This is a genomic window from Glutamicibacter sp. AOP5-A2-18 (genome assembly GCF_052446055.1).
Lineage (GTDB): Bacteria > Actinomycetota > Actinomycetes > Actinomycetales > Micrococcaceae > Glutamicibacter.
On sequence record NZ_JBQSVW010000001.1, the window covers coordinates 2,806,270 to 2,921,612 of the forward strand.

The following is a 115,343-nucleotide window of genomic DNA, read 5'->3' on the forward strand; positions in this document are numbered from 1 at the left end:
CCGGCAAGATCTACAACCCGGCCACCGGTGAAGTGGCCCGCACCGTGCAGCTGGCCTCCAAGGCCACCACCGAGCTGGCCATCTCTGCCGCCGCCGACGCGTTTCCCAAGTGGCGCGATACTTCGCTGGCACGGCGCACCGCCATCATGTTCAACTTCCGCCAGTTGCTGACCGAGCGCAAGGGCGAGCTGGCCGCGATCATCACCGCCGAGCACGGCAAGGTGCTGGACGACGCCCTCGGTGAAGTGGCCCGCGGCCTGGAAGTGGTGGAGCTGTGCTGCAACGCGCCGTATCTGCTGAAGGGTGAATACTCGCAAAACGCTTCCACCGGGGTGGACGTGCACTCGCTGCGCCAGCCGGTCGGCGTGGCAGCGATCATCTCGCCGTTTAACTTCCCGGCCATGGTGCCGCTGTGGTTTTTCCCGGTCGCGATCGCCGCCGGCAATACGGTGGTGCTTAAACCATCGGAGAAGGATCCCTCGGCGGCCATCTGGCTCGCCCAACTTTTTGCCGAGGCCGGCGGCCCGGAAGGCGTGTTCAACGTGGTGCATGGAGATAAGGAATCGGTGGATACTCTCTTGACCGACCCACGGGTGAGCTCGGTGTCCTTTGTGGGTTCCACCCCGATCGCCCAATACGTGTACGCCACCGGCACCGCGCATAACAAGCGTGTCCAGGCCTTTGGCGGGGCGAAAAACCACATGCTGGTCTTGCCCGATGCCGACCTGGATCTGGCCGCCGATATGGCGGTGAATGCCGGATTTGGCGCCGCCGGAGAGCGCTGCATGGCGATCTCCGTGGTGGTGGCCATCGATTCGATCGCCGATGAGCTGGTGGCCAAGATCGCCGAGCGCGCCAAGACGCTGCGCGTGGGTGATGGAACCCGCGGCTGCGATATGGGCCCGCTGATCACCGGTGAGCACAAGGCCAAGGTGGCCGGCTACATCGATGCCGGAATCGAGGCGGGAGCGGACCTGGTGGTTGATGGTCGCACCGGCACCGTGGATGCCGAGGGTGAAGGCTTCTTCCTGCACCCGACGCTGTTCGATAAGGTCGGCACCAACATGTCCATCTACACGGACGAGATCTTCGGCCCGGTGCTTTCGGTGGTGCGCGTCCAGTCCTTCAACGAGGGCATCGAACTGATCAACGCCTCGCCATACGGCAATGGCACCGCGATTTTCACCAATGACGGCGGGGCGGCCCGCCGCTTTGAAGACGAGATCCAGGTGGGCATGGTGGGGGTCAACGTACCGATCCCCGTGCCGGTGGGCTACCACTCCTTCGGCGGCTGGAAGGCCTCACTCTTTGGGGATCAGCATGCCTACGGCCCCGAAGGTTTTAAATTCTTTACCCGCAATAAGGTGGTTACCAAACGTTGGCTAGATCCTAGCCACGGTGGCATCAACCTCGGCTTCCCGCAGAACGACTAGGAGCATCATGAGCGAGCAAGTAGCAGCCAACGCAGAAATCAGCGACGCGCAGATCGCAGCCGGGCAGCGTGCCTATGAACTGGATCGTGAGCATGTCTTCCACTCCTGGCAGGCGCAGGGACCATTTACCCCGATGACCATCCTAAAAACCGAGGCGTCCTATGTCTGGGATGGGGACGGCACCAAGCTGATCGACCTGTCCAGTCAGCTGGTGAATACCAATATCGGCCATCAGCATCCCAAGGTCATCGCTGCCATCCAAGAGCAGGCGGCAAAGATCGCGACGATCGCGCCCCAGCATGTCAACGTTGCACGCTCCGAGGCGGCCAGGCTGGTCGCCAAGCACACCCCAGGGGAACTGAACAAGATCTTCTTCACCAATGGCGGGGCCGACGCGGTAGAGCATGCGGTGCGTATGGCGCGGGTGCATACCGGCAGGCAGAAGGTACTTTCGGCCTATCGTTCCTATCATGGTGGCACGCAGCTGGCGGTGAATCTGACCGGAGATCCTCGGCGCTTCGCCTCGGATCAGGGCAGTGACGGGGTGGTGCACTTTTTCCCGGCCTACCCTTACCGTTCCTACTTCAACTCCACCACCTTAGAAGAGGAAACGCAGCGTGCGCTCAAGCACTTGGAGGACACCATCCTGCTGGAGGGCCCGGGCACCATTGCGGCGATCATTCTTGAATCCATTCCGGGAACCGCGGGTATTTACCTGCCACCTCCCGGTTACCTGCAAGGGGTTCGTGAACTGACTAAGAAGCACGGCATCGTCTACATCGCAGATGAGGTGATGGCAGGCTTTGGTCGCAGCGGAAAGTGGTTCGCCGTGGATCATTTTGATGTGGTGCCGGATCTGCTCACCTTCGCCAAGGGAGTGAACTCTGGCTACGTTCCGCTCGGTGGAGTGGCGATCAGCCCTGAGATCTTTGAGACATTCCGCGAGCGCCCGTACCCGGGCGGGCTAACCTATTCGGGCCATCCCCTGGCCTGCGCCGCAGCGGTCGCGACCATCACTGCGATGGAAGATGAGCGCATGGTTGAAAATGCGCAGCGCTTGGGAGAGGAAATCATCGGGCCACGCCTGGCACAGTTCGCCAAAGATCACCCGTCGGTTGGTGAAGTGCGTGGCACCGGAGTGTTCTGGGCGATCGAACTGGTAAAGAATCGGGAGACTCGTGAACCGCTGGCCGCCTATGGTGGCAGTAGCCCCGAGATGAACCAGGTGATAACGGCAGCGAAGAACGCCGGTTTACTACCGTTTGCTAACTTCAACCGGTTGCATGTGGTGCCGGCGATGAACATCGAAGATGAGGTGCTGATTGTTGCGTTGGATCGTCTGGAGCAAGCACTGATCGTCGCTGATAGTTTTGTCGAATAACCTCGTGCGCTTTTGGGAGGACAATGAGGAATCCACAACTCGGGAAAGGTGATCTGATCTAGTGACGTGGAACTACTACAGGGCTAGGGTAAATACATGGGAGAGTTCCTCAAGGTAGATTTTGCCACGCCAATGCTGTTTCTAGTTGTCGCGGTGATCTTGTTCGTAATTTGTATACCTGTGCTGATCCATGGGCTGGTGCGCCGAAAGAAGTTCGCTACGCTTCGCGACGGTGAACAGACCTATGCACGCCGCGCGTCGATCCGTACTGAATTACTGACCTCAGCCTTGGCCGCTTTGTTAGTGGTGGTTTGCCTCGGTGCTGGATTCAGCGGATACGCTCGCGCCCTGGATCATCTGCAGGCCAACATTGAGCAAGAGTTCTCCCCCACCAAATTAGAGATCCACCATTGGACCGGATCTTCGGCGGTAGCCACCCTCACTCTGCCGGACGGGACTACTTTTGACCCTGCGACGATCGCCGTGGAAGATGACTATCGTCCGGTAATAAATGAAGCACCGCGTAATGATCGGCTGGCAGCGAACCCAGAGCCAACGAGCTAACCCAGATATGAAATACTGATCAACAGAGCATTTAGTGTCAGTAATCTGTGGAAGGAAGACAACAATGATGGGAAATGGTGCGCCAACAGGCGATCCGTTCCAGCCACATTTGGAATGGGGTCTGAAGGCCTCGTTCGTCGGTTATATTTCTTCCTTGGCTGATGGACGCATTGAAGCTAGCAATGGTGTGTGGCAGGCCGGCAATTCATTGGTCTTCCCTGCTTCGCTTTCAGAAGAAGCTCCCGATAATGAGGGGTGGTTTAACGGCCAAGTTTCGTTCTCCGGCCACGGCGGAATGATGAAGCTAGATCTGATTGAGCCTCGCGTGGAAAACCAAGACGACGCAATCAAGCTGACCATCGATACAGCAACTGAGCGTGTGGCTATTGCTGAATTGACTGAGACTTCGGTTTCCCGTGCATTCGGTTTGGTCAAGACTCGCTTCTCTGCAGTTCTTACTGAAGACGGTTCAAAACTCTTCAACGGCCAATACCCAGCTGGCCAAGCGCTTGAAGACCTTGAGGTTGTACTGCGCGGCTAGCTTGGCGCCCTGACTGTTCGTCAACGCGTATATAGCAAGGCAAGAAGAAGTGCCAGCACTGAATTTTCAGTGCTGGCACTTCTTCTTTATGAGACAGTCAGATTGATGCTTACAGGCGAGAGAACTCTGAAGCTCGCGCTACCTGATCATCGGTCAGCGAGTGGCCGGTGTACTTTTCGAACTGTGCTGCGGCCTGGAGTGCAATGACCTCTGCACCAGTAATTACCGGCTTGCCAGCCTTTTGGGCGGCAAGGATCAGTGGTGTCTGGCTCGGGAATGCGACAACATCAAATACGGCTTCGGCAACGTTGATGTGCTCATCGGTGAAGGACTGGGTATCGGCCTGTGCGCCGTCCATGCCCAACGGGGTGACGTTGACGAGAATCTGATGTCCTGGGGCAGGGTCTGCCGCAACGAACTTGTAGCCATACTTCTCAGCCAATTCAGCGCCGGCTTTTTCATTGCGTGCCAGCACGGTGACATCTTCAAAGCCTGCATCGCTGAACGCCGCAACGACGGCCTTAGCCATTCCACCGGAACCGCGGACCAATACGCTGTGGATCTTGTCCAGCTCGTGGCGTGCGATCAACGTTGCGATCGCTTCAAAGTCAGTGTTGGAAGCAACCAAGTGACCATTGGTATTCACGATTGTATTGACCGAATCGATCGCTGCGGCAGACGGTTCAATTTCGTCGACAAGTTTCATCACGTCCTCTTTGAAAGGCATGGAAACGGAGCAGCCACGGATACCCAACGCACGGACACCAGCAATCGCGCCAGCAAGATCATCGGTGGAGAAGGCTTTGTAGATGAAGTTCAGTTCAAGTTCTTCATACAGGTAGTTGTGGAACCGGGTTCCAAGGTTGGATGGTCGACCCGAAAGCGAGATGCATAGGGACATGTCTTTGTTCAAAATTGGCACGAGTAAATCTCCAAAGCTTGTTCGTGGTTCACCACCAAATATACGTGTCTGAGAGCTGATTACCGGCCAAATACTAGCCGGGCCGAAGCAGAGTGAGGGACTTTTTCCCTGCGTCATCTCATTAGCTAAGCTCTGGTTGTATGAGCAAGGATCTTGAATCGGGACCGTTTTTTCACGGCACCAAAGCAGAGTTGATACCAGGTGATTTGCTGTCTGCGGGATACCCGTCGAATTACCGGCCAGAAGTCATCATGAACCACGTCTACTTCACCGCGCTGTCTGACGGTGCGGGGCTAGCGGCCGAAATCGCGTCCATAGATGGCGCCCCTCATGTTTACGAGGTTGAACCGACAGGCGAATTTGAGGATGACCCCAATGTCACCGACAAGAAATTCCCGGGTAATCCGACTCGTTCCTACCGCAGTACTCACCCGCTAAAAGTGATCCGCGAAGTGCATGACTTCACCCGACTCTCCCCCGCGGAACTTCAAGCCTGGCGCGAAAGAATCGCTGCAATAGCGCAAAGCCCCAAGGGCGAAATCATCAACTAATTACGATTCGCATTGGACTTCAAGCGCGGGCTCGTCCGCCCGTTCTATCCGCACATTGTCATATTCAGTGGCAAGCTGCATCGCTTGGTCCATGACTATTGACAAGGGTTTGTCCGCAGGATTAGATGAGTAATGAATCACATTCAATTTTGCGGACTTCTTTTCCGAGAAGAGGGATAAGCCTTGATCGCCGACTGGCTCTCAACTGGCATCCTGTCTGCCCAACAAACCGCAAAACCTCAAGGCCCTATGGTCGTTCCGCTGACTTACTAGCTCCCAAAAATGAAGCTACTAATCAAGGAATGAACTAATGCGCACACAGAACCCCATTACCTTTGATCGCCACGAAGAAGCCGCTTCTGCAGAGCACATCGCCGCTTCCCTGACCTCAGCCAAACACACCAGTTACTGGCTAGATAATGCCCGACGTCCTGAACCAACACCGGCACTGCACGGATTCATCACCACTGACCTCTTAATTGTCGGAGGCGGATATACCGGTTTGTGGACTGCGTTGCAGGCCAAAGAGCAAGACCCAAACCGTCATGTTGTTCTTATCGAGGGCCAACGCATTGGTTGGGCGGCTTCTGGTCGCAACGGCGGGTTCTGTGAGGCTTCGTTAGTTCACGGCGAAGCAAATGGGGAGAATCATCTGCCCAAAGAAAATGCCTTGCTCAGTGAACTCGGCGCCCAGAACCTCGATGATTTTGAGGCCACTGTTCAGCGTTACGCCATGGACGTTGATTTTGTTCGGCAGGGCTCCCTGAGCGTAGCCACCGAGGCTCATCAGATTGCTTGGGCTGCGGAGGAAGCTGAAGCACCTGGTGTGGATTATCTTGACAAACACCAGGTCAAGAACGTTATCAACTCACCAGATTTCTTGGCGGGGGCGTTAGACCATCAGTCCACCGCTCTGGTGCATCCGGCCAAATTGGCATGGGAGCTTGCCCGAGTATGCCGCGAGCTGGGCGTTGAATTCTACGAAAATACGCAGGCAACTGAACTGGTAGAAATGAACGAGCAGATCAAGGTGCTAACCACCGACGGGCAAATCTTGGCAGACCGTGTAGCACTGGCTACGAATGTTTTCCCTTCATTGATCAAGCGCCACAGAGCCCGAATCGTCCCTGTCTACGACTACGCGCTGATGACTGAACCACTCACCGATGCGCAGCGAGAAGCCATCGGTTGGGAACAGATGGTCGGTTTGGCCGACATGAACAACCGCTTCCACTATTCACGGCCAACCATCGACGCCGACGGGAATTTCCGTATCCTCTACGGCGGCTACGACGCCGTGTATCACTTTGGAGGAAAGGTTCGTTCAAGCTATGACAGCAACCCGGAGACCTTCGAAAAACTAGCTGCTCACTTCTTTGGCAGTTTCCCTGCGTTGAACGGGCTGAAGTTCTCGCATGCTTGGGGCGGCGCCATCGACACCTGCTCACGTTTCTTCTCGTTCTTTGATCTCACACACGGAGGCAAAGTAGCCTACTGCGCCGGCTTCACCGGGCTAGGAGTCGGAGCCACCCGTTTCGGAGCGAAGGTCATGCTGGACTTACTATCCGGAGAAAAGACTGAGCTCACCGAGCTGGAGTTAGTGCGCACCAAACCCATCCCGTTCCCACCGGAACCGGCGGCATGGCTGGGCGTGAAACTCATGACCGACTACCTAATCAAAGCGGATCGCAATCAGGGCCAACGCTCTGCATTCTTGCGCCTCATGGACAAGATTGGCATGGGATTCGATTCCTAACGACGGAATTTTTCCGTCACTGGACCACCGCACTTTTCATTGATCTCAGTACCCTCCGCAGGAGAATCATCATGGATTACTACACCCCATCATTAGGACATCAGTTCATCAACGGCAAGCAGGTGCGTGGCCTAGGACCGGTTTTGCCACGGGTCTCACCTGCCACCGGAGATAAGTTGCTTGACGTTGATACGGCGACTGTTGCTCAGGTTGACCAAGCTGTTCAGGCCGCAGCTGTTGCTTTTAAGTCGTGGTCTGTTCTGACGCCGGGTCAACGCTCGGACCACCTTTTGGCTTTTGCTCGAGAACTTCAATCGCGTGCGCACGAGCTGGCTGAAGTAGAAACAGCTCAGACTGGCAAGAGCATTCGAATGTCTACCGAGTTTGATGTTGCCGGATCCATCGACAACGTGAACTTCTTCGCCGGTGCGGCGAGGAATCTTCAAGGTTTAGCAGCCGGGGATTATGCAGGAAACACCACGTCAATGATCCGACGAGAGGCCATTGGCGTCATCGGATCCATCAGCCCCTGGAACTATCCGTTACAGATGGCTGCATGGAAGATACTTCCGGCCACCGCCGCGGGTAATACCATCGTGCTCAAGCCCAGTGAGCTCACACCTGGCACGTCGATGCTTTTCGCCAAAGCAGCAACTGATGCAGGTCTGCCCGATGGCGTGATCAACGTGGTGGTTGGTGATGGTCCAAGCGTCGGTTCTACGCTGGTCCGACATCCCCTAGTGAAGATGACTTCCTTCACCGGCTCCACCGCGGTGGGTCTAAAAATCATGTCCATGGCTGCTGAACGCGCAAATCGCGTGCACCTTGAGCTTGGTGGCAAGGCACCCTTTGTTGTGTTTGATGACGCAGACATTGAAGCCGCAGCTCACGGAGCGGTAGCTGGCTCCACGATCAATTCTGGTCAGGACTGCACAGCAGCCACACGTGCTTACGTGCATTCTTCAGTGTTTGAAAAGTTCACCGCCCGGGTAGCCCAACTCATGGATGCCATGGTCGTTGGTGATCCCACGGACATAGACACTGATATGGGTTCTTTGATCAGTGAAGCGCACTTGGAAAAGGTTTCGGCGATGGTTGCGCGGGCCGAAAAATCCGGTGCGAAGGTTCTGGCCGGTGGATGTCGTGAGGAACGTCCAGGTTTCTATTACCGTCCAACACTGATAGTTGGGGCGACTCAGGATTCGGAAATAGTCCAGCAAGAGGTCTTCGGCCCGGTGCTCGTTGCCTTGCCATTCGAGTCTGATGAAGAAGCAATTGAGTTGGCCAATGACACCCCATATGGATTGGCGGCCAGCGCCTGGACCAAAAATGTAGACCGCGCAATGCGGGCCAGCGCCCAGATCCAGGCTGGATGCGTCTGGATCAACGAACACATCCTGATCGTTTCGGATATGCCCCACGGTGGTTACAAAGCCTCAGGGATGGGCAAAGATATGAGTCAGTATTCCTTTGACGAATACACAAACGTCAAACACGTCATGCTCTCACATGATCCTGCGGCGCATCGCGCATGGCAGGATACCGTTTTTAAGCAGCGCTAGCCGGAGACTAAAGGCTAGAAAACAGCTGGTTCAGCTTCTGAGTTGCCATTCCAGGTTCGGTGGTAGCGAAGAAGTACTGGGCCAGCTGTTTTTGCTGTCCGGCCACGCCCGTTGCAGCCAATCGCGCCACTCGGTCAGCCAAACCATTGGCGTTGCCTAGTCGTTGCTCTAGTGGCAGACCGTCACCAAGTTTGCTTGGACGGTCGGAGGCCAGCAGCAACGGGATGTTCAGTGCCACCGCGTCGTAGGCCATGGCTGACGTGTCGCAGATGGCTACGTCGGCCCACACCAGAGACTGCGAGGCATCACTGACTGGATCCACGGTTGAGCTGAAATTGGCTTTGAGCGCGGTGACTGCCTTTTTAGCCTCGGCCGACTTATCGCCGGTTTTTGGGTGCGGACGGAAGCGCACTTCAAAGCGATCGTCCGTAACCAGCTGAGCGAGAATTCGTTCACCGAGTTTTGTCAAAGAGGAATAGGCCATCGCTTCCGAATCGCCCTCCCACGTAGGCGCATAGAGCACCCGGATCTTCTCCGAAGGCCCTTCCTGCTCCAAGGCATCAAGCTGAGGTCGGCCAATCTGAATCAGATGGGAAGAGTCAAAACGTGCGATGTTCTCGGTAATGCGCTCGACTGCGGCGGGACCGGCGACACAGGCGAAGTCATAGGCTTTGAGCTGGTTGGAGACCATCGAAGCCTTCTCACTCTCACCATGGTTCAGGTGGATATGTGCCGGGCCGTTAAAACGCAGCATAGTAAAGTTGCGCTGCGCGTTGTTCACGTAGCTGATCGACTTGGTTCCCCAGCCACGAAGCTTTGATTCGATCTGTTCCATTGACCGGGTGAAGAACAACGGCACGGTGGTTTCGCTCAGTGCGCGTTTGGCGCTCAGAGAGTCCATGAGCACCAAACCGACGCTCAACCCATCTTCAACCAAACGCTCAAAGGTCCCCAACCAGGCACCTAGTTGGTAGAACTGGCCCGGTCCCTCAGCGAAGAAGAGGACGTGATCGGCTTGTTGTATTTCCCGATTTCCTTGGGCTATTTCAGCGCGTAAAGATCGCTCTGCGAGCAGAGACTTTGCTTTACCTGCCGCTTGAGAAATTTGAGAAGAAATCAATGCCATATATGTAGTCTACGTATGACCTAGCCGTTGACCGCGGAAGACAAGTTCGAAATGTTGGAATTCATCCACTCAAGATAACTGGAATCATTCTGGATGGTCTCCGCGAAGTCGACGACAGGAACCTTACCGCTTTCAGCGTCCTTCTTGAGCACCTTGGTTTCGTTGCCTTCAGTTTGGACGTTGTAGGCCAAGGCATCAACCTGAGCACCGTCCAGCTGGTCCTGCGCTTTCTTCAAGGTCATCGGCGCGATGCCCTCACCTTCTTCAATGGCTTCACTCAAACCATCGGGCGTGGCGTTGACCATTCCGGCATCTTCCAAAAGATGGAAGGGAACCGGTTCAGTCATAATGAACGTCTTGCCGGTCAGCTTCGCGTCGCCGAGCTGGGTCTGAAGCTTTTTGATTCCTTCTTTAAAGGTCTGCGCATTTTTCGTGTACTCCTGCGCGTTAGCTTCATCAGCTTCACCGAAATCATCGGCCAGCTCGTCAGCTAGTGCGCTCATCGAGTCCAGGTCGTACCAGATGTGCTCGTTGTATGCGGCATGCTCATGGGATTCTTCACCCTCATGCTCCGCATGCTCTTCTTCGCTTTCGCCTTCATGCTCTTTGGCAATAGGTGAGCTGTCCACGGCGTGAATCAGCTGAACTCCGCCAGCTTGTTCGCTCGGTAGGGACTGAACCAACGAATCCATAAACTGGTCATACCCGCCGCCATTGGCTACAACAATCGAAGCTTCAGACACGGTGAGCTTGTCACGGGTGGTGGGCTCGTAAGAGTGAGGATCCTGCGCGCCGGAGGTAATAAGTTCGCTGACTTTGACCTTGTCGCCACCAATAGCGCGAGCGATCTGCCCGTACACATTGGTCGTTGCCACGACGTTCAGTGAAGAGGTATCAGCATTCGATGCTTCACTGCTGGTATTGCTACATCCAGTCAGGATCAGTCCTGCGACTGGCAATGCGGCAGCGGCTGCAAGCAAAGAGCGATACTTCGTCATTCAAGATCTCCATCTAAACAAGGTTGCTATTGAGAACAATTCTACATTACTTTTGAGAACCGTTCGCACCTAGGCGTCGGTTTGAGTAGCAAATAGTGCTCTCTTGCCGTGCGCTCCGCCGGTGCCAGTAGCTTTTACCACCATCACCGCGACGGCAGTAGTCACTGGAATTGCCAGTACTAATCCAATAGAACCAATAAGGATGCGAATTACTTCCTCAGCCATCTCCCCCGAGGTCAGTGTCACACCAAAACCTTGGTTGCTCAGGGCTGCAATGGCCAGAATCGGCAGTGCGGCGCCTGCGTAGGCGAAAGCAATGGTGTAAACGGTCGAGGCAATATGGTCTCGACCAATACGCATTCCACGGAAGAATAATTCTTTGGCACTCGCCCTAGGAGAGGTTTCGGCCAGTTCCCATACGGTAGCGGACTGCGTAATAGTGACATCGTTGAGCACGCCCATGCCGCCAACCAAAACACCACAGATCAATAGACCCGGCAACGAGATCTGCGGAGCCACGGTAGATAGCGTGATTGCCGATTCACCGTTGGCCCCCGTCAGGGCTGCCGCGTCGGTCAGCCATAACACCATGCCGGCCGTAACGCCGAGGCCGAAGAGAGTTCCCAATAGGGCCGTTGAGGTTTTGGCATTCAGTCCGTGAGCAAAATAGAGCGCGACAAACATGATGGCCGTGGCACCGGTCAAACCAACTAATACCGGATTTCCGCCTTCAATAAGCGCCGGAACCATAAAGAAGATCATGAAGGCAATGCCACCGATCAGACCGATAACCGCTCTGGCTCCGCGCCATCCAGCGACCAGCACGACAACCACTCCATAGGCAATCGCCAAGAGAGCCATCGGCAAGGTGCGAACGAAATCGACAAAGACGTACGGGCTTCCGCTGGTCGTATCAACCTTGGACAGGTCAAGATAGCGCAGGTTATCCCCCGGACGCGCATCCCGGGATTGCAACATCTCGGCCGGGATCTCCAGCTGAATTTCGGCGCCACCAGAATCTGGCATGACGTAGGTGACGTTGCAATCGAGAACCTTGCCACCGACGTCTTCCAAGCCTTTGGAAGAGGGACATTGCTCTGTTCCACTACGCATTACGGTACCGGTGGCCATCGTGGCGCCACCTGCGGTATCCATGTTGCCGTCCAGTGCAAACTTGTCGTAATTTCCTTGTGGCCACAGAATGATGACCATCACCAGGGCGAGCGCACCTATGGGCGCGAGTAGTGCCCACAAGATAATCGAGGCACGACGTCGTCGCTTGGGATCTTGCAATATCGGTTCGTCATGATGGTGGCCCACGCGGCGTTACTCCAACTCAGTTAATGCGAATCGTTCGCTACAAGTGTATGGGTATTAACCCGAACACCTAAGGATGACAAATAAATCCTCCGCAAGGTTCATGCCGTCAACGCAGATCAGGGAGAGAATTGATCTATGAGTTCGCCCTTGCCGCAGCCCGCCGCTATGCCTATGACTAGTGGGGAGCAAAGTTATCCGTTCCACCGTTTGATGCGCCGTAGCCACAACTACCGCTGGTGGAGGCCTATAGCCTTTGCGGGAACGGGTACTGGATTCTATGTAGCCCTACTCATCATGGTGATGTTGGTGGTATTTGTTGCCATGCTGGTCAACCCCGCAACATGGGCCACAGATGCTGGCGCCGGCACTAGCGACGAAACGTTATTCGCTGATGCGCAGCTCGATATGACGTCACCGTTAGATTTTTCTATGACGATGGTTTCATTGATCGTCATGATTCCGGCCGTGTATTTGGCCTATCTCTTGCTTGGTTCTAAACCTGTCGGTCAACTGTTTTCCGTAGCTGGAAAAATGCGCTGGCGCTGGTTCGGTCTGGCACTGGGCACGAGCGCCATCTTGTTCGCCGTTTATTTCGCCTTGAGCTTTGGCTTTTCTGGCCTAAGCACCGAGGACTCCGGACAACTAGCCCCGTATGACGTGCCGGCCGATCCGCTCTTCTTTGCCATCTTGGTCCTTCTACTTACTCCGCTTCAATGTGCTGCCGAGGAACTGGTATTCCGTGGAGCGCTGATGCAGGTTGTGGGCAGTTGGCTCAAACATCCGCTGTTTGCGATTCTTTTGCCTGTACCGCTGTTTACCTTCGGGCACCTTTACGATGTCTACGGATTATTGGACGTTGCCGCTTTTGCTGTGGCAGCTGGTTATCTCACCTGGCGAACCGGTGGGCTGGAAGCGGCGATGGCTATGCACATCATCAACAACACGTTCTTGTTCATGCTTGGTGCGCTGGGCCAAATTGATCTGAATGAGGAGTCCTCGGATGGAACATCACTAATCATCTCGGTGCTCTTCATGGCCGTGCTCACCGCGGTACTAACCAAGCTGGCCGACAAGAAAGACATTCAACGCACTGCTGGAGCACTTCCACCTCCACCCCAACTTCCGGTACTTCAGCCATGGTCAGCTCCACAGCAAATGCCGTACCCTAACCAGGCCTACTGGGCTCCGCCGGTTGACCCTTGGCAACATAACGCTCAGCAGAACCATCCGCAGGGCAACTATCCACCGCCACCACCGCCTATGCTCCACGATCCAAATCAGCTGGGCCCTGGTTCTCAGCCTCCTAGCGGCTCACCTCAGGTTGGCCCAACACCGGGCGAACCGACGCACAACGATCCGCAGCAACACGACCAGGACTAATTAACTGTCGGTGTAGGTAACGATTCGGTGGGCTAGAAAGTCTCGAACACTAAAATTGGGTTCTTGCCACGAAGATCATCTTCGTAGCAAGAACCCAATTGTTGTTTTGGTGACTGTTTAGGATTTTGCCCAACGCAGCAGGGCGGCGATTCCGGCACCATCAGGGATTAGCGAATCAGGAACGTAACGGATTGTCGCATCCGTTAGTGCCGTGGCACGCAACAGCACTTCCGGTGCAGGCCATTCACCAGCAACCAACTCGGCGTGGTCATCGCCTTCCTGGTGAGCAATCCACGGTTCAGCACTTAGTGCCCGTAGGGTGTGCTCGTCCTGATACTGTCCGACCAGCACGGTATCTGCCTGAGCCGATTGCAGAGCCGTGACAACCTCATCAAGTCCAACTGCTAACAAGGCTCGTCCATTGCCGGACTGCGCGGAGACCTTGGCCTCCAGATCCGCAAGATCCTTGGACTTCACGTCATCAATCAGTTTGGAGATCTGGGCATCTACTTGTTTGGAGTCGGCGCCACCGGTTCGGGTATGCGAATCAATGACTTCAACATAGTCACGTAGGGCAACCGGTAGCTGAGCGATAACCGCTTCGCGCGCCTTGATGTCACCAGAAACCACGATCAATCGCACGTAGTTCTCGGCAAACATGTTTCTGATCAGCTCAGCGACTTCGTCAGCATTGCGGCGAACCATTTCGTCGGCTGCGGACTGCGCCTTGGGTTGGTCATATTCGCCGGGCACTTTTCGGGCGTGATGGATTTCTTCAGGCAGTCCGACGATACCTTGGCTAGCAATGCGCTCCGGAGAGGCAGTGTTATACAGATGAACCTCGCCGCCATCTTTTCCGACCTCAGCGACGAGGTAAGAGAAAGACCCCCCGCGGGCACGAGCGATGGCTGTGAAATTCGGGAACGGTCCTACGTCAACTGAAGGAGAGGAGACCTTGAGACCCGGAATGATTTCGTTAAGAACTACTTCGCCATCATGAACTGCGACGAACCGTGCAACTGGTGCACGTAGCCCACTTGCTGGTTCCAATACGCCAATGAGCGCTTGTACATCTTGAGGCTGAGCCTGCTGGGACTTAAGCAGTTTTGCGACCTCGTCTGGAAGTCGATCAGCGGCTTCCTGTGCTCCAGTTGTCCCCAACGAAGCATCAACGAGAGCTGTGCTCCAAGAACCATTCCTTCGATAGAGCGAAGCGTCGATTCCATTAGAATCCGCGCGTAGTGCCATGCTGACTCCCTTCCGCACGCGACTCCTGGCCGCGTTGCGACTAGATCCGTGGGACTAACCTAACATCACTATTCAACGGCTGGAAGAGGTAACCAGAAACTAACTGAGGATTCGGAAGAATTCAGCATGGCAACGCCTTTTACCAGCGGCCGCGCCAGTACTGAGGTGGGTGAGATTTCTGCGCACCTAGCTGCTGAGCGGCATGGTTTGGCCACTGCGGATTGCCTAAGGCGGCTCGGGCGATGCTAACCCCGTCAGCCTGACCGGTCACCACAATATGTTCTGCTTGAGTCGGATCAGTGATGACACCAACGGCCGTCACAAACGCGTCCTCTGGCAATGCTTGTTTCACCGCTTGAGCCAGCGGCACCTGGTATCCGGGACCCGTAGGACCGGCGAAAGCACCGATACCTGCGCTGGACAGATCGAAGGCCCGCACGCCAAGGTCATACATTTGCTTGGCAAGCTTCACGGTATCGGCGATGCGCCAACCCTCTTCAACCCAGTCTTCACCCGAGAAGCGAATGCCTAGGGCCTTATCCGCTGGCCATACGGCGGTGATGGCTTCAACAACTTCTCGTAGGTAACGGGTACGGTTTTCGTAACTTCCGCCGTACTCATCGGTACGCTCATTGGATAGTGGCGAGAGGAACTGGTGGATCAGGTAACCGTGGGCCGCGTGAATCTGAATCAGGTCGAATCCGGCCTCGTCAGCACGTTGTGCTGCGTCTGCCCAATCTTGGACTGAGGCTGCGATTTGTTCGGTGCTCATGGCGGTTGCCGGCTTCAGCCCAAATACGTCCGAGGATGAGGAACTGAAAGTTTCCCAGCCACCGTCTTCGTCACTGATGCTGCCGAGCTTTCCGGCATCTTCCAGTTCCTTCAACCATCCGTAGGTCGAAGCTTTGGCACCGGCGTGTGCCAGCTGAACACCTACGGCTGCGCCATGGGAACGAACATATTGTGTAATGGGCTTCCAGGCTTCAATCTGCTCCTCATTCCACAGGCCGGCGTCGCGATCAGAGATGCGCCCTTCGGCTGCCACTGCGGTGGCTTCGGTGACCACCAGCGAGAAACCGCCGTGTGCCATCGAACCAAGATGGGCTAGTTGCCACGTGGTTGGAACACCGTCACGCTTGTCGATTGCATACTGACACATGGGCGGCAGAACAACACGGTTGCGTAGCTGCAGACCGTTTCCACTCTTGGTTGGGATGGTCACTGGTGAGAATAGTTTGCTTTGAGGCATACATAGTGTGACGATGCAGGCGCACGTATTATTCCCGCGCGTGCAATTAGTTTTCAGAAAAGCACTTACAGATGTTCGAAGTGGAAGAAGGTTGCCGAGTACCTAGCGGTCGGAAAATCGTCAATTAACCGTCAAAACTTCCGCAGCTCGATTCGATGATCCGACCGAGGGAAACTATACGATTAGTCAACCAGTCACCACCCCCGAATACCGTAATTTTCACCGTAATTCCGCGACTTTGCACAAGAACACGCAGACTCAGTTGTTGTTGAGATTCAGTAGATTAGTCACTTATACGCGTCGAATAAGTGAGACATCGAAATCTCTAGCAATCATCCAGCGCGTGGTGGTCGAACCGAGGCTCCAAGTTCTTTGGAAATCGCCCACGCGGCATCATGAAGGTCTCTAACATTTTTTTCGTCGACTGGCCATTGACTGTCAGGAATGACCAGAGAAAGCGCCGCGGTAATAACAGAGCCCTCACCAAATACAGGCACAGCGACGGAGGACTCCCCGATTACGGCTTCCTCATTCTCAAGGGCCACCGCGTTGGTTCGTACCTGTTCAAGCTCGGTGTTCAGAACACCCGGTTCCGTGATGGTGTAACCGGTAAGTTCCCCCAAAGTGCGGCTCAATACTTCGAGTTTCATCTCTGGGATGTATGCGAGCAGGACCTTGCCTAGAGCGGAGGCATGTGCCGGTAAATTGAGCCCGGTTTCAGGCATCTGCTCGGTGTCATCTGGGCGTCTTTCGTGATGAATAATTAGCACTTCGCCAAGCAGGTTGACGCCTAGTCGTGTGGAAAAACCTGTGGTCCGCGACAGTTCATGCATCCAACGCATGGCACGCGAACGGACATCGAGCGTATCAAGATAGACGCTGGAAAGCTTGAGCAGGGCAGGACCGAGAACATAGCGATTTCCGGTTACTTCTTGCGCTACCAGTCCGTGTGCCTGAAGCGACTTAACTATCCCGTGAACCGTCGAGGGTGGAAGCTCTAGCGCAGATGCCAATTCCGAGATACCCAGACGTCTTGCGCCCTGGAGCAGGCCGAGTATTTTTGCGGCACGGTCAATTGACTGAATCACAGCCCACACTCCCATCATCCGTTGACTTCGTTGTTCAACATGTCCATTAGACCCCTTGACAACGAAGGAACCTAAACGGCATTATTTGATATTACCGAATCGAATTCGACATTGTCGAATTATATTTTTTCGTCGTTGATATTCGTAGTTCAAGGGAGAACCGAAAGCATGGGTGAAAACCATTTGCGGCAACAGCTTGCGACCAAAGTAGTCGGGACCGCTCTCCGCATTCTGGTTGATGCACCCAAGCTCCTTACTCTTGTCATCTCCCCCATGCCACATGGATTTGTCAGCTCTAACAACCAACCCACCGCAGTCGCTGATGCCAACCGCATTCACCGAACACATCCCTTGACGACTCAGGCTGTGGAAGCATGAACAAACTCCTAAACTCCGCCACAACGCTGGTTACCGATTCGCTTCGCGGAATCGACGCAGCTTATCCGCAGGTGAAAGTAGATGCAGAAAATCGCATCGTCTTCAGCCTTGCAAAACGGCAAGGACGGGTCGGTGTCATCTCCGGCGGCGGTTCCGGCCATGAACCTATGCACGGCGGATTTGTTGGTCCAGGAATGTTGGACGCCGCTTGCATCGGCGAAGTCTTCACTTCACCAACCCCTGATCAGATTCTGAGCGCAGCCCTGAAAATCAACACGGGCGCTGGCGTACTGTTCGTGGTCAAGAACTACACAGGGGACGTGCTCAGCTTTGAAATGGCTGCTGAACTGGCCAAGAGTCAAGGCATCCAGACCGCAACCGTAGTCGTTGGCGATGAAGCCACATCTCAAGCTGCGAGCACTGGCCCGGGCCGACGAGGCATGGGGAGCACCTTGATCGTCGACAAGATCGCTGGAGCCGCCGCGGCTCGCGGTCTGTCTTTGGAAGAAATTCGAATCATTGCCCAAGATGTTGCAGATTCTGGCCGGTCGATGGGCGTAGGCCTTTCCAGCTGCAGTCTCCCGGCACTTGGTCGCCCCACCTTCGAGCTACCGGACGGACAAATGGAACTCGGCGTTGGTATTCACGGTGAGCCTGGACGCCACAGAGTTCCGCTACAGTCAGCAATCGAACTCTCCGAAACGATAGTCCGCTCAATTACCGCAGACGCTGCCTTTGAAGGTCAGCACGTGATTGCAATGCTCAGTGGCCTCGGCGGAACACCACTAATGGAACTGTATTCAATGTTTGCCGAGCTTCACGATCGCCTCACAGAGCGCAATATTTACGTCGCACGCTCACTAGTCGGGAACTACATGACAAGTCTGGACATGGCGGGGTGCTCGCTCACCGTGGTCCCGGTGACTGCAGAACTCCTCGAGTTCTGGGATGCACCCGTGAACACACCTGCACTGCGTTGGAAGGATTAGCATGTCCAAGTCTCTGACAATAGAAGCAATCGAACTGTGGATGCACCACTTCGCCACTGAGATCATCGGCCAAGAAGTCTGGTTGACCGAACTAGATTCGGCCATCGGGGACGCTGACCACGGGATCAATATGGTTCGTGGTGCTCACTCAATCACGTCATTGCTCGGGGAAGGTTCAACTGGCAGCATCCGCGAATTGTTCAAAGCCGTGGGCATGGCCCTAATCTCTCGTGTCGGTGGGGCCAGTGGCTCGTTGTATGGATCGTTGTTCCTAGAAATGAGCACAAACAGTCCGCAAGGAACACAGATTCAGGCCACAGAGTTTCAGGCCGCGTTGCGCGCTGGAGTAAACGCCGTGGTCGCTCGCGGACATGCACAGATCGGTGACAAGACCATGATTGACGTACTTGAACCCGCGTCGGTAGCGCTCACTGAATCTATAACCAACGGCGTGGAACTTCACGAAGCGATCGCAGCAGCAACCACCGCAGCAAGCGCTGGAACCCAGAGCACCAAACCACTTGTTGCCCGAAAGGGTCGAGCCTCGTATTTAGGCGAACGCAGCGCAGGACATATCGACCCCGGAGCTGCGTCATCGGGCATCCTGATTCACTCCCTACACACCAGCATTAGCGCAGGGTCAGTCCGATGATAGGCATCGTGCTCGTGTCCCATAGTTTTGCACTCGCGCAATCAACCATGGAGCTGGCTTTGGAGATGGTCCATGGCCAACCACCACCGATCCGGATTGCCGCAGGAGCTGCCGGAGGATTTGGTACCGATGCCGTGGCCATCGCTAGAGCAATTGATGAATTGGACGAAACCACGGGAGTCATAGTCATCACCGATCTCGGCTCGGCACAACTGAGTTCGGCTCTGGCCTTGGATCTACGAACTACCAGCCACCCCGTGCTCATTAGCGTCGGCCCCTTTCTCGAAGGAACCATGGCCGCAGTAATCGGCGCCGGATCCGGAAGACCCCTAGCCGCAGTGGCCCAGGAAGCGAACAACGCGCTGGAGGCCAAATCGACCTTCGGTGCCGGCGGAGCAACCGATGCTGTAAGCACAACGATTCACTGGCCCACCGATCTGGTCAGCAGTCAAGAGGTACTCGTCAATCCACTGGGAATCCATGCCCGCACTGCTTCTGCGTTGGTGCAGTTAGTGGCCGAATATAACTGCGACATCCGACTGACCAACCTAACGTCGCGACGAGGACCTGCCGATGCGAGCAGCCTGGTTGAGTTGCTTTCTCTCGGGGCGCAGTTGAACAATCAAATCCTCATCGAAGCTCACGGCGCCGATGCTACTCAAGCAGTGCAGGCCCTTCAAGACCTTATCCGGCAAGGTTTTAGCCAGCTATCCCCCAATCCCATCCGACCGTAATTCCCGTTTCAACAACCAATAGAAATCGGAGCAGTCCAATGCCCAATGCAGTGCGTCGACACATCATCAATAACCCACAACATGTCATCGATGAAGCCTTGGAAGGGTTCGCTTTGACCAACCCATATCTGGTGAACTTTGATCCAGAAAACAACCTGATTTTGCGAAAGAATCCTGCGCAAGGAAAAGTCGGGCTGGTCTCCGGAGGCGGCTCAGGCCACGAACCATTGCATGCCGGCTTTGTTGGCAGCGGAATGCTTGACGTTGCGGTTTGCGGCGCAGTTTTTGCTAGTCCCACCGCAGCGCAAGTGTTGGCCGGGACCGTCGGCGCTGACACCGGGGCAGGTGTGGTGCAGATCGTGAAGAACTACACCGGCGATGTCTTGAACTTTAGTATCGCGGGCGAATTGGCTGACGATGAGAACATTGCCGTCGAACAGATCATTGTTGACGATGATCTTGCCTCGCAAAAGAGTGACGGAGGACCGGGCCGTCGTGGGACGGCCGCGGTGCTGACCGTAGAGAAAATCTGTGGGGCGCTGGCCGAGCGTGGGGCTGACCGCGAAACCATCGCTACGATCGGGCGCGATGTTGTCTCTCGCTCACGCAGCTTGGCGATCGCCCTAGATGCTGGAGCACACCCGGGCGAGTCCACGGCGGCCTTTGAACTTGAGCCAAATGAGGTCGAATTCGGTGTGGGCATCCATGGAGAGCGCGGCACCGCCCGCATCGCATATGCCAGCGCTGACGAATTGGTAGAACAGCTCGTCACACCGCTAGTTGAAAGTTTAGAAATCCAGCGTGGTCAGTCGGTAATCGCCATCGTGAACGGACTGGGTGGCGCATATCCGTTGGAGCTATCCATTGCTGCCCGTCGGGTGCATGGTCTGTTGAATGCCCGCGGCATTGGCGTCGCGCGTTCCCTGGCCGGTAGCTATGTGACATCACTGAACATGCATGGACTGTCGGTGACACTGACCGTTGCAGATGACGAATTGGTCAGCCTCTGGGATGCCCCAGTACGCACCACGGCCCTTACTTGGTAATCACCACCACTCTCAAAGGAGACAACATGACAACGCAACTCGACGGACCATTAGCGCTTGCTTGGTTCTCTTCCTTCGCAGAACGTTTCAACTCAACTCAGGCAAGTCTTACCGAGCTGGATCGGCTCGCCGGAGATGGCGACTTTGGTACCAATATTGCCTCGGCCCTAGGCAGGGCCCGCGAAGCACTCCCCGCAGAATCCGAGGCTACCTTCGCTTCCGTATTCCAAGCTACGAGCCGAGGTTTCATGGCGACCGGTGGCACGAGCGGACCGTTATTTGGCATGTGGTTCCGCAGTATCGCCAAGGGCGCCACCGATGAGGTTGCTTCGCTTGCTGATGTTGCATCAGGCGTCTCTGCTGGGTTGGCTACCATCCAGAAATTGGGTGGCGCCAAGGTGGGAGACAATACGATGGTTGATGCTTTGGAGCCTGCAGCCCTTGCACTGAGTGCTGCTTCGGAGCAAGGAAACACATTAGCTGAAGGGCTATTATCTGCGGCTCAGGCTGCTCGTAAGGGAGCCAAATCCACCGAGGAACTGATCGCTGCCCGCGGTCGAGCTAGCTATGTGGGTGAGCTGGCCCGAGGCGTACTCGATCCAGGTGCGGTCACTGTTGCCCTATTTTTCGAGGCAGGTGCCAATGCAGTGGGCGAACCACAAGAGTGGACGCCGTTGATCAACATCAGCTCCTAGAAGCGACAGACCACAGAGAAACGCAGCGGGCCATCGGAAACTTCCGATGGCCCGCTGCGTGTTTTAGCGAATTAGCACTCAACCACGTTGACGGCCAAGCCGCCCATGGCCGTCTCCTTGTACTTATCACTCATGTCTTTACCCGTTTCACGCATCGTGATGATCACTTCATCAAGGGTGACGTGGTGTTCACCGTCGCCCATCAGCGCCATCTTCGCTGCGTTTACAGCTTTGGACGCGGCAATCGCGTTTCGCTCAATACAAGGGATCTGCACCAAACCACCAATTGGGTCACACGTCAGTCCGAGGTTATGCTCCATCGCAATTTCAGCAGCGTTTTCCACCTGCTTTGGAGTACCACCCAAAATTTCAGCTAGGCCAGCTGCCGCCATCGACGACGCCGAACCAACTTCACCCTGACACCCAACCTCTGCACCAGAGATCGAAGCCTGTTCCTTATAAAGCACGCCAACTGCACCGGCAGTCAGCAAGAAGTTTACAACTGCATCGTTCTTCTCTTCGTCGTTCCAGTATTTAGCGCCCGGAGCGTAGTGCGTAGCGTAGAAGAGTACCGCTGGGATGATGCCGGCAGCACCATTGGTCGGCGCCGTAACTACGCGACCGCCGGAAGCATTTTCCTCATTAACCGCCAAGGCCACAAGGTTGATCCATTCCTGCCAATACACAGGATCACGGTCTTTGTCTTCCTTACGCAAACGCTCATGCCATTCTGGTGCACGACGACGAACCTTGAGCCCACCGGGCAGCACGCCGGTACGCTCCAAGGCAGAGTCTTTACACTCTTCCATCACTGCGTAAATGTGGATCAGGCCCGAACGAATTTCTTCCCGGCTGCGGTAGGTCAGCTCATTGGCCATCATGATTTCGGCAATGGACTTGCCGGTGTCTTTCACATGTTCCAACAACTGTGCCGCAGTGGTGAACGGATAAGGCTGTTTTTGCAGCTTTTCCTCAAGGTTCTTTTCGATGCGCTCTTCGGAACCTTCGCGCACGATGAAACCGCCACCAACAGAGAAGAAGGTTTCATTAACCAGTTCATTGCCTTTAGCATCGAGGGCCACAAACTTCACACCATTGGTGTGGCGAGGCAAAACGGTCAGCGGGTGCTGAACCATGTCCCCCACCGTGTACTTCAAATCTTTGCGCTGATCAAGCTGGGCAGCCAGCTGCAAGATGCCAGTGTCTTCCATCTGTGCCAGTCGCTCATCAACTTGGGCAGGAAGCACCTTTTCAGGCTCAAAACCTTCAAGTCCCAACATGATGGCGGTGAATGTTCCGTGCCCACGACCGGTAGCGGCCAGCGACCCATAGACATCAACCCGGATAGTCTCCAGGGCTGCTATCTTCTCTTCACGGATTACTTGGGCAATGAATGCGTGCGCCGCACGCATTGGCCCCACGGTGTGGCTGGAGGACGGTCCAATACCAACCGAGAAAAGATCGAATACGCTTACCGCCATGGCGGGTCACATCCTTAGAACTTGGGCATTCCGGTAGCCAACTGCCGGAAAGATGATGTGGTGTGCAAGAGGTCATCCTTGCAACGGGACATCCAAACAGTTATGGGTGGACAGATGTGGAGGAAAAACTGCGGGCCCGAAAAGCGAATGTTTCCGCCTTCCGGGCCCTCATCAATAGCTGATGATGTTACTCGGAAACCTTAGCCAGCTCCGGGTACAGCGGGTGAGCCTCGGCCAGCTTCAGAACTCGGTCCTTCAGCTCTGGCAAAACTGCAGTATTACCATCGGCACCAGCGATCAGTGTCTGCGCGATGATCTCCGCGACCTCAGCAAACGCAGCTTCCGAGAAGCCACGGGTTGCCAGTGCTGGAGTACCAATGCGCAAGCCCGAAGTGGTCATTGGCGGACGTGGGTCAAATGGAACCGCGTTGCGGTTAACCGTGATCTCCACCTGTGCCAAAAGATCTTCTGCCTGCTGTCCGTCAAGCTCCGAGTTACGAAGGTCAACGAGCACCAGATGCACATCGGTGCCACCGGTCAAAACGCTGATGCCCTTGGCAGCAACATCTTCCTGGGTCAGGCGCTCAGCAAGAATGCGTGAACCAGCCAAGGTGCGCTGCTGGCGTTCCTTGAACTCTTCGGAAGCTGCAATCTTGAAGGCTACAGCCTTACCAGCGATGACGTGCTCCAGTGGACCACCCTGCTGGCCTGGGAAGACTGCAGAGTTAATCTTCTTGGCAATATCCGCGTCGATGGACAGGATGATGCCACCACGAGGACCGGCAAGGGTCTTGTGGGTGGTGGAGGTAACCACGTGTGCGTAAGGCACAGGAGATGGGTGCAAACCAGCTGCAACCAGACCTGCAAAGTGAGCCATATCCACGAACAGGTAAGCGCCGACCTTGTCAGCGATTTCGCGGAAGCGCTTGAAGTCCAGCTGACGTGGGTAAGCGGACCAACCAGCAACGATCATCTTTGGCTGGTTCTCCACGGCAAGGCGCTCAACCTCGTCCATGTTCACCAGGTTGGTCTCTTCATTTACACCGTAAGGAACGATGTTGAATAGACGACCGGAGAAGTTGATCTTCATGCCGTGGGTTAGGTGACCACCATGTGCCAGGTTCAAACCCAGTACGGTGTCGCCTGGGCGAACCAGTGCGTGATAAACCGAAGCGTTAGCCTGAGCGCCGGAGTGTGGCTGAACGTTGGCGTATTCGGCGCCAAAAAGAGCCTTGAGGCGATCGATGGCCAGCGTCTCAATGACGTCAACCTCTTCGCAACCACCGTAGTAGCGGCGTCCTGGGTAACCTTCGGCGTACTTGTTGGTCAGCACCGAACCCTGAGCCTGCATGACAGCCTGGGCAGTGTGGTTCTCCGAGGCGATCATTTCCAGGCCACGCTGCTGGCGAGCCAGCTCGGCGTCGATGCGCTGTGCTACCTCAGGATCCAGAGTTGCTAGGGACTGGGTCAGCGATGCTGGTGCCAGGGATTCAAAAGTCTGGTTGCTCATTACTGGACATCTCCACCGTTCGCGCTTGCGTAGTCTGCTGCCGAAAGTAGCGGACCTTCTTCGGTGACCTCTACGGTGAACAGCCAGCCGGCACCGTATGGGTCTTCGTTCAGGATTGCCGGGTTGTCTACAGCCTCGTCGTTGATCGCAACTACGGTGCCGGTAACAGGCGAGAACAGGTCGGAAACCGACTTGGTGGACTCAACTTCACCACAGGTTTCACCTGCGCTGACCGAATCGCCAACCTCTGGCAGGTCTACGTAGACTACGTCGCCCAAGGCGTCAGCAGCGATCTGGGTGATGCCGACCTTGGCTGGGGACGATGCGTCGATCCACTCATGTTCTGCCGAGTAGCGTAATGACGAAAGAACTTTACTCACGGTATTTCCTCTCCCAAGGGAATAAGCGGGCGTATGGCTAGGCCCTACTGATGTTTAACGTTACTTGGCTCGCGTGTAGAACGGCAGTTCGACGACGACAAATGGCAAAGTCTTACCTCGCAGATCAACCTCTAGCTCGGTACCAACTTCACTGTATTGCGCATCCACATACCCCAGGGCTACCGGGTAGCTGAGGGTCGGAGATGGCTGTCCTGAGGTGATTTCACCAACAGTAGCGCCGTCCTTAACGATGGCGTAGCCACCGCGTCCGGCGCGCTTGCCCAGACCCTTCAGACCGACCAGCTTGCGTGCTGGAGTCTGCTCTCGCAGGGCTTCAAGAGCCTTTCGGCCCACAAAGTCTTCTTCCTTCTTAAAAGAGACTACAGGGCCAAATCCCGCATCAAATGGGGTGCGTTCTAGGCTTAGCTCGTTGCCGTACAACGGCATGCCAGCTTCCAGACGCAGCGAGTCACGTGCGGCAAGGCCACACGGAACCAACTCGTGATCCGCACCAATTGTGACAATTTTTTCCCACAGCTCAGCCGCTTGATCATTGTTGATGATCAATTCGAAGCCATCCTCGCCGGTGTATCCTGTGCGCGCAACCAGAACGTCAAGACCGCCGAGCACCAGATAAACCGCTGCGTAATATTTCAACTCTGTGACGGAGTCAACGGTGCTTTGGTCAGCTGCCAGCTTGGAGACGATGTCCTGCGCGTTCGGTCCCTGCACTGCAATCAGCGACTGACGCTCCGAAGCGTTATCGACCTGGACATCAAATTTAGCTGCACGCTCTGCAAGGGCTGCGGCTACCACCACAGCGTTGCCAGCGTTAGGAACCACAAGGAATTTTTCTTCTTCAAGGCGGTACACGATCAAGTCATCAATGATCTTGCCGTCATCATTGAGGATCAGCGAGTACTTGGCCTTGCCCACCTTCATGATGCCAAAGTTGCCTGCCAGCGCGGTGTTCAGCGCGGTGACCGCTTCCGGTCCAGCCAGGTACACCTCGCCCATATGGGACAGGTCAAAAAGCCCAGCAGTGGAACGAACAGCCTTGTGCTCGGCCAATTCTGAACCGTACTTCAGTGGCATATCCCAGCCACCGAAGTCAGTGAAGTTTGCGCCCAGCTCTTTGTGCTGCTCGTACAGGGCGGTGCACTTTAGTTCTTGGGTAGTCTCAGTCATCGCGAAATCCTCTTAGTCTTCAAAGGCTTCAGGAGCCGGGCAGGAGCAGATCAGGTTACGGTCGCCGGAGGCGCCATCAATACGGCCAACGGCCGGGAAGTACTTGTCGAACTTCAGACGCGATACCGGGAACGCAGCCTGCTCTACCGAGTACTTGCGGTCCCAGTTGCTGTTGACCACGGCGGTAACGGTGTGTGGAGCGTGGCGCAGTGGCGACTGTTCAATGGTGTAAACGCCCGAGAGCACTTCTTCCATTTCCTGACGGATGGTGATCATCGCTTCGATGAAGCGCTCAATCTCGCCCAAGTCCTCAGACTCGGTTGGTTCCACCATCAGGGTGCCTGCTACTGGGAAGGACAAGGTTGGTGCGTGGAAGCCGAAGTCGATCAGGCGCTTGGCCACATCTTCTGCGGTCACCCCAGTCTTGGCGGTCAATTCGCGCAGGTCAAGGATGCACTCGTGGGCAACCAATTCCTTGTTACCGGTAAACAGTACTGGGAAGTGCTCGTTCAGACGCTTGGCAATGTAGTTGGCGTTCAAAATTGCATGCTTGGTAGCTTCGGTCAGACCGTCGCCGCCCATCATCGCAATGTAAGCCCAAGAGATTGGCAGTACGCCGGCCGAACCGAAAGCGGTAGCAACCACTGGCACACCGTCACGTTCGGTGTAGGTGCCCGAAGCGTCGCCTGGCAGGAATGGCAAGAGGTGCTCGCCTACGCCGATTGGGCCAACGCCTGGGCCGCCACCACCGTGAGGGATGCAGAAGGTCTTGTGCAGGTTCAGGTGCGAAACGTCGCCACCGAAGGAACCTGGCTGTGCCAGACCAACCAGTGCGTTCATGTTGGCACCGTCGATGTATACCTGGCCGCCGGCGGCGTGGATCTTGTCGCACACTTCGCGTACGTCAGCGTCGTACACACCGTGAGTGGATGGGTAGGTAATCATGATCGCAGCCAACACGTCCTTGTTGGCTTCGATCTTGGCATCCAGGTCATTGGAATCGATGGTGCCATCGGCAGCAGTCTTTACAACGACAACCTTCATGCCAGCCAGTACCGCGGAAGCCGCGTTGGTGCCGTGAGCCGAGGCTGGGATCAGGCAGACATTTCGCTGACCCTCGCCGCGTGATGCGTGGTAGTCCGAGATGGCTAGCAGGCCCGCGTATTCACCCTGGGAACCAGCGTTTGGTTGGATGGAGACGCCAGCGTAACCAGTGATCGCGGTCAGTCGACCTTCAAGGTCGGTGATCAGTTCACGCCAACCTTCGGTCTGCTCTGCCGGCGCGTAAGGGTGGATGGAAGCGAACTCTGGCCAGGTGATGGATTCCATTTCGGCAGCCGAGTTCAGCTTCATGGTGCACGAGCCCAATGGGATCATGGTGCGGTCCAGTGCCAGGTCGCGGTCCGAGAGACGACGCAGGTAACGCATCATCTGGGTCTCGGAAGAGATGGTGTTGAAGATCGGGTGGGTCAGGTAGTCGCTGGTGCGAACCTGCGACTCTGGGATCTCAAAGCCTTCTGGAGCCGAAAGCTCTACGCCGAAGACCTCAAGAAGGGATTTGACGATGCTTGAGGTGGTGGCCTCATCGGTGGAGATACCAACCTGGGTGTCGTTGACCTTGCGCAGGTTGATGCCCGCGGTGATCGCCTTGGAGATGATTTCCTCGGCGTTCTTCACGTTCACCACAACGGTGTCGAAGAAGGTATCGGATGCGAGGGTGAAGCCGCCCGCTACCAGCGAGGTGGCAATCACGCGAGCGTGGTTGTTGGCGCGGGTTGCGATCTGCTTCAAACCGGCTGGGCCGTGGTACACCGCGTACATCGAGGCACAAATGGCCAACAATGCCTGAGCGGTACAGATGTTGGAGGTCGCCTTCTCGCGGCGGATGTGCTGCTCGCGGGTCTGCAGTGCCAGACGGTAGGCAGGAACGCCAGCGTCATCAACCGAGACACCAACCAGGCGACCTGGCATCGAGCGGGTCAGGCCATCGGCAACGGCCATGTAGGCCGCGTGTGGACCACCGAAGAACAGTGGAACACCAAAGCGCTGGGTGTTGCCCACAGCGATATCGGCACCCTGTTCACCCGGAGGGGTGATCATGGTCAGGGCCAGTAGGTCAGCGATGACGGTGACCATTGCGCCAGCGTCCTTGGCGGCTGCGATGATGCTTGCGTGGTCTGCGATGGAGCCGTTGTTACCTGGCTGCTGCAAGACGATGCCGGAGATGTCGCCTTCTGGCAGGCCTGCGGAGAGGTCAGCAACTTCAACTTCGAAGCCCAGTGCGTCGGCACGGCCCTGCACAACTTTGAGGGTCTGCGGGAAGATGTTGGAGTCCAGGACGGTCTTGCCCTTGGCCTTCTTCTTATTGGCACGGCGCATCATCAGCACAGCCTCTGCGGCGGCCGAAGATTCGTCCAGCAAAGAAGCGTTGGCGATTGGCAGACCGGTCAGATCCATCACCATGGTCTGGAAGTTCAGTAGGGCTTCGAGGCGGCCCTGAGAGATTTCTGGCTGGTACGGGGTGTAAGCGGTGTACCAGGCTGGGTTTTCGACAATGTTGCGTCGAATCACCGCTGGGGTGAGGGTGTCGTAGAAGCCCTGACCAATCATCTGGGTCTTCATGACGTTTTTGGAGGCTACCGCACGCAGGTGGGCCAGCGCTTCGGTTTCACTTAGTGCTGCTGGAATATCCAGTGCGGCACCTTGTCGGATATCTGCGGGAACTGCGGTATCAATCAGTGATTCAAGGCTGTCGTAGCCAAGAGTCTGAAGCATGGTGGCGACGTCAGAAAGACGCGGGCCGATGTGGCGAGTAACGAATTCACTGTTCGTAGAAGCCGAAGTCTGCGTGATGGTCATGGTGCTGGAGTCTCCACGGGATCTGTCTTGGCGCATGCCAAAGGAAGGACGCTTTGCCTCCCCATCCCTGTTGCACTACCTGAGAGTTTTACGTGTTCGGCCAACAAAGCCGAGCACTTGCACCTTCGGTGAACCGGATCTGGCCGGCTACTTTCCAGAGTTGCCTCGTGATGGCGGTACGGGGGCCTGAGAGTTTCCTGGGGAGGAATTGCTCCTACGGCGCCCGTCCATGGTGTGAACGGGACTCTCCCGCCATCCGTCTATGGCGTGTGCTGCTGATCTTAGATCTGCAACACACAACCATGTTACCTGCCTCGCGCTCTAGGACAAAGAGTCGGACTGCGTTGAACTGTCACAAAAGTTTTACTTCGTGGCCGCCGCGAGTTGAACGTACTGCGGATACCTTGCTGACAAGGAATCACCCGAGGATGTACCCGAGAGCCTGCGCCTAACCCAAGGAACCAAATGTTCGGTAGCCCAACCCAATTCTTGCTTCAGCTTTTCGCTACGAGAGGTCACCGCGTGATCCGGCAGAACCGGAGCCTGAAGTTTATCTGCCCAGTTTTCGTCGGTGACCTGGTGTCGTCCAAGAACGTCAAGAACCCTCGCGGCCATCAGTGCATGTCCCAGCTCGTTCATGTGCAGGCGATCTACAGACCAATAACGCAAGTCTGAGAATTCGCGCCAACGCCAGTAGTCCGCAATGACCGCGCCGTACTTATCGGCAATCTCGCGAATTTTCTCGTTATAGATCGCAGTACGCGGACGGGTCTTGGAGAACAAGGGAGATTCGACAGTGTCAAAACCGGTGAAGAGTACAACGGTGCTTCCGGCCTCGGTGAAGCGTCGGACCATCCCTTCATAACTACGCATCAGCGCATCAAGATCTGCTCTGGGGCGCAAGATGTCGTTTCCGCCGGCGTAGATGCTCACCAGATCTGGCTTCATGGACAGGCCTTGGTCCAGTTGCTGGTTGATGACCTGACCGATTTTCTTTCCGCGTACCGCGAGGTTGGCGTATTCCCAGTCGCCCTGCGCGCTGAGCACTTCAGCGACTCGGTCGGCCCATCCGCGCACCTGGTTAGGTCGATTCGAATCTACGTCGCCGACGCCTTCGGTGAACGAATCACCCAATGCCAAATACTTCTTCACTTCAATCTCACTTTTGTATCTGCTAAATTTTTCTGTTCACTGCCAAGGTTCAGTTTGCCAAGGTTCAGTTTGATTTAGCCTTGGCGTTCTTGGCGAGGATCAGCTGGCGCGCCAGCTGACTGAGCTTGACCCCGGTAGATGTGTCTTTGGGTCCTTCGTTGCGCGAGGGAATGAAGCCAAAGCCGAGCTGGTAGGCAGGGTCGGCAAAGGCCAAAGATGAGTTAGCTCCGTCGTGACCGTAGGCGAAGATGGAGCCGTAATTATTGCGGGCGGTAGCCTTCATGAATCCCAAGGCAAAAGCCTGCAACAAACCGTTGCTTCGATCCAGTCCGTAAACCAGTTCGGTGGAGACCTGTGACCAGGTGTCCGCGCTGAGGAATCCTTGCATCGCGCCGAGGGATGGAACGGCGCCGAAGGATGCGGCATAGATTCCGGCTAGGCCTTGAGCATTGGCGACTGCTCCCATGGACGCCGGGCCGATCTCACGTACCTGGGCTGCGTTGGCCAGTTCATGCCAGTTGTAAACCGGGCCGTCTGCCAGAGCGAATCCGGAGGCGGAGTTGACCGCTAGGCCAGCTGGCGAGAAGGGATCAAAAAATTCGCCCGGTGCTTCAACGCCGGCTAAGACATCTCGGTAACGCGATTCCAGCGAGGGGTCTTGTCCGATATAAACGTCGGCCGAAAGAGGTTTACGGATGCGCTCTTCAAAAACATCTTTAAGCTCTTTGCCGGCGACGCGGCGAACCAGTTCTTCCATCAGTACGCCCATGGTGATGGCGTGATATCCAACGATGTTCTGACCCAGCGGCCAGATGCTTGGCATGGACGCCAGAACCTTGGCATATTCAGCCGAGTTCAGTAGGACTTCACTTGGTACACCGCCGGGAACACCAAGAACGCCAGCCTGGTGACTGAGCACCTCGCCAACGGTGAGCTTATTCTTTCCACCGGCGCCAAATTCTGGCCAGTAGGTGGTCATTGGGGCAGCTGGATCAATCAGGCCATCTTGGACGAGTAAGGCGATGACCAGTGCGCCCATGCCTTTGGTACACGAGAAGACACAGGTCAGTGCATCCGCCGCTAAATGCTCACCGACGCTGTGGCTGAGCACGAGTTCACCCCGGTGATAAACAGCGAGCTGTGCCGAGTAGTTTTCTTCTTCAGCAGCTCGTGCTTCCAGAGCTTGAGCCAAAGGTGCGAAATCTTCGCTAATCACCGAGTCCATCTACGTCCTTAAAGTGCTTGTCGCTTTTCAACTAACCCTAGTCGGATCCAGCGCAATTCTCACTTGGCTCGCCAACATGCTACTAAGATCCCATGCGTATGTCAGGTCACAGCTAGAGGGGCGTAGTACCGCTTATCGTCATTTTGCAACCTTTGGACTCGTGATACTGTGAGCCAACTCAGAAGACGGTTTGCCGACTATGGGTGCAACAACTAAATTTGTCATGCTTGCCACCTACTACTGAAGGAGATGATCTCGATCGCATGACTGTGAATAGTGACACGCCAGTACCCCAGGGCCAGGATACAGAACTCAAGCGGGTGATCGGCCCCAAGCTGCTGCTATTCCTCATCATGGGCGATATCATCGGCGCAGGCATTTTTGCCATCACCGGTAAGGTTGCTGGCCAAGTGGGTGGCGCGGCCTGGTTGCCGTTCCTCGTTGCTTTTGCCATCGCAACTTTGACCGCTTTTAGCTACCTCGAACTGGTCACCAAGTACCCACACGCCGCTGGCGCGGCTCTGTACGTGCACAAAGCTTTTGGCATCCATTTTGTCACTTTCATCGTGGCTTTCACCGTGGCCTGTTCAGGCATTACTAGTGCCGCGACCTCAGCAACCTTGGTTGGTCAGAACCTTCTGATCGGTTTTGGCCAGTTCATTGATGGTGTCCCCACCACGCCACAAGCGGGCATGTGGGCTGCCATTGCCATCATCGTGATCCTTGCGCTGATCAACTTGCGAGGTGTGGGTGAGAGCGTCAGGTTCAACCTCGTCTTGACCATTATTTCGCTGGCCATCATGGCAGTGATCATCGGCATCGGCTTCTCTGTTATTGCGTCCGGTCAGGGTGATATCAGCCGTCTTGTAGTCTTCGAGACCCCGTCGGACCGCAGTCTTTTTGCCGCGCTAACCATGGGTACCGCCATCGCCTTCTTCGCCATGGTTGGTTTTGAAGACTCGGTGAACTTGGTGGAAGAAACCAAGAATCCAAACAAGGTATTCCCGAAGATCATGTTTATTGGTCTGGGTTTGTGTGCAGTGATCTACATGCTCGTGGCTGTCACCGTGATCATGGTGATCCCTACCGGCGACTTGCTGAACCCGAAGAATCCAGATGCCGGTATCTTGCTGGACGTGGTGCGCCTGGGCGCCCCGAACATTCCGGTGGACGCTATCTTCCCGTTCTTGACCGTTTTTGCCGTGGTCAACACCGCGCTGATGAACATGCTGATGGCAAGCCGATTGCTCTACGGCATGGCCCGTCAAGGCGTGCTCCCGCAGTTCTTGGGCAAGGTGCACTCCACCCGCCGCTCCCCTTGGGTAGCCATCTTGTTCAGCACCGCGCTGGCCATTGCTTTGGTGGCTTACGTCAACTTGGATAGCGAGAACGGCATTGTTGGCTCGCTGGGTGGAACCACAGCACTGCTGTTGCTCTGCGTCTTCGCCGTAGTTAATGTTTCATTGCTGGTCTTGCGCCGCGAAAAGGCACCGGAAGATGCCTTCCGTACCCCGACCGTCATCCCGATTCTCGGCGTAGCCTTCTGCCTGTTCCTCGCCGGCCCGTGGGCCCGTTCGCGCGAGGACTGGGTGCAGTACGAAATTGCCGGCCTATTGCTGGTTATTGGCGTACTGCTCTGGGCAGTGACCTGGCTGGTCAACCGCATCAATTACAAAAAGGGCATTATCGAAACCCGCCCCGGGCACTACGAATAAATAGCATCGGGTACAGCTGTGGTCCACCGAGAATTTTTCTCGGTGGACCACAGTTCTTTAAGTCTCTAATCTCGCGCTGACCGCTACGCGGACTGCTCGATGGTTTCTTGACGGAAGCGAAGCTTCCAGCCCTGTTCGCCTAGTTGCCACCAGGAGGAGACCACCAAAACTTCAGAGTCGCTTGGCTTCATTCGGTAGGCCAGCAACACCATTTCTTCACTGATCTGTCGGGTGGCCAGAACCTGCATCTGACCCGTGGTGGGCAGTGCGGATCCGGAGCTCAACAGGGTGGCAATAGTTGCTACATCCAGTAGCCCACCGTGGCGGGTCACCTCTTGGTAGCTGGGGTGCAAGAAGTCGGCGATCTCAGTAAAGCTGGTGCGGATTTGTGGGTCGAGGAATCCTTGCTCCAGCTCATAAACCGTCGCGGCAAAGTCCCCGGATGTTGACACTAGCGCAGATACCTGTGCGGGTTGTTCGGCTTCGTGAGCTGGCTCAACTGGCTCTGCCGGCGCGGAAGTATTGGAAGCACTTGCCGCCGCTGGTGCTTGCGCGTTTCCCACCGTGTAACCGGGGCCAGCGTCAGGGGAAGTTCCCTTTTGATGAGCGGTGGCCGCTGCGCGAGCGCGTTCGTCGGCAGCCTCGTTCAGGTCGTGTCCAGCGTGGCCCTTGACCCATTCAAAGGTGTACTTGCGGCCGGTAATGGCCGAATCAAGTTCTTTGAGGATGTCTTGGTTCAACACCTGCTTGCCGTCGGCTTTTTTCCAGCCGCGCTTCTTCCAGCCCGGCATCCATTTGCTGATGCAGTTGATGGCGTACTGCGAATCGCAGAGAATCTTTAGTTCTTCATCAGGCAGGTGTGCGGTGGCCCGGAAGAGTTCAAGGACTGCTTGCAGCTCCCCCATATTGTTTGTTCCGTGGTCCCAACCACCGGCCGCCCAATTATTGTCATCCACGTACCAGGCCCAACCGGCCGGCCCTGGGTTACCTAGGGCGGATCCATCTGCAGCTGCAATGATCGTCATGCTTTAATCCTGCCACGCGTGATGCCTGCCTCTGACCTACCTATCGGGCCATGTCGCTGACGGTTCGACTCAAAACTAAAACTGAAGAAAAGCTCAAGAAATGGAAAACCCCTGAGCTGGCAGGTTTTGACGATTTCAAAACGTCACCCGAACCCAGGGGTTAAGACCACTTGGCCTAAGCGTTCTACTAGCTATGCCGAGTACAACGGGTTGTGGCCGGCTTGCACGCGCTCTTCGGCTCGAACTTCACCCGGTGCGGTGCCGTTGAGGAACGGACCGTTATCGGCCAACTGATCACGACCCGAGAGTTCTAACCAGTTTTCTAGCACTGGACCCTTCGGGATGATCTGGGTTGGGTTAATGTCTTCATGCACCACGTAGTAGTGAGCCTTGATCTGTTCAAAGTCGATGGTGTCACCAAAACCAGGGGTCTGGAACAGATCACGGGCATAACCCCAAAGGTTAGGCATCTCGACCAGCTTGTTGCGGTTGGTCTTGAAATGACCGTGATACACCGGATCAAAACGCACCAAGGTAGTAAACAGACGTACGTCCGCTTCGGTGATGTAGTCCCCCATCAAGAAACGACGGGTAGCAAGTCGCTCTTCCAGGAAATCCAACGTATCAAAAAGACGATCATAAGCGTCGCTGTAGGATTTCTGATCCCCAGCAAATCCTGCGCGATATACGCCGTTGTTCACTTCGGTGAAGATCCGCTTGATCAGCGGAAGCATTTCATCTAGCTGATCTTCCGGCACCAAATTTGGTGCACCCTCGCGATGGAATTCTTTCCACTGGGTGGATAGGTCCCAGGTGATTTGTGGGTAGTCATTGGTGACAACGGCACCGGATGGGATATCCACGATGGCCGGAACGGTGATGCCACGAGGGTAGTCAGCAAAGCGCTTGAAGTAGTTTTCTTGGATTCGTTCGGTGCCTAGAACTGGATCTTTCCCGTCTGGATCTAGATCAAAAGTCCAGCTGCGGGCGTCGTGGGTTGGCCCGGGAAGCCCAACGGACAAGGCATCTTCTAGGCCAAGCAGTCGGCGAACAATGAGGGTGCGGTTGGCCCAAGGGCAAGCACGAGCTGCCACCAAGCGGTAGCGCCCTGCTTCTACTGGCCACAGCTGGGCACCTTCAGAAACACCGGCCAACGGATGACCGATCTTGCTGTCGTTATGCTCATTGCTGTAATTTTCTGGCGCAGTATCAGCGACAATCCGGTCTTGGATGTAGTTGGTATCACGGGTGAATCCTCCGCCGGTGACATAGGCACCCTTCGTTGAATATTCTTCGCTCATCGTTTCCCTCCAAAGTCCTTCATGCTCTACACATTCAGTGTGCTTCCACATCGACCCTAGAACAACGGCTGCCCGTTGAACATGATGATGTGAATCAATATTTCGGCAGGTAGCTGGCCATCAGTTAATTGACGTGTCAGCCTATGTTGCCAAAACCAACCTTACACGAGATGATTGATGCGTCAACAAAATTTTATTGGGCTAACGATACAAGGGTGAAAGAAAATCATGAAGAGCGACGAGACCCGCTGGCTCACCGATAGCGAGCAGGAACTCTGGCGCACGATACGCGAGTTCCTCTGGCAATTCCCCAGCGCAATGGACCGTCAGTTACTCCGCGATGCACAAATGCAGTCCGGGGAATATTCGGTTTTGGCGGTACTTTCAGAGACTCCGGAACCAAGTTTACGTCCCGCTGACGTTGCTCAAGGACTTCGCTGGGACCGCTCCCGACTTTCACACCTGCTTCGTCGTATGGAAGCCAAGGGCTTGATCAGCCGTTGCTCGGATGAAACCGATCGCCGCGGTCACCAAATTGCGCTCACCGAATTGGGTCAACAAACCATCCAAAGTGCAGCGCCGACCCACGTCACCTTTGTGCGCGAAACGCTCTTTGATTCCCTTGATCCTGCAGAACGCAAAGCACTGGAATCCGCGTTGCCAAAGATCCTGGACTCACTGGAAAAGCAAGGGCTCAGAGACTCCTCCTGCTAGTTCCTTTGCGCGGCTAGCTCGCTGTTTTGAACTAATCGCGCAAAGCGACCACCAAGGGCCACCAGCTCGTCGAAGGTTCCTGCCTCAGCAATCTGGCCATCTTCGAGCACCACAATTTTATCCGCACGCATCACAGTGCTTAGCCGGTGTGCAATGAGCAGAGTAGTACGCCCAACTGCAAGCTCATCCAGCGCCTGCTGCACCAACGCTTCGGTGACTGTATCCAGTGCGCTAGTTGCCTCATCCAGCACCAGAACCTTTGGCTTGCGCAGCATGGTTCGAGCGATGGCCAGACGTTGCTGTTCTCCACCGGAGAACCGATGGCCACGCTGACCTACCTCAGTATCTATGCCCTGAGGCAACCCGCGGATGAGCTCTGCAATCTGTGCAGCTTCGAGCGCCTGCCACAGTTGAGCTTCGCTTGCTTCCGGTGCAGCCCAGAGCAGGTTGGCCCTGACAGTATCGTGCAGCAAGTAGCTCTCCTGAGCCACCACAGAGACCACATTCGCGATGCCTTCTGGCGCATAGTCTTTGAGGTCAACTCCGTCGAGCAGCACCTGTCCCGAAGTTGGGTCCAGCAATCGTGGAAGCAATGAGCCTAGAGTGGACTTACCGGAACCAGTAGAGCCAACCACTGCGGTCATCGTGCCGGCTTCAAGTGTCAGATTTAGTTGATCCAAGGTCGCCCGATTAGCTTGCGGGTAGCGGAAGCTCACGTTGCGAAGCTCTACGTACCCATGAACATTTTCTGGTTCCACCGGCTTTGGATTCTTCGGCACCGGTAATTCTTGGTCAGTATCAAGGTACTCAAAAACCCTGCTGAACAAGGCCATGGCCGAAACCCACTGAACCGATAGTTGCATCAAGCCCATGACTGGACGGAAGATCCCAGCTTGTAGCCCAGTGAAGGCAACCAGGGTACCGATACTCATTCCTTCGCCTGTCACCGGCAATCCGGCAGCCAGATAGAGGGCAGCTGGAATAGCCGCAAAAATGATGCTCATGGTGGCCATGCGCCAGCGTCCGGCTAGGGCGCTTTTCATTTCAAGGTCAATGAGCTTATGGCTGGAATCCGCGAAGACCGCAGCGTCCGCACTACCAGTGCCCATGATCTTGGACAGGCGTACTCCTGAGATGCTCAGCCGCTCTTCAATCAGCGAGGTCAGGTTAGACATCTCGCGCTGTCGCTTACCGGTGACCGCGCGCCGCAACTTTGCGGTCTGTTTGGCCAGCAAAATTGCCGGAGGGAAGACAATCAAAGAAATCAGACTGAGCTTCCAAGAGATAGCAACCATGGCTACTGCTGTTGCCACCACGGTGGTCAGGTTTGAAGCGATACTGGTTGCCGAATTGGTAATGACCGACTGCATCTGCCCGACATCATTGATCAATCGAGATTGGACGTCCCCTGAACGGGAGTTGGTGAAAAATCCGAGCGACTGTTTCTGTAAGTGGGTAAAGAGACCGGTACGCAGTCGGTGCATAACGCGCTGCCCCATCAAGGTGGCGCGCCACGTTTGCAGCACTTCCAGCACCGCGGTAGCTAGCGCAATGAGCACCAGTCCCCCGGCGCCGAACATCAGAAGCCGAACATTGCTATTGGGAATGGCGTCATCAATCAGCTCGCGGACAATGAAGGGTTGAGCGAGGCCAATGATGGACGAGGCTACGATCAGTAGGACCACGACGATGACAGAGCCCAGGTGCGGTCTAAAAAGTTCGGCCACACGCTTGAGTGAGACCGGATGCTCGGCTAGCCATTGTTTATCTTGGGCCGAATTTTTCATGCGGCCACCACCGGTAGGCGCGGCCGGTATTCCGCGCGTTGCTCCTGAACTCATAGACCCTCCCTCATCACTCTTTTCACACAAAGAATAGCAGAGGTAACCTCACTATGTGGTTTCATCTTGAATTTGTTCTGAAGAACACACTATTCTTGAAAGCATGCAGAACGAAGAGTCCAAGGATGACTTGGCAGATCTCTTTCTCCGGGCCTCGCGCGTTATCCGCGGGCGCTGGCGAGAAAACCTCATCCCCTTAGGGATCACCCCACATCAATCGCGAGTGTTGAGCCTGCTCAGCCATGCCGAAAACCAGGGGATGCGCAACTCGCACTTAGCAGAGCGACTACATATCGCCGCGCGCTCCACCACCGAGGTTGTCGACCAGCTTGAAGCTAAAGAGCTGGTGATCCGCACCCCGGATCCTGCAGACCGACGTGCCACACTCATCGCACTGAGCCCCAGTGGCAAGGCTCAAATAGGTGAGCTGACTCGGCTTAGACGCGAGAGCATGGACGGGTACTTTGAAAAGCTTCCGGGCGATGATCGCAAGGAGCTCACCCGCCTGCTGGAGATCCTAGACAGAGAAAATCCTCGCCCACGGCGCTCCGATTGCAAGCCTGCGAGCAGCAACTAGTTCTCAAAACCAAAAAGCGGCGGCCCTGAAAACCATTTAATGATTTTCAGGGCCGCCGCTTTGGAATAGTCCAAGGACTAAAATTCAGTTCTAGTTTTCGGTCTTCCCACGACGCCAGTAGCCCATGAAGGCCACCTGCTTGCGATCTAGACCCGCTTCACGCACCAAGTAACGGCGCATTTCCTTCACGGTCGCTGCCTCACCGGCAACCCACGCGTAGAACGGAGCGTTGTTGGCTTGGCCGGTCTCCCAAAGAATTTCGGAATCAATGTCAATGTCTTCAGGCTCGGCGTTGGTATCAACAACACCGGCTGCCGGGATTGCCACGACCTGGCGCAAGGCCGATCGTAGTAGCTCCCCGTGCTCACTATTTCCGCGGGTAAGCCACTGTACGGACACCCCAGAACGAGTCGAAGCACCCAGAATGTCGGTGGTCTCTGGCACCTCGATCAGGGCATGTCCGGTGACATGAGAAGGTAATGACTCAAGGATCGCACAAATTGCCGGAGCGGCCGTTTCATCCCCGGCCAGCACAATGCGGCCGGCATCGCCTGGACGGAATTCGATGCCGCCGTAGCTGGAATCATTGAGGAACTTATTAGGGCCAAGGAGCAACAGTTGGGCACCCACCTGGGCGCGATCACCAAACTCGGTGGCTGGACCGCCGTGTAGCTTTCCATCCACCATGTGTCCGTGCATCACAAAATCAATATCTAGCTCTGCAGTGAGCCCAGCGTTATCTCGGTGACCGGCTTCGCGGAAGGCACGAACGGTGTAGGTGCGCATGTAGCCGCGGGTGTCCGGATCAATGGATAACCAGCGCTTGTACCAACCGACTTGATCCGCTGGACTGGTCATCGCGTTCGGGCGCATCGAGGCAATTTCGTCGGTCAGCGCGGTACCGCCAGCTGGTGGCAGCAACAACTTGATCCGCATATCCAATGGGTGACTGTTGGTCCCAAAGTAATCCAGGTCGTTGCCGCTGAAAGTCAGACGGCGGAAGGAAGGTGAGAGATCTTGACGTTTGATCAAGGTGGTCTCAAAAGCCAACGTTGGAACGTGCTCGTAGGCCGGGCGAACGCTCTGTTCAGATTCGCCGGTCGTCTCATCTTGTTCTGCTTCAGCTGGCTGCGTACCGGTAGAAGGCTCAAGTGCTTTGGGCTCACTGCGGAAAATACCCTTGGAGGCCAGCACCTGCTCGGTGCGCAATACCCGGTGACGTCCGATAGGTAGAACCAGTGGAGTGCCACCCACCGGGTCAGGGATAACTCGGCTTGGCATCCCAAAAACGTCTTTAACTGTCTTTTCGGTCACCACTTCATTCGGGTGCCCGGCAGCGTAGATCTTTCCGTGACGCAGGGACACCAGATAATCGGCGTAGCGCGCTGCCAGGTTCAAGTCGTGCAACACAATGACTACGGTGATGCCGCGACTACGATTCAACTCGCTGACCACATCAAGCACCTCAAGCTGGTGCGCCACGTCCAAGAAGGTGGTGGGCTCATCAAGTAACAACAGGTCAGTTTCCTGGGCCAGCGCCATGGCGATCCAGACACGCTGACGCTGCCCACCAGAGAGCTCGTCGACTGCACGGTCGGCAAGCTCGGTGGTGCCGGTCATTTCCATTGCGTGGTTCACTGCCGCTTCATCTTCAGCGGAGAAGCGCTTGAATAAGCCCTGGTGTGGGTAACGACCACGGCTGATCAGCTCGCGGGCGGTGATTCCATCCGGCGCGGTTGGTGACTGTGGCAGCAGACCCAAAGTCTTTGCGACTTCCTTGGCCGGCTTGGAATGAATATCCGCCCCGTCCAACAGCACCTGCCCACCGGTGGGCTTAAGCAGTCGTGATAGGGCGCGCAAGAGGGTGGACTTGCCGCAACCGTTTGCGCCGACCACGATGCTCACCTGCCCGGTGGGGATGTCCAAGGACAGTTCGTCGACAATGGTGACCTTGTCATAGGCCAAGGTCAGATCGCTAGCCTGCAAAGTGGCCATGGATTAGCCCCCGTTTCCGGTTGAGTTGGCGCGCACCAAAATCCAAATCAGGAACGGTGCGCCGAATGCGCCGGTAATTACTCCTACCGGCAGTACAAGATCTGCGAACAAATTTGCTGCAAAAAAATTGGCGATAATCACCAGGGTTGCGCCGGTCAATCCGGCAAGGGGAATGTTGATTGGCCCGCGCGAAAGGGCCGCGCTAATCGGACCGGCAAGGAACGCCACAAAGGCCAGTGGCCCGGTCACTGCAATGGGCATCGCCCCCATAGCGACGGCCACAAACACCAGCAGCGTGCGAGCCTGGCTGACATTGACGCCCAGTGCGGCTGCCGAATCCTCGCCCAGTTCCAGCATTTTGAGCTGACGCAGCACAAAGGGAAGGAAGACTCCCCCAATAATTCCTAGGCTGATCAAGAGCACCAGGGCGCTACGCCAGTTGCTCGAAGACAGTGAACCGGAGAGCCAATGCATCACGTCGCTCGCGGTATTCACCTGAGCTTGGGTCAGAAGATATTGGATCAGTGCCTGCAGCATGGATCCGATGGCTAGCCCAGCCAAAATCAATCGTGGCCCGGTGCGTTTACCCGACGCTGAAAGCCAATAAATCAGCGCGGCGACAATCAGTCCACCGGCTAAGGCGAAGACGTTCAGTTTCCAGTCGGTATAACCCAGGGTGATCATCGCGAACACCGCGGCGGCCGAGGCACCGTAGCCCACGCCGATCACATCGGGGCTGGCCAGTGGGTTGCCCAGCCAACGCTGGAAGAGTGCGCCGGAGATACCAAGACCCGCACCAGCCAAGGCGCCAACAGCTACTCGTGGCAGCCTATCGGACATGATAATAAAGCTGGTTCCGGGGACCTTTTGGCCGCTAAGCACCTGTAGAACTTCGGTGGCAGGTAGGCGGTCGCGGCCCCAAAACAGGTAAGCCACGATGGAAAGAATGATGGCGACCGACATCCAGATGGTGGTTCGAAGCACCCGGTTTTTAGTCCTTTGCGGCCGGCTCTGTTCCGCTTTGTTTTGCTTCACCGTCTCTTGCGTCATTTCGTTGGTGCTCATAGGCTCACCGACTTCATGCCGCTGCGCATCATCAGGATAAAGAGGGGTCCGCCGATCATTGCGCACATGACGCCAACTTGGATTTCACTCGGTGGCGCGATCACTCGTCCCACGGTATCAGCCACCAATAAGAGAATCGGCCCGGCCAGCAAGGACCCAGGCATTAACCACCGGTAATCCGAGCCCACCAGTAAGCGCACGGCGTGCGGGATCATCAAGCCAACAAAGGCGATGGGCCCGGCCACCGCCGTGGCGGTACCGGCCAGGATGACCACACCGATCGAGCCCAGCAGGCGTGCTCGTCCTAAGTTGAAGCCTAGCGCGGTGGCAGTGTCATCTCCCATGGAGACGGCGTTGGACACCCGCGCGGTAGACAAAACGATTAATGCTCCAACGGCCACAACCGGCGCCGCACCAAGGAACGTGTCTAGTGGAGTGCTGGACAGGGATCCGATCTGCCACATGCGGAATCGATCTAGGGTGGAATCCGAGATCATCAGAATCGCGTTGGTGACGGCCCCTACGCCCACGGCCAGGGCCGCGCCGCCTAGGGCCAGCTTGATTGGGGTGGCACCTTCACGCCCCACATTGGCCACCACGTACACCAAGGTCATCACCAGCGCCGCACCAATAAAGGCGGCAATCATGATCCCGGTCAGCGAGCTAACACCCAAAAAAGCGATGGCAACCACCACGCTCATCGCGGATCCTGCGTTCAGTCCCAGAATTCCGGTATCGGCCAACGGGTTGCGAGTTAGACCCTGCAGTCCTGCGCCGGCCATGCCCAAGGCGGCCCCGACCACGATGGCCCCGATGGTCCGTGCAAAGCGCGAAGCGACCACGCCTTGATCTCCGTTGGTGGCATCAAAATGCCACAGCGCATCACTGAGCGTGGACAGCGAAACGGCGCGTGCACCAAAGAGCAACGACGCGCAGATGGCAACTACCAACAACACTCCGAGGATGATAAATGCCCCGAGTTTGCGTGGCAGACGCGGACCGGCAGCTTCGTGCTCTGGGCGCGTCACACTTTCAGTCGAGGTCATAGGTTCCTACACTCATTGCTATGGATCATCTTTCCGCTCCCACCCTGATTGCTCCGGGTATCGCTTTGTTGCAGGCCGATAACCCTTCGGAAATGACGTTGGATGGGACTAACTCCTATTTGCTCTTCGACCCGAAAATTTCTGCGTTGAGCCCCGGTACCCCGGTGGTGTTGATTGATCCAGGACCCGAGCTTCCCGCTCATTTGGAATCGCTGGCCCAATTTGAAATTCAGTTGGTGCTGATCACGCACCGCCATGGCGACCACACCGACGGTATCAACTACCTGCATCGGCTGTGCCAGGCACCGGTTCGCGCCCAGTTGAACGAATACTGCCGGGATGCGGCAGCGTTGGAAGACCACGAAGTCATTAGCTGCGCGGGCATCAACGTTCAGGTTCATTTCACTCCGGGCCACACCTCGGACTCGGTGTGCTTTACGCTCAACGGTGTCAGCCCGCACCTGTTCACCGGCGATACCGTGTTGGGTCGCGGGACCACTATTTTGGATCATCCGGATGGAACGCTGGAAGATTACCTTGCTTCCTTGGATCGGCTGCTGCGCCTTGATGACATGCCCTTGCATCCAGCGCACGGTGAGCAACACACTGCCTCGCATCAGTTGTTGCGTGCCTACCTTGCGCATCGTGAGTCCCGATTGGATGAAGTTCGTGGGGCCCTGATTAAACTCGGCAAGGCCGGGGCGGACGTTGACCCAGCTCAATTGCTGGACGTTGTCTACCCCGACCTGGATCCGCGCCTGGTTGGCGCGGCTAGCCGATCCTTGGAAGCGCAGTTGCACTATCTAGCGTCGAATCGCTAGCAGTTACTTTGCTTTGGCTGCGTTTTCGGCAGCCTTTACGATTTTTGGAACCACGGTGTCCAAGGACCATTCCAGGGACAGCGGCGAAGCTGCCGAGATAGCTAGGGTTGCTTCATCGGTGCCTGGCAGTGCCACCGCGTCACTCTTCACCGCAGGGATCTGACCGTACAGCGGCTGCGACTTCACGATGTCTTTAGTGGTGTTACCGGCGATCGCTGAGGAGAAGACGATATCTGAATCCCACTCGTTGACTTTTTCAGGGGAAACGGTGAAGAAGAACGTATCCTTGGTGGCGTTGTTCTGCACGTAGTCAGCCTGCTTCATGCCCAATGCCGTCAAGAAGCGTGGACGGGTGTCGCCTTCGGAGTACACGTACGCGGTATCCGGGGCGGACAAGTCAGCTGCGATGAAGGTTGTATCCTTCAGGACTGGGTTGTCTTCACCGACCTTAGCCAAGTCGCCTTCAACCTTCTTGATCAAGGTTTGTGCTTGATCTTCCTTACCGAGCATCTGACCGGCGGCTTCGGTGACTTCCTGCCAGCTGGAGGTGTAGTTCGGCTTGATTGGACCAACTACCGGTGCGATCTCTTCGAGCTTTTCGTACTGTTCCTTCTTCAGTCCCGAGTAAGGAGCGAAGATGACATCTGGCTTGCTCTTGGCGATGGCGGTGTAGTCAGGGTCATCACCGGTGGTGAACTGTGCTGGAGCCTTCTCGGAACCGATGGAGGCGTCAAGCTTGGCCAGCGCCTCGTCCTTCCACTGAGTGGAATTGTTTTTGTTCTGGCCGTAAGTGTCGGCATCCATGCCTACTGGAACGGTGTCCAAAGCCAACAACGTGTCAGCGTTGACCCATGAGATGGTAGCTACGCGCTCTGGCGCCTTATCAATCTTGGTCTCACCATAAATGTTCTTGATGGTGACCGGGGTGAAATCTTCGCCAGCTTTGGCTGATGAATCAGCCGAAGAATCTGCGGAAGTGCCCGAGGAACCGCAAGCGGTCAGGCTCAGAGCGAGGATTGCGGTGGACGCGGCGAAGATTCCGGCGCGACGTGAAATTTTCATGGGTCGGTGATTCCAGACTATGCGAGGTTCTGTGAAACATTACTGCCAAGATAGGTAAGGGTTACCTATCCGAGCCGTATGCCACGATACGCGGTAATCGGATCAATACGCAACACGAAGCGTACCTAATCACCGCCCATGAAGTGATGCTAACCATTTACTGAATCAGAGAATGGACCCTGATCACTGTCTTTATCTTCCAGCCGTTAGCAACTTTTTCGGATCCGCGACCAATATTGATGCCCTAACCAAAAGCAAACCAAGTAACACGGCGACAATAACGGTAAGCACCGTCAGTGGGCTGAGGATGACTGCCATCCCAGCCAACGGCAGGACCAGAACGGTCGAAGCGATCGCAAAACCGATCGACGCAGTCAGCGCCGGGATCATCAATGAATTAGTGCGCGCCGAATTCATGGTGGAGTACGGCATCCCTAGGCGGTGTAGTCCTGAGTACAGTGGCGCCCGGTCCAAGGTACTTGCGCTCTGGCTAATAGCGGAGGACGTAGCCACGCAAATGAAGGTTATTGCCAAGGTCACCAGAACGCCGGTGAGAATATCGCCGGGTAAATAGTCATACCAGGAGTGATCTATTACATCTGTTGCTGACTGTTGCATCAGGGCTGCGCCACTGCCTCCCACCACAGCAACAAATGAGGCCATCGCGACGCCGGAAACCTGTCGCCAAGACTCGGCGGGACTTTCCAAGATCATTCGTGCGGCCAGGAGCTGTTGTGGAGTTTTAGCCGTCTTGAGCTTGCGCTTGCCCACCTTAGAAACAAGGTAGGGGCCAACTAAGTTCAGCACGAGTAGTCCGAAACCAAAGCCAGCAAGAATCACCACGATGATTACGGCAATACTTTCAGTCACTTTCCCCAAATTGAGGAAGACCAAACACAACACAATGATGCTGCCTACCGAAATCAAAGCGCGGACCCAGCTTGGCACCGGCACCGTTCTGCGAGTAGCCACAGACAAGGGCGAGATAACTAACTTGCGTAGACCCGCAGCTGCGCTGATGGCGGAGAGAAGAACGACAGCGAATACTGCTATCGCAACAATCCAAGCCGGCAGATAAATGGCCTTGCCAATGGGTGCTCCTTGGAACCGAATCAATGACGCCAACGGAGCACAAGCCAAGTACAGCACCACACCGGCGAGCGCACCGGCACATGCCGTGGCAGCCGCTTGAATCACGGTCACCGCACTAATCTGTGCTCCGGTTCCACCGAGTAACCTCAGCGAAGATAGCGCCCGGTCATTAGCTCGTGCAGATAGTCTGGCAGCGGCTGACCCAAGTACTAGAAGCGGCACCACCAGGAGCACTACCGCTATTCCCGCCAATGGAAGATATGCTCCTTGAGCTTCGGCTTCAAAGCTGGTGAAGGAATACGCTCCACCAAGTACGATCAGCAGAATCGTGCTGACCATGCCGTAAGCACTGACGGTGAGAACTTGAGGTGCTAGACGAGCCTTGGCTGGGCGCCCCAGCAGCCAGGCTAGATGCAATAGGTTCATCGGGTTTGACCCACAAAAGTGCTGCTGCCCTGGCGGCTGTCACTGATCAGGTTTCCATCGCTGAGTTTCACGACGCGGTCACAGCGTGCAGCCACCGTAGGGTCATGGGTGACCATAACCAATGACTTTCCCTGACCGACAGTGCAATCTAGCAATATGTCCAATACTTCGGCGCCGGTTGCTGAATCCAACGCACCGGTGGGCTCATCGGCAAATACAACCATGGCCCCGGTAACTTGGGCACGGGCAATCGCTACACGCTGAGCCTGTCCTCCCGAGAGCTGACCAATTCGACGTTGTTCCATTCCAGCAAGACCCAACGCAGCCAAGGCTTGGCCTGCCTGTGCCATCGCAGCCTGACGAGCAGTGCCATTGATCATCAGAGCCATTGCCACGTTTTCCTCTGCAGTGAGCTCTGGGATCAACAGCCCCGCTTGAAAGACAAAGCCAAAGGACTCACGGCGCAGTTTGGTTCGGGCTTTGTCCTTGAGTTCCTGAAGATTTACTCTGCTCTGCCCGGGAAGATCCAAGATTAGACTTCCCGAGTCCGGCAGTTCAATGCCTGCCAGCGCGTGAAGTAACGTCGATTTGCCGGATCCTGAGGGACCCATAATTGCTAATGATTCTCCGAGAGAGATTTTCAGATTCACGCCGTTAAGCGCAACGGTGGGGCCGAAACTACGGCGAAGGTCTTGGGCATTGAGTACGGGTGGATGATCTACGGAATTTTCAAGCATGACTCAATGTTTTCAATATTGGCCTACTTGCACATCGGTGCACGGACCGAAGTAGCTACGAGCGGGGTTCATCCCTCAGTAGGAGCGATTCTGAGTTGAACCAGTACTACAGGAGTTCTTGAGTAACGAATGAAATTGGAACTGTACACGCAGCCCTTTTGCGCCCCCTGCGTTCGAACCCGTCAGACGGTCGCTAGGGCCCAAGAACTACTACCTGATTTAGAAGTAGAAGAAATCAACGTAGTTGAGCAGGTTCAACGCGGCGAGGATTTAGGGGTAACCAGCACCCCAATGATTCGTCTGATGCAGGACGACACGGAAAGATTCCGCGCCAGCAATACTCCTACTTTGCCTCAGTTGCTCACTGCTATTGCACAGGCCAGCGACTAGTCTCACGTAGTTCAGTGGCCATAGATGCACGGTTCTTCTGTCTTTATGGGGAAGAATAGATCAGGTGATAACTGTGCCCGGCGTTGAACATGAATGCTTCCAACGCGTCCTCGCTGATTCATCCAATCGCATTGAATGGCTTCGAGCACGAGCGCAGGGAATCACCGCCACAGATGTTGCCAAGCTTTCTACTGAGAAGTCCATCAAGAATGCAGCCTGGGACAAGCTCTACGGCAACGGGTTTTCCGGAAACCCCTACACCGACCATGGCCGTAAGCGCGAGCCAGTCATCGCCGCGTGGGTGCAAGAAAACTTCAATATTTTCCCGTCGTCCCAGCTTTTCCACTCCCAAGCTTCTCGACTGCATCTAGCCACTCCCGACGGACTGGGTTTTGATGCTTCGGGCGCTCCGGTCTTGGCAGAAATCAAGACCACCAATAAGCCATTCAAAAAGATCCCCAAGAACTACCTGCGCCAGATTCTGTGGCAGCAGCACGTTATTGGCGCAGAACGCACGCTATTCGTTTGGGAAGAACATCAGGACTTTATTCCTTTACGCGATGTGCCCGAGTACCTCTGGGTGGAACGCGATGACGACCTGATTCAGGACCTCATCGACAAGGCCGAGTCTTTAATCTCCGCTTTGCGCGAGGCAACTGCCAGACAGCAACGCTACGACGACTATGGTCCAGCAGCTCTTCGACTCTAAAACCAACTAAAGCATTTGATCCCCAACACCAAATATGGTGTTGGGGATCAAATGCTTAATTACATACGCAAGCCGGGATCATACGGTGTTGCCGGGAACCATCCGAGGATCGGGTAGGCACTCCGGGTAGCTTTCTAGTAGCTCGCCCAAAAGCTTTTCGCGGATCATATTGCGCAGACTCCACAGGTCTCCGGCATTTCGTGAGGAGAGGTAGATGGTCACGGTCTGTAGACCATTCTGAACATCCGTCACCAGAAGCTCATTTTCTCGGCCATCCCACCGGTCCGACGCTTCAAGTAGCTCGGTGGTGCGCTCGCGCAGGTAGGCCACCGGCGCATTAAGTTTCAGTTGCAACGCGACGTTGCCAGAAATTTCAGTGCTGCGACGTGACCAGTTCTCAAACGGTGTGGTGGTGAAATACGTGGAGGGCAGAATCATTCGGCGACCGTCCAACAGTAGGACCACCACATAGGACAGGGTGATTTCTTCAACCGAGCCACGCTCCCCCTCAACCACCACGGTGTCATCCACTCGGATTGAATCGGTGAAGGCAACTTGCAGCCCGGCAAACACATTGGCCAGCGTTGATTGCACAGCCAAACCGACAACTACCGAGGCCAGACCAGCTGAGGCCAAGAGTCCTGCGCCCAGGGCCCTGACTTGCTCGATGGTCAACAGCACGGCGGCTACTGCGAGGATGCACAATACGGCGATGAGCACGCGGCGCATCAACCCCACCTGAGTTTGCACCTTGGCCAAACGACGCCCAGGACCAAACTTTGATTCGAACCGCAGCATCATGCCTGATTCGATAACGCGCACCAGCTTGATGATGAACCACGTCAGGAAGATTACCAGGATGATCAGGATGACAAACTGCCACGGGTTGTACCAAGAACGGTCCCGGTAGAAGATGGCAAAGGCCGACTTGGCGATGATTGAGGTGACCAATCCAAAGAAGGGAAGTCGGGTAGCGCGAACATCGGCTTCTTCTACACCGATGCGTTTGAGCATGCGCCGCGCAACGGTACTAAAGGCGAAGGCTAAGAGCGCGGCAACGACTGCACCGGCCAGAACGACAGCCCAGAATTGCATGGACTCAGGAAGAAAGCTTGAAACTTTTATAACTTCCTCGACCGTATCGTCTATAGGTTCAACGGGGGTAGGTGACATGTTTTAAGGATGGCACAAGGCACTAGAAAAATGCTGTGCAGAAACTTGTTGAATCCTTGTCTAGGCCGTTATTTTTCAGCGGTTTTGCTCACAGTACCCGTTGTGGATTTGGTGCTGGCGGTGCCGGATACCGCATGAGGACTAAGCATGGATCTCTTGATTACGTTTTGCTAGGCCCTGCGCGTAACACCCGATCAACCTGAGGATTAATGTGCCACCATGCTAAGTATGAGCCGAACATTTGCTTATCAGCAGGTTGATGTCTTCGCGCCCACTGCTTTTAATGGCAATGGGCTAGGAGTCGTATTCGACGCTGATCAACTCACTGATGACCAGATGCAACATTTCGCCCAGTGGCTGAACCTTGCCGAAACGGTATTTTTTGTTGAGCCCACTTCCGAAGAGGCCGACTACGCAATCCGTATTTTCACTCCGAGTACCGAGCTGCCCTTCGCCGGGCATCCCACCTTGGGTGCGGCGCATGCTTGGTTAGAGTCAGGCGGAGTCCCCGGCCCGGGCGGAAATCTCATTCAACAGTGCGAAGCAGGATTGGTTCCGGTCCGCGTAGAACGCGAAAGCACCGACAGCCATTCACGTCGCCTGGCCTTCTTAGCTCCTCCACTGACTCGTTCAGGCCCTTTGGAACCTGATGTCCTGCAATGGGCCATTAGTGGCCTGGGCATTCACGAGGACGACGTGGTTGACCACCAGTGGCTGGTCAACGGTCCACATCCTGCGGGTCTCGTTCTGCGCGATGCAGATATCGTTCTGGGGATTGAACCAGACTACGAAGCCCTGCAAGGGCTTGAAGTTGGAGTCATCGGACCTTATACGGCGTCCAGTGTTTCTCACGGCGTCTGGCAGCCACGTGGTTCAGTACTCCCCCGGGTTTCTGGAACCCGAGAAGAACTTCGCCCCCTAGATTTCTCCGACCTTGAACGTTCCGAAGAACGCTTTGGCTCGGTAGTTCTGCAACCGCCTGCCGACTTCGAGGTACGCGCCTTTATCTCGGGAGAAGCGGTGCCAGAAGATCCAGCCACCGGTTCACTGAACGCGGCCTTCGGCATTTGGCTGACTCAGTCCGGTTACGCTCCGCAGCGATACACCGTACGCCAGGGAACCCGAGTTGGTCGTGGCGCGATCTTGCATATCGAAGCCACCGAAAAAGGTGTGTGGGTCAGTGGCGATGTGGAGACTCGCATTTCAGGTGATGTGAGTTTCGACTGATTCGCCCTCATAGGCTAACTATTGATTCCTTTGTCGGCAATCAGGCACTAACCTTGACCAGTGCCTGAAACTGCGAACCCTAATACTGACTTTGATAAGAAAGCCGCGTGGCGTGCCCTCTGGGCATTAGTCATCGGCTTCTTCATGATCCTGTTGGACACCACGATTGTCTCCACAGCGATGCCTTCCATCATGACTTCTTTGGATGCTGACATATCCAGCATCTTGTGGGTCAACAGCGCCTACCTGCTCACCTTTGCAGTGCCGCTACTGGTCACTGGACGCCTTGGCGACCGCTTTGGACCACGCAATATCTACCTCATCGGTATGGTCATCTTCTCCTTGGCTTCACTGTGGTGCGGCCTGTCTGATTCGCTGGGCTCATTGGTTGCAGCCCGCGCGGTTCAGGGCTTGGGTGCAGCGATGATCTCGCCCCAGGCGATGACCATGATTACCCGTCTGTTCCCTTACCAGCACCGCGGTGCTGCCATGGGACTGTGGGGCGCCGTTGCAGGTATTGCCTCGCTGATCGGCCCTATCGCCGGCGGCCTATTAGTTGACTCCGTGGGCTGGGAATGGATCTTCTTCATCAACCTGCCTATTGCTGTAGTCAGCTTGGTCATGGTCTTCAAGTTTGTTCCGCGTTTGGCCCCGCAGGCCCACTCCTTTGACTGGCTGGGTGTTGCGCTCTCGGCAGTGGCGATGTTCTGCCTGGTCTTTGGTATTCAGGAAGGCCAGTCCTCGAACTGGGAGCCATTCATTGGCCCAATTTCCTCATGGCACCTAATCATTGCCGGCATCCTACTGATGGCCGTTTTTGTGTGGTGGCAGAACAAGACCAAATCTGAGCCACTGGTTCCGCTGCGTCTATTCAAGGTCCGCAACTTTTCGCTGGCCAACGTTGCCATCGCAGCCATGGGCGTCACTATCGCCACCATGAGCTTGCCAATGGTCTTCTTCTTGCAGAACGTTCGTGGACTGACTCCTACCGAGTCTGCGCTGATGATTTCACCTATGGCCGTGGTTGGTATTTTCATCGCCCCACGCTTGGGCAAGATGGTCAACAAGCTCAGCCCACGCAAACTCGCAGTTCCGGGCTTCATACTCTTTGGTGGCGCCACGGTGGTTTATGCGTTCATGATGCACGCCGAGATTCCGTTGTGGACGTTGCTGATTCCTTCGGCCGTTCAGGGTGTCGGCTCTGCAATGATTTGGCCGTCGCTCTCCTTGGCTGCCACCCGCGACCTCACTCCACGCGATGCTGGAGCTGGCTCCGGTATCTACAACACCACCCGTCAGATCGGTTCGGTGCTGGGTTCAGCATTGATCGCGGTGATGATGGATTCTCGTGTCCAGGCACAGATCGAAAAGGCCGGATCTAAAGATCCAGCAACGCTGATGGAAGCAACATCGGTTGGTCTGGGTCAGGCACTGTTGCTACCCGGATTTGTCGCTGTCGCCGCCGTGATCGTGGCAGCATTCCTCAGCCCTGGCAAGAAAGCCTAGCTTCAAGGCCTGCTGCCCGTAGGCACGAAAAACGCCCTTGCGATTAACGATCAATCGTCATTCGCAAGGGCGTTTCTCTGTGCTAATTAGACCTTGTCCGAAGGGCCGTCGGTGTTGTCACCCTTGAACTCATCGACCTTTTCGCCAATTTTCTCTTGAGCATCAGCAGCAAAGTCTTTGATGTTCTCGGTGGCTTCACCGGCGAACTCTTTTGCGCTCTCGACTGCTTCGCCCAGCTTCTTCTTTGCATCATCTAAGAAACCCATTGGTTCTCCTCTTAGCTTGTGTTCCAAATCTAACCACTAACAACGCCAGCCTTCAGGCTCAACTTACCGCTGGTGAACTTTGAGAGTCAGCAACGGCGCAATGCTATTTGTCTTTCTTGACCTTCTTGGCGCCCTTACGAGCAAAGATCAATGCAGCTGCGATACCTGCAAGCCAGAAGTCCTTGGCCAACGCGGTGCCGTCTGCACTTGGACGTACGCCATCAGATTCGGTCATACCTGGGGTACGTAGGTAGGAGGAGAGTAGAACTGCAGAGAATGCACCCAGTCCTAGACCCGCCAAACGTGATGGCACCAGTGGCAGCAACAGTGCGCTACCCAGTGAGATTTCCGAGATGGAAACAACCTTGCCAAAGACACTTGGTTCTAGTTCGGCTAGCTGAGGCACACCGTTGGAGGCCATCTGCTGCAGACCGGCTGCGCTAGCTTCATCAATGCGCAGCTTGTTGATGCCGCTGTTGAGAATGAATGCGCCACTGACCAATCGTAGTGCGGCGTTTGCGATCGAGATTCCCATGGGCCCTCACTTCTCTTTCCGTTGTGAACAAAAAGCGTTCCATAAAAGAACGCGTTACTGTTCAGCGTAGTCATGGCGGGTGTGGTTCACAATCATTTCGACGGCGCGCTTGTCTGTTCTCAGGATTCTGTAAACAAGTTTCGTGCTAAATTCGTAAATCATGATCGCTTCTTCCGCTGTACCTCCGGCCGCACTTGATTTGCTAATTTCACAAGGCTTTGACGCCACAAGTGTTGATGAGCTGGCAACCGCCGCAGGGATCTCACGTTCTACTTTCTTCCGCCGTTTTGGCTCCAAAGAGAACATGGTATTTGCCGACCAAGAAATGATCATCACCCACGTTCAGACAACTCTGGCTGCCTCATCCGTGGACGCAATTTCGACCCTTGTTGATGCGGCCCATGTAGTTTTTGATCAGTACACGGTTAATCCAGAAGGAGCTCAGCTGCGCCATAAGCTGCTGTCCTCTGTTTCCTCGTTGCGTGAACGAGAGCTGGTTTCTACCCATCGCTACGAACGCGCTTTTTACGACTTCCTCTCCCGACGCGGATTGACCAACACCGCCTCGGAAAAGGCTCTGTGCTTGGGCGTCAGCGCAGGGCTGGTAGCAATTCACAATGATCACCTGCGCGGCTGGATCAAGGACCCCACCAGCACCGACCGAGGCAAACTGGCACATGATGTCCGGTTGTTCCTAGGGCGCTTTGCCGACTTATTGGGTTCTGAAGGTAGCGAATCGGTCACAGCTTCGCCAGCCCCCACCGTTGTTGTATCAGTGTTGGATCCAGGCGCCGACGAGCAGTCCATCTTGCAAGCGGTCTCGGCAGCGCTCAAAGAACGAGGCTAACAAAGCCCCCGCGTTTTGAAACCTAGTTTCTTGACATGACACCGAGTTCCACTAGGCTTGAGGTGAAACCTTTTCCCTCTAGCCAATTTTGGAGCGCCTGAGATGACAGAGCAGTCAACCGGTATGGAATTTCCCACCGGAGTTGTTGAGCCTGATTACGATTTGTGGGCAGATGACGTCAACATTGACCCCACCGGAGTCTTCGCTGATGTGGATGCGGCTGACAACGCTTGGCGCGCTAAGGCACGTAAATTCATCTTGGATGAAGTCAAGGCAGACATTCATGAATACTGGGACAAGGCAGAGTACCCGCTGCACCTGATCAAGAAGCTAGGCGAACTGGATCTGCTTCGTGACGGCTTGAACTTAGACTCCCACGAAAAAATGAGTCCGCTGGCGGCCGGTTTGGTCAACATGGAAATGGCCCGCGGCGATGGGTCGGTGGCCACCATTGTTGGTGTCCAGGGTGGACTTGCGGTGCGCTCAGTGCTGTACTGCGGTAGCCCAGAACAAATTCAGAAGTATGGTTTGCCAATGCTCGCCGGCGAGCTACCCGGCGCATTTGCGCTGACCGAACCGACCCACGGTTCTGACTCGGTGTCGCTAGAAACCCGAGCAACCAAGGTTGAGGGTGGCTACCGGATCAGCGGTGAAAAGAAATGGATCGGCAACGGCTCGATTGGTGGCGTCTCCATCGTGTGGGCACGCGATGATGAAGGCAAGGTCCGCGGTTTTGTTGTCCATCAGGATGCCGAAGGCTACAGCGCAACGACCATTGCCAATAAGCTCTCCCTGCGTGCCATCTGGCAGGCACACATTCGCATGGAAAACGTCTTTGTTCCCGACGGAGATGTCCTGCCGGAAGCTACAAGCTTTAAGGACACCTCACGCGTACTGTTCGCTACTCGTCTGGGCGTTGCCTGGTCCGCGGTGGGACATGCCACTGCCTGCTATGAGTCGGCAGTGAACTACGCCAAGCAGCGCGTGCAGTTTGGCCGCCCGCTTGCCGCAAGCCAGATTGTGCAGGAGCGTTTGGCTCGCATGCAGTCCGAGCTGGCGTCCATTCAGGTGTTGGTCATGCAGGCAACTAAGCGAGAAACCACTGGCGAGCTCACCGGCCCGCAGGCCTCTTTGGCCAAGTACACCGCTACCCGTACCGCTCGTGCCATCGCTTCTAACGCTCGTGACTTGCTCGGCGGCAACGGTATTCTGACCAGCAACCGCGTAGCGCGACACTTTGCCGATATTGAAGCAATCCATACCTATGAAGGCACTGAAACCGTTCAGGCCTTGATTATGGGACGCGATATCACTGGCATTTCAGCTTTCGCCTAATGACTAAAGCACACACGTAGTCAGTACGTTGGGGACCAGTTCACATTGAACTGGTCCCCAACGTTTTGTTCATCGCTACTGACGATTTAATCTATTTTTTGTCTTGGCCGTAGCCACATGCTCCCACGGATTCTCCGGCCATGGATGCTTCGGATAACGCCCACGCATCTCGGAACGAACCTGCGCGTAAGGACCGTTAAAGAAGCTCACGAGGTCTTCCGTCACTGCCAGCGGAAAACCGCCCGGCGAGAGTAGATGGAACTGTACCGGGAGCTTGTCCCTAACTAAACGCGGGGATTTATCCAGTCCAAAGCACTCTTGCAATTTCACCGCGACCACCGCCGGGCCACTGTCCCCTACCGGTGGATAGGTAACAACAATCTTTGATCCTGATGGAACTTCTAGACGTTGCGGTACTAAGGAATCAAAGTCGTGAGCGTGCTCCCAGGGCAGTAAGTTGCGCAGTGCAGAGTACAGATCAACCTTGGCCACGTTCTTTCCGTTGGCTACCTGACGCAGAACAGGTTGCAACCAGTTCTGTGCATCATTACTTAGCGATTGATTATCCACGGCAGCAAAGGGTTCGCCGAGCAAACGGTAGGCCACAGCCATTCGCCGACGCAGAGCATCAAAGTTTTCATGTTCACCGAAGAAGGCCATCCCTTGGTCTTGAATTGCTGACTCAACAGCTTTCATACCGAGCTCTTCAGTGGCTTTGATCGGATGGGAAGCTAACTCGATGGCGCCAAAGTTTTCTATCTTTCGTGCGCTAATCTTCCCATCGATAAATTCGGCAGTTTCAACGCTCTTGTGTAGCTGCGGAAGAAGCTCCATGGCTGTCTGCAGCTCAATACCGACGGCACGTCGGATCATTGCTTTAGACCCAGCACGGGCAACCTCGACTACAGCCACGTACTCTTCATGGGCCAACGGGCTATTTCTCGGCAACGTGGCACGAGTGCCTGACGCCAATAGATATTCATCGTGGCTGACCTTACGCGCCACCCATTGTGGGTAGGCCAAAGCGCTGACACCGGCCAGCGCATCGCGCTCTGTGCCAGCCGGTTGCTGCTTAGCTAAGGAAGCGTCAGTGTGCAGTTCTAGCAGTCGTTCAAGTCGCGCGGCTTCTTGCTTCCAGGCACGGTTCCCAGGATGCGAACTGCGCCGTACTGCCGATTCCAACTCGTGTAGATCCGCGCTGGCGATTCGCTCAGAGCTCGCTAAGAGAGCCACAACTTCAGAAGCTGCTCGGGGGCCATAGATTTGTGCACCGTCGAGTAGTGCGCGAGCAGTTCGAGGGTCCGTGGGAATCTTGGCCATCTGCTCACCTTGGGCGGTGATGTACCCAGAATCATCCACGGCACCAAGGCTCTTGAGCACCTGCTCGTCACTAGCCATGGTGGATGCTGGCGGCGCTTCCCAAAGATCTAGTCCCTCACCACGTGGTGTTCCCCAGACCGCCATTGCCAGCCCCGCTGATACCAGATCACCGGTTCGAATTTCCGGGGTTGAGAATTCTGCCGCGGCGGCAAAAGACTTTAGATCTAAGGTACGCACAACACGTCCAGGGCCAAGTCGTCCAGCACGGCCAGCACGCTGCGTTGCGGCGGCACGGCTGGCCACCACGGTCACGAGCCCGGACATTCCTCTGGCGTTATCCCGGCGTGGTTCGCGGGCATAGCCCGCATCAATAACAAGGTGAACTCTAGGGACGGTCAAGGAAGATTCAGCAATAGACGTTGCGACGATAATTCGTGGTTCACTGCCCAGCTCCGGCACACTGAGTATCGAGTCCTGCTGCGCCGAAGATATTTGCGAGTGCAAGGCCAAGGCGGTGACGCCACTGGCCGAAATTTGAGCGCAGATACGTTCTACTTCGCGCACGCCGGGAAGGAAAACCAAGGTGTCAACCGGTTCATCACTGTGTGCATTTACGGCCGCGGAGTGCTGCAGGCTCACGCTGGCCACATGTCGAAGGTACTCGTCTTTGAGCCCATACTCATTGGTGCGAGCCGATGAAAAGCTATCAAAGCTTTCGGCGACCTCATACTGTGCGGTGCGCGCGCTGAGCACCGGAGCCGCAGCCTCACGGGTTAGAAACTGTGCAAGTTCTTGGGCATGCAAGGTGGCGCTCATCAGAATCAGTGAGAGGTCATCACGCAATTGACTGACTTGATTCACCATCGCCAAAAGAAGGTCGGTATCAATCGAGCGTTCATGGACTTCATCGATAATGACCGCGCTGACGCCGGCCAGATCTGGATCCGCCAGCAACCTGCGCAGCATCAAGCCGGCGGTCACAAATTCAACGCGGGTGTTGGCCGAACTTTTTCGTTCTCCACGTACGGCAAAGCCCACCCGCTCACCCAGAGCGGTTCCGTCCAACTGCGCTAAGCGTCGAGCCGCTGCACGGGCCGCCACACGGCGAGGCTGGGTGACGATTATCATTCCGTTCAGCCCTGCCTGATCTAGTGCATTGGCTACCGTTGGCGGAACGATGGTGGTTTTACCGGAGCCCGGCGGTGCTTGAATGACTAGTGGTCCAGAAGGGTTGTTTGCTAGGGCGTCAAACAGCTCATTGCGGCTCGGACCGAAGGCCAGACCCGAAGAGATCCGTTCAAGATCAAAGCCACCATCGCTCATACGCTTCGCCCAGACCAGAAGGATCGAATGGCAGAGATGATCGGGTCAATCGGGAACAAGGTTCCGCCATGGGTGCGCCCGGGCAGGGCCACCATGCGCGCATTGGGTAACGTGTGGACCATGATTTTGTTTTGGTCAAAGCGGGGTTGATCCCGAGTGCCGATCAGCAACAGCGTGGGAATCCTAATTTTGGCCAGTTCGCTCAGCTCAACATTTTGTACTGTTTCGGCTGCTTCATAATATGCAGCGAGGGCCAGCGGATCATTGGATCTAAACGCCAGCCTTGTGGCAGGATCCAGCTTGCCGTTGGTTTCTTGGCCAGTAACAAATCCTTCGATATCTCCGCGACGCAGGGTTTCAAGGTATCCGGGGAAGAAGAGTTTGCCGATCTCCCCTTCGGTAATTTCGAAAGTGCCACCAAGCATGATCAATGAAATAACTTGTTCAGGGTGGGTCATGGCCAGGTGCATTCCGGTACGCGCACCAAATGAATAGCCAACAACATGTACTCGATCAACGTTGAGATGTTGAAGTACTGCTTGGATGTCGCTGATGACCTTGTCCATCGTGTAATCAGCAACGTCATGAGACTTGGAAGATTTCCCATGTCCACGCAGGTCCATGCGGATAGTTCGATGATCTTCGCCCAGAGCTTTGGTGTACCCCAGTCCCCGCCAGATAGAGCGAGACAAAGCAGAGCCATGTAAGAAGAGAATTGGCTCTCCGCCTGCACCATCATCATCAAAGAAGATATCTGAACCGTCGACAGGATTATTGATCATTGGCATGTCTTTGATTAAATCCCTTCGAAGCGAGGATGGCGAAATCCGAGTTCCGTACAAGCTATCGACAATGCCGTGCATTAGGTGAAGACTGACAGTACGTGAACAGGCCAAGGCCACCGATCACGGCAGACCATCCAAGTAGAAAAAGGGGGAATACTATGAGCGAGAAACTAACCGACGAGCAACAGCTCGCAGCTGACGAAGAAAAGAAACGTCATGACGAGCACGATGAAGCGCTTGTCGAAGAATGGGAAGACGAATCCTTCCCGGCTTCTGACCCACCTTCAAATTACTAATCACTATGCATCTTGAGTGAGCACACACTTAGCACTCAGCTTGTTTCAAGACTCGGCTCCTAGTGTGGTGATTACCTTCTTAAGGTGCGAGTGATTTAGAAGAACCGATCCACACAGGCGTTACCTCCTTGGCCTGCTGGATCGGTTCTTCTATTTAAGCTGCGCCTACCTGGGCTCGTCTGCCCACCAGCATGCGCGTTACGCATTTAGCAGATTTACCGGCAGGTATCGTGCGACTTAGGTCGCTTGCCATATTCTGAAGTGGAAGACCCTCCGTCATCCACCCCGTCAGCATCGACGCTGGCAGAAAGGTGTCTCGTGGAATACGAGCGAATCCCGGCCGTCAACGAATTGCACCGCCCTTACACCGCTGCAGCCGACAGGTATGAGCATTTCGGTTACCGCCGTGTGGGTGAGTCAGGTTTACGCCTTCCACCATTGTCGTTAGGGCTGTGGTGGAATTTCGGTGATAACCGTCCTTTTGATTCCCAGCGCGAAATTCTCCGTCATGCCTTTGACCACGGAATCAACCACTTTGATCTAGCCAATAATTATGGGCCTCCAGCTGGCTCGGCAGAAGAGAACTTCGGGCGCATGATGCGCAAGGACTTCAAGGCCTACCGCAATGAACTGCTGATCTCATCCAAGGCTGGCTACAACATGTGGCCTGGTCCTTACGGCACTTTCGGTTCGCGTAAGTATCTGCTCGCGTCGTGCGAGGCCTCCTTGGAGAAGATGGGTTTGGACTACGTTGACATCTTCTACTCGCACCGTTTTGATCCAGACACTCCCCTAGAGGAAACCATCGGCGCTCTGGATACCTTGGTCCGCCAGGGCAAGGCCACCTATGTCGGCATTTCCTCATACTCTGCAGAACGTACCGCTGAAGCCAAGGCAATTGCCGATGACTTGGGCACGCCACTCGTCATCCACCAGCCTTCATACAACATTCTCAATCCTTGGGTTGAGCATGGCCTGCTGCAGACTTTGCAGAAGGAGAATATGGGTGCGATTGCGTTCACTCCGTTGGCACAAGGTCTGCTGACCGATAAGTATCTGTCCACCACCGATGTTGAGCGTCAAGGTGGCCGGCGTTCTTTGGAAAGCCAGCTCACCGAAGAAAACCTCACCAAGGTGCGTCGCTTGAACGAGATTGCACAGCAGCGCGAGCAGTCACTAGCACAGATGTCTCTGGCTTGGTTGTTGCGCGATGGCGCTGCAACGTCGGTGCTCATTGGCGCTTCTTCAACTAAGCAGCTCGATGAGAACTTGGGGGCTCTGAAGAATCTGGAGTTCACGCAAGCTGAACTTTCCAGCATTGCAGAGATCGCTCAGGGTGATGCGGGCATCGACTGGTGGCGCGCTTCAGCTATCAGCTAGTACCCCTCTCGCCGCTGACCAAGCGGATCAGTTTGCGGCCGTGGTCTCCCAAGTCTCTCGGGCAGACCACGGCCCTTTCTTGGTGATCAACAAGCACGTTATTTCCCACCGTTCAAATTTGCTTCTTCATAGTGGCTCAAACGCGAATCTGAGGATAAGCTCAGAGTAGACGCGGAATGAAGTGAATTACATTCATTTATCGAGTGAAGTCCGATAGCGTCAAGTTACAGGCTTACGCTGACGAATCTGCATTAACGACAGGAGCATTGATGAGCGCCCCAACTTATAAGGTTTTGAACCCTGCTACCGGCGAGGTTGTCGAAGAATTCGCTTCAGCAACCGACGAGCAAGTTGAGCAGGCACTAGCTGCCGCCCAGTCTGCCTACGAGGCATGGCAGGACGTAGACATCAACGAACGCGCAAAGATTGTTTCCAAAGTCGGAGCACTCTTCGCCGAACGTGCGGATGAACTGGGCAAGATCATGACCACGGAAATGGGTAAGCCCGTTTCTGAAGCAGTAGGCGAAGCACAGTACTGCCAGGAAATCTTTGAATACTTCGCAAGCGAGGGCCCAACTCTAGCTGCGGATCAGGAAATCAAGTCGTTCTCCGGCGGCAAGGCTGTCGTGCAGAAGCGCCCAGTTGGTCCACTGCTTGGCATCATGCCTTGGAACTTCCCGCTGTACCAGGTTGCTCGCTTCGCAGCACCTAACCTGATGCTGGGCAATACCATCATCTTGAAGCACGCTGAGTCTTGCCCACGTTCGGCCCTAGCTATTCAGGAAATCATGGATGAGGCTGGCGTCCCAACAGGCGCTTACAACAACGTCTTCGCTACCCACGACCAGATCTCCACCATCATTGCTGATACCCGTATCCAGGGTGTTTCCTTGACTGGTTCCGAACGCGCTGGCGCCATCATTGGAGAGCAGGCCGGCCGCAACCTGAAGAAGGCCGTACTGGAGTTAGGTGGCTCGGATCCGTTCGTAGTTCTCGACTCGGATAATGTTCCGGCAATCGTTGATACCGCGTGGGGATACCGCATCGATAACACCGGTCAGGCGTGTAACTCGAACAAGCGCATGATTGTCATGGAAGGCATCTATGACGAGTTCGTTTCAGAGCTGACCAAGCGTGCCGCTGGCTTGAAGCCAGGTGACCCAATGGAAGAAGCAGAAGGAACCTTCGCACCGCTTTCCTCCCGCAAGGCAGCAGAGTCCCTGCACGAGCAGGTTCAGGATGCAGTATCCAAGGGTGCAACCCTGCACGCCGGTGGCGTATTGCACGATGGACCTTCGGCTTACTACTCCCCTGCTGTACTTACCGGCATCACCAAGGACATGCGCGCCTACTACGAAGAGCTGTTCGGCCCTGTAGCAGTGGTCTACAAGGTGACCAGCGATGAAGAAGCTGCAGACTTGGCTAACGACACCATCTACGGTCTTGGCGGTTCGGTGCACTCCACCGACGTGGAGCGTGCCTCGAAGGTAGCCCAGAAGTTGCAGACCGGCATGACCAACGTCAACACTCCAAGTGCCGAGGGTGCAGAAATGCCTTTCGGTGGCGTGAAGCGTTCGGGCTTCGGCCGAGAGCTTGGACCACTGGGTATGGATGAGTTCGTGAACAAGCGACTGTTCTACATCGGCGAATAACCACACTGGTAAAGGCAGGTATCCGAGTATTGCTCAGATACCTGCCTTTACTCTTGTCGATAGCTGCAACGAGACTCTACTCGCCACGACTTGCACCAGCACTAATCCATCTCAAAGTCCTAAACTGTCACTTTTGGACGAGACCTATTCCATGATTTCGGCTGCTGGTCTTTGAATACGGCGACTCACCACCATGGCCGGCGGGTATGCACTCGAATTCCGCCCCGGAGGTACTGACTCGACCCTGACAGGCTTAGTCAGTATCAGTTCGACTACCCGGACTAATTGTACGGATTCGCATACCCCCGGAAGACTGCCTTGCGCAGTGAACTGGGTCCCGAAAGTTGGACTAGCTAAATAATAGTCCCTGCTCAGGCTACAAGGTTATGGCGCCGATTCGTGTTGTACCAATCGATGTACGCTTCAATTTCCACTTTGGGCTCTCCAAGATCCCTAAAGTGCTCTCCATGGAACATCTCCGACTTGAGACTGGTTGGGTCCCTTTGAGCGGTCCAGCATCTATGCGATAGCTCACTGATTCTCTCTAACCCATTCATCCCATAACCGGGACGGCGTCATTCCATCCAAGGAACCATGGGGGACGTTCCTGATTGTAAATGTCCTTCCATTCATCGGCCGCATACTTTGCCTCCACCACGGTATCTGTGATTTCCCCAGAGAGCTGTTCACGCCGGAACTGCGCATTAAACGACTCAATAAAACCGTTCTGCCAGGGCGAACCTGGATCGATAAACGCAGTGCGCACCCCAGCATTGTTGAACCAATCCACCAGCCCGCCGGCAGTGAATTCAGGCCCGTTATCGCACCGCACGAACGTCGGTTGGAGTCCGGTTTCGGCAATGATGCCCTCCAAAACATCCACCACGTCCGTAGCCTTGAAAGACCGGCGGTCAATGATTGAGCTGTCAGGGTCAAGGGCTTAACCACTTTTGATGATGAACCGGGCACGGGAACCACGCCGCTGCGAAGTTCGGTGTGCCAACCGCTGCTGCGAGTGCAGCCAAGCAGATCGAATGAGCTCTGAATATCGTTCAATCCCGTTAGACGTACGAATAACAATGCCAGGCGCCCAGGGCGTCTGCAAAGTCAGTGACTGGTGTCCAAACCGATCAGCGACAACACTCGGTCAGGATGATTGCGTAGCTTCCGCGTAGCCTTCGCCAAATTACTGTGCCCGAGATTCTTAAGTAACGTAATCGCGATATTCCTCAACGTTGCCATCGCGTGCGGAGCATTCCCGGTCCTGACTTGAGATTTATCCTCCCGCCAAGTCACGTCCCGCCTCCAATGCAGGCCGTTCTCAATACCCCAATGCTTTTGAACCCGTTCGCCCAACTCTCGGGGACTTGCAAGATGTGTCGGCAACGACGTCAATGCATGCACCGTCTCAAGATGCCACTTCGTTGAGTTTAACGACCGTGATTTACGGGTGATCTGCATTGCTTGGGTCGCATGCGGGAAACTAGTCCCGGTGGTCACAGTGACGCTTTTGACTGTGCGAATGGTCCGACGCCCATTCTTCGTCTGAATAGTACGATTACCTTCCGGCATAGCGTCCCATGGGAGTTGCTCAAGCTCAGCCAAAAGCTTGGCTTGGTTGCCTTTGACAGTAAAAATATAGTGCGCTTCACGCCCATGCAGATACCTAGCATGTCCCTTTTGCGTATGTAGGGCATCGGCTGTCACGACGGTACCTTTAAGGTCCGTCACGTGATCTAACAAGGTTGTGAACTGGGTAATCTCGTTGGTTTTGACTCCCACAGAAACTTGGCTGAGCACCGCGTGGGAGTCTTGGTCAATGGCTGATAACAGATGCACGCGTGGGTGGTTTCCGTTCTTCGCTCCGCGGACCTCTTTGCCATCGATAGCGATCGCTCTGATTCTTGTGTTGTGGCGTGTTCGGTGACGTAAGTTTTGGACCCAATCAGCAAGGAGCAGCTCAAAAGTTCGGGTATCCAGGAGCTGAAGTACCCTGGCGATCGTTGTAGCGTGGGGTGCTCCGATGCCGTATCTGGCCAGCTGTTGTGGGGGCTGTGTCTTGAGCCCATTCAGCGATCTCAACCAGGCTTTTCGCTCCTGCGATGACCGCGCAGATGACGATGACTAAGATATGGGCTAGCGGATGGCGGATGCCGCGTTTGGCGCGGGGATCTGGGAGTGCCGCTAAGCTGCGAAGGAATGTTTTGGGTTGAATGATGTCGGGGTGGAGTCCTTCAAATTGGTCAATGAAGGCATGCAAATGAGACGATGGCACGTAGGAACTCCTGTGCTGACATGTGGGCTTGAACATTCACATGTTTAACAGGGGTTCCTGCCTATTTAAAGCCAGATCAAATTTGTCTCAGATTTTAAGACGATTTGACCGGTTCAGGACTTTGCAGACGCCCTGGAGCAGGACTACTTTTGATGCACCGAAAACAACGCCTAACTAGTAGCTCCCGGCATGCAGCTCCATGGGCCCCAAGCCTCAAACACGGCAAGTGGATCTTGTATTCAGCTATTCTGCCGATGACTGGCCTAGTAAACGGTCCGCAATTGGCTAGCGGGAACCCACATCTCTTCGCCGTCGCGGTCGATCTGACGCCAGGCGCCCTGTCGCGCAACAATAATTACCGCGGTATCTGCCGGGAGAATGCGTACCAGCGAATGGTGGTCGCCCGGACCGCGTCGTGCGTTGAGTCGAATCGTGGTCAGCGCTCGCTGATTTGGTACGGCGATCAGACCGCCACGCGCTGGACGTGCCGGGATCTCCTGCAGGTACATACTCGGTACCCAACCGAGAAGTTTTCCTGCCTGAACCTGGGACCAGAGGCCCTGCTGGAGCATCGAACGAACCTTGTTGCCCTGATCTATGACCTTTAGTACGGGATATCCCGTGCCGCTGCCCTTGCGCAGGTTCAGTGTCGCCGTGGTTACGTGGGTCGCTTCAATCAGCGAGTAACGGGAGAGCACCGGTTCGGCGTAGTCATCCTCGTCTTCGTTCTCGGCCACAACTGGCTGATCAAAGACTGTCGGGATTGGCTCCAAATAGATATTGGGCAGCCAGCCGTAAATTCCGTTAACAAACACATGGGCCCAAGATCCTTGAACTTCAATCAAGGCGAGCTCGGTGAGCTCGGCAAGGTTGCTCTGCACAACATAGTGCCGTCCGGCACCCTTGCGCAGTTTCAGCGAGGCAGTAGTCCGATGGGTTAACGTTACTGACGACGTCAAAGCCGACTTATGCGGTAAGCCCAATGGGTTCACAACCACCTCAAATAAAAACTTAGGGAAGCAACCGAAGGTTGCTTCCCTAAGTTTATTCCATTTTCAGAAGATGCGTACTTCCTACACGATTAGTCATCGGATGGACGAGAGCCGAGCTCAGCATCCAGACGCAAAAGACCACTTCCGTCGTTGCCAATTAGCTTCACGCGATCCAGAATTTCAGAGACGGTTGCCTCTTCTTCAATCTGCTCATCGATGAACCAGTGCAGCAGTGGAAGGGAGTCAATGTCTCCCTCGGTCTGAGCCAGACGGTAAAGCTCACGAATTGCTTCGGAGACCTTCTGCTCATGAGCCAGGGATGCTGCAAAAGCATCAGCGACGCTCTTGATGTTCAGCTCTGGTGCTGGCTGCTCGCCAATCTTCGGGTGAGCCGAGCGGTCAGTCATGTGAGTGATGAACTTTTCTGCGTGTACAACTTCTTCGCCAGCCTGGGCGCGGAACCAACCAGCGATACCTGGAAGGCTCTTGACGTCCATTTCAACTGCCAGCTGACGGTAAACCGTGGCTGCGGTTAGTTCGAGAGTTACCTGAGTGCTGAAGGCTTCTGCCAGTTTTCCTGTAAGTTCCATGTCTTTAGACTAGGACGAAATTCCTGACTTGTCACTGAAGTTTGCACTCACTTAGTCCAACCCGAATTAGGGAATCATCCCACGTTGCGAGCAAGTTATCGTAGCCGATGCTAACCAAGGTTAGGTAAACCGAACAGCACCTAAACTACCGGCTAAGTCCAGCTCTGCGCAGCGCCTCTGCCATAGCAGTGTTGCCCGAAGCCGCCGGCTGTCGTTCTTGCGCACGAGTCTTTCGGTTTTGCTGTCCACCACGCTGATTTTCACCGCGCGCTGAAGGACGAGGAGCACTGGTCGTTTTGCGCTGGCGCGAAGCACCGTTGTTGTTTGGCTCTCCAGCTACCGGTAGCTCATCATCCAGACGCAGCGTGAGAGAGATGCGCTTGCGGACACTGTCGACTTCCAAAACCTTGACCTTAACGATCTGTCCAGAGCTTACTACCTCACGCGGATCAGAGATGAACTTAGAGCTCATTGCGGACACGTGAATCAAACCGTCTTGGTGGACGCCTAAATCAACAAACGCTCCGAAGGCAGCAACGTTGGAGACCGTTCCTTCAAGAATCATGCCCGGCTTAACATCTTTGAGGCTCTCAACGCCTTCCTTGAGGGAAGCGGTCACAAATTCGCCACGCGGGTCACGAGCAGGGCGACGCAATTCAGAAATAACGTCGCGGATCGTTGGCTCACCGAATTGTTCAGTGACAAAGTCCTGAACGCTAAGCTCTTCTAGTCGACGCCCTTGAGCTTCGGCCGCCTGCTGTAGTTTCTTGGCCAAGTCATATGCTTCAGGGTGGACCGACGAAGCATCTAGCTGCTCCTTGCCTCCGGTGATGCGAAGGAATCCCGCACACTGCTCAAAGGCCTTGGCACCTAGGCGAGGAACCTTGAGCAGAGCCTTGCGTGAGGCGAATGGACCATTAGCGTTTCTGTGATCAACAATGTTCCGGCTGAGCAGTGGGCCCACACCAGCCACACGAGAGAGTAATGCTGGGGATGCAGTATTAACGTCTACGCCGACCGCGTTCACACAGTCTTCAACGACGGCATCCAGGGCACGATCTAGCTTGGAAGCAGTAACGTCATGCTGGTACTGACCAACGCCGATGGACTTTGGATCGATCTTGACCAGCTCAGCCAATGGGTCCTGCAGGCGGCGAGCAATGGACACGGCTCCACGTAGGGACACATCCATATCGGGTAGTTCTTGGCTTGCCAGTTCTGAGGCGGAGTAGACCGACGCACCGGCCTCGGAGACGATCACCTTACTGATCTTCGAATCGCCCAAGGCCTTGATGACCTCAGCCGCCAAACGGTCTGTTTCGCGCCCAGCGGTTCCGTTGCCCACGGCGATGAGGCTCGTTCCATGCTTCTTGGCTAGCTGAACCAAAGTTGCTAGGGACTCGTCCCACTTCTTCACCGGAGCATGAGGATAGATCGTGGCAGTTTCAATACACTGACCGGTCAGATCCACTACCGCGACCTTCACGCCGGTACGGAGTCCAGGATCCAAGCCAAGCACTGCCTTATTTCCCGCCGGAGCAGCAAGCAAAACGTCGCGGAGATTGGAGGCGAAAATCTTCACTGATTCATCTTCTGCTGCGTCAAAGAGTCGCGAGCGAAGATCAGACTCAAAGCGGGTTAACAGGCGCGCTTTCCAGGCCACGCGGACGGTCTGGGAGATCCAGGACGCAGCTGGCGCACCGGTAGGAACATTGAGACCCAGCGACGCGGTGATCGCATTTTCGTATCCTTGGCGTGCCTGGGCTACCGCCTCTTCATCGTGTGGATCAGCTTCAGCCAGCTGCAGGTTCAAAACGCCTTCACGTTCGCCACGCAGGAGCGCCAAAACCCGGTGTGAAGGCAGCCGGTCCAGATTAGCAACGTAGTCCAGATAATCGGAGTACTTGCCCTGGCCTTCGGTGCTGGCAGTGGGTGAAACGCTGGCAGAAATCTTGCCAGTCTTCCACAAGCGTTCGCGTAGTTCACCGGCCAGTGCCACGTCTTGAGATACCCGCTCGGTGACGATGGAACGTGCACCGGAAAGCACGTCGGCTTCGGCGGCAAATCCGGCCTCGGCATTGAGATACTTTGTTGCCGCTTGCTGCGGGTCAGTTGAAGGAGTGGAAAGCAATAGGTCTGCCAGCGGCTCCAACCCTGCCTCACGAGCGATCTGAGCTTTGGTGCGGCGCTTGGATTTGAAGGGAAGGTAAATGTCTTCCAACTCAGCCTTGGTGGCCGCTGCTGCAATGGCGGCCGAAAGCTCATCGGTGAGCTTGTCTGCTTCGGCGATCGCTTCGCGCACCACAACTCGTCGGTCTTCAAGTTCGCGCAGGTACCGCAGGCGCTCTTCAAGTAAACGTAACTGGCTATCGCTGAGTGTTCCGGTGACTTCTTTTCGGTAACGAGCGATAAATGGAACGGTTGATCCCGAATCAAGTAGCTCTACCGCTGCCTTGACCTGCCACGTGGCAACCGTGGATTCAGTGGACAGTTCCTTGGCCAGCTGAGCGATGATTCGCTGTTGCACACCGTGGTCACTTACTGTGTTCTTCTGCTCGCTACTCACCGATCCATTGTGTCTTAACGGCTCTAAAGTTCAGATGATCGACTCGGTTAGCATTCAGCTGAAATTCATTATCGGTCGCTAGAATTTAGTTCCATGGGGAAAGTGAAATTTCGTAAGGTGGCATCGGTATTTGCGATAACATCAGTAGCACTGCTTAGTGCCGGATGTTCTGTAGTTGAAGACACCGCATCTCGTGCGTCAGACCAACTCACCGACGCTGCTAGCAAAGAACTCGTACGTCAGGCGTGCGCTCCGATTCAAGACGGCACCATCAATTCCAGTGAGCTTCGTGTGCTCTCCTCCATCGTGGGGTCTGTAGAGGGCGGCGGCCTTCCGGAGGATATGGTCAACGTTCTCAACGAGTTGGCTGATTCCGGGGATAAGGCCCCGGCAGCTCTCCAGGATCGGTTAAAAACCTCCTGTGACAACGCCACCGCCCAGAGCAACTAACAAATCAGTTCCCACGCCAGTGATCTAGAATTTTGTCATGGTTGAAATTCCCACCAGTGGCAAAGTACGACTCGACGCTTGGTTGTGGTCTGTTCGGGTTTACAAGACTCGCTCCGCGGCAACTACTGCCTGCCGTGCTGGGCATGTGCGTTTAAACGGAGATCCGGTTAAGGCATCACAAAATGTGGTCTCCGGAGATCGGGTTCGTGTGCGCAAAGACGGTTTTGACCGAGACCTTGAAGTCACCGGCTTGCTCTCCAAACGAGTTTCAGCTCCGGTAGCCACCAAGTGCTATATCGATCATTCTCCACCGCGTGAACGGATGGTGGTCCCGCAAGTTCCTTTGCGCGAGCGTGGTGCCGGGCGTCCCACCAAGAAGGACCGCCGCGAGATGGATCGCTTGCGTGCTTCCTGGCAGGAACCCGGCTCCGAGCAGTAGCTCTCTTATGACTCTTTAGATCTAGGACAGCTCGATGACTGGCACGTCTGTCTCAAAGTTGAAGATTTGTGAGTAGAACGCCAACGACGATTCCAAAGCCCGCACAATATTCTCCGACTTCCTGAATCCATGCTGTTCACCTTCAAAGAGAATGTAGGCGTGCTTGATACCGCGGGCAGCGAGCGCATCAGCAACAACCTGCGATTGGGCAGGTGGCACCACCTTGTCCTCGTCACCTTGCAGCAGCAGTACCGGGCAAGAAATCTTTGATACGTGATTGATCGGGGCACGCTTCTCATACAGGTCGGCGGCTTCTGGGTAAGGGCCCACCAAAGAGAACATGTACTGGGATTCAAAATCGTGAGTATGCTGCACCAGACCTACAAGGTCTGAGACACCGTACCGGCTGATCCCTGCGGTAAATACGTCAGCGAAGGTCAGTGCACAAAGAACGGTCCAACCGCCGGCGCTACCGCCTTCAATGCCGATCCGCGCCGGGTCAGCAATTGATTGTCTTACCAGTGCGTTGATCACCGCAACGGTGTCGGCAACATCAACAACTCCCCACGAGCCGCGCAATCTATTGCGGTATTCGCGACCGTAACCGGTTGAGCCACCGTAGTTCACATCAATAACACCGATGCCGCGCGAGGTGTAATAGGCCACCGCTGCACTCAGTGTTGCCGTCGCCTGACTGGTTGGTCCGCCGTGAACGAAGGTGACAAATGGTGGCAGCTCGTCCTCTACGCCGGCATAGCCTGCTTGGGTTGGGCGGTAGAGCAGCGCGTGTACCGATTGGCCTGCCAGGTTTTTGCATTCAAATTCTTCAACCTCTGGCAGCATGGCTGGGTCAGGCAAGCTCTGAATAGAACGAGTGATCTCGCGGTGTTCCAAAGTTTCGATATTGATCAAGGTGATCTGCTCACCGTGAGTCATCGATGAGGTGCCGGCCAACAACCAGTCGTCTTTGAGTGCCAAAGGACGGATCCCGGTGAAGGGAAGGGAAATGTCGTCCAGTCCCCCGGTCACCGAATGCACTCGTGCCAAGGATTTGGTTCCAGTTCCGTATGAGCAGAGCAAGCTATGTGGGTTTTCCACCAGGTACCAGCTGGTACCTACCTGCCATAGTGGTCCTGCAAATTCTGCAGGACGGTCAACTAGTCGAGTGGTGCGTGAAGACCCATCCTGATAAACGTAGGGATTCCACCAGCCGCTGGCATCAGAGATGAACGCAATGCGGTCATCATCAAGCCATTCAGGTTGCATCACTGAGACATCTTCGCCACCGGCAATGATGTTGCTATTAAGCACTCCTGCTTCAGTCATCTCGGCAAGGTGCAAGTTGGTGGAGTCCCACGGCATATTTGGGTGTTCCCAACTGATCCACGTCAGCTTCTCACCATTAGGGCTTAAGCGCGGAGCCGCTACAAAGCGGGCCGGAGCGCTCAGAATTCGTATGTTGGAAAGGTCTTGGGCAGCACTGCCGTCCAAGGGAATGGCCACGATCTGTCGTACAGGTTCTGCCCGCAGGTCTTCCATGATGGCCAAGACGCTACCTTCGGGACCACGCTTAAACTCTGCAAAACGTAGCGCCGGGTCAGCATCAACCATGCTTTCTGGGGTAAGTGGAGTCGGTTCGCCTTCGCCAATAGTTAAGGAATAAACACGCTGGTCGCTGAAGTTAGCAAAGATTATTTGTGCAGCGCCCTGTTCGATGAGCGTCCAGCTCGCTCCACCGTATTCGTGGACTCGTGAGCGAACGTTGAACGGGGCATCAACCAGCTGTTTGCCAGCTTGGCCGTTGCTGTCGTAATCGACCAGGGTGATGCGGCCACCTTCAGCGGGGCGTCCTTCTTGGACAATAATCCGCTCGCCGTAGAAGCAGGCGCCGCCCAATGGCTTGGTCCCTGCAGCAACGTCTTGTGCTGTGATTGATGAGGGCCAGGATCCGAAAGGCAAGTGCATAGGCATATTCTTGATCCTAGCGATCTTTGGGATACAGAACGACCCCTAAGAAGATTCATGTTCAAGAGCTTGGAAAACAATGAGTAAATTTGCCGTATTTCTTCGCGGAGTGAACGTTGGTGGCGTAAAGGTCCTTATGAAGGACTTGTCGCAGTTACTGCTATCCGCCGGCTTCACCGAGGTCAAGACCTTGCTGGCCAGCGGTAACGTGGTGCTTTCATCAGAAGAGTCTGACCCGCAGATCATTCAAGCTACCTGCAATGAACTTCTGGCAACGCACTACCAACGCGAGATCCCCACGTTGGTTTATACCGCCGAAGAAATCAAAGAATTATCCGGACCTTTTGGGATGCCTCTGCCTGAGCCAGTGGCAGAGCATCACTGTTATCTCACGCTGTGCCAGAGCGAAGATGATGCCCTAGCTATGGGCGAGGCCATCAAGACGTTAGATGACTCCAGAGAATTATTGACCATCGGCCGGGCCATCTGCTGGATCGCTTCTAAGGGAACCAGCACCACTGACCCAGTAGCGAAGCTAATCCAAGCCCAAGCCAAGCGAAGAATCATCACGACAAGAAACCACAACACACTGGTGAAAATCGCCAAGATTGTTGGCTAAGGCTCAGACAGGCAATAATTGGGCATTGACCACACTTCGCCGACTGCACTAAAGGCTCTGGAATGTATATTCTGATCGAACTCGTCGGCATCTTCTTCTTCGCCGTTGCAGGATCTTTAATGGCTGCCCGGCGCGGATTTGATCTCGTAGGCTCTGCCTTCCTCGGCGGAGTCTGCGGTTTGGGCGGTGGAGTGGTCAGAGATTTGATCCTTAACGAGTCCCCTGCGACCTTCCAGCATCCGATCTACTTCGTACCACCAGCCTTAGCCGCGCTGTGCGTTTATGCCTTCACACCGGCGGTAAAGAAATTGCACCGACTCATTCAGCTTTTTGACGCTGCAGGGCTGGGCCTATTCTGTGTTACCGGCACCCTCAAAGCGTTGGAACATCACTTCAATCCGGTCACTGCCGTGCTGCTAGGCATTATTACCAGTGTGGGCGGCGGATTGCTGCGTGATGTCATTTCTAATGTGACCCCGGATCTGTTCAACCCCCGCGATATTTATGCGATGGCTGCCATGGTCGGTTCAGCTCTCACAGCTGTAGCCTGGCACGCTGGATTGATGAACGCTGCGGTCGGAGCAGGTATCGCTGCGCTGGCCTTTATCATCCGTGTTGCGTCGTTGCGTTTCGGTTGGTCGGTGCCTTTGGCCGCCGGACACTGGCACCGCCCGAATCACAGCACACCAGGGTCAGACGGTCCGCAGCGTCACTACTTCTAGGTTCGCGCTGATTCTAGGTTCGCGCTGAACCCTAGTCGATGCGTTCGAGCTTGCCCATTTCTTCAGTCGTGGGCGCATCGTCTTCAATGGTCCGTGATGGGTTGATGATCACTGCACCGATGAGCATCACAATGAGGCAACCGCCGAGCATCGAGAACGCAGCACCCCAAGAGTCCGTAGCTTTCTGCACCACACCAAAGAGCATTGGAACCACTGCTGCGCCCGCATAGCCCAGCCCCTGGGCAAAGCCGGAAAGCACACCCGAACCGTAGGTGGTTCGCGAACGCAAGTTCATCATCAGCAGGGCGACAGCAAAGGTGCCCTGACCCAGCCCGGCAGCGCAGATCCACAGCACGGTGTTATGGGTTGGTGAAAGGAATATACCTAGGTGCCCAACGATCCAGCAGGCGGTGAAAATCAGTACTGCGACAATCGGGTTTTTTAGTCTTGGAACCCACAGCGGAACCAAAAGGCTCATCGGCAAGCCAAGGATGGCAAAGAGCGCCAGCATGTTGCCCGCGGTCAGTTCATCAAGTCCACGGTCTTGCAGATACGGTGGCAGCCAAGTGAAGTACACATAAGTTTGGGCTGAGTTACCTGCCAGGAAGATCGCCAGACCCCAAGCGACTTTGGACTTCCAGGGGTTGATCTTGATAACCGGATGAGGCACGCCATTGGCACCGACCAGATGCTCCGAGCGCTTGACCCCTCGATCAGCAATGAGCTGAAGGATCCAAGGGATCAATACGATGCCCGAAAGTGCCGCCCAAGCTCCGATGGAGACTTGCCAGTTGCTCACATTGGCCAGTGGGACCGAGAACTGTGGTGCCATCCAGGTACCCACGGCAATCATGGTGACGTAGCCGCTGGTGACCATCCCGATGCGTTCTGGGAAATATTTCTTAACCAGTGGCGGCAGGACTACGTTTCCCATTCCATATCCGGCCAAGGCCACGATGGATAGGGCGAGGAATGAGTAGACCTCGGGCATAAAAACTCGTGCCAGCTGTCCAAGTACGGCACAGGCGAGCGAGATGATCAAGGTCTTCTCAAGCCCAAAAGTCTTGATCAGTCGCGGAGTGAGCAGGCCGAAAACTGCAAAGACCACCGGGGCAAGCATTGCCAGCAGACCGGTGGTGAGTTCGGTAAATTCAATGTCCGTCTTGATCCTGGCTAACAGGGGCGGGACAGAAACTACCGCCGCACGAAGCGACAGGGCGAGCATAAGGATGCCTACAAGCGCCCCGATCCGTCCGCGTAAAGACGTGGAGTCGCTGTCTTTCGCCATTGAATTCTTCCTGCTTAGTGTTGGTTGAGATTCCCCAACTTTTTGATTGATGAGACTAACTCTAGTAAGCGATCGAGCTCACCAGCAAAATTACGTTGGTACCAATTGCTTGGAAGTGAAAGAGAAGCGTAGAGTCCCTCACCGGTGAGCATCACCAAATGGGCGAGATCTTTGCTGCCCACATCTTCGAGAATAGCCCCGTACCATCGCTCGTTGGTGCTTTCGATTTTGTCTGTGGCGCTCTTGACTCCAGCCTGCGCCAGCCGGTGGAGGGCCACAAGGTGGCGGTCCAGTTCCGTGTCTACTTCGGCGCTGGTGCGGATGAAGTAGGCAGCGCCGCCTTCTGCTGAGTTGCTCATAAGTTCAACGTCATGGGCAATGTGTACTTCAGCGGCTTCGATAACCGCTTCAGCTAGCGCTTCTTTCGACGCGAAGTGATAGAGCAGTCCCCCTTTGGATACGCCGGCGCGTGCTGCGGTGGCGTCCAGCGTTGCTGCGCGTTCTCCTTCTTCGCATAACAGCGATATGTAGGATTCCAGCACTTTGTTGCGAGCAGCAGGTGGGCGGGCCATGGCTCTCCGTTTCGTTGGGGCGGTGATCAATTCAACCTTATCGTCAATTGTAACTGTACCGTCTAGACGGTACAGTTACCATTTGTGGGCAAACCACACATTTCTACTAACTCCCAAAGGTGAAAGTTATGAGCTCAAACATCTCCGAACGCGCTTCTGCATTAAGCAAGCCGCGTCGTTGGGCGGCGTTGTCTGTTCTAATTTTCCCGGTACTGCTGATTTCCGTGGACAACACCGTCTTGTCCTTTGCCGTACCGGCGATGACGGAAGCTCTGTCCCCCACCGGCAATCAGCTGCTGTGGATCATTGACATCTACGCCCTAGTTTTGGCCGGGCTCCTCGTCCCCATGGGTTCACTCGGAGATCGCATCGGGCGACGCCGCCTGCTGTTGATCGGCGCCACCGGTTTTGCCATTGTTTCAGCCGTGGCAGCCTTCGCCACCGACGCCAGCCAGCTCATTGCAGCTCGTGCCCTGCTGGGCATTTTTGGCGCCATGCTGATGCCAGCCACGCTGTCGCTGATCCGCACCATCTTCCCGGACGCCACCGAACGACGTACCGCTATTGCTGTCTGGGCAGCTGCCTTCTCGGGAGGTGCGGTACTGGGACCAATCGTTGGCGGGCTACTGCTAGAACACTTCTGGTGGGGCTCGGTCTTCCTAATGGCAGTTCCAATGTTGTTGCCGCTGCTCATCGGCGGGTTGGTTTTGGTTCCCGAATCCAAGGACCCCAATCCTGGACGGGTTGATCCGCTGTCGATTGTGCTGATCATCCTCACCCTGTTGCCCTTTACCTATGCCATCAAGACTTTCGCCACCGCACCGTGGTTTGTTCTAGTAGCGAGTGTCGGGTTGGCTGTTCTCAGCGGTATCACCTTTGTGCGCCGGCAGCTGGCCAGTGAATCCCCCATGCTTGACATGCGATTGTTCAAGAATGCACCCTTCTCCGGAGCGCTCATGGTCAACCTCATCGGGGTCTTCTCGCTGGTTGGTTTTATCTACTTCGTCTCCCAGCATTTGCAGCTCATCACCGGATTCAGCCCCATCCAAGCTGGTTTATGGATGACCCCCGGACTGGTTTTGACCATGCTCTTCGGGTTGGCAGCAGTGGCCCTGTCGCGTCGTTTTGGTTCGCCAAACATTATGGCGCTGGGTTTGATCTTCTCCGCGGCGGCCTACCTGATGGTGATGCTGGCCGGAGATCACTTAACCGCACCGGTGCTGATGGTTGCCTTCGCGGTATTGGGTACTGGAATCGGCATGACCGAGACCTTGTCCAATGACATGACACTGGCGGCGGTTCCCGCTTCCAAGGCTGGTGCAGCCTCGGCCATTTCCGAGACGGCCTATGAAGTCGGTTCGGTGTTGGGCGTCGCGGTCTTGGGCTCCATCTTAAACTCGGTCTACTCCACACGGTTGCTGGTTCCAGGATCCTTAAGCCAGGAGCAGGCACAGCTGGCAGGTGAAACTCTGGGAGGTGCGCATCAGGTGGCGGCATCCTTGAACGCAAGTGATGCTCAAGCGCTGCTGGCTTCGGCGGCGCAGGCCTTCGATCACGGTGTATTACTTACTTCGACAATCGCTGCCACACTGTCTTTGGTAGCTGCAGTCCTTGTATTTCGCGTCATCAAACCGGCAATTAAGTGAACTGAACGCACCACTTGAGCAAATTTTTGATTAATTGGTTCAAAGTTATTCAATTGTTGACGGCTAGCACGTAGGCTAGGCAGTGTAGTTCCAAAGTAATTCGCGAAGTACCCGTTAGAAGTATGCGAATGTCGAACCACCTCGGTTGACGCGAGCCCCCTTCTAGACGTGCAGTGAATGACTTGGCTGCTTCGTAAGACCTGTTCTTCCACCAGGGAGTGAGGCCTTACGTAGATTACAACCAAGATCGCCAATAGAACCGGCGAGAAACGTCTGAAAGGACCAAATAGAAACATGGCAACCGGAATCGTAAAGTGGTTCAACGCTGAAAAGGGCTTCGGCTTCATCGCACCAGACAGCGGAGATCCAGATGTCTTCGCTCACTTCAGCGCCATCCAGACCCAGGGTTTCCGTACCCTGGACGAAGGCCAGAAGGTCGAGTTCGAAGTTGTTGAGGGTCCAAAGGGTCTGCAGGCTGCAGATATCCGCGCTCTCTAAAGAAGGTCTTTGGCTCTAACGCCTGACTTTTCAAAAGAAGGTCATCCGCATTGCGGGTGACCTTCTTTTTGTTATGAGCGTTGCAGATCACTGGAATACTTCGGCGCACTGACCGGTTGCACTAAATGTGAAGCTATCTATTTTGGATCTTGCCCCGGTTGCTCCCGGTCAAACTATTTCCGACTCTTTTAAGTCCTCTGTTCGCCTAGCCCAGACCGCAGAACGTCATGGTTATGAGCGTGTTTGGTACGCCGAGCACCACAACATGCCGACCATCGCCTCCAGCGCGACTTCTCTGCTGATCAGCCACGTAGCCCACCACACCGAGACCATTCGATTGGGCTCGGGCGGGGTCATGCTGCCAAACCACTCACCATTGGTGATCGCTGAGCAGTTTGGTACCTTGGCCACCATCTATGGGGACCGCATCGACCTTGGTCTAGGCCGCGCCCCGGGCACTGATATGACCACCCTTCGCGCCCTTCGTCGCGACCCATCAGCCGCCGATACTTTCCCACACGATGTGCTTGAGCTTCAGGCCTACCTCGCCGGTGAGTCACGGGTTCCTACCGTTGCCGCCACCCCAGGCGCTGGCACCAACGTGCCACTGTACATCTTGGGTTCGTCGCTGTTTGGCGCAAAGCTCGCCGCCCAGCTTGGCTTGCCATACTCCTTCGCCTCGCACTTCGCACCGGCCGCTTTGCATGAAGCCATCCGCGTGTACCGAGACGAGTTCCAGCCTTCGGCGCAGCTGTCCGAACCATACGTGATTGCTGGTGTTGGTGTACTCGCGGCAGAAACTTCCGAAAAGGCCCACGAGTTGCTCAACGTGGCCAAGCGTCACCGTGTGGCTGCATTCCTGGGTCGCAACGCCAAGAAGGAATTCACCGAAGCCGAGATCGACATGCTGATGGACACCCCACAGGCAGAGCAGATCTTGGACATGATGCGCTACACCGCAGTAGGTACCGGCGAGCAGGTTGCTGATTACCTTCAGCACTTCGCTACCGCAGCTCAGGCCGATGAACTGATCACCATTCACTACCCCACTGAAGAGCGGGAACGTTTGGAATCGGTCATGATCACCGCCAAGGCTTCCGAATTGGTCGCCGCGCAGTAATAGCAGTAATGCCTAGACACACTTCGCCCCCGAGTTCTGTTGAACTCGGGGGCGAAGTATTTACGCTTTAGTTCTGAAATCTAAGCTTTGGTGCGCTGTCCAATGATGGCCCAGAGACCAAGAACTGCAGCAAGAGCAGAGCAGCAAATCGCAAAGACCAGAATGCTAATTTCCTGGCCAAATACACCAACGGCCCATCCCAGTGCGATCACTGGAACTGCACTGCCGAGGTACGTCATCAGGTAGATGGTGGACACGGTTTGCGCGTGCTGACGGTCGCTGACCGAGTCAACTGCCTTAGCAAAAGCGGTGCGGAAGCTCATGCCTTGGCCCAGACCCACCATGCCCAGAGCCAGCAGGGCAAGGACCAATAGGTGGTGTTCGGCGGCGAAGGCCAGCAGAACGGTAGATACTGCCATGAGTCCCAAACCGACGGGAAGAAGTTTTGCCCCTCCACGCACTACTACCTGGGATAGTGCGGAGACTCCCAGAGGCAGCCCGGCAATCAGGCCAATGATCCACTTTGATTCCAGCCCAAAGACCTGAGCGAAGTAGCCCGGCGCCAAGGAGAGCACAAAGCCGAAGACGGCGAAGCTCAAGAACCCTACCAGTGCGGCCAGCCAGAACTGGGAACGTGCAGTACTTGGAATGCCCAGACGGCGAGGGGCTAGTGCCTTGCCGCGCTTGCCTCGTTCGGCCATGGCAATGGCTGGACGTGCTTGCAAGGTACCCAACGGGACCATGATCATCAGCAACAAAATGGCTTGGATCAAGAACACGGTAGTTCGCCCACCGGGAAGGTTTGCCAGCAATCCGCCCAAGACCGGTCCGAAAGCAACTCCACCCGAGGATGCCAAGAGCGTGAAGCGTGAGGCCCATTCAGGCTTGGAAGGCAAAAGCTCACGCAGAGCTGCCGCGCTGGCACCGGTAGCTAGCGCGACGCCAGTTCCTTGGAGTCCTCGCCCGAGGCAAAGCTCAACCAGATTAGAGGCCGAAGCAAAGACGAGCGTGCCAATGAGCGAGACCAGTACGGCGATGACTAGGGCAGCTCGACGTCCAATGTGATCGGACCAGTGTCCAACGGTGGATAGGAAAAGCATCAGCGAGCAGACATAGCTGGCGAACGCGATGGTAGTTCCCATCGCGCCCAAATGTAGTTCGTCCTGAAGCGCTGGGTACAACGGCGTAGCTAGGTTGGCGCCCACCAACAACAGGAAGCTCACTGCCACCGTGATGACCAGACGTGTGGTCAAGCCCGGGTTCCAGGAAAGCGTCCGGTGCTGCATGGGCTGCATGCGCAGTTCACTGATGACGGACACGTTCACTCCCGGTAGCAAAATAGATCAGGTCTTGGGATCAGGAACAGTCCTGAAAAAGTTTTAACCGGTGGGGCTACTCGCTTCCCCACCGGTGAGTTGAGCGTTCTGCTTGAGTTTGTCTACTGCAACAGATCGTTCACTCACTAATATCCACCCTTTCAAAGCAGGTCGAAAGAATTCTTGCTAGGATTTGAGCAGTTTGGTCAAAATAACGCCCCGCAACAACCCCTGGAGTGAGCATATAGTGCGCTTAGACGAAGTAGACCTCAAGGTGCTGCTGTCCTTAATCAAGGACCCGCGTATCCAAATTTCGGAACTTGCTGATGAGGTAGGCATCGCCCGCAATACCGCTCAGTCACGTTTGCGCCGATTGCAGCGTTCAGAAATTCTTCGAGATGGCGGTCGCGATATTGACCTCGGTAAGTTGGGCTACGACGTGCTGGCCTTTGTCACCTTGGAGGTGAGCCACCGTGACCTTGATACGGTCATCACCGCTCTGCGTCAGATCCCGAATGTTTTAGAAATCCATGAGACCTCCGGGCGCGGAGATGTGTGGGTTCGACTCATTGCCACCGACACTCACCAGCTGCAGTCTGCGCTGCGCCAGATCTTGCGCATCAAGGGAGTCACCCGTTCGGAAACCACGTTCGCTTTGCACACTCATCTGGCCTACCGCTCCTCCCCTTTGCTGGAACACTACACCGAACATGATCACTAATAAATGCTCTAGTTCCCACCACCTAAAAGAAATTTAAAACAAGTCTTTAGTTTCCAGATGCGTGGTCCTAGGCTGGTGCTACGAGAAGTCACGAGGAGTATCCCCGGCTTCGAAGGTGGATCCCTCGTATCACCGAAGGAGCGCGCGATGAGCAGGGAATTCGAACCAACAGAATTTGGCACGGAATACGGCAACGATATCTATGAGCCTGATGACGGACGTGACTCTCAGGCCTATGAAGGATCCAGCGACATGCCGGAGACCATGCGCAATCATGATCCGCTAGCCCAGCGTCAGTACCTCTACGACGATGATCTAGAAACCGAAGATGATCTGGACAACGAATTCTCCAACGACGGTTCCGATGATGATGAAGAAGACGAATCCTTTGAACCTGAGGATGACGACTGACACGGCGGCTAAGCAAAACTTGGGCTAAAGGCCATAGACTTTAGAAGTGATTAATCCAGTTCATCTGCGCACGCTACTCGAAGTAGTGGCGCATCGTTCCTTTGCCACGGCCGCAACCCGCCTAGGCTACACGGCCAGTGCTGTATCTCAGCAGATGACAGCGCTGGAGCGGAGCACCGGCACAACCTTGTTTGTCCGAGGCGCCCGCTCTATCACTCCTACGCCTGGGGCCATGCGCATGGTTCGCCACGCTAAGCGTGTGCTGACAGACCTTGACGCGCTCATGGCCGATGTCGCCACGATCTCCACCGAGGCCACCGACCTTGAAGAGATCAAGCTAGGCATCTTCCCTTCCTTGGCCACTTACGCGTTGCCACAAATCCTGACAGCACGTGACTGGTCCTCGCTAGGAATCAACTTGCGCTTGTGGATCGGTGAACCGCAACAGACCGTTGCCGGTCTAGGCACCGGTGGAGACCTCGACCTCGCGCTGATCTTCCAGGTGGGTCCCGGCGGACTATCGTGGCCTGCATCCCTGGAACGCACATGGCTAGGTGACGACCAATTCCGTGTGGTCATTCCCGCCTCATGGCCTATCGCCGAAGACTCTCAGCTCACCGTTGACCAGTTGGCCGAATGGCCGTGGATCTTCCACCACCCTGGAACCTCGGACGCTACCCTGATCTCCCGGCTGTTCTCTTCGTACAACATCCACCCGCAGGTGGCTGCCTACTGCGATGACTTTAATGCCTCGCTGAGCTTGGTGTCTTCAGGCCTGGGTGCCGCGTTAGTTCCTGACCTTGCCATGGCCAACGCCCCGGAAGGTATTCGTATCGTGGATGCTCCGGAGATCCGTTTGGCACGTTCCATCTTTGCGCTGAAACCAGAGAACTCTAAAAAGCCAAAGGTGGCGCTGGTCTTAGACCGACTAGCCCAGATCTTGGCCCAGTAAAACCCGCGCAGTAAGACCAAGCGCAGTAGAACCTGGCCCTGACCGTTTGGCACCGCACGTGCCTAAGAATTTATCAAGAGAGTCTTTTGATGACTAGCGCTCACAACCAAACCAACAACGGATCTACGGTTCTCTCACATGTTTATGGACCCATTGGGCACATAGAGCTCAACCGCCCCGCTAAGCTCAACGCTCTAACTCTTCAGATGCTCACTGAGCTGACGAGAGTACTGAAAGTATGGGCCGAGGATCCATCGATCCAACTGGTTCTTTTGACGGGGTGCGGCGAGCGGGGTTTCTGTGCTGGCGGGGACATTGCAGATTTCCATCAAGCGATCACTACCGGAAAACATCAGGACTTCATCAACCTGCTGTCTTTGGAGTTTGATCTCGACTATCTTATTTCCACCTATCCCAAGCCACTGATCACCTTGGCTCACGGCATCACGATGGGTGGCGGCGTGGGCTTGGCATCTCATGCGCCGATCCGGCTTGTCACGGCAAGCGCAAAATTGGGGATGCCCGAAGCCAAAATCGGCTACACCCCTGATGTGGGTGGAAGTCATTTGCTGGCCAACTCTCCAGGACACCTAGGGGAATACTTCGCCATGAGCGCTACCTCATTCGCCGGCGCGGATGCAGTCTTCATGGGGTTTGCTGACGTTGTAGTGACCGACTCCTTTGCCGAGAACATCTTGGATGAGCTTGATGAATTCCTCGGACTTTCCGCAGCAGAAATCATCTCAGCTATCGAGGTACTTCATGGGGCGCCCGAGTCTCACGGAGTTGAACAAATCCAAGGCTGGGTTGATCACGCGTTCAGCGCCGATACCCCGCAAGAAGTTATTAGTCGTTTGGAGCAGATGGTGCACCCGGCGGCGGATCAAGCCGCACAGTTGCTGAAAGCTAATTCGCCCTCCAGCATTTGTGGAGCGTTCCATTCGGTGCGAGAGGCCCGCGTTGAACAAGATCTGCGCTCCGCATTAGACCGCGAATTACGCTTGGCACGGTTCTTGATGTATCGGCCTGATCTGGCTGAAGGTATCCGTGCTCAGGTGTTAGACAAGGACCGCAACCCGCACTGGTCTCCTGCGCTGGTAGGCGAAGTTGACCAGGACGAATTACGGTCCTTGGTGCGTGATTCTCAGCTTTAGCTGTCGACTCCGGGTCGGCCTTCGGGTCGGCCTTCGGGTCGGGTGACGTCCGAATGCACCGGACGAACCTTCGCTGATTCCCTAGGTTCAATACGCGGTGCGCTCACCGCATCTTGAGGCTCTCGCACGACGCTGGCTTCAATGCCCACGCCCATTGGTTCTTCGTAATGCAATGGTGCGTGCTCGCCGAAGTGATCTGAGTCCGCTTCCTCCCAGTCTTCCTTCCAAGACCCGGGGGCTTCGTCAAGCAGTTCGCCTGGACGAAGCCAGTGGAACAGCGAAGCATAGGACCTGGTTGACTGTAGGTTGACCCGGCGACGTAGCATTCGGGTATTTAGTTGTGTCGGGCTGGTGAGCCCCATTGATGCCATGATCTGTGCAGATTCAGTAACTGTCAGGTGATGGTAGTTGTAGACGCGGTGCCCTTTATCTTCTACGTCTAAGGCTCGCATCAACCGCTTGTTCTGCGTAGCCACACCCACCGGGCAGTGATTGGTGTGGCATTGCTGAGCTTGGATACAACCGGTGGCCATCATCATTGAACGCGCGGAGAAGGTGAAATCGGCACCTTGAATCAGGCGTTTGATGATGTCAGATCCGTTGGCAATTTTGCCCGCGGCCGCCAATCGGATTTCATCACGTAGTCCCGCACCAACCAACGTATTGTGCACCAGCATCAGCCCCTCGGTGAGCGGTGCGCCAACGTGGTCTTCATACTCAAGCGGAGCTGCACCCGTGCCACCTTCAGCACCGTCCACGGTGATGAAGTCAACCAGGATGCCGGTATCTAGCATGCCCTTACACAGCGCCATGATGTCGGTACGCGAACCAACGCAGAACTTCACTCCGATTGGCTTGCCGCCGCTAAGCTCACGCAGTTTACCGACAAAATGCATTAGTTCTCGTGGAGTCGAGAACTCGGCATGGCTAGCTGGGGAAATGCAATCCACACCCATCGGAACATCACGGGCTTCCGCAATCTCTGCGGTGACCTTTGCTGCCGGAAGCACACCGCCCAATCCGGGCTTGGCACCCTGCGAGAGCTTGATGGTGATGCCCTTGACCTTCTCGTGGTTAGCCTTCTTGGCGAAGGTTTCCGGGTTGAACCGTCCCTCGGGGGTACGGCAGCCAAAGTAACCTGACCCGATCTCCCAGAACAGATCTGCCCCGTACTCCAGGTGGTACTTAGTCAGCCCGCCTTCTCCGGTTTCATGGACAAACTCCCCCATTTCAGCACCCTTGTTCATGGCTAAAACAGCATTAGCTGACAAAGCGCCGAAACTCATCGAGGAGATATTCATCAACGAAATCTCATAGGGCTGAGTACATTGGCTGGAACCAACTTTGACTCTGAACTGACTGGCGGGAGGAGCAACTGGCGCCGCCGAATGAAGCAGGTACTCGTGGCCCAATTCGTTCACATTGCGTTCAGTACCGAAGGCCTTGTGGCTGTCGGCTCCTTTGGCACGCGCATAAATCAGGGAGCGAGTATCACGGTCAAAAGGTTTGCCATCGGTATTGCGCTCGATGAAGTACTGCTGAATTTCTGGGCGGATGAATTCAAAGAGGTAACGCGCGTGCCCCACAATGGGGAAGTTGCGCAAGATCGCATGCTTTTTCTGCACAAGGTCCCGAACTCCAAGCAAGACCAGAAGCCCGGTTAGCGCCACCAAGATCCACCAGACCCATCCTCCAGAGGTACTGGCCAGGATTGCGGTGATCACAAAACCGGTCGCGAGCACACCTAAGAACAGGAGAACCACTATACGCATCATGGTGCGAGCCTAATAGTTTAGGACGTGATTGTCAGGCATCTACGCAGGGAGGATTCGATCCGCCTCACGAATGGCCATTTGTGCAAACAGCGAGTCTTTCTGCCCCAGCAACAGCCCGGCGTTTCCGCTTTCAGCCACTGCACCATTTTCCAACACCAAGATCTGCTGCGCATGGCCCACAGTTGCCAGTCGGTGGCTTATCATGATGACACTCATTGAGTGCTGACGCCGGCGTCCGATTGCCTGCAACACTAGTTCTTCACTGGCAGTGTCCAATGCACTGGTGGACTCATCAAGAATCAACACCGCAGGTTCACGGACCAGTGCCCGAGCTAATGCCAACCGTTGACGCTGTCCTCCAGAGAGTCTTGAGGACCGATCCCCTAAGCGCGTGTTGAGCCCGGATTTCTGTTGTTGTAGCCAAGTGCTCAGGCCCAACTCTTCGAGTACTTCTTCCAACTTTTCATCACTGATGCCTTCGTGACCCAAAAGCAGGTTTTCACGCAATGTTCCGCGAACCATCGCTGCCTCCTGGGAGACCAACATGATCTTTTCCCGCAGTTCGCTCAGCGCAGCTTCGGTGATGTCTACACCGCCAAAGGTGATAGACCCGGTGAAGTTCACCGCTCTAACCACAGCGGAAGCAATCGATGATTTCCCTGATCCGCTCTCGCCAACCAGAGCCACCATGCCCCCGGGATTCAGTTCGAGATTTAGCCCGCTGACCACTTGCTGGGACCCGTAGCTGATTGCCACATCGTTGATCTTTAGGGCGCCAGCTTCAGGGAGTTCTTTTGGCTTGGCCACTTCGGCCACTTCGGGCTTTTGGGTGGCTGTGGCATGCAGCCGACGAGCGCTAGCCAGCGAATCCTGGAGTCCAAGCACAAACCCATCAACGGTTCGTACCGCTTCATAGGAAGGCACAGCGGCGCAGCCCAAGATCACCAGAGCACCCAACTGATGTTGGCCGCCCAGGACAATAAACAGGGCCAGCAGACTTCCCCAGATGGTCAGCTGGGTGAGTGTCGCGCGTAGCGCTGTGATGGTACCGGTGCGTAGGCTGGCAGCCCCTGATTGGCTGGTGCTCTCACGCAGTTTTCTCAGTGTCTCGTTGCCGCCGCGGAAGCTGTGCAGGATTTCTATGCCCCACATCGCTTCATTCATCAGCTGGTTTTGCGCTCCTCTTGCAGAAGCCGTAGCTGCCGAGCTGGCCCGTAGTGTGCGCACCCCAATGAGTGGAATGATCAGGCCTATCAGCGTGTAAGCACAAAGTAGGATCAACGCGGGAAGTTCGCCGAAGTAAATCCACGTTGCCCAAGTAGCCAGTGCACTGATCACTACCGCGGCTACCGCTGGCGGTAGCGTGTGCGCGAAGAACACTTCAACCTTGTCGATGTCACTGGTGGCTCGGGCCAGTAGGCGTCCGGAATTTTTAGTGGCCGCGTTGTAGGGAGCTTGGCGTTCAAAGGCTGCGTACATCCGCCGCCGTAGACGCGCTAGCGACAGGAACGCTACGCGGTGTCCCACATATTGTTCCAGGTAGCGCAGCACGCCCTTAGCAAGGCCCAGAACCACGATGGATCCTGCCAGCAACCACCAGTTCAAAGAATTGAGCACTTCAATACTGTTCAGGCCCAGCACCTTGCTCAACCCAATGCCGGCAAGAACGTAAATGCTCAACGAAGCCAGACGCGTCAGGCACGAGAAAACACTGGCTAACGCCAACGGTGGTACCAGATCCTTAGTGGTACCGATGAGCCAGAAGACTGTGGAGACAGTGCGCTTCTTTTCTTGACTCATGCTTTCCCCTCCCCCAAGGCACGTAGACCTGAAGCCTGTAGCTGCGCGGTGCGCTGTGACAGATCGTTTAATGCGCCTTTGAGATAACCGTCTTGATTCACCAGTTGTTCGCGCGGCCCGGACTGTATAACTCGTCCTTGATCCATGACCACGACGTAGTCAAAATCGGCTAATAGTCCAAGACGATGGGTGACGGTGATGATCGTTGTTGATGAGCCAAGCTCTCTCAGGCTTTGGCGAATATCTGCTTCGCTGTGCACGTCCAAGGCACTGGTGGGTTCATCAAGTAAGAGCACTGGGCGCTGTGCTAACAGGGCACGAGCCAAGGCAAGCCGTTGCGCTTGGCCACCGGAGAGCCGGGCCCCACCTTCACCCAGTGGTTGGTCAAGTCCCAGGGGTTGATCTGCCAGCCATGAGTCCATCCGGACTTGGCTGATCACCGCCCTGAGTTGTTCATCGGTGGCGTTAGGTGCACCTAGTCGCAGGTTCGCAGCTAGGCTCACGCCGAATAGTGTGGCTTGCTGTTCAACCACCGCGGTATTCGCCTTAAGAGTGGCAGGACCCATGGCTTGGCGGCCGTCATGAATGATCCCGGCCGAGGATTGCAGCTGTCCTTGCAACACCCGAATCAGGGTGCTCTTGCCGCTTCCGGAGGGACCCACAATAGCTGTTCGGGATCCGACGGGGAATTGGAGATTAATCTTGTTCAGTGCCAGATCGGCGTTGTTGTAACTCGCGCAGAGATCTTCGATGAACAATCCGTTCTGCGACAGATTGACGGTCAGTGGGTTGGCCATCGAAGGGTGCATCGGAATGTCTTGAATTTCGGCTAGCTTTTTCTCTGCTGCCCGCCCGGTCATCCCGATGTAGAAGAAACTACCTACGTAGTTCACCGGAGCAAGCATCAAATAGCTGAGAATGATCAGTGCGAATCCCAAACCTGGACTCATGGCCCCTGAACTGGTTCGCCACCAGGCTAGAGCCGCGGAGCTTGCCAAGAGCAACACCGCAAAGCTGGAATCAATGACCAAGAGGATGAGCTGGTTGCGGGCCAAAAGTTTCATGACCTGCTGGCGCACCCGTTCGGTTGCCGACCCAATGGTTTCGCCCATCCAGCTACTGCCACCGTTGAGCTTGAGCATATTTAGTGAGCGAAGTGCATCCAAGAAGGTGGCCGACAAGATTCCTTGAGCCCTGCGGTACTCACCGGCGGATCCCCCAAAGCGCTTCTGGAATCCCAAGACGATGACCGGCACCAAGGCGGTGGGGATCAAAAGCAAAATGGCACTGAGCGGGTCAATAAACAGTGCAATGAACACAAGGATTAATACGGGAGTGGCCACCGCGGCACTGGCTGGGCCAAGGAAGCTTGAACGGAATTTCACCGAGCGTTCCACCAAATCCATGGCCGAGTGCACCAGCTCTCCCTCGCCGGCCCGTCGAACGGCCAGCGGACCGATGGACAGGTAATGCTTGAGCAGCTTGGAACGATGATAGGCGGTGAGCTGTTGGCTATCGTGCGCAATAACCACAGGGACCAAGAACGTTGATAGTGCCAGGGCAAGTAATTCACCGGCAACCCCGATGTACCAACGTGTGTCTGGGGATTCGCCTCGATAGAACAGGTCAAATCCCTGTCCCAGTAAGATCACCAATCCGGCGGTAGCTGCGGCAGCGAAGATACTCAGAGCCACGACCATTACCGTTGCTGCTGAGAGAATTCCAAAAAGCCTACGCACATCACTATCCTAGGACAGATTCAGGGACGGATTGCAGGGGCTTTGTCACACATTGCCGCTCAGAGCGCTTGTGAGAGAAACTTGGTGCATGAGCACTTCGGAGCTAAAACAGCGCCCCCATTCCGTTGCCCTGCGTTTTCTTGCCGCCCCTACTGACGTTGATGTCAACGGGATGGTTCCAGCGGGCACCGTACTTGAGTGGGTTGACAAGGCCGCTTACGCTGCCGCTGTAGGTTGGTCCACTAGCTATTGCGTCACCGCCTACGTTGGCAATATCCACTTTGCTGATCCGATTCACTCCGGTGATCTTGTAGAAGTAACAGCCTCAGTGGTCTACACCGGAACCAGCTCCATGCACATTCAGACTGAAGTTTCCTTCAGAGATCCACGCGAACTGCGCCCCGTGGCATCGAGTAACTGTCTGGTGATTTTTGTTGCTGTGGATGAATCAGGCAAACCAACCGCGGTGCCTAGTTTCAGCCCGGGCACGGTACGTGAAATAGAACTGCGCGACGACGCGCTGGCACGCATTGAGATCCGTGAACAGATCGTTGCGTCGATGAAAGATCAGCAATACACGGATGCTGGCACCGCCGAACGCGTTACCCTTCGGTTCATGGCAGCACCAACAGACGTGAACTGGGGCGGTAAAGTCCACGGTGGCATCGTGATGAAGTGGATCGATGAGGCTGCCCAGCTTTGCGCTGCCCGTTACTGCCAGCAGGATACTGTTGCTGTTTTCTCCGGTGGCGTGCGTTTTTATCAGCCACTGTTTATTGGACATTTGGTTGAGGTAGAAGCTCGCTTGGTATACACCGGCAGCAAGGGTATGCACGTCGCTGTCCATGTGCGCTCCGGTGATCCGAAATCACGCGAAATGAATCTAACCACTTACTGCCTGACAGTGATGGTCACCCGCGACGAGACGGGAACTGCCGTTCCGGTCAAGCCTTGGGTTCCGGTCAGTGAAGAGGACCGGCGCTTGTGGGAGCACGCTCGTGAGTTGGTGGCCATTCGAGCTAACGCACCTGGCGGTTACACACCAGTGCACCTGGTAGGATCGAGCGCCTCATGAACAATGTACAACCGTTGGTCAAGGTCTGCGGACTTTCCACTGCCGAAGATGTTCAGGTAGCCATAAACCACGGCGCAGATGCGATCGGTTTTGTGCTGACTTCTAGCGTTCGGGAAATTGCTCCGCAAGACGCCGCAACTCTTGTTGCACTAGTTCCGAAAGACATTGCCACCGTTGCGGTCTTCCGTTCAGAAGATATCCCTACCGTGGTTCAAAGGGCGAGACAAGCACAGGTGGGCTGGGTTCAGCTTCATGGCCAGCGCACCAAAGAGGACGTGACTCAGGTCCAGGCTGCTGGGTTTAAGGTCATCCGCGCCGTACGTCGTGATGCCACTGCGGAAGAATTCACTGATTGGGGCGAAGAGCTTTTGCTCATCGATGCCTCCGTGCCAGGCAGCGGTGAAAGTTGGGATTACGCTGCCGTGCGTGAATTGGCTGCTGGACGCAAATGGTTAGTAGCCGGCGGGCTGTGCCCTGCCAATGTTGCCCCGGCGTTGAGAATCTCCGGGGCCACCGGAGCAGATGTTTCTTCTGGTGTTGAATCATCACGCGGCGTCAAAGACCCGTTGCTGATTGCTCAGTTCCTTGACGCCGCGAAAGCTGAATAGTTTCTAGCCCACCCAGTTATGTGGTGCCGGTTTGCGCGAGCCGGGCAGTGCTCCTTGTTCGCGCCACTGGTGCAACCATTCTGGAACTACACGGTCTTCAGGAACATCCAAGCCTACGGCGGCGAGGATTTGCTCGTTGGATACTGCACCCTTGCTTGAGGTCATGCGGGTGGCAATGTAACCGCGGGCGTAGATTTCTCCGTCAACCACAATGCGCTGTTCGAAGTAGATGCACTTGTCATCTAGCCCCAGCAGTTTGGTCTCCTGCGAGAATTTGGTTCCCAGACGCACAGACTTACGGAAGGTAATGGTTTCGGTCTGAACCACTGGCGTCCATTTGTTCTTGCGCATGATGTCCCAGACCCCGGAGCGGAACATCAGATCAAAACGACCCAAATCAAAGATCGAGAAGTACATTCCGTTATTGATATGCCCAGCAAAGTCGATGTCGGTCAGTGTGGCTCGCATTTGCACGGAGCTGGTATCAAACATGGTGAGCTTGCTGGACTTTTTGCTGTTAACAAAGAGCATAAGAATTCTGAAGATCATGTGCATACCATCACATTACCGCTCAGTAACTTTTCTGCCTAGTCCGCTGTTCTCTGAAATTTCCCTTGGGTGCGCTGCACGCCCAGCCGCCAGCCATGACGCAGAACAGCGCTTGCACAGCGAGCATTATTAGACTTGACCAAGTGAGCGAAGAAAAACCACTGATTCAACTGCCAGCCCGACTTATTGGAGTCTGGCTCGCCTTGATTGTCGGCATTGCCGGATCCACCTTATTGGCCACAGCGCACTATGTCACTGGCGGAAGCTTGCTGATCATTGTGGCTCTTTGGGTCATCCGTGTTCTGGCCATATCTAGCTTCTGGCTACTGCCTGGTCGCAAGGACACCAAGATCTTCGCCATGGCACTGGTTCTGCTCTCACAGATCTTGGATATCTTGCTGAAGTTACCCGTCTTGGACACTGTCGAATACGGTGACTGGTTCCTGGTTTCCGCGCTTGATCTCACCGGCCAGTTCAGTGGCTACTTCACCGTGTGGGGCTTACTGCTACCAGTGCTCGCCCTGGCCGGTTGGTTTACTTTGCGCTCACGCCAGCTTGCTGGATGGATCATCGGTCTTCTCTCGGCCGTTGGCCTGGGATTCCTCGCGCAGGCAACGGTGACCTCGGATCACGGATCCCTTACTACCTTTGTCTTGGTGAGCATGGCCCGCTATGTAGTACCAGCGGTGCTTGCTGCGTTGGCCGATTTCTACATGGCCAAGTACAAGCCCTTCAAGAAATAACGTCCACATAAGACTACGGACGGCATCTGCCTTGGGCAGGTGCCGTCCGTAGTTCTTGTTATGAGCGCTTAGACCAAACCGTCACTGAGGTGGTTTGGCGTACCAAAACGGTGGGCGGTAATAGATACTGCCTGCTCGTGCAGGAATGGCAGTAGCTCTACTCGTCCGGCACCGGTCACTGGCGAAGCGTAGATGGCGACATCTGGCTTGCCGTCGGTTGCCTCGGCAACCGCCTTGATCGATCCACCAATCAAACGGATCCGAGCTGCCGAATCCGGACCGGTCTTCGCCGCAAGCTTGGCAGCCCGAGCAGCAAACTGGTCGCTGGTTTCACGCACCACGGTCACCGAGTGTTCAGCCAGCAAGCCACGAACCTGCGTTGAAAGCTGCGCATCCACCGAGAGGTATACGCGGGAGCCTGCGGTGACGCCGGCAGCAACAACGCGCAAAGCCTCAGCCAAACCATGGCCACTGGTTTCTTGCTCAAAGCGCACGGTGACATCCACCGAGCAGTAGCGGAAAACGTTGCGCTCAGCCTGCAGACCGGAACGGTCCTTGGCCTTGTTGAACTCAGCGTTCCACCAGTACTTGTCACTGCCCAAAGCAGCGGTCAGCCACTGCAGCTGTGACTCATCCAGCTCGGCCGCTGCGAGTAGTCGCTCATCAAAGCGAGACAAAGCAGCGGTGTCCTTCACCGGAGCATCCTTGAAGCTACCCATACCGATCAGGTAATTAGGGCCGCCGGCCTTGGTGCCTGCACCAATAGCGGACTTCTTCCAACCACCAAATGGCTGACGCTGAACGATAGCACCGGTGATGCCACGGTTGACATAGATATTGCCTGCTTGGATGTTATCCATCCAGTAAGCCATCTCGCCACGGTCCAAGGAATGCAGTCCCGAGGTCAGTCCGTAGTCCACCTCGTTGACGATTTCCACTGCCTCTTCCAGAGTCGCCGCGGTCATCACACCAAGAATTGGGCCGAAGTATTCGGTCTTGTGGTATTCGCTGCCACGTTGCACACCGTAGCGCACACCGGGAGAGTAGAGCTTGCCGGAGTCATCCAACTGCTTTGGCTCAACTACCCAGCGCTCACCGTCTCCCAAGGTGGTCAAACCGCGCTTGAGCTTCTCGCCGGGTTCACCGATCAACGGGCCCATCTGCGATTCAGGGTTCCACGGGTAGCCAACCTTCAGCGACTTGACCGCATCGATCAGCTGGTTGTTAAACCGACGTGAGTCAGCAACCGATCCAACCAGAACTACCAGCGAGGCCGCTGAGCACTTCTGTCCGGCGTGACCAAAAGCCGACTGCACTACATCGCGGGCAGCTAGATCAAGGTCTGCATTTGGGGTAACAATAATGGCATTCTTACCCGAGGTCTCAGCCAACAGTGGCAGGTCCTTGCGGAAAGAACGGAAGAGTTCTGCGGTTTCGTAACCACCGGTGAGGATCAAACGATCTACTCGCTCATCGGAAACCAACTGCTGACCCAACGAACGATCACCCACGAAGACAAGCTGCAGTACATCCTTTGGCACGCCAGCGTCCCACAGGCACTGCACCATAACCGAACCAACACGAGCTGCCTGAGTCGCTGGCTTGATGATCACTGCCGAGCCGGAAGCCAACGCCGAAAGGGTTGAACCTGCAGGAATGGCCATCGGGAAGTTCCATGGTGGAGTCACCACGGTCAGCTTGGATGGTACGTATTCTGCGCCGTCCACTGAGTCCAGTTCGCGGCCAAGCTGCGAGTAGTAGTGGGCAAAGTCGATGGCCTCAGAGATTTCAACGTCACCTTGGTCAATGGTCTTGCCGCACTCGGAGCCAAGAACTTCCAGCAAGGTGGCGCGACGCTCTTCAAAGAGCAGTCCACCGCGGTGCAGGATATCGGCACGCTTTGCTGATCCCAGCGCCTGCCAAGCCTGCGAAGCATCAACACCCATGGCGATGGCTTCATCCAATTCGCCGGCGGCGTTGATGGTGTTCGCCTTGACCAAGTCTTTGCCCAGCGAGGAGTCACGCATCTTGGAGAGAATTTCGCGGCCCCAGGTACGGTTTTGCAAAAGATCCGGGTCGGTATCCGGGGTGTTGAAGAATTCGGTGGTTCCATCGGCAAAACCAGCAACGCGCTGCGCCAAGGCTGGATCTTCAATGTTTCGGTCCTGTACGCGGTGTGGTGCAGGAACCACATCGGTCAGTGCGTCCAAGGAAGCTAAGAATCGGTTCTTTTCACGTTCAAAAAGCTGTTCATTCTTTGAGAGTTCAAAGACCGCAGACATGAAGTTTTCTTGGCTTGCGCCTTCTTCAAGGCGGCGAATCAGGTAAGCGATTGCAACGTCAAATTCCTGTGGGTGCACTACCGGGGTGTACAGCAGCAGGGAGCCGACTTCTTTACGCACCGCTTCGGCCTGGCCGGTGGCCATGCCAAGGAGCATTTCAAATTCAATGCCGTCCGTGACATTGCGGGACTTGGCCAGTAGCCAAGCTAGGGCAACATCAAAGAGGTTGTGTCCGGCAACGCCGATACGTACGTTCTTCACGTGCTCTGGGCGCAAGGCGTATTCCAGAACGGACTTGTAGCTGGTGTCCGAGTCTTGCTTGCTGTGCCAGGTAGCCAGTGGCCAGCCGTGGATGTCAGCTTCCATGGTTTCCATCGGCAGGTTAGCGCCCTTGACCACGCGCACCTTGATTGGCGCTCCGCCGTCGGCTACACGTGCTGCGGAAAATTCCTGCAGCTGAATCATTGCCGAGAGGGCATCTGGCAAGTAGGCCTGCAAGACGATACCGGCCGGCAAATCTTTAAACTCTGGCTTCGAGAGAATCTTGGTGAAGACCGCAATGGTCAGCTCAAGATCCTTGTACTCTTCCATGTCCAGGTTGATGAATTTTTTCTTAGGGTTGCTGATCGCATGTGCGTACAGCGGGCTGAGCTTTTCAACAATGTGCTCCACCGCTTCATCAAAGGCCCAGTGGTTGTGCGGGGCGACAGTGGAAGAAACCTTGATGGAGACGTAGTCCACGTCATCGCGTTCAAGCAGGGTGGTGGTTCCTTCAAGACGGCGGGCGGCTTCGCCCTCGCCCAAGATGGCCTCGCCCAGCAGGTTCACGTTCAGGTTCACCCCGTCACGCTTGATCTTCTTGATTGCTCCGCCCAGTTTGGCTTCGGACGCGTCAATGATCAGGTGTCCCACCATTTCGCGCAAAACCTTGCGCGCGATAGGAACAACGATTTGAGGCACTACCGGCGCCATGGCTCCACCGAGACCCACGGCCTTGCGCATGTACCAAGGTAGGAAGCTTGGAACCTTTGGTGCCAGCTTCTTCAGGTTGGCTGCGGCAACGTTGAGATCTTCAGGGCGAATAACGCCGTCAACAAATCCCACGGTGAAGTCCAGGCCGTTGGGATCTTTGAGCACACCTGCCAGTCGGGCAGCCGCTGCATCCACCGGATAGTCAGCTGCTTCGGTGAGCCAACGGCGCACCAAGGCAATAACTTCATCGGCAAGATCTGCCGGTGAGGTGAGCGGATTGCCATCAACATCTACTGCTGCTGGCACGGCGTGCTGGGTGGAGAGAGAAGACACTTATTGGTCCCTTCGATGCAAATTATTTCAGTCTTGGTTCGGCACCGAACGCGTAAGTCGTTATGGCTTTTTTGGCGGGTAGCGATTGCTGTGTTCCCGAACAAAATAGCTGTGTGCAATTTCGAGTATGAACCTAAGTTGCGTTAAGCAAAAGTGAACAAAACCGAAGATATTTGTTCGGGTTTGCTAATGTATCTTTACGCATCTTTTCAAACCCGACCGAACGGCGGAAAACCCGTGCTTGAACTGCGACGATTACGACTGTTGCGCGAGCTAAGCATCCGCGGAACCATTGCCGAAGTAGCCGATTCGCTGAGCTACTCTCCTTCCTCGGTTTCGCAACAGCTTAGTCAGTTGGAAGCCGAGGCTGGAGTACAACTACTTCGACGCACCGGCCGCACCCTGAAGCTCACCGCCCAGGCGCAGCTCTTGGTGGCCCACACCGAAACTTTGCTTGAAGCCATGGAACAGGCCGACGCAGATTTGGCTGGCACCATGTCCTCAGTTGCTGGCACCGTACGGCTGGCCGTCTTCCAAACCGCCATGCTCGCACTCATGCCACCGGTGTTGCGCGAACTGCGCCAAAAATATCCTCAACTTCGGGTTGAAATGAGCCAGCAAGAACCGGCTGACGCGCTGGAAGAAACCAGCAGTCGAACCTTTGACCTGGTCGTCGCTGAGCAATATTCAGGACACTCAGCCCCACACTATTCCAACCTTGACCGCAGGGTATTGACTCATGACCCGATTCGTTTGGCCCTGCCAGTCTTGGGGTCGGTTGGCAATGAAGACTTTGATCGAGTCACCTTATTGGAACATGCGGCCAGCTTGCCGTGGGTGGTTGAACCCGATGGCGCCGCCAGCCGCCATTGGGCATTGCAGGCTTGCCGACTGGCAGGTTTTGAACCGGATCTGCGGTACGAAACCGCCGACCTGCAGGCGCACGTGGAACTGGTTCAAACTGGAAATGCTGTTGCCATGTTGCCGGATTTAGTGTTGCGTTCCAACCAGCACACCCTGCGTACCGTGGATCTCTCCGGCGCCCCAGCCCGCACCATTTTCACCGCCATGCGGCATTCATCCACCAAATCCCCGGGCATTCAGGCCGTGCGCAATATGCTCCATGCACAACCGGGAATGAGTGACGCAAACAACTCTGTAATTTTGGCTACGCCCAAAGATTTCGATACGGTCGAATAGAAGTATCGACCATCACAACTGTTATGACACTTGCGGGAAACCAGACCTTTCGTGTCATAGTGGTGACGCGCACCACTTGAATCCGCGTTCCGGATCACGTCAACGATTCGGGACAGCAACGGTAATGAGGAACAATGTCCGACCAGACTTTCCAGATGATCGCGATCGCAATTTACATGGCCGCCATGCTTGGCATCGGCTATGTCGCGTATCGCCGAACCAACAATATCGACGACTACATGCTGGCCGACCGCGGCCTGAAACCATGGGTTGCCGCGCTGTCCGCCGGCGCCTCCGACATGTCCGGCTGGCTGCTCATGGGCCTGCCCGGCGCCATCTACCTAGGCGGCCTGCACGAAGCATGGATTGCCATCGGCCTGCTCATCGGTGCGTGGCTGAACTGGAAGTATGTCGCTCCGCGACTACGTTCCTACACCGCCATCTCGGAGAACGCCATCACCATTCCGAGCTTCTTTGAGAAGCGTCTGAAGGATAATGCGCACCTGCTGCGCATCGGCTCCGCCGTGATCATCCTGGTGTTCTTCACCTTCTATGTTTCTTCGGGCATGGTGGCCGCTGGCAAGTTCTTCGAGGCTTCCTTCGGCTGGCCATACCTCACCGGCATGTTCGTCGTTGCCGTCATTACCCTGCTCTACACCCTCTTCGGCGGCTTCCTCGGAGCTTCCTTGACCGACATGGTTCAGGGTGTTTTGATGTTCGCTGCGTTGATCGCAGTGCCAATTGTTGCCGTGATTCGCATGGGTGATTTCCAGACTCTCGGTTCGCATATTACCGCAGTGAATCCAGAAGCTTTTAACCTGTTCTCATCCTTCAACGACAGCAGCTGGATCGTGGCAGCCGTAGCAATTTTCTCCACCGCAGCGTGGGGTCTGGGCTACTTCGGCCAACCACATATCATCGTTCGCTTCATGGCTCTGCGCTCCCCGGGTGAAGCTAAGGCCGCCCGCGGAATTGGCATGACCTGGATGTTCCTGACCACCTTGGGTGCAGTACTGACCGCATTCATTGGTGTCGCGCACTTTGCTGATAAGCCTCTGGATAAGTCAAGCAGCGAAACCGTCTTCCTGCTGCTCAGCCAGATCTTCTTCCACCCACTAATTGCTGGCCTGGTTTTGGCCGCTGTGTTGGCAGCCATCATGTCCACCATGTCCTCGCAGCTGATCGTTTGCTCCTCTGCGTTGGTGGAAGACCTGTACAACATCACCGGTCGCAAGGCTTCACCTACGGCGCTGGTAAACCTCGGCCGAGCAGGCGTTCTGCTCATTGCCGTCGTGGCAGCGTTGCTTGCGTTGAACCCTAACTCCTCGATTCTGGACCTGGTTTCCTTCGCATGGGCCGGATTCGGTGCGGCCTTCGGCCCGATCGTTCTGTTGGCTCTGTACTGGCGCAAGCTAACCGCCGTCGGTGGTTTTGCTGGCATGGTTTCCGGCGCAGTTGTGGTCTTTATCTGGGGAAATATCAAGCCACTGTCCTCGGCTATGTACGAAATCGTTCCTGGTTTTGTCGTAGCCTTGGTGGTTGCTTGGTTGGTCTCTCGGGCCACCTACCGTCCAAATCCAGCCATCGATTCGGAGTTCTCCGAGATGGAACAGGAAGTCGGCGCAAAGGTCACTGCCTAAGCACTAGTTGATCTAGCTCCCCCTGTCCTCGTTACCTTCACGGTTTGAGGATACGGGGAGCTTTTTCATGCCCTTCACACACCGATGTCGCACGTAGAAAACATAGCCGCGCCCAGTAGCCTTGGGCTATGCCCGATGTACCGAGCTGGAAGGAACAAGCACGATGAGCACCCAGAATAAATTTACCCACTGGCAGCGCACCGAAACCCAGTTCCTGGCCGCCGACCCCAACGCCGTCTATTCGATTGTTGGCAACCTGTCGCAGACTGGCCAATGGATGAAGAGCTTCGACGGATTTGTTGTTCACGATGACCAGCGCGGCGTCGGAACCAAAGTAGATCTTCTAGCTCCTGGCAAGATCTTCGGCCCGTTACACCGGAATACTGCGCCCACTGGCACGATCACTCGACGCAATCACCAGACCCGCATGGTTGAGTTCACGCAGCCGCAGCCCGGTGGCTCTATGAGCCTACGTTGGCAGGTTGATGAGCATGAGGGCGGCGCCCTGCTGCACTTCACCGTGAACCTCTCCGGCCCCGGTACTACCGCGTTTAAATTCACCGTGGCCAATGCACTATGTAAAGACTTCGCGGTAGCTGCAGCACGACTGTATAAGATCACCGCTCCGACAGCTCACCGCAAGAAAGACGCCCAAGTGGTTATTGCAGGCGGCCGAGGCTTCCTGGGTAGAAACCTCGCGGCTGATCTGATTTGCCGTGGCATCTCGGTAGCTGTGCTCACCCGCAAAACCGCAGAAGATTTCCCCGCAGAGCAATATACCTGGGACGGCGTCCATCAAGGTCCATGGACCCGAGTGCTTCATAGTGAGCATCCGGTGCATCTGATCAACCTTGCTGGTGAGCGAGTGGACAAGCGAAATACTCCGGCAAATATCGCTGCGCTGACTGACTCGCGCGTGACCACCACCCAAACGTTGGCGCATGCTGCAGCTTCCGCGCCCCAATTGGCTACCTGGATTCAGTCCAGCACCACCGCCATCTTTGGGGATGCCGGCGAAGCGGATCTCACCGAGTCCAGTCCGCTACCAACGGACCGTCGCGCGCTACCAGAAATGACCGGTGTCGCCTCGGCCTGGGAACAGGCTTTTGACGAAGCTGACGTTAATGCAGCACAGCGTTATGTACTGCGCACCTCGTTGGTGATGCACCCCGATGCACCGCTGCTTGGTCCACTGAATATGTTGGTGAATACCGGTCTTGGCGGACCCATGGGCGACGGGCAACAGTGGTTCAGCTGGATCGGCTTGCAGGACTGGCTTCGAGTCATTCGGTGCATGCTTGGATTTGAAACCCCGCAGATCCCTGCCGGGCTGGTACATGCCGCCAGTCCTACGCCGCTGCGTAACGCTGAGGTGATGGCGGCGCTACGCTCCGTCGCGGGCTTGCCAGGAATTCCTACCGGCTCGGTACTGCCAAAGATTGGTGCCGCGGTCATGGGCTCCAACGCACGCGTTGCATTGACCGGACGCAAGGTCACCAGCGAAGTTCTTGCCCACGCAGGCTTTGAATTCCAAGAGACAGATTTTGCGTCCACCGTCTCCGGATAAAGCCTTGCCATGATCTGAAATTTTTTCACTTCCGTTGGCCCCGCACCTTCAGCTCTCACCTAGTCACAGGTGAACGCTGGAGTGGCGGGGCTCATTCATTAGATTTTGACCTTTGTAGTGCCGTATTTGACGCTACGCTCTTACCTATAACGTAATTCTTCGACCATTCGTCCACCACGCTTGCGCGCTCCGAGCACCATTGAAGTGCGCAGCTGGACCATCTCGCCCCAGTCGGTGGCGGCAATGAATTCGTAAAGATCCCGCTGACTAGCAACAGTGACCTCTACCAGCAGCTGAGCGTCTCCAGCCACTGCCGCTACATAGCGGACCTGTGGCAACGTTTTGAGCTTATTCCCGTCCGCGTCCACGCTGGCTGGTGAAACTTGAATCCGCAATAGTGCTTCGACTTGGAACCCCATCAGCGCAGGATCAACCAACGTGCGAATACTGATATGTTCTCCTCGTAGCAGGGCGTCCACTCGGCGCGAAACCGAAGTTTCGCTCATCCTCACCTGCCGAGAAATGCTGTCGATACTTGCCCGGCCATTGTTGCGCAGGACCTCAACAATCAAGCGATCAATATCGGTCATGCCATCGGCAGGATTCCACGTGGTGAGCTCCCCACCTACGCTGGGAGTGAGCGCGGCTTCCTGAGCATCGCTGAGCGATCCTGCCCTCCACGCTCGAACAGTCTTGAAGTATTTCAGAATCGGATAAATCTGAATGCTGCTCAGTCCGGGTGTTGCCGGCAATTGCAAGGTCAGAATGTCTTCAAGCCCACCGTCATAATGTAGTTCGCTAACCACGTCACTCTCGCCGGTAACCATGTAAGTGAATGAAGTATCTGAGCGCTGCGAGATAGCTTCAATGGCTACAGGTATAGTTCCAGGCGCGCACTTGAGTGAAGCAATGACCGCGGCCTTACGATGAGCGATGGCTGCAACTTTGACCTTGCCCTCATCTAACAATGCTGAACCATAGCGGGCGACCGTTCTTTCCGGTTCACCAATGACTTTGGCAATCTTTCGCCATGTTGCTCTGCCATCTACCTGAAGCGCAACGACGATACGTCGTTCCACTTCACCCAATACTTGAATATCAGCCATAGATTCAAATTTCAGGCCAAACTCCCCAATAAGCAATCACTTTTGCGCCTAGATACCATTTTGTTTCAACTGAAATGGCGCGGTTTCCTCCATTTTCAGGTGAGAACTGCGCATCAAACTGGGTGTTTAGACAAGAATCTGGCTAAACCTTTCAGATCTTGTCAGCTGTACTGTGATAGCGGATCGTTGAGACCCACAGAGACGTGCCTCATATCAATGGTTCGCAGGGCAAGGAGCGCTAATGAAAGCGCAACAGATTATGGCGGCAGGTGATCCGGGTTCCACAGACATCTGGGCACTTGCCAACTCCCCAGTACTTTGGCTCTGCGCACTAGGTGTCTATGCAGTCATCTTTGTACAGTGCGTGCTCTACAAAAGGGCCGTAAAAAAGGCAGCACCGCATGTGGACATGCCCTTGGCGGAAGTCAAGGAATCCTTCCGTGCTGGCGCTGTTGCGTCCATCGGCCCATCCCTCGCCGTGGTGCTAGTAGCCATCGCATTGTTGGCGCTTTTCGGCACCCCAGCCGTTTTGGTACGCATCGGGTTGATCGGATCGGCCGCTGCAGAAACCGGCTCAGCCAGCATTTCGGCCAGCACCATGGGAGCTGCCCTCGGCGGTGAGACTTACACCCAGCAGGTCTTCGGTGTGGCCTTTATGGCCATGAGCCTTTCCGGTGCAATATGGATGATCTGCACCTTGATCATGACTCCACTGCTCAAAAAAGGTGGAAATAATCTAGCCAAACGTAACCCTGCGGTGATGGCTCTGGTGCCTACCGCAGCTCTGCTCGGGGCTTTCAGCGCGTTGACCATCGCGGAACTGCCAAAGTCCAACGTCCACATGATTCTGGTCTTCATCTTCGCGGCCATGATGGGCTTGTGCCTCTATCTGGCCAAGACGCTTCAGCTCCAATGGATGAAGGAATGGGCGTTGGGTATTTCCATCGTCGTCTCGATTATTGCCGCCTATTTCTTGCACACCGCTTAAGGAATCATCATGACTGCGGCACCACAACTTTCCAGCGCTGATGCCTCGATCGAGCGCTTTGAAAAGCAAACCAGCCGCTATGGTCGAAACACCATGATCATTGGACTGGTGCTATCACTGATTGGTCCAATTTACATCGCGTTCTTCAGCGGACTGGAGATCACCGGGTCCATGGTCTGGGTGGCGTTCCTCGCCGTGGCCGGAACCTTTGGAGTGCTCTGGATTGTCGAGCCACTGACGTACTTCCCGATTCTTGGATCTGCTGCCATGTACCAGGCGTTCATGATCGGCAACATCTCCAATAAGCTACTGCCAGCGGCCATCGTTGCTCAGTCCACCATTGGTGCCAAGCCTGGCACCAAACGCGGGGACTTGGCTGCGGTGATGGCTATCTGTGGTGCGGCAACGGTGCACCTGACCAGCTTGCTGCTTCTGGTAGGTCTGCTGGGAACGTGGCTGGTTTCGCTGATTCCCGCAGAGATCACCGACGCGGCCCGACTGTACATTCTGCCGTCACTGATGGGGGCGGTATTGGTCCAGAGCATTGTGGCGATGAAGTCGTTGCGACCCACCGTGATTGCCATCGTATTAGCGCTGCTGATGACCTTTGTGTTTGTCCCTCTAGCCCCATCCTTGGCGATGTTCGCTACCGCCATCCTGGTTATCTGCTCCACCGCCTTTTCCTGGGTATTGCGCGACCGCAAGAAAACCTACACTTCAGAAAGCTAAGAGGTACTCCCCGTGCAAACCACACTTCAGCTCACCGAGATCGAAACCAACAAACTACACCAGGGCTACCTGCACCTGCACCAGAGTCCGGAACTGTCGATGCAGGAGCACAATACCGCCAGCTTCATCGAATCACAGCTCACCGATATGGGCATCGAAAACTTCCGGTGCGGGGGCACCGGTGTGGTGGGCATCCTGCGAAATGGTCGGGGACCAGTGGTGGCTTTCCGGGCCGATAGTGATGGATTGCCCATCCAGGAGGACACCAAGGTCGACTATGCTTCGACCGCACGCGGCACGCTTTCCGACGGCACCGAGGTACCGGTGATGCATGGCTGCGGGCACGACACCCATAGGGCCAGTGCGCTGGCTACGGCACGAATCTTGGTCCGCAGTTCCACTTCGTGGCAGGGCACCGTCATCTTCATTTTCCAGCCGGGTGAGGAAACCAGCGCCGGAGCTAGCGCCATGGTGGCCGACGGATTATGGGAGAAGGTTCCACTTCCGCAGGTGGTGCTGGGCCAGCATGTTTTCCCCTTTGCCACCGGCACGATCTCGGTGACCCCTGAATCTGCCATGGCGATGGCCGACTCCTTGGAGGTGACCCTCTACGGCAAACAAGCCCACGGATCCCAGCCGCAGGATTCTATTGATCCGATAGTGCTGGGCGCCAACATCATTACCCGATTGCAGACCATCACCTCACGCGAGCTCAACCCATTGGATTCTGCCGTGGTGACTTGTGGTTCCTTCCACGCTGGGCTGAAGGAAAATATCATTCCAGATTCCGCTGTGTTCACCTTAAATATCCGCACGCTCACCGACCCGGTACGTGCCAAGGTGCTGGCCGCTGTCACTCGCATCATCAATGCAGAAGCTGAGGCATCCGATGCGCCACAACCGAAGATCACCGAGTTGTATACTTTCCCTCGTCTTTACAATGATCCGCAGCACACCGAACAGCTGGTATCGGCATTTGGTGAAGAGTTCGGAGAAGATCAGATCCGCTTGGCTCCCCCAGCGATGGGATCCGAAGACTTTGGCGCACTGGCCGATGCCATCGGCGTGCCAAATGTCTTTTGGATGTTTGGCGGCGCTGACCCGCAAGATGCTTCGCCTGCGGTCAACCATTCGCCATTTTTCCTGCCGGAATACCGTGGAGCGCTGGATACCGGAGTTCGTGCCGCGGTGGCAGGATTAATGCACTACTTGGGGCGCTAGAGGGCTGTGCGACCTTCAAGGTAGGCGCGCAAGACCTGCAGCACACCGTGTTCGGTATTGGCTGGGGCCGTGAAGTTCGCGGCTGCAGCAACGTCGGGGTGGGCGTTGGCCATGGCGAAGGAGTAGGTGGCTGCCTTGATCATTTCCAGATCATTAGGGTAATCACCAAACACGACAGTTTCGTCATGGTTGATGCCTAGTTCCTTTTGCAGCGCACCAAGAGCTAGTCCCTTGTGTACACCGTGGTTCATGGCGTCAACCCAGTGGCTTCCAGAGATGACAACCTGCAGCGGAACATCAAGCACATCAGCCATTTCTTGGACCTTACTGGTGCCAACGTTCACTGCCATCTTGATGATTTCATCATCAACGTCATTGAGGTTTTCAACGACCTCAACTGCACGGTAGTACGGTGCGACTGCCTGCATGAATTCTTCGTCATTGCGTTCAACATAAGCAGTACGTCGTCCGCACAACACCAATCCAGCATCCAGCGCTTCTTGTGCTCGGACCGCATCAATGACCGCATCCACAGATGCCGAATCGATGATGTTGGAGTAGATTTCTTTGTCGCCATCCATCACCACGGTGCCGTTTTCGGCAATGATGGCGATTTCGCCGAGCTGCGCGAACTGCTCGCGCAGGGTGGCGAACTGCCGGCCTGAGGCGGGCACAAACTTGATGCCGCGAGCCTGAAGCTGGTCAATCACGGCCCAAGCGTCATCCGGGATTTGACCGTCTCCGTCCAAAAAGGTGCCGTCCATGTCAACGGCAACGAGCTTAATTTGGGCGTTCGGGTCAATGGTATGCATTAGTTCCTTAGTTGTTTGGATGCATGGCGCGCTGCGCTGCGCCCAACACTCCAGCGGCGTTGTTGAATTGCGCAGGCACAACTTTTGCCCGCAACTCCAGCTTAGGCAAGAAGTGCTCGTGGTCCTCGGAGATTGCGCCGCCAATGACAATCAAGTCAGGGCTGCACAAGAATTCAACGTGCGACAGGTAGCGCTGCAGTCGCTGAATGTACTGCTCCCAGCTCAGGTCCTCTTCGCGCATAACGCGTGCGGCTGCCTTGCTTTCAGCATCAAATCCGTCGATTTCTAGGTGGCCAAATTCCACGTTAGGGAAGAGCACACCATCACGGAAGAATGCTGAACCGATTCCGGTGCCCAGGGTCAGCAACAAGGTGCTGCCCTTGAGTGGAATGCCGTCCTTGGAACCTGCGCCAGCAAAGACTTCAGCTACGCCTGCGGCATCTGCATCGTTGAGCACGTGGACTTCGCGGCCCAAGACTTTGCCGAGCATGGTGGTGGCGTCAAGGCCGATCCATGCCTTGTCGATGTTTGCTGCCGAGTGCACTACACCGTCAATGACGATGCCTGGCACGGTGACGCCCACGGGAATGCCGGCAAGATCCTCGCCGGTGACCTTCTGCAAATCGATGATGATCTGCGCCATAACTTCGGCCACAGCGTCTGGGTGAGCACCCTCTGGGGTGGTCGCCTTATTCACGGTACTTTCGACAAGTCTTCCGTCGGTACCGACCAAGGCGTACTTGATCGAAGATCCGCCCATGTCAAGGCCGATGGCAGCGTACTGCGACTTACTTGCCGATGCGTCAGATGATGCCATCAGGATTCTCCCCAGCGGTGCAAAGAAATTTTAAGGACTCTTTACGATATATTGGTTCCGCCGTTTGGTCAACGTTCGCGGTAGTTTTCCCAAAGTTTATCTAATGCGACTTCGCGCGCACCAGCAATGGCTCCATGTGCGGCAGCCTGGGCTCCGAGTGCAGAAGAATGAACCTGCACTGGAACCAGCAATCGATCATTAACCTCGTCAGCCAGTGCTTGGCACAATTCTTCGGTGACCGCAGGCCCACTAACGACCAGCTGTTGCGGGTCAACAAAACCGACCAAATTCGCCACCACCTGGCTCAGTGGCCTCAGGAAAGGTTTCCACGTGCGCTGATCTGCCAGCTTCTCCCAGAGCACGCGGGTCTGGAACATGCCAGCTTCACCCAATACTTCGCGTAGGTTCTTTTCACCGAGCAGCTGGTTCTCCAGCTCGCCGGCAGTACCGTGACGTCCGCGATGAAGCTTTCCGTCAATGACCAATCCAGCACCAAGACCGGCACCGATGTAGAGCATCATTAGTGAGCCGTCGCTGTTCTCGGCTTCGGCTACCGCCATCCAGTTCACGTCATTGTCCAAAACCACTGGCGTCTTCTGATCAAAGAGTCCAGCCAAGTTGGCGCCTGAGGCAGGGAAAATCTCGGTGGGAACTACGCGTTCTGAATCCTCACGGAGCACCGGAGCTGCCTGACTGACTGCAGCAGCAAGCAACGGCGAGCGCAACTGCTTGTGTACCCGGGTGATCTCCGTGCCCGCCATCTTTTCGACTTCTTCGGCGCTACTGTGCGGGGTCAAAGCGTAGAGCCGATCCACCAAAATGTTGCCCGCCAGATCGGTGGCGCGAATTTGCAAGGATTCGGCTTGCAGGCACAATGCGAGCAGGTGACCAAACTCGGCGCGTAGCGCGTAGCGTTCTGGGGTACGTCCGCGCTTCGTTTCAGAGGGACGGTCAATGGCCAGGGCCAAACCGTTCTCCTGCAATCGTGAGATCGCTTGAGAAGCAGTGGGTTTGGAGATGCCAAGGTCGGCAGAAATCTGGGTGCGCGTCGCCGGTGCGGTGCACAGGTAATCAAACACCCGGATGTCGGTCAGAGTTGCCAGTGCTCGTGGACCGGCGGTCGAATCAGTCACCCCTCAATCCTACTGGTCAAGGCAGCAGTACTTGGCGAACTGAACGCCCCTGAGCCAATTCATCTAACGCCTCATTGATCTGCGCCATCGGCCGGGTACGCACCAACTTCTCGATTGGCAGTTTTCCTGCGCGCCATAAGCCTTCGTAGCAGGGAATGTCGTTGGCTGGAAGGGCTGAGCCCATGTAGCTGCCGATGATGGTTCTTGCCCCAGCCGTCAGCGACAGTGGTTCAATGCTGCTCATCGCCCCTGGTGCAGGAAGCCCCACGGTCACCAGCGTCCCGCCAACAGCGGTAGCGGCCAGCGCGGTTTCAAAAGCTCGTGGGTGTCCCGCAGCTTCAATCACGATGCTGGCGCTACGCCCGGAAAGATCCTGCGGTGTACAGGCTTCGTCAGCACCTAGTTCCAAGGCTGTGGTCAATTTGTCTTCATTGGCATCTATCGCCAGAATCTTGCCTGTGGTGCGTTGACCTACTGCCACCAGTAAAGCGGCCATGCCTACTCCGCCGAGCCCAACGATCGCAACATCTTCTGCACCCGTAGCTTTGGCTGCATTGCGCAGGGCCCCGCCACCGGTGAGTACCGCGCAGCCAAGTACGGCAGCTACTTCAGCGGGAATATCAGCTCCTACCGGCACCACGCTGCGTGCATCCATCACGGCATAAGTAGCAAAGGCAGAGACACCCAGATGGTGGTGCACCCCCTGGCCATCCATCTGCAGCCGGCGAGTGCCAGTGAGCAACGTTCCTGCGGTATTGGCTTCGGTACCGGCAGTGCAGGGTAGCTTTCCTCCGGTGGCGCAGGCTTGGCACTTCTCGCAGCGTGGCAGGAACACCGAAATGACTTGCTGGCCCACTGCCAGCTGCACCCCGGCACCGACCTGTTCCACAATGCCCGCCGATTCATGTCCAAGCACCATAGGTAGAGGCCGTGGCCGGTTGCCATCAATCACCGATAGATCAGAATGGCATAACCCCGCGGCGTTGATGCGCACCAGCACTTCGCCAGGACCAGGTTCATCAAGCTGCACTTCACGCAATGAAAGCGGTTGGTGTTCGGCGTAGGGTTGCTGATTCTCTCGTTGTTCAAGAACGGCGGCCTGGATCAAGCGCACCCTTAGCCTGCCTGCTCTGGGTTCCACCCGCGGACCGCACCGTCAGGCAAGAGGTTTTTGACGATCAACGAGCAGTCCTTATCCCCCAGCCCTTGGGCAATTAGCTCATCAAATTGTTCCCGGGCTAGTGTCGCCGCCGGCAAGCTCACCCCGGTGCTTTCCCCGGCATCTAAGGCAAGGCCGATATCTTTGCGCGCTAGATCCGCACGGAAGGTGGCCTCAAAATTATTGTTGGCCGCGGCAGTGTCGATAATGTCCGGGACCGGGTACCAGGTTTGTTGCGCCCAGGATTTGCCCGACGAGACCGAAGCGATCTCCCAGAACACCTTGGGATCCAGTCCGAGCTTTTCGGCCAGCTGAGAGCCTTCGGCGCTAGCCATCAGATCAATAAAGAGCATCATGTTGTTGCAGATCTTGGCGGCAATGCCCATAGTGGCCGTACCTGCGATGATGGTCCGCCCACTCATCGGGGCAATATAGTTGGTTGCCCGCTCCATGAGTTCTTGCGCACCGCCAAGCATGAAGGCCAGGGTTCCTGCAGCTGCCCCGGAAATGCCACCAGAGACTGGGGCATCAACAAAGTTCAAACCACGTTGGGTAGAACCTTCATGGATATAGCGTGAAGTTTCGATGTCCACGGTAGAGGAATCAATGAGCAACATGTCCTTGGTGGAGTTGGCCCAGATTCCTGCCTCACCTTCATACACCGAGCGCACGTGCTGCCCCTTGGGCAGCATAGTGAAGACTACTTCGGCACCATCAATGGCTTCGAGGACCGAACTGGTGATCTGTACCCCGCCTTGGGCCGCGGTATTGCAGGCATCCTCGTTGAGATCAAAGCCCAGCACCTGATGACCTGCTGCAACGAGGTTGGCGGTCATCGGTCCGCCCATATTGCCTAGACCAATCCATGCGTACGTGCTCATCGAATATCCCCTCACCATTGAGTTTTGTCTTCTCAAGCCAGAGTAGGTTGCTCTGCTAGGGGCACTCAATGTTTGGGAGCAATCTAATTGCGCATGGGCAGTGTGCGCTGGCGCACACTGCCCATGGCAGACTGGTTCTATGGACCGTCAGATCGATTACCGCCACCTCGAATCCCTCATTGCTTTGCTCACCGTGGCACGCTTGGGTCGCTACACCGCAGCGGCAGCTGTACTCGGGGTGAACCACTCGACAATCTCCCGGCGCATCGACGCCCTGCAAAAGGCCATGGGCGGCCACCTGCTGACACAGACACCCAACGGTTGGGAACTAACGGACCTCGGACGCCATGCCATGGCCAGTGCCGAGGCCATCGAGCAGGCGGTAGCAGCGATCAGCACCGAGGACGATTCCCCAGCGCTCGCCGGTCACGTGCGCTTGGCAGCGCCTGATGCGTTCAGCGCTCATCTTGCTGCCCCTGCTTTGGCTAAGTTGCAGGCCCGTCATCCGCAGTTGGTTTTTGAAATTGTTTCGGAAACCACGCGTGCGCGGCAGACTCGCACCGGCATGGATTTGGAAATAGTCATTGGACAGCCCAACGTCCGTAAAGCGGCTTCCACAAAACTCATGGACTATGAATTGCGACTATACGCTACCGCCGAATATCTAGAAGTCCATGGAACTCCGCAACAACTTTCAGAGCTGGCTAGGCATAGCCTGAACTACTACATCGACACCGCTCTGACCGTGGACAAGCTCGACGAGGCGACCAGTCATCTACCGCCTATGCGGCGAGCAATTTCCTCGACCAGCATTGCCGTGCAGTACGCAGCAACAATGAATCATGCTGGTCTCGGATTACTCCCCGTTTTCTTATCTAAGCATTACCCGAATCTGATTCCGGTGCTGCACGATCAGTTCAGTTATCTCTCGGAATATTGGCTTGTCGGCCGCGAGGAAGCTCTGCGCAGCAAGGCCGTGCAGGCGACCGTTCGAGCGCTGAATGATGCAGCAGCCAATGGGGATTGGTTTATTCTTCCGTTCCCTGAGCAGGCTCCCAACTAAGCACCGCTTCACACAGCTCTGGCACGCTGCGCGAACTATCAAGGCGCAGTACAGGGCAATTCAACGTATCCAACCACGCTTCATGTTTAGCCCGGTTTCGACCGTGAAATTGTGGATCGTCGTAACTTTGGGACCAGTGCATAAATTCGTCAAAGGCAGCACTGTCGATATCCTCCCCCTCACGACGGATCAATTCGCGTTGCCTGGTCCGGCTGAGGCGCACCGCAGGGTCCAAGGACAAAAAGACCACGGCATCACATTGTCGTAAGACCAAATCTGCCCACCCATTAACCGAGCCTGATAAGACCCAGGCGGCGCGTGGCACAAACATGCTAAGCATCAGATCCACCCGATCTTTGACGGGCCGTGCTTGAACGTAGGGCGGATCGCTGGGGAGCCAGAAGTAGTCATCCGAATCAGCATGAGGCACCGACCAAGCAGTGGCCACGGCCCTACCTAGCGTCATTGTTCCTGATCCGCTGGCGCCCACAATATACAGTCGGCACGGTTGCATCTTTTTCTCCTTGGACGTGTTTTTCCCAGACGAAAAGTCTACGCCCGCACCCCGGAAAGCTCCGCTGGGTTCTCCGCACCTACGCACCTACGCAATAGAAAAACAGAAGGTGGCCAGCTCTGTGATGAACTGACCACCTTCTTGGCTATCGACGAAGCTGTTACTTCTGCATCTTCAAATGCTTTGCTACTTCAACCTCACCATCAGTAGCCAAACGGTCCGCTTCGTCAATGGCACTCAAGTCAGTTCCCTTGGTTTCACGCATGAAGAAGACTGCGACCAAGGTGACCAGTGCTGCGAAGACAATGTAACCAGCCACCGGAACCCAAGATCCGTAGACCTTCAGTAGCCAGGTAGCGATGATCGGTGCCATGGAACCGGCCACGATCGAGGTGACCTGGTAGCCCAAGGAAACACCTGAGTAGCGCATGCGGGTTGGGAACATTTCAGCCATGATGGCTGGCTGGCCAGCATACATCAGTGCGTGTATCGCAAGTCCCAGCACGATAGCGGCAAGGATGATGCCAAGGTTGGCAGTGTTGAACATTGGGAATGCCACTACACCCCAGACCATCATGAGGATAACGCCAGTGGCATAAACCGGACGGCGCCCGCGGGTATCGGTGAAGCGTCCAACCAGCGGAACCAAGATTGCGTGAATGACGTGGGCAATGAGCATCAGGCCCAAGATGGTTGAGGTCACCATCTTCAACTGAGTGGCCATGTAGGTGATCGAGAAGGTCACCACCATGTAGTACATGATGTTCTCACCAAATCGCAGTCCCATTGCGGTGAAGACGCCGCGTGGGTAGCGCTTGAATACTTCTCCGACACCATAGCCGACGGCAGCATTCTGCTCCAGCTCAGCTTTTGCTTCTTGGAAAATTGGTGCGTCCGAAACACGAGTACGAATGTAGTAGCCAACAATGACGATAATTACTGAAAGCCAGAAACCGATACGCCAACCCCAGGCCAAGAAAGCTTCGTCGCTCAAGGTGGAAGACAGAACCAACAGCACCACGGTTGCCAGCAGGTTTCCGACTGGAACAGCAGCTTGTGGCCAGGAGGCCCAGAATCCACGTTCCTTACTCGGAGCATGTTCGGCTACTAGCAGCACCGCGCCGCCCCACTCGCCACCCACAGCAAATCCCTGAAGGAAGCGCAAGGCGACCAGCATGATTGGTGCTGCGTAGCCAACTGAATGGAAGGTCGGCAGGCAGCCCATCAAGAAGGTCGTTGCACCGACCAAGACGATGGCCACCTGTAGTAGGTGCTTGCGACCGTACTTGTCGCCAAAGTGTCCAAAGACAATGCCACCGATTGGCCTAGCGATGAATCCCACCGCGTAGGTGAGGAAGGCTTTGATGATGTTGTCGAGGTCATTGCCGTTGTCTGGAAAGAAGATCTTGTTGAATACCAAAGTGGCGGCGGTGGCATAGAGGAAGAATTCATACCACTCGACCACAGTTCCTGCCATGGAAGCCGCTACTACCCTGCGCAATCCTTTGCGTTCAGATTTTGTTGACGTTTCACTGGCCACGATTTATTTCCTAACGCCCTTGCCAGTCACCCCATCGGAACCAGCTTCACCAGAGAGTATGACCCGGATCACATCGCCAAAGATAGTCGCAACGGTGCATAGTAGGAAACAGATTGTGCACATTCGGCGTGCTTTTTTGCACAGGCCATCAAGTTCTTCAGGAGGTCCCGTGGCGATAAACGTGAATTTGCGTGGTGTACAGATGGATGAACAAACCAGATGCGCTCACTATCATCAGCTCAACGACGTGATTGCGCTCAAGCACGCCTGCTGCGATACCTACTACCCGTGCCACCTCTGCCACGCCGAATTGGCTGATCATCCGGCCCAACTTTGGCCGGCAGATAAGTTTGATCAACCCGCGGTTCTCTGCGGGGTTTGCCGCTGCGAACTAAGCATTGATGAATACCGTGCTTCATCTTCATGCCCGCACTGCCAAGCGCTACTCAACCCAGGCTGCAAACTCCACGAAAACATGTATTTCGAATTGTCGTCTTAGAAGTCTTCGGCAGCTTCAGGCTGCCGAGGAATAACCAATACGGGGCGCAGCTGTTTGTGCGCCAAGGTGACGGCAATGGAGCCGTCAATGATTTCAGTCATTCTGTTGCGCAAGCCAGCTCTTCGAGTACCGACAACAATCATTTGAGCATCAAGTTGCTCGGCTACTGCGCTGAGCACCTTTGCTGGGTCGCCGGCAACTGTGTAGGTTTCGAATTCGACACCAGTAATCACCGAGGAAATCTCCCACGCTAGTTCCTCTGAGACTTTGCCCGCCGAGGTTAACAGGTCTCCGGCGGCCAACTTTTGCGTCATGATCCGTCCAGAGTCTGCATAAACGCACACCAGACGTGCATGCAATTCTCTCGCCAGCTTTCCAGCGGCCGCCAACACGGCTGCATTCATTCCAGGTTCCACACCCAAAACCATCGTGCCCATCAGCTGTTCCTGCTTTCTAACGAACCGGTATTCACCAAAAATCCCGAACTAAAGTTGCGTCAAATCAATCTGCACATCGGCCAAACGTTCCGCGTCGATGTTCCGCCCCACCAGCGTCCGCAACGTATCGTTGACGTCCCAAATATTCACGTTGGCCGCAGCAGTCACCGTCTGGCCGTGCTGCCAGAATATAATGAATTCTCCAGATTCAGTATCTCCACGGATCACCGTTGTGTCATCCGGTGAACTGTGGCCAACATATTCCATACCCAGATCAAACTGGTCTGTAAAGAAGTACGGCAACCAGTCAGAGGACTCATCAGCGCCGGTGAGCGTTGCGGCGGCCAGCTTCCCTTGGCGTATTGCGTTATCCCAGTGTTCTACGCGCAGGTGGCGATCGAGATGTGTGTTAAAAGCTTGGGCAATATCTCCCACTGCGAGAATCTGTCGATTACTACTTCGTAGGCTCTGGTCAACAACTACGCCACCGTCCACGTCCAACCCCGCAGTTTCAGCCAGTTCCAGATTCGGAACCGCACCCATCGCTAGGATTACAACGTCAGCACGGGAGGATCCAGCATCCGAATACACTTGCAGATGCCCGTCCGCTCGTTCGATGCCCTGTACCCGTGCTGTACGCACATCGACACCGTGACGTTGATGTAGCTCCAAGAGATAGTTTCCGAAGCGCTCGCCAAAAACCTTGCTCAGCGGAACGTCGGTAGGCGAATACACGGTGACCCGCGCTCCGCTCTGACGCGCCGAGGCAGCGACCTCCATACCAATCCAGCCAGAGCCGACCACGGCTACTTGCGTTCCTTCAGTGATGTCCTCACGCAGAGACTTTGCGTCATTCAGCGTCCGCAACACGTGCACACCAGGCAAGTCATAGCCGGCAATCGGAGCCTCTTTCCCGAGGCTGGCCCGCGATCCGGTGGCTAGAACCAGATGGTCATAGCTCACCGAATCGCCATCCGCTAGCAGTACTCGTTGCTGTTCCGCTTCAATGCTGATCCCGGCCACACCCAGACGCAGAGTAACCCCATGTTCGGAGTACCAAGTGGAGTCATGAACGATGAAGTCCGCTGGCTCTTCCTTGCCTTGCAAGAAGCCTTTAGATAACGGCGGACGTTCATAAGGCAAATCGGTTTCATCACTGATCAAAGTCAGCTTCCCGGAATAACCACGCTCACGTAATTCGCTCACGACGCTTGCAGCGGCTAAACCCCCACCAAGGACAACGATCGATTCCATGCTGCACCCGATTCCTCGACAACCATGTACCTCGATACTCACACCCGGACGCTGTGCTTGGCAAGGACTTAATCGACTCACTCAGAGATTGATCATGTGTCCAGTAAGCCCGTGGAAACTTTCCTGCAAAGCTTCTCCCAACGTCGGGTGAACGTGCACGTTACGGGCAAGTTCGGTCGCGGTCAGATCCCACTTTTGAGCGAGCGTGAGTTCTGGCAACAGCTCAGCCACATCGGCACCGATCAGGTGTGCGCCGAGCAGCTCACCATACTGGACATCGGCAATGATTTTCACGAATCCTCCGGGTTCACCCAGGCCGTGCGCCTTTGCGTTGGCGGTAAATGGGAACTTAGCAATTTTCAGCTCGTGGCCGTCATCTCGCGCTTGCTGTTCAGTTAGCCCGAAGGAGGCAACCTGCGGCTGCGAGAAGGTCGCACGTGGCATCATCCGGTAGTCTCCCAGCGTCTGGGTTTCTGCGCCGGCGATGGTTTCCGCTGCCACGACGCCCTGGGCCTCAGCCACGTGGGCCAGCTGCAGCTTTGCGGTCACATCTCCAATCGCGTACAGGTGTGGCACATTGGTGCGCATGTAGTCGTCGATACCGATGGCACCGCGATCGGTCAATGTGATGCCCGTATTTTCCAGCCCATAGCCATCGGTGCGTGGAGCAAAGCCCACGGACATTAGCACCTTGTCCACAACGATGCTTTTGGGTTCAGCACCCTTCGGTGTATAGGTCACGGTCACTAAGGATCCATCATCTTCGACGGTATTCACCGAGGCCGAGGTGAGCAGGGTGATACCCAACTTCTTATACTGCTTGGCGATCTCTTTGGAAACTTCTGGATCTTCATTGGGTAGAGCCCAGTCAAGGTATTCAATAATCGTGACCTCGACTCCATAGTTGGCAAGGACATAGGCGAATTCCATCCCAATGGCTCCGGCACCGACGATCACCATGGAGTTTGGCAGTTCTCGGGAAAGGATCTGGGACTCGAAGGTCACAACGTTCTTACTTAATTCCACCCCTGGCAGCAGTTTCACAGTGGAGCCCGTTGCAATGATGGCGTTGTCAAAAGTGACGGTTTGGCTTCCGCCCTCGGAGAGCTGAACCTGAAGGGTGTGAGCGTCGCTGAAGCTACCCAGTCCGTTGATCTCGGTGATGCCGTTTTTCTTCATGAGGAAGTGCACACCTTTAACTCTTCCCTCGGCTACGGTGCGACTGCGGTCAAAAGCGACCGAGAAATCAAAGTCCACCTCTCCGCGGATGCCGAACTGTTCAGCCTGATGAGTGAAGGTGTGAGCAAGTTCAGCGTTGCGCAGCAGGGCCTTGGAAGGAACACAGCCCACATTAAGGCACACCCCACCCCAGTACTGCTTTTCAATGACGCCCACCGATTTGCCCAGTTGCGCGGCACGGATAGCGGCGACATAACCACCGGGGCCTGCGCCGAGAACGACAACGTCAAAGTGATTAGTGCTGGTGTTCATGGAAGTTCTCCTTTAGATACAGATTTGTTTCTCTTGGCAAGATTGCTGCGATCTGCTGTTCAACGTTGGCGCGGATGACAGGCAATGAGTCATCTAGGTACATGGTGGCCGTTGCAGTGACATGGACTATCGAGGTGATCACACGAGCGAGTATCGCTGCGTCAAGGCCAGCGTACTCCGAGAGCACCTTTCGCATTCCTTGTTCCCAACGCTGGGCATGGGCCAGTCCCTCGGCTCGATGAGGTTCTGCGGGGTCGCCAAAAACTAGCTCATGCATGTAGGTGCGACCATTTTCTGGATGCTCTCGAATACAGGTCAGCACCGGGTCTATCAGAGCCATGAGGTCTCGAACGGGGTGAGGCTCCGGCCCCTTAATCAAGGTGTCGGCAGCCAGCCCTTCTTCGATTGCGGTGGCGAATTTTTGGTTCTGCACCATAATCAAAAGCTCCGCTTTGGTTCCCGCATAGAGGTACAGGGTTCCGATAGCGATATCTGCTTTGTCAGCAACCTGTTGCGTTGTGACACTGTTGATTCCCTCTTTAGCGAGCAGGTAGCTGGCTGCGGACAAAATTCGCTTAAGTTTTTCTTCTTTAGCCCGTTCCCTGCGACCACGGGGAGCATAGACAGACTTCATATTTCCTCCCTTGACAAAAATATCTGAGTTTGCTCATAATTGAGTAAACTCGGAAGCATGGAGATGAAAACCTTTCATCCTCACAGCGAACAAGGCAGGAAGCACACAGCGCAATTGACAAAGCAACCTAACGAAGATCACGGTGCCACAGCATCGCTTGTTGCTACGGAAAATCGCACGGTGGATGCCGCCGGGGCACAATTCATCTACCGCGAACTTGGTAATGCTCAGGATGAGAGCTTGCCCCTGGTCGGGCTGACCCATTTGGGCGCGAACCTCGATAGCTGGGATCCAGAACTCATCGGCCCCATCGCCGCCACGCGACGAGTCATCCTGATTGGCTACCGCGGCGTGGGGTGCTTCTACCGGAACACCGCAAGATAATTTCGAGGCCATGGCTCAAGATGCGATAGCGACCATCCGAGCATTAGGCCTAGCTCAAATTGATCTATTTGGGCTCTCCATGGGCGGGATGGTGGCACTGGAAGTCCTACGCCAAGCACCCGAATTAGTGAACCGCGTAGTCTTCGCCGGGACCGGACCGCAGAGCGGTCCTGGACTGACGCAAATGACCAAGACTTTCATCCGCGGTGTCCTACGTGGGGCAATCACTTTGGTCAACCCCACCTCCGTCTTGTTTTTCACAAAAACTGACAACGGCAAGCAAGCCGCCAAAGAGTATCAGGCTCGGCTAATGCTCCGGTCCACCGGTCGTGACAAGCCGGTAGCGCCAAACGTATTAGTGGCCCAGCTACACGCAGTCAAGCGTTGGGGCCAAGCAACGCCCGTGACCTTGGGGTTCGCTGGCCCCGTACTAGATTTGCACGGCGATTCTGACGCAATGGTCTTCCCAGAAAATACCGAAGCGCTCAAGCGGGTACTCCCCCAAACGCAGGTGCAGATCTACCCGGACGCCG

Annotated in this window: 105 protein-coding genes, 1 pseudogene and 1 riboswitch (2 of these 107 only partly in view); of the genes and pseudogenes, 50 read left to right on the forward strand and 56 right to left on the reverse strand. The window is 55.6% G+C overall.

The genetic code is table 11. The features are described from left to right. The 4 genes from ACT3RW_RS13475 to ACT3RW_RS13490 form a co-directional block, all read left to right on the forward strand. Positions 1 to 1,433 carry the 3' portion of a CoA-acylating methylmalonate-semialdehyde dehydrogenase gene (locus ACT3RW_RS13475; RefSeq protein ID WP_444614074.1) on the forward strand. It extends 64 nt beyond the left edge of the window, so 1,433 of the gene's 1,497 nt are visible here — the last part of the coding sequence; its start codon lies beyond the left edge, outside the window; it ends in the stop codon at positions 1,431 to 1,433. 7 nt (positions 1,434 to 1,440) lie between these two features. Next, entirely contained in the window at positions 1,441 to 2,814 is a 1,374-nt protein-coding gene (locus ACT3RW_RS13480; protein WP_444614075.1) for an aspartate aminotransferase family protein, read from the forward strand. Between the two features lie 96 nt (positions 2,815 to 2,910). Next, a complete protein-coding gene (locus ACT3RW_RS13485) occupies positions 2,911 to 3,378 on the forward strand; it encodes a hypothetical protein (protein WP_131088995.1) in 468 nt (155 codons plus the stop codon). A gap of 64 nt (positions 3,379 to 3,442) precedes the next feature. Continuing rightward, complete coding sequence (locus ACT3RW_RS13490; protein ID WP_444614076.1) at positions 3,443 to 3,919, forward strand: HtaA domain-containing protein; 477 nt, start codon at positions 3,443 to 3,445, stop codon at positions 3,917 to 3,919. 109 nt (positions 3,920 to 4,028) lie between these two features. On the opposite strand, the gene ACT3RW_RS13495 is transcribed toward ACT3RW_RS13490, so the two are convergent. Next, positions 4,029 to 4,841 carry a shikimate 5-dehydrogenase gene (locus ACT3RW_RS13495; protein WP_444614077.1) on the reverse strand — a complete coding sequence of 271 codons (813 nt, stop codon included), beginning with the start codon at positions 4,839 to 4,841 and terminating at the stop codon, positions 4,029 to 4,031. Between the two features lie 140 nt (positions 4,842 to 4,981). Between ACT3RW_RS13495 and arr the strand changes: the two genes are divergently transcribed. The 3 genes from arr to ACT3RW_RS13510 all read left to right on the forward strand — a co-directional run bounded on the left by arr (position 4,982) and on the right by ACT3RW_RS13510 (position 8,710). After that, positions 4,982 to 5,392 (forward strand): NAD(+)--rifampin ADP-ribosyltransferase, encoded by a 411-nt coding sequence (arr, locus tag ACT3RW_RS13500; protein WP_444614078.1) that lies wholly within the window; start codon positions 4,982 to 4,984, stop codon positions 5,390 to 5,392. A gap of 310 nt (positions 5,393 to 5,702) precedes the next feature. Continuing rightward, entirely contained in the window at positions 5,703 to 7,148 is a 1,446-nt protein-coding gene (locus ACT3RW_RS13505) for an NAD(P)/FAD-dependent oxidoreductase (RefSeq protein ID WP_444614079.1), read from the forward strand. 71 nt (positions 7,149 to 7,219) lie between these two features. Continuing rightward, positions 7,220 to 8,710 carry a gamma-aminobutyraldehyde dehydrogenase gene (locus ACT3RW_RS13510; RefSeq protein ID WP_444614080.1) on the forward strand — a complete coding sequence of 497 codons (1,491 nt, stop codon included), beginning with the start codon at positions 7,220 to 7,222 and terminating at the stop codon, positions 8,708 to 8,710. Positions 8,711 to 8,717: 7 nt separating this feature from the next. Here ACT3RW_RS13510 and ACT3RW_RS13515 read toward each other — a convergent pair whose 3' ends face one another. The 3 genes from ACT3RW_RS13515 to ACT3RW_RS13525 form a co-directional block, all read right to left on the reverse strand. Further along, positions 8,718 to 9,836, reverse strand: coding sequence for a CDP-glycerol glycerophosphotransferase family protein (locus tag ACT3RW_RS13515; protein WP_444614081.1), 1,119 nt, complete (start codon positions 9,834 to 9,836; stop codon positions 8,718 to 8,720). A 20-nt stretch (positions 9,837 to 9,856) separates the two neighbouring features. Continuing rightward, positions 9,857 to 10,834, reverse strand: a complete 978-nt coding sequence (locus ACT3RW_RS13520) for a metal ABC transporter solute-binding protein, Zn/Mn family (protein WP_444614082.1) — start codon at positions 10,832 to 10,834, stop codon at positions 9,857 to 9,859. A 69-nt stretch (positions 10,835 to 10,903) separates the two neighbouring features. Next, positions 10,904 to 12,154, reverse strand: coding sequence for a YibE/F family protein (locus tag ACT3RW_RS13525; protein WP_444614083.1), 1,251 nt, complete (start codon positions 12,152 to 12,154; stop codon positions 10,904 to 10,906). A 135-nt stretch (positions 12,155 to 12,289) separates the two neighbouring features. Here ACT3RW_RS13525 and ACT3RW_RS13530 point away from each other — a divergent pair, with 135 nt between their 5' ends. Then, positions 12,290 to 13,534 (forward strand): CPBP family glutamic-type intramembrane protease, encoded by a 1,245-nt coding sequence (locus tag ACT3RW_RS13530; RefSeq protein ID WP_444614084.1) that lies wholly within the window; start codon positions 12,290 to 12,292, stop codon positions 13,532 to 13,534. Between the two features lie 117 nt (positions 13,535 to 13,651). Here the strand turns inward: ACT3RW_RS13530 and ACT3RW_RS13535 are convergent, their stop codons facing one another. From ACT3RW_RS13535 to ACT3RW_RS13545, 3 genes are all read right to left on the reverse strand, one after another. Then, the gene (locus ACT3RW_RS13535; protein WP_444614085.1) at positions 13,652 to 14,782 is read right to left on the reverse strand and encodes a baeRF2 domain-containing protein; all 1,131 of its coding nucleotides are present in this window, start codon (positions 14,780 to 14,782) and stop codon (positions 13,652 to 13,654) included. Between the two features lie 139 nt (positions 14,783 to 14,921). Continuing rightward, a complete protein-coding gene (locus tag ACT3RW_RS13540) occupies positions 14,922 to 16,031 on the reverse strand; it encodes an NADH:flavin oxidoreductase/NADH oxidase (protein WP_444614086.1) in 1,110 nt (369 codons plus the stop codon). A 332-nt stretch (positions 16,032 to 16,363) separates the two neighbouring features. Continuing rightward, entirely contained in the window at positions 16,364 to 17,119 is a 756-nt protein-coding gene (locus ACT3RW_RS13545; protein ID WP_444614087.1) for an IclR family transcriptional regulator, read from the reverse strand. Positions 17,120 to 17,493: 374 nt separating this feature from the next. Between ACT3RW_RS13545 and dhaK the strand changes: the two genes are divergently transcribed. The 5 genes from dhaK to dhaL (ACT3RW_RS13570) are packed head-to-tail and all read left to right on the forward strand — an operon-like array spanning position 17,494 to position 21,613. Further along, on the forward strand, positions 17,494 to 18,486 hold the full coding sequence (gene dhaK / locus ACT3RW_RS13550; RefSeq protein WP_444614088.1) for a dihydroxyacetone kinase subunit DhaK: 993 nt from the start codon (positions 17,494 to 17,496) through the stop codon (positions 18,484 to 18,486). 1 nt (position 18,487) lies between these two features. Continuing rightward, entirely contained in the window at positions 18,488 to 19,138 is a 651-nt protein-coding gene (gene dhaL / locus ACT3RW_RS13555; RefSeq protein ID WP_444614089.1) for a dihydroxyacetone kinase subunit DhaL, read from the forward strand. Between the two features lie 14 nt (positions 19,139 to 19,152). After that, positions 19,153 to 19,872 carry an HPr family phosphocarrier protein gene (locus ACT3RW_RS13560; RefSeq protein WP_444614090.1) on the forward strand — a complete coding sequence of 240 codons (720 nt, stop codon included), beginning with the start codon at positions 19,153 to 19,155 and terminating at the stop codon, positions 19,870 to 19,872. 38 nt (positions 19,873 to 19,910) lie between these two features. After that, on the forward strand, positions 19,911 to 20,918 hold the full coding sequence (locus ACT3RW_RS13565; protein ID WP_444614091.1) for a dihydroxyacetone kinase subunit DhaK: 1,008 nt from the start codon (positions 19,911 to 19,913) through the stop codon (positions 20,916 to 20,918). A 26-nt stretch (positions 20,919 to 20,944) separates the two neighbouring features. Continuing rightward, a complete protein-coding gene (gene dhaL / locus ACT3RW_RS13570) occupies positions 20,945 to 21,613 on the forward strand; it encodes a dihydroxyacetone kinase subunit DhaL (protein ID WP_444614092.1) in 669 nt (222 codons plus the stop codon). Between the two features lie 71 nt (positions 21,614 to 21,684). Here dhaL (ACT3RW_RS13570) and ACT3RW_RS13575 read toward each other — a convergent pair whose 3' ends face one another. The 7 genes from ACT3RW_RS13575 to ACT3RW_RS13605 form a co-directional block, all read right to left on the reverse strand. Continuing rightward, complete coding sequence (locus ACT3RW_RS13575; protein ID WP_444614093.1) at positions 21,685 to 23,094, reverse strand: L-serine ammonia-lyase; 1,410 nt, start codon at positions 23,092 to 23,094, stop codon at positions 21,685 to 21,687. Positions 23,095 to 23,281: 187 nt separating this feature from the next. Continuing rightward, positions 23,282 to 24,604 (reverse strand): serine hydroxymethyltransferase, encoded by a 1,323-nt coding sequence (gene glyA / locus ACT3RW_RS13580; protein ID WP_444614094.1) that lies wholly within the window; start codon positions 24,602 to 24,604, stop codon positions 23,282 to 23,284. Further along, positions 24,604 to 24,984, reverse strand: coding sequence for a glycine cleavage system protein GcvH (gene gcvH, locus ACT3RW_RS13585; RefSeq protein ID WP_159612216.1), 381 nt, complete (start codon positions 24,982 to 24,984; stop codon positions 24,604 to 24,606). Before gcvH ends, glyA begins: the two co-directional genes overlap by 1 nt. 60 nt (positions 24,985 to 25,044) lie before the next feature. Further along, positions 25,045 to 26,172, reverse strand: a complete 1,128-nt coding sequence (gcvT, locus tag ACT3RW_RS13590; protein WP_444614095.1) for a glycine cleavage system aminomethyltransferase GcvT — start codon at positions 26,170 to 26,172, stop codon at positions 25,045 to 25,047. A 12-nt stretch (positions 26,173 to 26,184) separates the two neighbouring features. Next, positions 26,185 to 29,031, reverse strand: coding sequence for an aminomethyl-transferring glycine dehydrogenase (gcvP, locus tag ACT3RW_RS13595; RefSeq protein WP_444614096.1), 2,847 nt, complete (start codon positions 29,029 to 29,031; stop codon positions 26,185 to 26,187). A gap of 164 nt (positions 29,032 to 29,195) precedes the next feature. Continuing rightward, positions 29,196 to 29,293, reverse strand: a riboswitch (glycine riboswitch). A gap of 101 nt (positions 29,294 to 29,394) precedes the next feature. Next, a complete protein-coding gene (locus tag ACT3RW_RS13600) occupies positions 29,395 to 30,183 on the reverse strand; it encodes an SGNH/GDSL hydrolase family protein (protein ID WP_444614097.1) in 789 nt (262 codons plus the stop codon). A gap of 64 nt (positions 30,184 to 30,247) precedes the next feature. Next, complete coding sequence (locus tag ACT3RW_RS13605; RefSeq protein WP_444614098.1) at positions 30,248 to 31,408, reverse strand: serine hydrolase domain-containing protein; 1,161 nt, start codon at positions 31,406 to 31,408, stop codon at positions 30,248 to 30,250. A 263-nt stretch (positions 31,409 to 31,671) separates the two neighbouring features. Here ACT3RW_RS13605 and ACT3RW_RS13610 point away from each other — a divergent pair, with 263 nt between their 5' ends. After that, positions 31,672 to 33,123 carry an APC family permease gene (locus ACT3RW_RS13610; protein ID WP_444614099.1) on the forward strand — a complete coding sequence of 484 codons (1,452 nt, stop codon included), beginning with the start codon at positions 31,672 to 31,674 and terminating at the stop codon, positions 33,121 to 33,123. Between the two features lie 83 nt (positions 33,124 to 33,206). On the opposite strand, the gene ACT3RW_RS13615 is transcribed toward ACT3RW_RS13610, so the two are convergent. Together ACT3RW_RS13615 and ACT3RW_RS13620 are read right to left on the reverse strand one after the other, a co-directional pair. Then, positions 33,207 to 34,148, reverse strand: coding sequence for an RNase H family protein (locus ACT3RW_RS13615; protein WP_444614100.1), 942 nt, complete (start codon positions 34,146 to 34,148; stop codon positions 33,207 to 33,209). Between the two features lie 191 nt (positions 34,149 to 34,339). Next, a complete protein-coding gene (locus ACT3RW_RS13620; protein ID WP_444614101.1) occupies positions 34,340 to 35,449 on the reverse strand; it encodes a glutathione S-transferase C-terminal domain-containing protein in 1,110 nt (369 codons plus the stop codon). Positions 35,450 to 35,677: 228 nt separating this feature from the next. Here ACT3RW_RS13620 and ACT3RW_RS13625 point away from each other — a divergent pair, with 228 nt between their 5' ends. After that, the gene (locus ACT3RW_RS13625; RefSeq protein ID WP_131089013.1) at positions 35,678 to 36,163 is read left to right on the forward strand and encodes a MarR family winged helix-turn-helix transcriptional regulator; all 486 of its coding nucleotides are present in this window, start codon (positions 35,678 to 35,680) and stop codon (positions 36,161 to 36,163) included. Here ACT3RW_RS13625 and ACT3RW_RS13630 read toward each other — a convergent pair. Next, the gene (locus ACT3RW_RS13630) at positions 36,160 to 38,004 is read right to left on the reverse strand and encodes an ABC transporter ATP-binding protein (RefSeq protein ID WP_444614102.1); all 1,845 of its coding nucleotides are present in this window, start codon (positions 38,002 to 38,004) and stop codon (positions 36,160 to 36,162) included. The genes ACT3RW_RS13625 and ACT3RW_RS13630 overlap by 4 nt on opposite strands. 103 nt (positions 38,005 to 38,107) lie before the next feature. On the opposite strand from ACT3RW_RS13630, the gene ACT3RW_RS13635 reads away from it, so the two are divergent. Beyond that, positions 38,108 to 38,581: a MarR family winged helix-turn-helix transcriptional regulator gene (locus ACT3RW_RS13635; protein WP_444614103.1), complete on the forward strand. Its 474-nt coding sequence runs from the start codon at positions 38,108 to 38,110 to the stop codon at positions 38,579 to 38,581. 90 nt (positions 38,582 to 38,671) lie between these two features. On the opposite strand, the gene ACT3RW_RS13640 is transcribed toward ACT3RW_RS13635, so the two are convergent. The 3 genes from ACT3RW_RS13640 to ACT3RW_RS13650 are packed head-to-tail and all read right to left on the reverse strand — an operon-like array spanning position 38,672 to position 42,687. Beyond that, complete coding sequence (locus tag ACT3RW_RS13640; RefSeq protein ID WP_444614104.1) at positions 38,672 to 40,576, reverse strand: SIP domain-containing protein; 1,905 nt, start codon at positions 40,574 to 40,576, stop codon at positions 38,672 to 38,674. A gap of 3 nt (positions 40,577 to 40,579) precedes the next feature. Then, positions 40,580 to 41,641: a FecCD family ABC transporter permease gene (locus tag ACT3RW_RS13645; protein ID WP_444614105.1), complete on the reverse strand. Its 1,062-nt coding sequence runs from the start codon at positions 41,639 to 41,641 to the stop codon at positions 40,580 to 40,582. Further along, positions 41,638 to 42,687, reverse strand: a complete 1,050-nt coding sequence (locus ACT3RW_RS13650) for a FecCD family ABC transporter permease (protein ID WP_444614106.1) — start codon at positions 42,685 to 42,687, stop codon at positions 41,638 to 41,640. The genes ACT3RW_RS13645 and ACT3RW_RS13650 overlap by 4 nt, the downstream gene beginning before the upstream one ends. A gap of 20 nt (positions 42,688 to 42,707) precedes the next feature. Here ACT3RW_RS13650 and ACT3RW_RS13655 point away from each other — a divergent pair, with 20 nt between their 5' ends. Beyond that, positions 42,708 to 43,508 (forward strand): MBL fold metallo-hydrolase, encoded by an 801-nt coding sequence (locus ACT3RW_RS13655; RefSeq protein WP_444614107.1) that lies wholly within the window; start codon positions 42,708 to 42,710, stop codon positions 43,506 to 43,508. A 3-nt stretch (positions 43,509 to 43,511) separates the two neighbouring features. On the opposite strand, the gene ACT3RW_RS13660 is transcribed toward ACT3RW_RS13655, so the two are convergent. The 3 genes from ACT3RW_RS13660 to ACT3RW_RS13670 all read right to left on the reverse strand — a co-directional run bounded on the left by ACT3RW_RS13660 (position 43,512) and on the right by ACT3RW_RS13670 (position 46,825). Continuing rightward, positions 43,512 to 44,570 (reverse strand): ABC transporter substrate-binding protein, encoded by a 1,059-nt coding sequence (locus ACT3RW_RS13660; protein WP_444614108.1) that lies wholly within the window; start codon positions 44,568 to 44,570, stop codon positions 43,512 to 43,514. A 192-nt stretch (positions 44,571 to 44,762) separates the two neighbouring features. Then, positions 44,763 to 46,088, reverse strand: a complete 1,326-nt coding sequence (locus tag ACT3RW_RS13665; protein ID WP_444614109.1) for a permease — start codon at positions 46,086 to 46,088, stop codon at positions 44,763 to 44,765. Beyond that, a complete protein-coding gene (locus ACT3RW_RS13670) occupies positions 46,085 to 46,825 on the reverse strand; it encodes an ABC transporter ATP-binding protein (RefSeq protein ID WP_444614110.1) in 741 nt (246 codons plus the stop codon). Before ACT3RW_RS13670 ends, ACT3RW_RS13665 begins: the two co-directional genes overlap by 4 nt. 129 nt (positions 46,826 to 46,954) lie before the next feature. Here ACT3RW_RS13670 and ACT3RW_RS13675 point away from each other — a divergent pair, with 129 nt between their 5' ends. Further along, positions 46,955 to 47,215 carry a thioredoxin family protein gene (locus ACT3RW_RS13675; protein ID WP_444614111.1) on the forward strand — a complete coding sequence of 87 codons (261 nt, stop codon included), beginning with the start codon at positions 46,955 to 46,957 and terminating at the stop codon, positions 47,213 to 47,215. Positions 47,216 to 47,288: 73 nt separating this feature from the next. Continuing rightward, positions 47,289 to 47,924: a YqaJ viral recombinase family protein gene (locus tag ACT3RW_RS13680; protein WP_444614112.1), complete on the forward strand. Its 636-nt coding sequence runs from the start codon at positions 47,289 to 47,291 to the stop codon at positions 47,922 to 47,924. Positions 47,925 to 48,002: 78 nt separating this feature from the next. Here the strand turns inward: ACT3RW_RS13680 and ACT3RW_RS13685 are convergent, their stop codons facing one another. After that, a complete protein-coding gene (locus tag ACT3RW_RS13685; RefSeq protein WP_444614113.1) occupies positions 48,003 to 49,019 on the reverse strand; it encodes a mechanosensitive ion channel family protein in 1,017 nt (338 codons plus the stop codon). 306 nt (positions 49,020 to 49,325) lie between these two features. On the opposite strand from ACT3RW_RS13685, the gene ACT3RW_RS13690 reads away from it, so the two are divergent. Continuing rightward, positions 49,326 to 50,324: a PhzF family phenazine biosynthesis protein gene (locus tag ACT3RW_RS13690; RefSeq protein ID WP_444614114.1), complete on the forward strand. Its 999-nt coding sequence runs from the start codon at positions 49,326 to 49,328 to the stop codon at positions 50,322 to 50,324. 60 nt (positions 50,325 to 50,384) lie between these two features. Continuing rightward, positions 50,385 to 51,830 (forward strand): DHA2 family efflux MFS transporter permease subunit, encoded by a 1,446-nt coding sequence (locus ACT3RW_RS13695; RefSeq protein WP_444614115.1) that lies wholly within the window; start codon positions 50,385 to 50,387, stop codon positions 51,828 to 51,830. Between the two features lie 86 nt (positions 51,831 to 51,916). Here the strand turns inward: ACT3RW_RS13695 and ACT3RW_RS13700 are convergent, their stop codons facing one another. Beyond that, positions 51,917 to 52,096: a CsbD family protein gene (locus ACT3RW_RS13700; RefSeq protein ID WP_131089026.1), complete on the reverse strand. Its 180-nt coding sequence runs from the start codon at positions 52,094 to 52,096 to the stop codon at positions 51,917 to 51,919. Positions 52,097 to 52,199: 103 nt separating this feature from the next. Further along, on the reverse strand, positions 52,200 to 52,631 hold the full coding sequence (locus ACT3RW_RS13705; protein WP_444614116.1) for a hypothetical protein: 432 nt from the start codon (positions 52,629 to 52,631) through the stop codon (positions 52,200 to 52,202). Between the two features lie 160 nt (positions 52,632 to 52,791). Here ACT3RW_RS13705 and ACT3RW_RS13710 point away from each other — a divergent pair, with 160 nt between their 5' ends. Next, positions 52,792 to 53,478, forward strand: coding sequence for a TetR/AcrR family transcriptional regulator (locus tag ACT3RW_RS13710; RefSeq protein ID WP_131089028.1), 687 nt, complete (start codon positions 52,792 to 52,794; stop codon positions 53,476 to 53,478). 102 nt (positions 53,479 to 53,580) lie between these two features. Next, positions 53,581 to 54,813 carry an acyl-CoA dehydrogenase family protein gene (locus tag ACT3RW_RS13715; RefSeq protein WP_444614117.1) on the forward strand — a complete coding sequence of 411 codons (1,233 nt, stop codon included), beginning with the start codon at positions 53,581 to 53,583 and terminating at the stop codon, positions 54,811 to 54,813. A gap of 75 nt (positions 54,814 to 54,888) precedes the next feature. On the opposite strand, the gene hrpB is transcribed toward ACT3RW_RS13715, so the two are convergent. Beyond that, positions 54,889 to 57,456 (reverse strand): ATP-dependent helicase HrpB, encoded by a 2,568-nt coding sequence (hrpB, locus tag ACT3RW_RS13720; protein WP_444614118.1) that lies wholly within the window; start codon positions 57,454 to 57,456, stop codon positions 54,889 to 54,891. Continuing rightward, complete coding sequence (locus tag ACT3RW_RS13725; RefSeq protein ID WP_444614119.1) at positions 57,453 to 58,238, reverse strand: alpha/beta fold hydrolase; 786 nt, start codon at positions 58,236 to 58,238, stop codon at positions 57,453 to 57,455. The genes hrpB and ACT3RW_RS13725 overlap by 4 nt, the downstream gene beginning before the upstream one ends. Before the next feature lie 161 nt (positions 58,239 to 58,399). Here ACT3RW_RS13725 and ACT3RW_RS13730 point away from each other — a divergent pair, with 161 nt between their 5' ends. From ACT3RW_RS13730 to ACT3RW_RS13740, 3 genes are all read left to right on the forward strand, one after another. Continuing rightward, positions 58,400 to 58,537, forward strand: coding sequence for a hypothetical protein (locus ACT3RW_RS13730; RefSeq protein WP_165477297.1), 138 nt, complete (start codon positions 58,400 to 58,402; stop codon positions 58,535 to 58,537). A 318-nt stretch (positions 58,538 to 58,855) separates the two neighbouring features. After that, the gene (gene mgrA / locus ACT3RW_RS13735; protein ID WP_444614120.1) at positions 58,856 to 59,917 is read left to right on the forward strand and encodes an L-glyceraldehyde 3-phosphate reductase; all 1,062 of its coding nucleotides are present in this window, start codon (positions 58,856 to 58,858) and stop codon (positions 59,915 to 59,917) included. 269 nt (positions 59,918 to 60,186) lie between these two features. Continuing rightward, positions 60,187 to 61,569, forward strand: a complete 1,383-nt coding sequence (locus ACT3RW_RS13740) for an NAD-dependent succinate-semialdehyde dehydrogenase (RefSeq protein WP_444614121.1) — start codon at positions 60,187 to 60,189, stop codon at positions 61,567 to 61,569. A gap of 371 nt (positions 61,570 to 61,940) precedes the next feature. Here ACT3RW_RS13740 and ACT3RW_RS13745 read toward each other — a convergent pair whose 3' ends face one another. The 7 genes and pseudogenes from ACT3RW_RS13745 to ACT3RW_RS13775 all read right to left on the reverse strand — a co-directional run bounded on the left by ACT3RW_RS13745 (position 61,941) and on the right by ACT3RW_RS13775 (position 67,992). Beyond that, positions 61,941 to 62,126: an IS3 family transposase gene (locus tag ACT3RW_RS13745; RefSeq protein ID WP_444614122.1), complete on the reverse strand. Its 186-nt coding sequence runs from the start codon at positions 62,124 to 62,126 to the stop codon at positions 61,941 to 61,943. Then, a pseudogene (locus ACT3RW_RS13750) lies at positions 62,101 to 62,491 on the reverse strand (integrase core domain-containing protein); the annotation flags it as partial. The gene ACT3RW_RS13745 and the pseudogene ACT3RW_RS13750, both read right to left, overlap by 26 nt. A gap of 185 nt (positions 62,492 to 62,676) precedes the next feature. Continuing rightward, positions 62,677 to 63,642, reverse strand: coding sequence for an ISAs1 family transposase (locus ACT3RW_RS13755; protein ID WP_444614650.1), 966 nt, complete (start codon positions 63,640 to 63,642; stop codon positions 62,677 to 62,679). Then, positions 63,530 to 63,844 carry a transposase family protein gene (locus tag ACT3RW_RS13760; protein WP_165477299.1) on the reverse strand — a complete coding sequence of 105 codons (315 nt, stop codon included), beginning with the start codon at positions 63,842 to 63,844 and terminating at the stop codon, positions 63,530 to 63,532. Before ACT3RW_RS13760 ends, ACT3RW_RS13755 begins: the two co-directional genes overlap by 113 nt. Positions 63,845 to 64,107: 263 nt before the next feature. Further along, entirely contained in the window at positions 64,108 to 64,836 is a 729-nt protein-coding gene (locus ACT3RW_RS13765) for an SH3 domain-containing protein (protein WP_262199434.1), read from the reverse strand. Between the two features lie 89 nt (positions 64,837 to 64,925). Beyond that, positions 64,926 to 65,426 carry a ferritin gene (locus tag ACT3RW_RS13770; RefSeq protein WP_131089036.1) on the reverse strand — a complete coding sequence of 167 codons (501 nt, stop codon included), beginning with the start codon at positions 65,424 to 65,426 and terminating at the stop codon, positions 64,926 to 64,928. 145 nt (positions 65,427 to 65,571) lie between these two features. Then, a complete protein-coding gene (locus ACT3RW_RS13775; RefSeq protein WP_444614123.1) occupies positions 65,572 to 67,992 on the reverse strand; it encodes a Tex family protein in 2,421 nt (806 codons plus the stop codon). A gap of 93 nt (positions 67,993 to 68,085) precedes the next feature. On the opposite strand from ACT3RW_RS13775, the gene ACT3RW_RS13780 reads away from it, so the two are divergent. Beyond that, positions 68,086 to 68,442 (forward strand): hypothetical protein, encoded by a 357-nt coding sequence (locus tag ACT3RW_RS13780; RefSeq protein ID WP_131089038.1) that lies wholly within the window; start codon positions 68,086 to 68,088, stop codon positions 68,440 to 68,442. A gap of 37 nt (positions 68,443 to 68,479) precedes the next feature. After that, complete coding sequence (locus ACT3RW_RS13785; RefSeq protein ID WP_131089039.1) at positions 68,480 to 68,881, forward strand: RNA-binding S4 domain-containing protein; 402 nt, start codon at positions 68,480 to 68,482, stop codon at positions 68,879 to 68,881. 21 nt (positions 68,882 to 68,902) lie between these two features. On the opposite strand, the gene ACT3RW_RS13790 is transcribed toward ACT3RW_RS13785, so the two are convergent. Next, positions 68,903 to 70,852, reverse strand: a complete 1,950-nt coding sequence (locus tag ACT3RW_RS13790) for a S9 family peptidase (protein ID WP_444614124.1) — start codon at positions 70,850 to 70,852, stop codon at positions 68,903 to 68,905. Between the two features lie 73 nt (positions 70,853 to 70,925). Between ACT3RW_RS13790 and ACT3RW_RS13795 the strand changes: the two genes are divergently transcribed. Both ACT3RW_RS13795 and ACT3RW_RS13800 read left to right on the forward strand, forming a co-directional pair. After that, positions 70,926 to 71,465, forward strand: coding sequence for a DUF1697 domain-containing protein (locus ACT3RW_RS13795; protein ID WP_444614125.1), 540 nt, complete (start codon positions 70,926 to 70,928; stop codon positions 71,463 to 71,465). A gap of 62 nt (positions 71,466 to 71,527) precedes the next feature. After that, positions 71,528 to 72,187, forward strand: coding sequence for a trimeric intracellular cation channel family protein (locus ACT3RW_RS13800; protein WP_444614126.1), 660 nt, complete (start codon positions 71,528 to 71,530; stop codon positions 72,185 to 72,187). Between the two features lie 31 nt (positions 72,188 to 72,218). Here ACT3RW_RS13800 and ACT3RW_RS13805 read toward each other — a convergent pair whose 3' ends face one another. After that, positions 72,219 to 73,475, reverse strand: a complete 1,257-nt coding sequence (locus ACT3RW_RS13805; RefSeq protein ID WP_444614127.1) for an MFS transporter — start codon at positions 73,473 to 73,475, stop codon at positions 72,219 to 72,221. A 14-nt stretch (positions 73,476 to 73,489) separates the two neighbouring features. After that, positions 73,490 to 74,047: a TetR/AcrR family transcriptional regulator gene (locus tag ACT3RW_RS13810; protein WP_131089044.1), complete on the reverse strand. Its 558-nt coding sequence runs from the start codon at positions 74,045 to 74,047 to the stop codon at positions 73,490 to 73,492. Positions 74,048 to 74,175: 128 nt separating this feature from the next. Between ACT3RW_RS13810 and ACT3RW_RS13815 the strand changes: the two genes are divergently transcribed. The 3 genes from ACT3RW_RS13815 to ACT3RW_RS13825 all read left to right on the forward strand — a co-directional run bounded on the left by ACT3RW_RS13815 (position 74,176) and on the right by ACT3RW_RS13825 (position 77,311). Next, on the forward strand, positions 74,176 to 75,693 hold the full coding sequence (locus tag ACT3RW_RS13815) for an MFS transporter (RefSeq protein WP_444614128.1): 1,518 nt from the start codon (positions 74,176 to 74,178) through the stop codon (positions 75,691 to 75,693). A gap of 294 nt (positions 75,694 to 75,987) precedes the next feature. Further along, positions 75,988 to 76,191, forward strand: a complete 204-nt coding sequence (locus tag ACT3RW_RS13820) for a cold-shock protein (protein ID WP_013349999.1) — start codon at positions 75,988 to 75,990, stop codon at positions 76,189 to 76,191. Positions 76,192 to 76,318: 127 nt separating this feature from the next. After that, positions 76,319 to 77,311 (forward strand): LLM class flavin-dependent oxidoreductase, encoded by a 993-nt coding sequence (locus tag ACT3RW_RS13825; protein ID WP_131089046.1) that lies wholly within the window; start codon positions 76,319 to 76,321, stop codon positions 77,309 to 77,311. A gap of 80 nt (positions 77,312 to 77,391) precedes the next feature. Here the strand turns inward: ACT3RW_RS13825 and ACT3RW_RS13830 are convergent, their stop codons facing one another. Further along, a complete protein-coding gene (locus ACT3RW_RS13830; RefSeq protein ID WP_444614129.1) occupies positions 77,392 to 78,630 on the reverse strand; it encodes an MFS transporter in 1,239 nt (412 codons plus the stop codon). A 244-nt stretch (positions 78,631 to 78,874) separates the two neighbouring features. Here ACT3RW_RS13830 and ACT3RW_RS13835 point away from each other — a divergent pair, with 244 nt between their 5' ends. The 4 genes from ACT3RW_RS13835 (at position 78,875) to ACT3RW_RS13850 (ending at position 81,865) form a co-directional block, all read left to right on the forward strand. Beyond that, positions 78,875 to 79,348 carry an Lrp/AsnC family transcriptional regulator gene (locus ACT3RW_RS13835; protein WP_207306473.1) on the forward strand — a complete coding sequence of 158 codons (474 nt, stop codon included), beginning with the start codon at positions 78,875 to 78,877 and terminating at the stop codon, positions 79,346 to 79,348. A 147-nt stretch (positions 79,349 to 79,495) separates the two neighbouring features. Beyond that, positions 79,496 to 79,759 (forward strand): hypothetical protein, encoded by a 264-nt coding sequence (locus ACT3RW_RS13840; protein WP_131089048.1) that lies wholly within the window; start codon positions 79,496 to 79,498, stop codon positions 79,757 to 79,759. Positions 79,760 to 79,805: 46 nt separating this feature from the next. Beyond that, complete coding sequence (locus ACT3RW_RS13845) at positions 79,806 to 80,711, forward strand: LysR family transcriptional regulator (protein ID WP_131089049.1); 906 nt, start codon at positions 79,806 to 79,808, stop codon at positions 80,709 to 80,711. An 89-nt stretch (positions 80,712 to 80,800) separates the two neighbouring features. Continuing rightward, positions 80,801 to 81,865, forward strand: coding sequence for an enoyl-CoA hydratase/isomerase family protein (locus ACT3RW_RS13850; RefSeq protein ID WP_444614130.1), 1,065 nt, complete (start codon positions 80,801 to 80,803; stop codon positions 81,863 to 81,865). Here the strand turns inward: ACT3RW_RS13850 and ACT3RW_RS13855 are convergent. Genes ACT3RW_RS13855 through ACT3RW_RS13865 form a run of 3 tightly spaced genes read right to left on the reverse strand, consistent with a single transcriptional unit; the run spans position 81,862 to position 87,179 of the window. After that, positions 81,862 to 83,640, reverse strand: coding sequence for an FMN-binding glutamate synthase family protein (locus ACT3RW_RS13855; RefSeq protein WP_444614131.1), 1,779 nt, complete (start codon positions 83,638 to 83,640; stop codon positions 81,862 to 81,864). The two genes, ACT3RW_RS13850 and ACT3RW_RS13855, sit on opposite strands and share 4 nt — an antisense overlap. Before the next feature lie 39 nt (positions 83,641 to 83,679). Then, entirely contained in the window at positions 83,680 to 85,440 is a 1,761-nt protein-coding gene (locus ACT3RW_RS13860) for an amino acid ABC transporter ATP-binding/permease protein (protein WP_444614132.1), read from the reverse strand. Further along, positions 85,437 to 87,179: an ABC transporter ATP-binding protein/permease gene (locus tag ACT3RW_RS13865; RefSeq protein WP_444614133.1), complete on the reverse strand. Its 1,743-nt coding sequence runs from the start codon at positions 87,177 to 87,179 to the stop codon at positions 85,437 to 85,439. The genes ACT3RW_RS13860 and ACT3RW_RS13865 overlap by 4 nt, the downstream gene beginning before the upstream one ends. Before the next feature lie 88 nt (positions 87,180 to 87,267). Between ACT3RW_RS13865 and ACT3RW_RS13870 the strand changes: the two genes are divergently transcribed. Then, positions 87,268 to 88,254: an acyl-CoA thioesterase gene (locus ACT3RW_RS13870; protein ID WP_444614134.1), complete on the forward strand. Its 987-nt coding sequence runs from the start codon at positions 87,268 to 87,270 to the stop codon at positions 88,252 to 88,254. Then, positions 88,251 to 88,862, forward strand: coding sequence for a phosphoribosylanthranilate isomerase (locus ACT3RW_RS13875; protein WP_444614135.1), 612 nt, complete (start codon positions 88,251 to 88,253; stop codon positions 88,860 to 88,862). The genes ACT3RW_RS13870 and ACT3RW_RS13875 overlap by 4 nt, the downstream gene beginning before the upstream one ends. A gap of 3 nt (positions 88,863 to 88,865) precedes the next feature. On the opposite strand, the gene ACT3RW_RS13880 is transcribed toward ACT3RW_RS13875, so the two are convergent. Then, a complete protein-coding gene (locus ACT3RW_RS13880; protein ID WP_131089056.1) occupies positions 88,866 to 89,417 on the reverse strand; it encodes an acyl-CoA thioesterase in 552 nt (183 codons plus the stop codon). Between the two features lie 137 nt (positions 89,418 to 89,554). Here ACT3RW_RS13880 and ACT3RW_RS13885 point away from each other — a divergent pair, with 137 nt between their 5' ends. Next, positions 89,555 to 90,154, forward strand: a complete 600-nt coding sequence (locus tag ACT3RW_RS13885) for a hypothetical protein (RefSeq protein ID WP_444614136.1) — start codon at positions 89,555 to 89,557, stop codon at positions 90,152 to 90,154. Between the two features lie 68 nt (positions 90,155 to 90,222). Here the strand turns inward: ACT3RW_RS13885 and ACT3RW_RS13890 are convergent, their stop codons facing one another. Beyond that, entirely contained in the window at positions 90,223 to 93,741 is a 3,519-nt protein-coding gene (locus ACT3RW_RS13890; protein WP_444614137.1) for a bifunctional proline dehydrogenase/L-glutamate gamma-semialdehyde dehydrogenase, read from the reverse strand. 237 nt (positions 93,742 to 93,978) lie between these two features. Here ACT3RW_RS13890 and ACT3RW_RS13895 point away from each other — a divergent pair, with 237 nt between their 5' ends. The 3 genes from ACT3RW_RS13895 (at position 93,979) to ACT3RW_RS13905 (ending at position 98,148) form a co-directional block, all read left to right on the forward strand. Next, complete coding sequence (locus tag ACT3RW_RS13895) at positions 93,979 to 94,941, forward strand: LysR substrate-binding domain-containing protein (protein ID WP_444614138.1); 963 nt, start codon at positions 93,979 to 93,981, stop codon at positions 94,939 to 94,941. A 134-nt stretch (positions 94,942 to 95,075) separates the two neighbouring features. Then, positions 95,076 to 96,581 (forward strand): sodium/proline symporter PutP, encoded by a 1,506-nt coding sequence (gene putP / locus ACT3RW_RS13900; protein WP_444614139.1) that lies wholly within the window; start codon positions 95,076 to 95,078, stop codon positions 96,579 to 96,581. Between the two features lie 163 nt (positions 96,582 to 96,744). After that, complete coding sequence (locus ACT3RW_RS13905) at positions 96,745 to 98,148, forward strand: NAD-dependent epimerase/dehydratase family protein (RefSeq protein WP_444614140.1); 1,404 nt, start codon at positions 96,745 to 96,747, stop codon at positions 98,146 to 98,148. Between the two features lie 140 nt (positions 98,149 to 98,288). Here ACT3RW_RS13905 and ACT3RW_RS13910 read toward each other — a convergent pair whose 3' ends face one another. After that, positions 98,289 to 99,254 (reverse strand): Lrp/AsnC family transcriptional regulator, encoded by a 966-nt coding sequence (locus tag ACT3RW_RS13910; protein ID WP_444614141.1) that lies wholly within the window; start codon positions 99,252 to 99,254, stop codon positions 98,289 to 98,291. A 241-nt stretch (positions 99,255 to 99,495) separates the two neighbouring features. On the opposite strand from ACT3RW_RS13910, the gene ACT3RW_RS13915 reads away from it, so the two are divergent. From ACT3RW_RS13915 to ACT3RW_RS13925, 3 genes are read left to right on the forward strand one after another with little or no spacing between them, the layout of a single operon-like run. Further along, positions 99,496 to 100,242 (forward strand): DUF5058 family protein, encoded by a 747-nt coding sequence (locus tag ACT3RW_RS13915; RefSeq protein ID WP_444614142.1) that lies wholly within the window; start codon positions 99,496 to 99,498, stop codon positions 100,240 to 100,242. A gap of 9 nt (positions 100,243 to 100,251) precedes the next feature. Beyond that, a complete protein-coding gene (locus ACT3RW_RS13920) occupies positions 100,252 to 100,971 on the forward strand; it encodes a hypothetical protein (protein WP_444614143.1) in 720 nt (239 codons plus the stop codon). A 12-nt stretch (positions 100,972 to 100,983) separates the two neighbouring features. Beyond that, entirely contained in the window at positions 100,984 to 102,192 is a 1,209-nt protein-coding gene (locus ACT3RW_RS13925) for an amidohydrolase (RefSeq protein WP_444614144.1), read from the forward strand. On the opposite strand, the gene ACT3RW_RS13930 is transcribed toward ACT3RW_RS13925, so the two are convergent. From ACT3RW_RS13930 to mmsB, 5 genes are all read right to left on the reverse strand, one after another. Next, positions 102,189 to 103,004 (reverse strand): HAD family hydrolase, encoded by an 816-nt coding sequence (locus ACT3RW_RS13930; protein ID WP_444614145.1) that lies wholly within the window; start codon positions 103,002 to 103,004, stop codon positions 102,189 to 102,191. The two genes, ACT3RW_RS13925 and ACT3RW_RS13930, sit on opposite strands and share 4 nt — an antisense overlap. 7 nt (positions 103,005 to 103,011) lie before the next feature. Then, positions 103,012 to 103,821, reverse strand: a complete 810-nt coding sequence (ppgK, locus tag ACT3RW_RS13935) for a polyphosphate--glucose phosphotransferase (RefSeq protein WP_444614146.1) — start codon at positions 103,819 to 103,821, stop codon at positions 103,012 to 103,014. Positions 103,822 to 103,889: 68 nt separating this feature from the next. Continuing rightward, complete coding sequence (locus tag ACT3RW_RS13940; protein ID WP_444614147.1) at positions 103,890 to 104,954, reverse strand: ROK family transcriptional regulator; 1,065 nt, start codon at positions 104,952 to 104,954, stop codon at positions 103,890 to 103,892. 16 nt (positions 104,955 to 104,970) lie between these two features. Then, entirely contained in the window at positions 104,971 to 106,068 is a 1,098-nt protein-coding gene (locus ACT3RW_RS13945) for an alcohol dehydrogenase catalytic domain-containing protein (RefSeq protein ID WP_131089067.1), read from the reverse strand. Between the two features lie 2 nt (positions 106,069 to 106,070). Continuing rightward, a complete protein-coding gene (gene mmsB, locus ACT3RW_RS13950; RefSeq protein ID WP_262199419.1) occupies positions 106,071 to 106,994 on the reverse strand; it encodes a 3-hydroxyisobutyrate dehydrogenase in 924 nt (307 codons plus the stop codon). A gap of 139 nt (positions 106,995 to 107,133) precedes the next feature. Between mmsB and ACT3RW_RS13955 the strand changes: the two genes are divergently transcribed. Next, positions 107,134 to 108,057, forward strand: coding sequence for a LysR family transcriptional regulator (locus ACT3RW_RS13955; RefSeq protein WP_131089069.1), 924 nt, complete (start codon positions 107,134 to 107,136; stop codon positions 108,055 to 108,057). On the opposite strand, the gene ACT3RW_RS13960 is transcribed toward ACT3RW_RS13955, so the two are convergent. Further along, positions 108,023 to 108,571, reverse strand: coding sequence for a hypothetical protein (locus ACT3RW_RS13960; protein WP_444614148.1), 549 nt, complete (start codon positions 108,569 to 108,571; stop codon positions 108,023 to 108,025). The genes ACT3RW_RS13955 and ACT3RW_RS13960 overlap by 35 nt on opposite strands. A gap of 160 nt (positions 108,572 to 108,731) precedes the next feature. Beyond that, the gene (locus tag ACT3RW_RS13965; RefSeq protein WP_278184784.1) at positions 108,732 to 110,111 is read right to left on the reverse strand and encodes an MFS transporter; all 1,380 of its coding nucleotides are present in this window, start codon (positions 110,109 to 110,111) and stop codon (positions 108,732 to 108,734) included. Positions 110,112 to 110,280: 169 nt separating this feature from the next. Here ACT3RW_RS13965 and ACT3RW_RS13970 point away from each other — a divergent pair, with 169 nt between their 5' ends. Further along, positions 110,281 to 110,610 carry a CHY zinc finger protein gene (locus ACT3RW_RS13970; protein ID WP_444614149.1) on the forward strand — a complete coding sequence of 110 codons (330 nt, stop codon included), beginning with the start codon at positions 110,281 to 110,283 and terminating at the stop codon, positions 110,608 to 110,610. On the opposite strand, the gene ACT3RW_RS13975 is transcribed toward ACT3RW_RS13970, so the two are convergent. The 4 genes from ACT3RW_RS13975 to ACT3RW_RS13990 all read right to left on the reverse strand — a co-directional run bounded on the left by ACT3RW_RS13975 (position 110,607) and on the right by ACT3RW_RS13990 (position 114,426). After that, a complete protein-coding gene (locus ACT3RW_RS13975) occupies positions 110,607 to 111,047 on the reverse strand; it encodes a universal stress protein (RefSeq protein WP_131089071.1) in 441 nt (146 codons plus the stop codon). The two genes, ACT3RW_RS13970 and ACT3RW_RS13975, sit on opposite strands and share 4 nt — an antisense overlap. A gap of 48 nt (positions 111,048 to 111,095) precedes the next feature. Continuing rightward, a complete protein-coding gene (locus ACT3RW_RS13980; protein WP_444614150.1) occupies positions 111,096 to 112,301 on the reverse strand; it encodes an NAD(P)/FAD-dependent oxidoreductase in 1,206 nt (401 codons plus the stop codon). An 81-nt stretch (positions 112,302 to 112,382) separates the two neighbouring features. Then, a complete protein-coding gene (gene lpdA / locus ACT3RW_RS13985) occupies positions 112,383 to 113,792 on the reverse strand; it encodes a dihydrolipoyl dehydrogenase (RefSeq protein WP_444614151.1) in 1,410 nt (469 codons plus the stop codon). Further along, positions 113,776 to 114,426 carry a TetR/AcrR family transcriptional regulator gene (locus tag ACT3RW_RS13990; RefSeq protein WP_131089074.1) on the reverse strand — a complete coding sequence of 217 codons (651 nt, stop codon included), beginning with the start codon at positions 114,424 to 114,426 and terminating at the stop codon, positions 113,776 to 113,778. The genes lpdA and ACT3RW_RS13990 overlap by 17 nt, the downstream gene beginning before the upstream one ends. A 114-nt stretch (positions 114,427 to 114,540) precedes the next feature. Here ACT3RW_RS13990 and ACT3RW_RS13995 point away from each other — a divergent pair, with 114 nt between their 5' ends. Further along, positions 114,541 to 114,810 (forward strand): alpha/beta fold hydrolase, encoded by a 270-nt coding sequence (locus ACT3RW_RS13995; RefSeq protein ID WP_444614152.1) that lies wholly within the window; start codon positions 114,541 to 114,543, stop codon positions 114,808 to 114,810. Between the two features lie 10 nt (positions 114,811 to 114,820). Continuing rightward, on the forward strand, positions 114,821 to 115,343 hold the 5' portion of the coding sequence (locus ACT3RW_RS14000; protein WP_444614153.1) for an alpha/beta fold hydrolase. It continues 20 nt past the right edge of the window; 523 of the gene's 543 nt are visible here — the first part of the coding sequence; it begins with the start codon at positions 114,821 to 114,823; the stop codon falls past the right edge of the window.

Bases quoted from the DNA above. Each gene is read 5' to 3' on its own strand.
- ACT3RW_RS13955 (WP_131089069.1), top strand. From the start codon at position 107,134: ATGGACCGTCAGATCGATTACCGCCACCTCGAATCCCTCATTGCTTTG.
- ACT3RW_RS13960 (WP_444614148.1), bottom strand. From the start codon at position 108,571: ATGCAACCGTGCCGACTGTATATTGTGGGCGCCAGCGGATCAGGAACA.
- ACT3RW_RS13665 (WP_444614109.1), bottom strand. From the start codon at position 46,088: ATGAACCTATTGCATCTAGCCTGGCTGCTGGGGCGCCCAGCCAAGGCT.
- ACT3RW_RS13635 (WP_444614103.1), top strand. From the start codon at position 38,108: ATGCAGAACGAAGAGTCCAAGGATGACTTGGCAGATCTCTTTCTCCGG.
- ACT3RW_RS13645 (WP_444614105.1), bottom strand. From the start codon at position 41,641: ATGAGCACCAACGAAATGACGCAAGAGACGGTGAAGCAAAACAAAGCG.
- ACT3RW_RS13670 (WP_444614110.1), bottom strand. From the start codon at position 46,825: ATGCTTGAAAATTCCGTAGATCATCCACCCGTACTCAATGCCCAAGAC.
- ACT3RW_RS13605 (WP_444614098.1), bottom strand. From the start codon at position 31,408: ATGGACTCGGTGATTAGCGAAGATTTCGCACCTTTGGCTCAAGCTCTG.
- ACT3RW_RS13870 (WP_444614134.1), top strand. From the start codon at position 87,268: ATGAGCACTTCGGAGCTAAAACAGCGCCCCCATTCCGTTGCCCTGCGT.
- lpdA (WP_444614151.1), bottom strand. From the start codon at position 113,792: ATGAACACCAGCACTAATCACTTTGACGTTGTCGTTCTCGGCGCAGGC.
- ACT3RW_RS13520 (WP_444614082.1), bottom strand. From the start codon at position 10,834: ATGACGAAGTATCGCTCTTTGCTTGCAGCCGCTGCCGCATTGCCAGTC.
- ACT3RW_RS13490 (WP_444614076.1), top strand. From the start codon at position 3,443: ATGATGGGAAATGGTGCGCCAACAGGCGATCCGTTCCAGCCACATTTG.
- ACT3RW_RS13880 (WP_131089056.1), bottom strand. From the start codon at position 89,417: ATGCACATGATCTTCAGAATTCTTATGCTCTTTGTTAACAGCAAAAAG.
- hrpB (WP_444614118.1), bottom strand. From the start codon at position 57,456: ATGAGCGATGGTGGCTTTGATCTTGAACGGATCTCTTCGGGTCTGGCC.
- mmsB (WP_262199419.1), bottom strand. From the start codon at position 106,994: ATGAGCACGTACGCATGGATTGGTCTAGGCAATATGGGCGGACCGATG.
- gcvP (WP_444614096.1), bottom strand. From the start codon at position 29,031: ATGACCATCACGCAGACTTCGGCTTCTACGAACAGTGAATTCGTTACT.
- ACT3RW_RS13725 (WP_444614119.1), bottom strand. From the start codon at position 58,238: ATGATCAATAATCCTGTCGACGGTTCAGATATCTTCTTTGATGATGAT.
- ACT3RW_RS13535 (WP_444614085.1), bottom strand. From the start codon at position 14,782: ATGGCACTACGCGCGGATTCTAATGGAATCGACGCTTCGCTCTATCGA.
- ACT3RW_RS13780 (WP_131089038.1), top strand. From the start codon at position 68,086: ATGGGGAAAGTGAAATTTCGTAAGGTGGCATCGGTATTTGCGATAACA.
- ACT3RW_RS13785 (WP_131089039.1), top strand. From the start codon at position 68,480: ATGGTTGAAATTCCCACCAGTGGCAAAGTACGACTCGACGCTTGGTTG.
- ACT3RW_RS13565 (WP_444614091.1), top strand. From the start codon at position 19,911: ATGCCCAATGCAGTGCGTCGACACATCATCAATAACCCACAACATGTC.
- ACT3RW_RS13710 (WP_131089028.1), top strand. From the start codon at position 52,792: ATGATCGCTTCTTCCGCTGTACCTCCGGCCGCACTTGATTTGCTAATT.
- ACT3RW_RS13875 (WP_444614135.1), top strand. From the start codon at position 88,251: ATGAACAATGTACAACCGTTGGTCAAGGTCTGCGGACTTTCCACTGCC.
- ACT3RW_RS13980 (WP_444614150.1), bottom strand. From the start codon at position 112,301: ATGGAATCGATCGTTGTCCTTGGTGGGGGTTTAGCCGCTGCAAGCGTC.
- ACT3RW_RS13855 (WP_444614131.1), bottom strand. From the start codon at position 83,640: ATGATGCGTATAGTGGTTCTCCTGTTCTTAGGTGTGCTCGCGACCGGT.
- ACT3RW_RS13575 (WP_444614093.1), bottom strand. From the start codon at position 23,094: ATGGCGGTAAGCGTATTCGATCTTTTCTCGGTTGGTATTGGACCGTCC.
- ACT3RW_RS13615 (WP_444614100.1), bottom strand. From the start codon at position 34,148: ATGACGATCATTGCAGCTGCAGATGGATCCGCCCTAGGTAACCCAGGG.
- ACT3RW_RS13805 (WP_444614127.1), bottom strand. From the start codon at position 73,475: ATGGCGAAAGACAGCGACTCCACGTCTTTACGCGGACGGATCGGGGCG.
- ACT3RW_RS13905 (WP_444614140.1), top strand. From the start codon at position 96,745: ATGAGCACCCAGAATAAATTTACCCACTGGCAGCGCACCGAAACCCAG.
- arr (WP_444614078.1), top strand. From the start codon at position 4,982: ATGAGCAAGGATCTTGAATCGGGACCGTTTTTTCACGGCACCAAAGCA.
- ACT3RW_RS13620 (WP_444614101.1), bottom strand. From the start codon at position 35,449: ATGAGCGAAGAATATTCAACGAAGGGTGCCTATGTCACCGGCGGAGGA.
- ACT3RW_RS13740 (WP_444614121.1), top strand. From the start codon at position 60,187: ATGAGCGCCCCAACTTATAAGGTTTTGAACCCTGCTACCGGCGAGGTT.
- ACT3RW_RS13975 (WP_131089071.1), bottom strand. From the start codon at position 111,047: ATGGGCACGATGGTTTTGGGTGTGGAACCTGGAATGAATGCAGCCGTG.
- ACT3RW_RS13540 (WP_444614086.1), bottom strand. From the start codon at position 16,031: ATGCCTCAAAGCAAACTATTCTCACCAGTGACCATCCCAACCAAGAGT.
- glyA (WP_444614094.1), bottom strand. From the start codon at position 24,604: ATGAGCAACCAGACTTTTGAATCCCTGGCACCAGCATCGCTGACCCAG.
- ACT3RW_RS13815 (WP_444614128.1), top strand. From the start codon at position 74,176: ATGAGCTCAAACATCTCCGAACGCGCTTCTGCATTAAGCAAGCCGCGT.
- gcvT (WP_444614095.1), bottom strand. From the start codon at position 26,172: ATGACTGAGACTACCCAAGAACTAAAGTGCACCGCCCTGTACGAGCAG.
- ACT3RW_RS13505 (WP_444614079.1), top strand. From the start codon at position 5,703: ATGCGCACACAGAACCCCATTACCTTTGATCGCCACGAAGAAGCCGCT.
- ACT3RW_RS13910 (WP_444614141.1), bottom strand. From the start codon at position 99,254: ATGGCTGATATTCAAGTATTGGGTGAAGTGGAACGACGTATCGTCGTT.
- ACT3RW_RS13715 (WP_444614117.1), top strand. From the start codon at position 53,581: ATGACAGAGCAGTCAACCGGTATGGAATTTCCCACCGGAGTTGTTGAG.
- ACT3RW_RS13480 (WP_444614075.1), top strand. From the start codon at position 1,441: ATGAGCGAGCAAGTAGCAGCCAACGCAGAAATCAGCGACGCGCAGATC.
- ACT3RW_RS13920 (WP_444614143.1), top strand. From the start codon at position 100,252: ATGACTGCGGCACCACAACTTTCCAGCGCTGATGCCTCGATCGAGCGC.
- ACT3RW_RS13790 (WP_444614124.1), bottom strand. From the start codon at position 70,852: ATGCCTATGCACTTGCCTTTCGGATCCTGGCCCTCATCAATCACAGCA.
- ACT3RW_RS13745 (WP_444614122.1), bottom strand. From the start codon at position 62,126: ATGAATGGGTTAGAGAGAATCAGTGAGCTATCGCATAGATGCTGGACC.
- ACT3RW_RS13675 (WP_444614111.1), top strand. From the start codon at position 46,955: ATGAAATTGGAACTGTACACGCAGCCCTTTTGCGCCCCCTGCGTTCGA.
- ACT3RW_RS13795 (WP_444614125.1), top strand. From the start codon at position 70,926: ATGAGTAAATTTGCCGTATTTCTTCGCGGAGTGAACGTTGGTGGCGTA.
- ACT3RW_RS13485 (WP_131088995.1), top strand. From the start codon at position 2,911: ATGGGAGAGTTCCTCAAGGTAGATTTTGCCACGCCAATGCTGTTTCTA.
- ACT3RW_RS13655 (WP_444614107.1), top strand. From the start codon at position 42,708: ATGGATCATCTTTCCGCTCCCACCCTGATTGCTCCGGGTATCGCTTTG.
- ACT3RW_RS13690 (WP_444614114.1), top strand. From the start codon at position 49,326: ATGAGCCGAACATTTGCTTATCAGCAGGTTGATGTCTTCGCGCCCACT.
- ACT3RW_RS13915 (WP_444614142.1), top strand. From the start codon at position 99,496: ATGAAAGCGCAACAGATTATGGCGGCAGGTGATCCGGGTTCCACAGAC.
- ACT3RW_RS13770 (WP_131089036.1), bottom strand. From the start codon at position 65,426: ATGGAACTTACAGGAAAACTGGCAGAAGCCTTCAGCACTCAGGTAACT.
- ACT3RW_RS13685 (WP_444614113.1), bottom strand. From the start codon at position 49,019: ATGCAATTCTGGGCTGTCGTTCTGGCCGGTGCAGTCGTTGCCGCGCTC.
- dhaK (WP_444614088.1), top strand. From the start codon at position 17,494: ATGAACAAACTCCTAAACTCCGCCACAACGCTGGTTACCGATTCGCTT.
- ACT3RW_RS13660 (WP_444614108.1), bottom strand. From the start codon at position 44,570: ATGAAAATTTCACGTCGCGCCGGAATCTTCGCCGCGTCCACCGCAATC.
- ACT3RW_RS13840 (WP_131089048.1), top strand. From the start codon at position 79,496: ATGAGCAGGGAATTCGAACCAACAGAATTTGGCACGGAATACGGCAAC.
- dhaL (WP_444614092.1), top strand. From the start codon at position 20,945: ATGACAACGCAACTCGACGGACCATTAGCGCTTGCTTGGTTCTCTTCC.
- ACT3RW_RS13990 (WP_131089074.1), bottom strand. From the start codon at position 114,426: ATGAAGTCTGTCTATGCTCCCCGTGGTCGCAGGGAACGGGCTAAAGAA.
- ACT3RW_RS13700 (WP_131089026.1), bottom strand. From the start codon at position 52,096: ATGGGTTTCTTAGATGATGCAAAGAAGAAGCTGGGCGAAGCAGTCGAG.
- ACT3RW_RS13860 (WP_444614132.1), bottom strand. From the start codon at position 85,440: ATGAGTCAAGAAAAGAAGCGCACTGTCTCCACAGTCTTCTGGCTCATC.
- ACT3RW_RS13850 (WP_444614130.1), top strand. From the start codon at position 80,801: ATGACTAGCGCTCACAACCAAACCAACAACGGATCTACGGTTCTCTCA.
- ACT3RW_RS13630 (WP_444614102.1), bottom strand. From the start codon at position 38,004: ATGAGTTCAGGAGCAACGCGCGGAATACCGGCCGCGCCTACCGGTGGT.
- ACT3RW_RS13810 (WP_131089044.1), bottom strand. From the start codon at position 74,047: ATGGCCCGCCCACCTGCTGCTCGCAACAAAGTGCTGGAATCCTACATA.
- dhaL (WP_444614089.1), top strand. From the start codon at position 18,488: ATGTCCAAGTCTCTGACAATAGAAGCAATCGAACTGTGGATGCACCAC.
- ACT3RW_RS13515 (WP_444614081.1), bottom strand. From the start codon at position 9,836: ATGGCATTGATTTCTTCTCAAATTTCTCAAGCGGCAGGTAAAGCAAAG.
- ACT3RW_RS13730 (WP_165477297.1), top strand. From the start codon at position 58,400: ATGAGCGAGAAACTAACCGACGAGCAACAGCTCGCAGCTGACGAAGAA.
- ACT3RW_RS13705 (WP_444614116.1), bottom strand. From the start codon at position 52,631: ATGGGAATCTCGATCGCAAACGCCGCACTACGATTGGTCAGTGGCGCA.
- ACT3RW_RS13800 (WP_444614126.1), top strand. From the start codon at position 71,528: ATGTATATTCTGATCGAACTCGTCGGCATCTTCTTCTTCGCCGTTGCA.
- ACT3RW_RS13610 (WP_444614099.1), top strand. From the start codon at position 31,672: ATGACTGTGAATAGTGACACGCCAGTACCCCAGGGCCAGGATACAGAA.
- ACT3RW_RS13640 (WP_444614104.1), bottom strand. From the start codon at position 40,576: ATGGCCACTTTGCAGGCTAGCGATCTGACCTTGGCCTATGACAAGGTC.
- putP (WP_444614139.1), top strand. From the start codon at position 95,076: ATGTCCGACCAGACTTTCCAGATGATCGCGATCGCAATTTACATGGCC.
- ACT3RW_RS13510 (WP_444614080.1), top strand. From the start codon at position 7,220: ATGGATTACTACACCCCATCATTAGGACATCAGTTCATCAACGGCAAG.
- ACT3RW_RS13930 (WP_444614145.1), bottom strand. From the start codon at position 103,004: ATGCATACCATTGACCCGAACGCCCAAATTAAGCTCGTTGCCGTTGAC.
- ACT3RW_RS13650 (WP_444614106.1), bottom strand. From the start codon at position 42,687: ATGACCTCGACTGAAAGTGTGACGCGCCCAGAGCACGAAGCTGCCGGT.
- ACT3RW_RS13530 (WP_444614084.1), top strand. From the start codon at position 12,290: ATGAGTTCGCCCTTGCCGCAGCCCGCCGCTATGCCTATGACTAGTGGG.
- ACT3RW_RS13625 (WP_131089013.1), top strand. From the start codon at position 35,678: ATGAAGAGCGACGAGACCCGCTGGCTCACCGATAGCGAGCAGGAACTC.
- ACT3RW_RS13820 (WP_013349999.1), top strand. From the start codon at position 75,988: ATGGCAACCGGAATCGTAAAGTGGTTCAACGCTGAAAAGGGCTTCGGC.
- ppgK (WP_444614146.1), bottom strand. From the start codon at position 103,821: ATGGCATCATCTGACGCATCGGCAAGTAAGTCGCAGTACGCTGCCATC.